The sequence below is a fragment of the Marinovum sedimenti genome (genome assembly GCF_054052205.1).
Map to the genome: position 1 here is coordinate 913,232 of NZ_CM133223.1, position 111,852 is coordinate 1,025,083.

Consider the following 111,852-nt stretch of genomic DNA (forward strand, 5'->3'; position numbering starts at 1 on the left):
CAAATCAATGCGCGGATGGTATCGCTCCCTACGATGCCCAGGATTCCTCCTTGCTGAGCCTTCTGTCGCAGGCAGACGCATTGCTCATTCGGCCGCCGCATGACGCCTCACGGCAGGCTGGTGAACTTGTCGAATTTATACCGCTCCAAGGTTAAGAAAATCTTATCAGTTGCACAACGTCTAGGGTACGGAACTAGGGCCGTTCGGGCAATTACCCCAAGAGTGTTGACACAAAACGAGAACATGCCTAGAACAAAGTACAAATGGATCACCGTAAAAGGCTGAATACATGTTGACCAAGAAGCAACTTGACCTATTGCAGTTCATTAACAATCGCATCCAGCGAGATGGCGTTCCGCCGTCTTTCGACGAGATGAAAGAGGCGCTTGACCTGCGCTCCAAATCGGGGATCCATCGGCTCATCACCGCCTTGGAAGAACGCGGGTTCATTCGGCGCCTTGCCCACAAAGCGCGGGCGCTGGAAATTGTGAAATTGCCTGAATCGCTGGGGGGGCCACCAACCGCCGCCACGCAAAGCTTCCAACCGCGTGTCATTGATGGCGGTGCAGTCGCCCCGCGTGGTACTGACGGGACGCCAATGAATGTGGCCGAATTGCAGGTCATGGGCCAGATCGCTGCCGGTGTGCCGATTGAGGCGATCAGTCATGAGTCGAGTTCCGTTGCGGTTCCGGGGCAGATGCTGCGGCAAGGTGCCGATCATTACGCGCTTGAAGTCAAAGGCGATTCCATGATCGACGCTGGGATCAACGACGGCGATATCGTGGTGATCCGCGAAACCAATGCAGCCGATAACGGCGATATCATTGTCGCGCTGATTGAAGGTCAGGAAGCCACGCTCAAGCGATACCGTCGGGCCGGCGGTTCGATTGCGTTGGAGGCTGCCAACCCGGCTTATGAAACCCGGATCGTACCGGAAGATAAGGTGAAGGTCCAAGGACGGCTGGTCGGGCTTATCCGCACCTACTGACCCAGTTTTGGTAGAGGCGTTCACGTTATTAACCCAGTTACGGGGTCCATAACCGCCGCCCGCTGGACTGTGCTACAGTCGAAGTTCCGATCCCGTCCTTGCGGAAGGTCAGCGCCAAGGCCCCCGTACGGCGCAAGTCACTTGGCGCGTAAACCACGCAGTCGCTCGAAACGTCGCGAGGTGCCTCACCGTCCGCTTTCTCAGGATCGGTATTGTACACCGCGATATCGAGCGCGGCACAGCCTTGGAATGCGGCGCGCGCGCGCTTGCCGGAAATGTGCCATAGCGCCCCCCCGCCCGGAAGATCGGCCTTGGCAATGCCCGCATCGACAGCTCGCCACCGCGCAGCAGCTTCTGCCTGATCTGCGCTGTCGCCATCATTTTCAAGCCAGACCCGAGCGACAAAACCCGCCCCTTTGTCCCGGCTAAGCGCGCGTCCCTCTTTGACCACAATGCCCACCAATGCGCCACTTTCCGCGATCAATACTGAGGGCCGCTCGGTCGCCCACCAGATCAGGAATGCCGCCACAACCGGCACCGCACCAAGCACAGCGACGCGGCCACGCCACAGGATCGCGAACAGCATGCCGCCCGCCATCAAGGGCAAAACCAATGGATCCGGTGCCTTCACATGCCGCAGCGACCCCTCCCACGATCCAATCTCATGCGCCACGCCCAGCACCCAAGCCAACCCCTGCCCCAGCACCCAAAGCGCTGGCGCCTCAAGGCCAAAGGGCGCAAGGCAGGCCGCGACCACAGCGGCGGGCATGATTAACACGCCCATCAGAGGCACGCTCAGCAAGTTGGCCACCAAACCGAATTGCGCAATGCGATTAAAATGCGCCGCAGCCACAGGAGCGGTTGCAAAGCCGGCCACAGCAGAGGACAGCGCAACCGCCAACACCGGCCAAATCCACCGCGGCACGCCGTCGGGTGCGCCGCGCACCCTGGCGAACACCGCCACCAACGCCGTTGTGGCCGCAAAGGACATCTGGAAACCGGGGCCAAGCAAGGCTTCTGGGCGCAGCGCCAACACAATAAGCGCGGCCACCGCCACCGCGCGCAGGCTAATGGCGCGCCGATCAAGCAAAATCGCCACCAGGGCAACCGCCGCCATCACAAAGGCACGCTCGGTGGCCACATTGCCACCCGACAGCGCCAAATACCCAGCCGCCGCAAACAGGGCCGTGACGGCGGCAATTTTGCGCGACGGCAGACGCAGGCCAATCGCCGGCACCGCTGCCAAGGCCAAACGGACCGCGCCAAACACAAATCCTGCGAGCAGCCCCATATGCAATCCCGATATCGCCAAGAGATGCGCCAGATTGGTGTCGCGCAAGGCCTGCTTGGTAGCCTCGCTCATGCCGGAGCGGTCGCCGGTGGTGATGGCGGCGGCAAAGGCCCCAACCTCGCCCGGCAAGGCCGCCTGAACGGCGCGCGACAGGCGGATGCGCATCGCAAACACCCGCGTCTGCCCATCCGGCCGCACGCTCGCCAGCACCGGAACACGGGTGTAGCCGACGGCTCCGATGCCAAGAAACCAAGCGTGACGGCGAAAATCAAATCCGCCCGGCTCGACCGGCCCCTGCGGCGGCGAAAGATGCCCGGTTGTCATCACGCGCATCCCCGGCACTGGCGCATCGCCCGGCGGACCATGCAGCGATATCCGCACCCGTTTGGGCACATGACGCACCCGGTCCAACCGAACCTGATCAAGCGTCAACCGCAGAGCGCCACTGGCCGATCGGTCAAGGCCAACAACGCGGCCCTCGATCCCGCCGTAATACCGGAAGTCCAGCACCGGCGCGGCCAACGCATGCGACCGCAGCCCAGCAAGAGACACGCCCATCGCAATTAGGCCGAGTGCAATCAAAAAAGGGCTGATCAGCGGGCTCGTGCGCCACGCCATGAAAAAGGCGCTTGCGGCAAAAACCGCAAGCGCCAGAAGGGCCCAAATCGGTGGCTCCCCGCGCAACCCGAAATAGGTCCCGATTCCCACCGCCAACATTACAGGCGACCACGGCATCAAAGCGCCCCGTTGCGCAAGAATTGCCGCTTGCATGCTTTGCCACATCGTCATGCTTGTTCCCGCCCGCTGCGGAGGGTAATCAGGCCCCAAGATACCCCGTCATAGTTATCGAAAGGTTAACGGCCCTCATGTCCGACGTCTCTCCGGTGGTGACTCGTTTTGCCCCTTCGCCCACAGGTTACCTTCACATCGGCGGCGCGCGCACTGCGCTGTTCAACTGGCTTTTTGCGCGGGGACGCGGCGGGAAATTCCTGCTCAGGATCGAAGACACCGACCGCGAACGCTCCACCCCCGAGGCCACCGACGCCATCCTGCGCGGTATGGCGTGGCTTGGTCTTGACCACGACGGCGACGTGATTAGCCAGTTCGACCGCGCCGACCGCCACGCCGAGGTGGCGCATCAGCTTCTGGCCGAGGGCAAGGCGTATAAATGCTTTGCCACGCAAGACGAAATCGCCGCCTTCCGCGAGGCCGCGCGCGCCGAAAGCAAATCGACGCTCTACCGCTCGCCCTGGCGCGATGCCGCGGCCGAAACCCACCCCGCCGCGCCTTATGTGGTGCGGATCAAGGCGCCGCAAGACGGGGCCACGGTGATCCGCGATCAGGTGCAAGGCGATGTCACCATCCGCAATGATCAGCTCGACGATATGGTGCTTTTGCGCTCGGACGGGACGCCGGTTTATATGCTCGCGGTGGTGGTCGACGATCACGATATGGGCGTGACCCATGCGATCCGCGGCGATGACCACCTCAACAATGCCGCGCGCCAGATGATGATTTATCACGCGATGGGCTGGGACGTGCCAATCTGGGCGCATATTCCGCTGATCCACGGGCCGGATGGCAAAAAGCTATCGAAACGCCACGGCGCGCTTGGGGTCGAGGAATATCAGGCGATGGGCTATCCGGCGGCGGGCGTGCGCAATTATCTGGCCCGGTTGGGTTGGAGCCACGGCGACGACGAATTCTTTACCGACGCGCAAGCCATCGAGTGGTTTGGTCTGGGTGGAATCGGCAAGTCTGCGGCCCGGTTTGATTTCAAAAAACTGGAAAATCTCTGCGGCCAACATATTGCCGTGGCCGATGATGCTGCACTGCTGCAAGAATTGCAGGCATATCTGGCCATCAGCGGCAAAACCGCTCTGACGCCGGCGCAATCTGATGGAATGTCCCGTGCGATGTATTGCCTCAAGGAACGGGCCAAGACCTTTCCCGACCTTCTTGAAAAAGCACAGTTTATTCTGACAGACACCCCGGTTCAGCCCGATGAGAAGGCAGCGAAAAACCTTGATGCGGTATCCCGTGGTATACTGACCTCATTGACGCCGCAGCTGCGAAATGCTAGCTGGACGCGAGAAGATTTAGAGGCGGTTACATCTCGGGTTGGCGAAGAGCTCGGGATCAAATTCGGCAAGATGGCGGGACCACTGCGGGCCGCACTTGCCGGGCGATCTGTAACCCCAAGTGTGTTCGACATGATGCTGGTATTGGGACAGGACGAGACGGTTTCACGTCTGGCCCATGCTGCAAAAGACGCCGACTGAGGGCTAATTTACCATCAGAGCGTCACGAGACTGTTAGATTGCCGCGGCACCATTGCCCGGCTCAAGGACAAAGGGACAAGCATGGCAGACAGTAAAAAGACCGCGAGCCTCACGATTGGCGACCAGAGCTACGAGCTTCCTATCCACAGCCCCACCGTCGGCCCGGATGTGCTCGACATTCGCAAGCTGTATGCGCAGGCTGATGTCTTCACCTACGATCCGGGCTTCACCTCGACAGCGGCCTGCGACAGCACCATCACCTATATCGATGGCAACGAAGGCGTGCTGCTGCACCGCGGCTATCCGATCGAGCAACTGGCTGAAAAATCGCATTACCTAGAAGTGTGCTACCTGCTGCTGTACGGCAACCTGCCCACAGCGACAGAGCTGGAAGATTTTGAATCCCGCGTGACCAACCACACCATGCTGCACGAACAGATGCAGTATTTCTTCCGTGGTTTCCGCCGCGATGCGCACCCGATGGCCATCATGGTGGGCGTGGTCGGCGCGATGTCGGCCTTCTATCACGACAGCACCGACATCACCGACGAATGGCAGCGCGAAGTTGCGTCGATCCGCCTGATCGCCAAGATGCCGACAATCGCCGCTTGGGCCTATAAATACCACACCGGCCAGCCGTTTGTGTATCCGCGCAACGATCTCGACTATGCGTCGAACTTCCTGCGCATGTGCTTCAGCGTGCCCGCCGAGGAATACGAAGTGAACCCGATCTTCGCCCGCGCGATGGACCGGATTTTCACCCTGCATGCGGACCACGAGCAAAACGCCTCGACCTCGACCGTGCGTCTGGCCTCGTCCTCGGGCGCCAACCCGTTTGCCTGCATCGCGGCGGGCATCGCCTGCCTCTGGGGCCCGGCCCACGGCGGTGCCAACCAGGCCTGCCTCGAAATGCTCAAGGAAATCGGCTCCCCCGAGAATATCCCCGAGTATATCGCGCGCGCCAAAGACAAGAACGATCCGTTCCGCCTGATGGGCTTTGGCCACCGGGTTTACAAAAACTTCGATCCGCGCGCGACCGTGATGAAGCAGTCCGCCGACGAGGTGCTCGATCTTCTGGGCGTCGAAAACAACCCCGTCCTCGCCACCGCCAAGGCGCTGGAAGAGGCGGCGTTGAACGATCCGTATTTCGCTGAGAAAAAGCTGTTCCCGAACGTCGACTTCTACTCGGGTATCATCCTCGAAGCGATGGGCTTTCCGACCTCGATGTTCACCCCGATCTTCGCGCTGTCGCGGACCGTGGGCTGGGTCAGCCAGTGGAAAGAGATGCTCAACGATCCGCAAAACAAGATCGGCCGCCCGCGGCAGCTCTATCTTGGCGAAACGCAGCGCGATTACCTCGACATCGAAAACCGTTTCTGACCAAAACCAAAAAGCGCCCCTGTCACCGGGGGCGCTTTTGCTTTTGCGGGTCACAGCATTGCAGCCCGCCCCCTGCTTCTTCTGTTTAAAAATACCTCGGGGTGAGGCCGCAGGCCGAGGGGCAGCGCCCCTCCTGTCGCCTTACATATGGATCGCCCGATCAAAGGCAGCCAACACGCTCTCATGCATCATTTCGCTCAAAGTCGGATGCGGGAACACGGTGTTCATCAGGTCTTCCTCCGTGGTCTCCAACTGCCGCCCAACGATATACCCCTGGATCAACTCGGTCACCTCCGCCCCCACCATATGCGCCCCCAAAAGCGCGCCGGTCTTGGCGTCAAACACCGTCTTGATCATGCCCTCCGGCTCGCCCAAAGCGATGGCCTTGCCGTTGCCGATAAAGGGAAAGCGCCCGACCTTGATTTTATGCCCCGCTTCTTTCGCCTGCGCCTCGGTCATCCCGACGCTGGCGATCTGCGGCTGGCAATAGGTGCAGCCCGCAATCGCATTCGGATCAACCGCATGTGGTGTGCCCCCCGCGATCAACTCGGCCACCATGGTCCCCTCATGCGAGGCTTTGTGCGCCAGCCAAGGCGCACCGGCCAGATCACCGATGGCATAAAGCCCCTCAACCCCGGTGCGGCAATGGCGGTCCACCACCACATGGGTTTTCTCGACCTTCACCCCAAGATCCTCAAGCCCCAGCCCCTCGGTATTTCCGACGATGCCAACGGCGGAAATCACCGTGTCGAAGGTCTCTTTCGTCAGTGTGCCGCCCTGCTCGATATGCGCGGTCACGCTGCCCTTGCCCCGCTCAAGCGTCTTCACTGTGGTCTTTTCGCGGATCACCATCCCCTGCTTTTCAAACGCCTTTTTGGCAAAGGCGGAAATCTCGGCATCCTCCACTGGCAAGATCCGGTCCATGACCTCAACCACCGTCGTCTCAGCGCCCAACGTGTTGTAAAAGCTGGCGAACTCGATGCCAATCGCGCCGGACCCAATCACCAGCAACCGCTTGGGCATCCGCACCGGCACCAGCGCGTGTTTGTAGCTCCAAACCAGATCGCCATCGGCCTCAAGCCCGGGCAATTCGCGCGCCCGCGCGCCGGTGGCGAGCACGATATTCTGCGCTGACAGATCCTCAGATCCCTTGGCCGTCTTGACCTGCACCCGGCCTTTGCCCGGCAGCGACGCCTCGCCGATGAATGTGGTGATTTTGTTCTTCTTCATCAGGTGGCCGATGCCGGAATTCAGCTGCTTGGCCACCCCGCGCGAACGTTTGACAACCGCGTCAAGATCAAACCCCACCGCGTCGGCCGTCAGCCCATAGGCCGAGGCGTTTTGCATCAGGTGAAACACCTCTGACGAGCGCAGCAAAGCCTTGGTCGGAATACAGCCCCAGTTGAGGCAGATACCGCCCATATGCTCGCGTTCGACAATCGCCACCTTAAGGCCCAGTTGCGCGCCGCGGATTGCGGCCACATAGCCCCCCGGCCCCGCCCCGATGACGATCATGTCAAAGCTCTGGCCTGCCATTTTCCGCTCTCCCTGATTATGTCAGAGAAGGCTAGCCCATGGCAGGGCCCGCTTCAATCGGCCACGATCAGCTCGCTTGCTGAAGCTCATGCAAGGTCTCGCCATAGCCGCCACCCGACAGGAACGCCTGTTCCGATGTCGTCGCCCGCCGCTCAAGCGCATCGTTGCGATAGGGAAAGCGGCCGAACTTGCGGATGATCTCGCGGTGCACGCGGGCGTGCAACAGATTGCCACCGGCATCGGGCATCCGCTCGGCCATCAGGCGCACACAACGGTCCTGATCACACAGAATTTCCGAATGCATCAACGGCATGTAGAAAAACTGCCGCGCGGGCGAGTCGATCTTCATGTCATAGCCTTTGGAAATCGCGCTTTTCGCAGCGGCAAGCGCCACGCGATCCGACCGAAAGGATTTCGCCGTGCCACGGAACATGTTGCGCGGGAATTGATCCATCAGGATCAGATAGGCCAGCGTGCCGCTGGGATAGGTCAGCCACAAGGCGTGCCGCCCGTCCATCGCGCCCTGCCAGGCCTCGCCAAAGCGTTCGCGGATTTGCATATCGAGCGCATCGCTGCTCTCATACCAGCCCTCAGGGCCAATCTCATCCAACCAAAAGGCCAGAATCTCCTCGGGTGTCACCATAACTGGTCTCCTCACATTCACCCCCGGCATACCCAGCTTACATAATAATTAACGAATGTGAACTTCACGATTTACGACAGAAATAACACTTTAGTTGGCATTTTCGTCGTCTTCTGCCTCTGCCGCTGCATATTCACGCGCAAGTTCAACCGTAACGAGCGATGCCGTCGGCCCAACCGGCGCATAGCTGGTGGTCTCATCCACTTCGATGGCCGGACGCACCGTGGCGCGATATGCGGCATAACCCGCGAGCAGGAACATCAGAAACCCGATGTAAAAGAAGTATCCCGGAGGCCCGAAGAATCCGATGGCCCAACCGGTGATCAGCGGGCCGGCAATCGCGCCAACGCCGTTGATGAACAGCATCCCACCAGAGGCCGCCGCCATATCCTCGGGTTCGAGGTAATCGTTGGTATAGGCCAGCAGCAGCGAATACAGCGGGTTCGACATGCCCCCCACCATAAAGGCCGCAATAATCACCGCGATAAAGATGCCGCCGGACACAACGCCCACCACGGCACCGGTGCCGCAGACAAGCGCGCTGATCAGGATCAGCATCCGCCGGTCCATCCGATCCGACAGCCAACCCAGCGGGAATTGCACCACCAAAGCGCCAATGTAAAACGCCGCCACAAACATCGAGATCTGGCCAAGCGTCATCCCCGCGGCCGAGCCGTAAACAGCCGCCATGCCGAACTGGGCCGAGAACACCCCGCCCAACAGGAACATCCCGACACAGCCCAGCGGTGAGATGCCGTAAAGCTCGCGCAGGCTCAGCGGTTTTGTGGTGCCAAACGCCGGGGTCGGTGACACCGACAAAAGGATCGGCGCAAAGGACACCGAAACCAGAACCGAAATGATGACAAACAGCGTATAGCCCGAAGGATCGGCGACCAGAAGCAGCCCCTGCGCCAGCACGATGCCAAAGACCTGCACGATCATATAGGCCGAAAGCGTCTGGCCGCGGTTCTCATTGGTTGCGGCATTGTTCAGCCAGCTCTCCGCCGTCACGTACACGCCGGAAAAGCAGAAGCCGATGATAATGCGGCCAATGGTCCAGGCCACCGGGTGGCTCAGCGCCGGATACAGGATCAGCACCGCCGAAATGAACGACCCCAGCGCCGCAAAAACCCGCACATGCCCGACCCGGCGGATCATCTCGGGGGCCATCCGCGACCCGCCAAGGAACCCAACGAAATACCCCGACATCACAATCGACATTTCGAGCGTGGAAAAACCTTCGATCTGGCCGCGCACACCCAATAGCGTGCCCTGAAGCCCGTTGCCCACCATCAAGAGCATCATGCCCAGAAGCAGTGCCCAAGCGTTTGATATTACGGACAGCATGCGCAGAATCCCTTGTCTTGCCGGTACGGTACATCGGCTTCGGCGGTGACGCTGGCCCAAATGCGACTCAAAGAGGCCCGGTCTGACGCCTCTCAGATTGTTGTTACGGGATCAAGAGCGAGGCGTCGCCATAAGAGAAAAACCTGTAGTCATGCGCAATCGCGTGATCATAGATGGCAAGGATCCGCTCGCGCCCGACAAGCGCCGCCACCAGCATCATGAGCGTCGAGCGCGGCAGGTGGAAATTGGTCATCAGCGCGTCAGCCACCCGGAAATCGAAACCGGGGTATATAAAGATGTCGGTCTCGCCCTGCCACGGTGCAATGGCGCCGCTGTCGCGCGCCGCTGTCTCGATCAGGCGCAGCGCGGTGGTGCCCACCGGAATAACCCGCCCGCCAGCAGCCTTGGTTGCGGCAATCTCAGCAGCGGCCGTGGCGCTGACCTCACCCCATTCGGCGTGCATCTTGTGGGTTGTCACATCGTCGACCTTGACCGGCAGGAACGTGCCCGCGCCAACGTGCAGTGTGACCTTGGTAAATTCCACCCCACGCGCCTCAAGTGCCGCCAGCAGCGGCGCATCAAAATGCAACGAGGCCGTGGGCGCGGCCACGGCCCCCCGACGCGCGGCCCAGACCGTTTGGTAATCCTCGTGGTCCTGCGCATCCGCCGGGCGCAGCGCCTCGATATATGGCGGCAGCGGCATCGCACCGGCCTCGGCCAGCGCGGCGTCAAAATCATCGCCCGCAAGGTTAAAGCGCAACAGGCCCTGCCCCTCGGCGCGCGTTTCCAAAACGGCGGAAAGCGTGTCGGAAAACCGGATCTCCTCACCGTCAGCGACCTTCTTCAACGGCTTGATCAGCGCCGACCATGTGCCATCCGCCTGCGGCTCAAGCAGGGTCACGCCAATGCGCGCCCCGGTCCGGCCCTGGGCCCCGTCGCGGTGGCGCAAGCCAGACAGCCGGGCGGGAATGACCTTGGTGTCATTCAGCACCAACCTGTCGCCGGGGCGCAGCCAACCGGGCAGGTCAAACACCTGCGCATCGGTGATCTGGTCGCCCTCGGCCACCAAAAGACGCGCCGAAGACCGGGGCTTGGCCGGACGGGTGGCAATCCGCTCTGGCGGAAGATGAAAGTCGAAATCGGAAAGCTGCATGCGCCGTCCCTTAGCCGAGCCTTTGCAAAAGAACAATGCACAGGCCCCCAAACCTCGCCATGCGCGCCTCCCCCCTGCTTCTTCTGTTTAAAAATACCTCGGGGTGAGGCCAAAGGCCGAGGGGCAGCGCCCCTCCTTCCTTCTACGCTCCCCCCAAACCCAACGGCTCAGCGACCAAGCTCCGGTGGCGGGCGGCGAAAAATTTCGCGGAACATGCCGGGGGTCAAAGCCGACAGCGGATTGACCTGAATGCGCGGGTCATCGGACTTGCCCTTGAGATTGAAATTGAACCCGAACAGCCCTTCGCCCTTGCGCGAAAAGATCTGGCCGACAAAATTCACCACATAGATCGGCGACAGCACGCCCTGCATATCCATCGTCTTGTTCGCAAGATCATAGTACCCGTCCAGCGTGATCCCCATCGACGGGCCCACCGCGCTTGACCGCGTCAGGATCACCTGCCTCGGGGTCAGCCGAAAGCGCGCCTCGACCTCGGGAAAGGAAATCCCCTGCCCGCCGAGCTGTTCGATCAACCCGATCACCGAAATCGCGCTTAAAAGCTCCGCCATCACCGGCGCATCGCGGATACGGATGTCGCGAATATCCAACTCACCGTCAAAGGTGCCCGTGGCCCCGGTGGGCACAAGTTTAAGGTGAAAGCTGCCGCCCTTCAGGTTCTTGATCAATCCGGCATGGCGCATCAGGCCGCCGGCATCCTCGGATTCGATCACAAATTTGCTGCCCTTACCGGTTGGCGTCACATCGCCCACCACCCGCGTGCCGCCATTCATCCGCGCCTGAAACTTGCCCGAAAGCCCGCCATTGCTGGTAAAATTGCCCCGGAAGTTGGTGAGCGTGATCCCGTCGGTGATCTGCAATCGGTCCGGCGCGAGCGACAGCGGCCCCGAGGCCGCGCCGCCACCGCCGCCGCCTTTGGTTGAGGCGAAGGGCGCATTGCGCATGTCGATCGAGCCACCCGAGATCAGCACCGCCGGCGCCACCCCCGCGCCGCGCCCGGTCAGCGTCACGGCAGCATCGAGCCAATTGCCCGCCCGCATCCGGCTGATCGCCAGCGTTTGCAGCCCGCCCCCCTGTTGCAAGGTCAGCTTGCCCTCGAGGTCCATCCCCGGCGCGCGCAGCGCCAGCCGGTCGATCCGCGCAGGCGTGCTCAGCACGCCATCAATGGCCAGCGTGCCGGTGGCACTTTGCGACATCGACCAGCCAATCGCATCAAGCCTAAGCCCAAGCCCGGCAAGATTTGACGTCAGCGCGAATTTAGGCGGCTGGTTGCGCACCAGATCCATCTTGAGCCGCCCGCTGCCCTTGCCCGACACCGACCCCGGCGGCAAAGCAATCGAAAACGCATCCAGAAACGCCTGCGACAGGGCCACATCGGCCTCAACCCGCGCCGCTTTGCCCGCCGCCGCCTTGCCCAGCGGCCCCTGCCAAAACCCATCGAACGGCACCCCTTCCAAGGTGCCCGCGCCCTCAATCCGCAGACTGTCGTTGCTGGCCGAAAATTTCAGCGTCCGGGCTGCCAGTTTCTTGTTCGGCACCAGATCGGTGCTCGCCACATCAAAGCCCTGCCCGGTGATCTCAAACCGCACGTCCGACGGGTCCACACCCTTCATCAACAGCGTCGAAACCATGCCCGTCGCCTTAAGCCGCCCGGCCGCCATATCGGGCGATTTCCCGGCTTTGTCGAGCGCACTCAGCGGCGGCTGGTTCAGCAGCCAGAGTGCGGCATGGATAGGCCCGGCCGCGCTTACCTTGATCTTGGCCGGGGCGGGTTTGACCCGCACATCGGGAATTTCAAACACCGTCCCCGCGGCATCAAGCGTGCCCCCCTCACCGGCAACAATGCGGCCCTTATCGACCTGCACCACAAATCGGTTGTCTTCGAGTTGCAAAATGCCCGCCGCGCCGGTGACCGGCGGCAAGTTCTTCAGGAACCGCACCTCGGCCTCGGCCACCTCACCACTGAGGAAAATCTCGGGCTTCGCCTTCCCCGGCTCCAGCCGCAACCGCAGCGCCACATTGCGCAAGGCCCCGGCAAACACGTTCTCGGCCACCCATGTCCGCGACTTGGTTTTGAACCCCTGCGGCCAAAAGCTTAACAGCCGCTCTGGCAGGATCTCGGCCAATTGCCCCATGATCGAGATGTCCCACCCCTCGGGCGCGGCAGCGACCTGGCCGCGCAGCCGCAAGGTCTGGCCATCGTCATGCAGCGCCAGCTGGCCGATGCGCAAAACGAACGGATCAAGCGCGAGGTGAAAATCGAGGTCCGCCGAAGCCAGATCGCGCGGCGCGTCGAAAATCTCGGCCGGGTTGGCGGTGATCGCGCTCAGCCGGACCTGCCCCTGCAAGGCACTGGGCAGGCCGTCGCCAGTGTCCTCCAGAATGGCCGAGCCTTCCGCCGTCGCCTTGACCAGATCCGACACCACCGACAATTCGCTAAACCGCAGCGTCGCCCCGTCGGGGGTATAGGTGAAATACGACCGCGCCGATTTGAACGGGATAGGACTGGTGGCGTCACTCGGCTGCACCACGCCTTCGCCGATGCTGAGCGTGGCATGCAGAGGGCCCAGCGCGCCTTCGTCATCGAGAGAGGTGCGCAAGGAGCCCGAAATCGGCGCGCGCAACACCCCCAGCCAGGCCAGCGCCGCGCTTTGGGTGGCAATGTCGCCAGAGGCCACATCCGAGACGCTCAACCCCATGCTCATCGCGGTCGAGCCGATGGTGCTTTCGGCGAAAATCTCCAAGGTGGCAGCAACAGAGCGCCCACTCAGCAGCGCAACATCGCCGCGCAACTGCAACTGATCGCGCTCCCGCGACAGGTTGAGCCGCCCGCCATCCACCGTCCAACTGCGCCCGGCGCGCAAGTCCTGATAGGCCAGCGTCACGGCGTTGATCTCGATCTCGCGCAAGGCCGCGAGGGTCGGCTGATCAACCATTTCGTCAATCTGCGAGATCAGCCCGGTCAGCCCGATGCCGCTGTGGCCTAGGCCATCGCCGAAGGCGAGGTCAAACGCCCCCTCGGCATTGCGGTTCAGCCGAAACAGCACGCCCGAGACCGACACCGATTTAGGCTGGATCTGCCGCTGCATCAGCGAACGTCGGGCAATCGTCACCTCGGCCTGCGCCAGCTCTAGCAAGACACGCCCCGAGGCTGCGTCGCGCAGTTCGACGTTGGACACCGACAGTTCCGGCCGCAAATCCGGCTGCACAAACAGCGTCATATCGGAAAAGCGCAACTCATAGCCCGGCAGTTGCTCGGCCAGCCGTGCCTCAATCTCGCTGCGCAGCCAGTCGGGCGCTGACAGCGGCTTGCCCAAAAGCGACCAGCCCACCAGCGCCAGCACGCCTGACAACAGCGTCAGACTAAGCACCAGCCACAACCCGGCCTTCGCCAGACGCACACGTTTGCGCCGGCGTGGCCGTCCGGGCCTGTCCGGAGCAGCGGTGGCCGCCGTATCCGGCCCGGCCTCATGTTCGGTTTCGGTGCTCACCTACGCTGGCGATCCCTCGGTCTCTGACTGGTATTTGACAAGCCTGTGTTTTTCTGGCCTGCCCCTCCCTAATATGGGGTGAAGGCCCGGCAACCAAGGGATTGTGGATCACATGTCGAAAGATGTCATTCAAACCGGCGAAATTGTTCCGAACATCACGTTGCCCCGTGATGGCGGCGACAGCGTTGACCTCAGCAGCCTGCGGCCCGCGCCGGTGGTGCTGTTCTTCTATCCGCGCGATCTGACGTCGGGCTGCACCAAAGAGGCCATCGCCTTTTCCGCCCTGCGCCCCGAGTTTGAGGCCGCTGGCGCGCAGGTGTTCGGCATCTCGAAAGACCCTATCAAAAGCCATGATAAATTCGTGGCAAAACATGATCTTGCCGTGCCGCTCTTGTCAGACGAAGACAGCGATATCGCAGAGCAATTTGGCGTGTTTCAGGAAAAGAAGATGTACGGCAAAACCTTCTTTGGCATCGTCCGCTCGACCTTCCTGATCGACGGCACCGGCAAACTGGTGCGCGAATGGCGCAAGGTGAAGGTTGATGGCCACGCCGAAGAGGTGCTCGACGCGGTGCGCGCCCTGTGAGCCTTTCCCTCGCCGAAATGGCCACCGAGGTTCTGACCACCGCCGATGGCCGCGAGAAAACCCGGATCTCGCGCGCCCATGCCAAGGCGTGGTTTGCCGCGCGCGAGTCGGGCACGCCGCTGCCCGTCGGCCAAAGCGCGCCGCCGCTGCAACCGGCACGGCCAGACCAACCAGAGCTGTTGTCGCCCCGCGATGTGCCCAAGCGCAAACCGGGCAGCCCGGCCGGGCGGATCGCGCTCTTACATGCTGTGGCGCATATCGAGCTGAACGCCGTCGACCTGCACTGGGATCTTATCGCGCGGTTCACCGACGTCGAAATGCCGATCGGGTTCTATGATGACTGGGTCAAGGCCGCGGACGAAGAATCCAAACATTTCAACCTGATGTGCGACTGCCTTGAAGCCGAAGACAGCTTTTATGGCGCACTTCCCGCCCATGCCGGCATGTGGCGGGCGGCCGAGGACACCGCCGAAGATCTGATGGGACGGTTGGCCGTGGTGCCCATGGTGCTTGAGGCGCGCGGCCTCGATGTGACCCCCGGCATGATCAAGATCTTTACCAACGCCAAGGCAACACAAGCGGTCGAAGCGCTCAACATCATCTACGGCGAGGAAGTGGCGCATGTCGCCTATGGCTCAAAGTGGTTCAATTTCCTCTGCGGGCGGCACAACCTCGACCCCAAGGATGTCTTCCACACGCTGGTCACAAAATATTTCAAAGGCCCGCTGAAACCGCCGTTCAACGAGGAAAAGCGCGCCGATGCGGGCCTTCCGCCGGATTTCTACTGGCCGCTCACAGACCAGCCCGCAAGCTGATCCGGTTTCATTTCGAAAGAACACGCGGAGCGTGCAAGCGGCGCGCCACCGACAACCCCTTATCCAATAGGCGATTTTTTGCCCATTTGCCACGGAAGGCCCCCTGTGGTCGAATCGAGCGGCTTACAAACTTGCGCCATTGTAAACGGCTGGTTAAGGAGAAGATGGGGACGGTGTGAGCTTTCGCACCTTTAAGACTGGAATAATAAAAAAAGGGGGCGGCTGCGGTGCGTACACGGCTGGCTATTAAGGTTCACGCGATCCTCGAACGGTATTTCCCGGAGCGCAGACTGTTTCTCAGATCCGATTCCGACACCCGATTCATCCGACTTCGATCCGAAACCCAATTCGTCGCCTTCACCGGCAGCGCGCTTGTGGTGGCCTGGACGATCATCGCCACCGCGGTCCTGCTGATGGATTCCATCGGGGCGGGCAACTTCCGCGAACAGGCGCGTCGCGATCAACAAACCTATATGGACCGCCTCAACCTGCTCAGCCAAGAGCGCGACACCCGCGCCTCTGATGCACTGGCGGCCCAGAATCGCTTTAACTCCGCGCTTGAACGCATCTCGGTGATGCAGACCGAGCTGCTGAAATCCGAAGTCCATCGCCGCGAGCTGGAAACGGGCATCGAAGTGATCCAAGCCACCCTGCGCAACGTGATGACAGATAAGAAAGTGGCCGAAACCGAAGTCGCCGAGCTTAAAGGCGCGATGGATGGCACCGCCACGTCGGCTGGCAAATCCGATGGCGCCGACAGCGGCACCGTCGATCTGTTGGCCAACGCCCTCGCCCGCACCGCGCAAGAGCGCGATCAGGTGGTCGCCGACGCGCAAGAAGCCTTTGTTGCCGCCGATGCGATGGCCTCGGAAATGCGCCTGATGGAAGAGAAGAACGACGCCATCTTCCGCCAGCTTGAAGAAGCCATGACCATTTCCGTGACCCCGCTCGACAAGATGTTCAAAGCGGCGGGCATGAACCCGGATTCGATTCTCGACAAAGTGCGCGCCGGGTATTCCGGCCAGGGCGGCCCGCTGATGCCGCTGAGCTTTTCCACCAAGGGCGAGGACGTGACGCTGGACACCCGCCGCGCCAACGACATCCTCAACCAGATGGACCGGCTGAACCTGTATCGCATCGCCGCTGAAAAGGCGCCCTTTGCCTCGCCGCTCAAGGATGCCTATCGCTTTACCTCTGGCTATGGCTATCGCTGGGGCCGCCTGCACGCTGGCGCGGATTTCGCCGGCAAGCACGGCACTGCGATCTATGCCACCGCCGACGGTGTGGTGACACACGCAGGCTGGCAGTCGGGCTACGGCAAACTGGTAAAAATTCAGCACGAATTCGGCATTGAAACGCGCTATGCGCATCAATCGAAAATCCGCGTGCAGAAGGGCCAAAGGGTCTCGCGCGGGGATCGCATCGGTGATATGGGGAACACAGGACGTTCCACCGGCACCCATTTGCACTACGAGGTTCGGGTCGGGGGCAAAGCCGTCAACCCAATGATATATCTGAAGGCTGCAAAAGATGTTTTCTAAGAGCAAGATCAACGAGCCCGGCCCCAAGGCCGATGATGCTGCAACACCTGCAGCCCCTGAAATGAAGAAGCCCATGATGCCAGCACAACCCGAATACAAGCCCTCTGCCAGCCCCAAGGCAAAACCGCCCGCGTCGGTTCTGTCTGCTGATCTGCATGTTGTTGGCAACATGAAGACCACCGGCGACATTCAGGTTGAAGGCACTGTCGAGGGTGATATCCGCGCGCATCTGCTGACCATCGGCGAAACCGCCACCATCAAGGGCGAGTGCATTGCCGATGATGTTGTGGTGAATGGCCGTATCGTGGGCCGCGTGCGTGGCCTCAAGGTACGTCTGACCGCGACCGCGCGCGTCGAAGGCGACATCATCCACAAGACCATCGCAATCGAAAGCGGTGCGCACTTCGAAGGGTCTGTCCAGCGTCAGGACGATCCGCTGAGCGGCAAAAGCAAGAACCCGGTGCCGACCCAACGCCCGCAAGGCGCGTAACTTTTCGACACTGCGACCAGATTTGAAAAGCCCCGCCATCGTGTGGGGCTTTTTCTTGTCCAGCGGTTATGCGCAGTTTTCAGGCCCCGCGTTCGGGCTTTTCGTTCAGGCCTCGCGTTTAGGCCTCGCGTTCAGGCAAAGCCAATGGCAACCGCGCCAAAGGGGCCAAAGTCAGCCTCGATCTGGCTGCCCGGCGGGCATTCAACCGGACGAATAAAACTGCCCGACAGGATGATCTGACCGGCCTCAATGCTCTGGCCATACTGCGCCATCCGCCGCGCCAGCCAGACCACGCTCTCCACCGGATCGTTAAGCACCCCTGCCCCCAAACCGGTTTCCTCAACCGTGCCATTGCGGCTGGTGATTGCGCCAACCCAACGCAAATCAAACGCCTCGGGCGGATGTTTCTGCGCGCCAAGCACCACCCCCGCATTGGCAGCATTGTCGGCAATGGTGTCAAAGACCTGCCGGCTCTGGCCAGTTTCTGCATCAACCCGCGTGATCCGCGTGTCGAGAATCTCAAGCGCAGGGGCAACGTGGTCGGTCGCGGCCAGCACATCAGCGCGGCTCACCTCTCCGTCCCCCAGCGGTGCTTTCATGACAAAGGCAATCTCGGCCTCGATCCGGGGCTGGATAAAGCGCCCGCCCGGCACCACGGCGCCATGATCAAACAGCATGTCGTCAAACAGGATGCCGCTGTCGGGAATGTCGATGCCAAGCGCGGATTGCATCGCCTTCGAGGTCAGCCCGATTTTCCAGCCCACCACCCGGCGCCCCTGCGCCCGTTTCGCCCGCAAAATCGCGGCCTGAATCGCATAGGCATCCGCCATCCCCATTGCCGCAAAGCGCTTGGTCAACAACCCGATTTGCTCGCCCGTCGCTTCGGCCTTCAGCAGATCGGCGGCCGCTTGGGCATGGTCATCCGGCGTCATACCGCTTCGTCCGCAACCGTATTGCGCAGCGTGCCGATGCCCGTCACCTCAACCTCGACCACATCGCCGGGTGCAAGGAATTGCGGCGGCTCCAACCGCGCCCCAGACCCGGTCGGCGTGCCGGTGATAATGATGTCACCCGGCTGCAACGCCATGAAAGTAGAAATATATTCGATCTGCCGCCGGATCGGATGCAACATCCGCGAAAGCGCATCCTCCTGCCGAATCGCACCATTCACGCGGGTCAAAATCCGCGCCTGATCCAGCTGCGCCGCCTCGGTAAACGGCACCAGCCAGGGCCCGATGGCCCCCGAATGATCCCAGTTCTTGCCCTGCGTCACGTTGAATTTCGCGTGCCGCACCCAATCGCGGATCGTACCCTCGTTACAGATCGTCAGCGCCGCGATATGGTCATACGCAGCGCCCTGCGCAATCCGCCGCCCGGCTTTGCCAATGACAACCGCCACCTCCCCCTCGTAGTCGAGCATATGGCTCTCCGGCGGACGGATCAGCGGCTGCGCGTGGCCGGTAAACCCGCTGGCAAAACGGGGAAACAGTGACATGAATTTTGGCAGCTCACTGCCATCTTTGTACTCGGCATTGCGGTCGGGAAAATTCACCCCGACGCACAGAATGCGCGCCGCATCGGGCAGCACCATTTCATATTGAAACTCCGTGTGGGTCACCGACCGGCCTTCAGCCGCCTCGCCCAAGGCACCAAGCCCCCCCGCTTTCACCGCATCCAGCAGGGTCAGCCACTGAGGAAACGCAGCGCCAAGCGCGATCATCCCAGCCTCTGTTACCGCGCCATAATGGCGCTCACCCTTGGCAGAGAAACTTGCAAATCGCTGTGTCACACCCTCGCCTCCCCAGCTCATGGCGCAATGATCGGGCTGGCCGCAATCGCACTCTCGCGCGTCTTTACGCCGACAAATGCGCTGCCATGCTCAAACCAGCTTTTGGGCGCAGCCGCCCCCCAAAGCGTTTGCCGTTGCGGGTCTTTCAGATCCCACTTGATCGGCTCCAAATCAGGGTCAACCGTCTGATAATCCGAACAATATAGTTCAATCCGATGGCCATCCGGATCAAGAATATAAAGGAAAAACGCATTCGAAATCCCGTGCCGCCCCGGCCCGCGTTCGATATTGCCGACATAACCGGTGGTCGCCATCAGATCGAGCAAATCAATGATGTTCAGCGGTGTCGGCACCCAGAAGGCAACGTGATGCAGCCGCGGCCCGGTGCCATTGGTAAACGCCATATCATGCACCCCGCCCTTGCGATGCATCCACGCCGCCCACAGCTTTTTGCTGTCGGCATCTTCGGTGTATTCCGTCACCCGAAACCCAATGTCGCTGTAAAACGCCACCGACGCATCGACGTCGGGCGAAAAGCAATTGAAGTGATCGATGCGCAGCGGTTTCACCCCACGATACAGCGCGTATGTCTGGTGGATCGGCGCCAACCTGTCCATCCTGTGACAGAATTCCAACGGGGTGCCGAGGTTGTCCGAGGTGCGCAACGTGCGGCCCTGATAGGCGCGCTGCACCCAGTCCGTCGGGCGGCCCTTAGCACGGAAATGCGCCTCGGCCCGGTCAAGATCGCCCTCGTCAAACGTCTTGAACGCCAGCGTTTCGACAGTGCCGGGCGTAGCGGATTTCTGCAAAACGATGCAATGATGGCCGCGCTCTTCCAGCGCACGAAGATAGACGTGGCTGGCGTCTTCATCGGTGATCTGCAAGCCCAGCGTATCGACATAAAATCGTTTCGACACCTCCAAATCAGCCACGTTGAGACAGACATGACTAAGCCGTATGACATTGAAATCCGGATATAAGTTCGGCGTGGGCACAGGCATCAGTCGGCTCCCAATCTGGTGATCTTATGCGCGCCGGTGGCAAGGCCGATGTGCTTTTGCTCCATGTAAAACTCGAACGACCAATCGCCGCCATCCCGCCCGATGCCGCTGGATTTGACCCCGCCAAACGGCGTCGGCAGGTGGCGCACATTCTCGGAATTCACCCAGATCATCCCCGCCTCCAGCCGGTCGGTAAAGCGCAGCGCGCGGGTGAGATCATTGGTCCAGACATAACCAGTCAGACCGTAAGGGGTGTCGTTGGCGATCTCCAGCGCCTCTTCTTCGGTGGCAAAGCCGATCGAGGTTAGAACCGGGCCGAAAATCTCTTCCTGTGCGATCCGCATGTCATTGGTGGCATTGGTAAAAAGCGTGGGCCGTACGAAATACCCTGTGTCGCCCACAGTCTCTCCGCCCGCCGCCACGGTGGCACCGTCGGTCTTGGCGATCTCAAAATAGCCTGTGACCTTATCGAAATGCTCCTGCGTCACCAGCGGCCCGATTTCTGTAGCCGGATCAAGAGGATGGCCCACCTTGATCCGGTTCACCCGCTCGATCAGCTTGGCTTCAAACGCCTCGCGAATCGTGTCCTGCACCAGCAGTCGCGAGGACGAAGTGCAGCGCTCGCCATTGATCGAATAAATCATGAAGATCACCGCATCGAGCGCCCGCTCCAGATCGGCATCATCAAACACAATAACCGGGTTTTTTCCACCTAATTCCAGATGGTTACGCTTAAGCGTATCGGCCCCTTGCTTGGTGATCAAACGGCCGGTTCGGCTTTCTCCGACAAAGGCGATGGCGCGGATTTTCGGGTGCTCGCACAGCGCCTTGCCCGCGCCTTCGCCAAAGCCATTCACGGTGTTAAGCACGCCCGGCGGCAGCCCAGCCTCTTCGGCAATTTCCACCAAGAGCCGCGCCGTCAACGGCGAAGCCTCGGCCGGTTTGTGCACCACAGTGCAGCCCGCCGCCAGCGCCGGGGCGATCTTCCAGGTCGACAGCATGAACGGCGTGTTCCACGGCGTGATCACCCCAACCGGACCAATCGGAACCCGCGTCGTGATGTTCATTAAAGTTGGCGATTTCATATGCTTGCCGTCACGCGCCTGCGCCACCTGATCGGCGAAATAGCGAAAGTTCTCGGCCCCGCGCAATGCCGCCTTGGACATGAATTTAAGCGCCTGCCCGGTGTCCCAGCATTCGCACAGCGCAATTTCCTCGGCTCGTGCCTCGATGCCTTCGGCCACGCGGATCAGGATCTTTTTGCGTTCCAACGCCGGCATATCCCGCCACCCGGCAAAAGCCGCACGCGCGGCGCAAGCCGCAGCGTCAATGTCACGGGCCGTGCCATGCGCCACGTCGCAAATCACGGTCTTGTCGACCGGCGAAATCGTTTGAAACACGCCGCCTGCGCCAACCACATCCGCACCCGCGATGCGGTTTAAGATGCCCGTGTCGCCAAAGCGCTGAAGATAGCCTTGCAGCTTGGTAATATTGTCGCTGAGCGGGCTCATTTCAGGGTCTCCAGATGATCGCGGACGGTGCTGAATTTCGGGGATAACGCGGCGTCGATGTCACGGATCTCAGCCGAAATCGCCACAGACCTTGTGGCCATAACCGGCGTCAGGATGTCCTTCAACACCCTGAAAAGACGCTCTATTGCCTCTTTCTTGACCGCGTCGGACCGGCCTTCTCTTAACCGTACCGAGAGGTCGATAAATCCATGCACCGGAGCGCCATCTGCCATCGCAAAATAATCGACGCGCACCGCCCTGACCCGGATGCCAGCCATCGGAAAGGCCTCGATCCCGGCTGCTTCGGCGCGGATCGCCTCGCACAACGCGGCCATATCCACGACCTCTTCGAGATTGGCGGAATAGTCGATGTGAACGTGCGGCATGCAAATTCCTTAACATGTAAAATATTGCCAAGTTAAGCTTATCACATCTCGCCTGAAAAATACAGCCTTTGGTCAGCCTACCACGATGACGTTAGCGCGTAAAAACTTCTAATCTCGCATTGGTCTCATGAATACTGATCAACCGAGCTGACTTGTCACTCATCGTCAGGTCGCTTCAAATCCGACCCATCGGGCCAATCGCGGATCAGCGTCCGAAATTGCAGCGCCAGAACGATCACGATCATGGCGAAAATGATAAAGGAAATCGGCCGGTCGATCATATCCAGCGGGGTTTTCAACCGCGGCAGGGCCGAGCGCAGCTTGACCTCGATGATGCCCCCCAGAACCATGCCAAGAATGATCGGCACAATCGGCAGAGCCAGCCGTTTCAACACCAGCCCCAGCACGCCAAAACCGGCGGCGACCATGCAATCCATCAGCGAATTGCGCAAAGAAAAGACCCCGACGAAGGACAACAACAGGATCGTCACCCCCAGAAACCGCGTCGGCACCCGGATGACCCGGATCAACAGACTGGTCGAAAACAGCAAAAACACCATCACGATCACATTCAGCGCGAAATAGAGGCCATAGACCAGATCAATGTTGCTCTGAAACAGCTGCGGGCCGCGGATGACATTACGGACGTAAAACACCGTCAGCATCATCGCGGTCAACGCCTCGCCCGGCACGCCAAGCGCCAGCAACGGGATCATCGCGGCGGCGGGCACCGCATTGTTGGCAGCCTCCCACGCGATCAACCCCTCGGGCGATCCTTTGCCAAACGCCTCGGGCGTTTTCGACGTTTTTTGCGCATAGGTGTAGCTCATGAATTGCGCAGTAAACTCGCCAGTGCCGGGGATCATCCCGAGGAGCACGCCACAGCCAGAGGCCACCGTCGCCACCCGTTTATGCTTGAGCAACTCCTTGAAGCCAGACGACATCTTGCCTGTGATCGGTGTGGCTTTGGCGCTGGTGTCGGGCGCGGTCAACAACAGGAACGCCTGACTGAGCGTAAACAGCGCCAGCATCACGTCCCAACGGGCGAGCAGCTCCAATCCGGCAAGGAGGTTTTCCATCCGTCAGTCCGATCAGAAATATATCAGCATAAAGCGGCGCAGCCCGTCCGGCAGCACCTCAACAACACGGCCAGCGGGCAGGTTTACCTTGAGCAAGGCCCTGAAAAGAAACACAATCACCAGCGCCGTGACAGGAGCGGCGATCAACATCGATACGCTGCGATAGCCCACGCGAAGCGTCAGCATGAGGGCAAACACCAGGCTGCATGCCAAGTATCCTCCCCAAGGCACCGCCACTGCATAAGCGATAAACCAGGCGACATATTCCAGCGATCGGAGCCAAAGCCGGATCTCCTGCCAGCGTCCGCCAATACGCTCGGACAGGGCCGATCTCACAAGGTGCAACGCCGCAAAGACCGCCATACCGCCAAGCGAGACTGCGGGCCAAAACCGGGGCTGTGCCAAGAATTTGCCGCCAGGTCTCCACGCGGTCTGTTCCAAAATCTGTGCCAGCAAAGCCACCGCGACGATCAGTGCGCCCCAGGCACAGACGATGTCTCCGGGGCGGCGATAGCGTTTGAACGCCCTTTGCAGCGACGTCACCCGCGACATGATTGGCCCCCGCCAACGGGACTACATAAAAAGCAGGATAAATGTCCAAACCCGGCCCCGGTCCGGTTCACTGTGACAGCATGGCGTCGATGGCACCCATCGTCTTGAAGTCCTTGGCGATCTGCCTGACCACGTCGGAAGCCGGCTGCCAATAAACCAGCGCCCCTGTATTGCCGGCCAGCGCCTGCGCCCGCTCCGACATTGCGGTCTTTCGGGCCACAGCGGCGATCCTGTCTCGCATCTCTTGCGGCGTGTCGTCGTGCACGAACAGCCCGTTCCACAGCGCCACATCAAGGCTCGGCGCGAGTTCGGCCACGGTTGGCGTGTTCGGCGTAAGCGCGATCCGTTCCGACCCGATGGACGCCAGCACTCTGACGTCAGGCTTCCAGCTCGGCATCCCAGTAGAGGAAATCGACCCAGCTGTCATGCAGGTGGTTGGGCGGGAATTTCCGCCCCATATTGCGCAGCTCCTCCGCGCCGGGCTGGCGTGGCGGTTTCATCAGGTGCATCCCTGCCCGCATCAAGGACTTCGAGCCCTTCTTGAGGTTGCAAGGCGCACAGGCCGCAACCACATTCTGCCAGCTCGTCACCCCACCAGCGGCGCGCGGCACCACATGATCAAAGGTCAATTCCCGCTTGGTGCCACAGTACTGGCAGCGAAACTCATCCCGTAAAAAAAGATTAAAGCGCGTGAAGGCCACGCGCTTTTGAGGTTTTACGTAATCTTTGAGGACGACAACACTGGGGATCCGTATCGTCGTCGAGGGGCTTCGCACCTCGTGGTCATACTCGGCCACGATATCCACCCGGTCGAGCCAGGCCGCCTTGACCGCATCCTGCCAGGGCCAAAGCGACAGCGGATAATAAGACAAGGGCCGATAGTCCGCATTCAGCACCAGTGCGGGGTATTGCTTCAGCGCCGAGGGCTCTCTGACAAAGTCCGTCCTGAAATCACCGTCCATCGTACTTTCGATCTCCTAGGTCGTGCCGGTTTGCACGTTCAGCCGCGCCGGTCTGGCGGGGCCCGGATTTGATAGTGTCACTATATCTCGCGTTGCGTGTCAGGCAAGCCTCTAGAAATTGCCGTGCTGATGATGTGGTAGAACGCTCCTGTAACAGCAACATGACTGCATGAAATTTGTGCACCGCCCCAGGCCCGACTGCGCCCCCGATTTGCCCTGTGGTCCAGCTTGACCCTAGGCCGTCTTGCGCGGAAATCGAGCGAAATCGCAGGGAGTTGATTGCCGGCCTCGCGCCAACGCGTCTCCACAAGCTGAAGTCCGCCTGCCCTCCCAGAAACCGGCCGCGCCCGCTCAACGCAAGCCCACCGCCGATGCCCCGCGCATCGCGTGCGCAGTCAGCCCCGATCATCCGGCGCATCCCCAAGACTGTGCCGCCGACCCGACCAAGAACAACCTATCCGCGAAAAGTCTATATAAATAAACGGATTGGCGCATGCCTTCGCGCCTGCTAGTATGTCACGATGCCCGCGCCACCGCCGATAAGCGGCCTGCTAGAAGCCGCGCTTTATGCCGAAGACCTGGACGCCGCCCGGGACTTCTATCATCGGCTGCTGGGCATGGAGGTGGTTGCGCATGTCGAAGGCCGCCACATCTTCTTTCGCGCTGGCCTCACGGTCCTTCTGGTCTTCAACCCGCGCGAAACCACCAAACCATCGCAAAATCCCGATTTGCCAGTGCCCAGCCACGGCACCACCGGGTCCGGCCATGTCTGCCTCTGCGCCAGCCGCAAGGACATCGCTCTGTGGCGAAACCACCTGACGCAAAAGCATGTGCTCATCGAGGCCGAGTTCGACTGGCCCAACGGCGCGCGCTCACTCTACCTCCGCGACCCGGCGGGAAACTCAGTGGAATTCGCCGAACCCCGCCTCTGGTCCTGATCTCAAAGGCTTCTTCTGTTCAAAAATACCTCGGGGGAGGCCGCAGGCCGGGGGCAGAGCCCCCAATCTTTCACTCACCCCAGTCTTTCACTTTTAGGGGGCGAAGCCCCCCCGTCGACGCGCGAAGGCGCGGCGAAAACAAGATCAGAACCCGCATTTGTCGCGCAAAAACGCCAGCGCCACCCCAAGCCCATCCGGCGCAATGCCATGCGCGGTGCCCTTCATGATATGCGCAAAGACTTCCTTGAACCCGGCCGCCTGCAACGCCTCCGCCGCCTCTGGCAGCGATTGCGGCGGCACCACGTCGTCCTGATCGCCGTGCAACAGCAGGATCGGCGGAAAGCTCACCGCCTCATCCACCAGCGACTCAGGTGCCATCAACCGCCCCGAAAACCCAACAACCCCGGCCACCGGGTCTTCGCGCCGCGGGGCCACATGCAGGCTCATCATTGTGCCCTGCGAAAACCCGACCAATGCGACCTGCTCGGGCAGCATATCCTCATCCACCATGACGCTGTCGAGATAGGCATTCAGGTCTTCTGCCGCGCGCGTCAGGCCCGCTTCGGCCTCTTCCTGGCTTGATCCGTCGATCCAGGGGATGGGAAACCACTGAAACCCCATCGGCGACCCGGCGCAGTCTTCGGGCGCATCAGGCGACAGAAACAACGTGTCGGGCAAATGTTCGGCCAGCGGATCCGCCAGCCCCAAAAGATCGGCGCCATTGGCCCCGTAACCGTGCAAAAACACCACAACCGACCGGGTCTCGCCCGAGAGAGGCTCTTTGCGGCCGGATTTCAAAACGCGAGTCATCGGATACCTTCCCTTGCCTTGGCATGCCTGTAGTAGGCCCAGAGCGCACGGGCCGCAACCGACCGCCAAGGCGACCATTCCTCGGCCATCGCGCGCAACGCCCGGTCCTTTGGCCGCTCCGGCAGATCGAACAACAGCCGCGCCGATTCCTGCAAGGCCAGATCGCCGGGCGCAAAGACATCCGCCCGCCCCAGCGAGAACATCGCATAGATTTCCGCCGTCCAGACCCCGATGCCCTTGACCGCCACCAGTGTCGCAATCACCTCTGCGTCGGGCCGGTCGCGCAGGGCGGCAAAATCGATCCCGGCACTGGCAAGCGCATGTGCATAGGCCGCCTTCTGACGGCTGAGGCCGAGATCGCGCAGCGCCTGTTCGTCCACCGCCAAAACAGCCTCGGGTGTGGTCATCCCGGCCCCCTGCAACCGGCCCCAAATCGCATTGGCCGAGGCCACCGAGACCTGCTGACTGACAATCGCGCTCAGCAAGGCGGCAAAGCCGTCGGGCCTGCGCCTTAAAGGCAGCGGGCAACAGGCATCGAGCGCCGGAGCAAAGCGCGGATCGGCCTGTCGCAGCCAATCGACGCCCTCGGCGACACAGGCGTCGGTCTCAATGATCCGGCCTATGCCTGCCATTCGATCCCCGCCATTCGACCCAACCAATCTATCCCAGCCATTCTATCCCAACCATGTCTCGATCCGCGCCAGCGCCGAGGCCACATCGCGCACCACAGGCACCTCCGGCAGGCGGGGCCGGTCCAGCATCCCGACCCGCAGGCCAATCCGCCGCGCGGCCTCAAGCTTGGGCCAACCGCCCGGCCCGCCCGCATTGCGCAGGATCAGCCAATCGATCCGCAAACGGCGCAGCAGCGCGATCTCTTGGGCCACGGCAAACGGCGCGGCACTGCGCAAAAACCGCCCACGCGGCAGGGGAAACGGATCGTCATGATCGGTGATCTGGCGACTGTACACATAGACGCCGCGCAGATTGGCAAAGCGCGCCAGCGTCTCGCGCCCCGTAGCCAACAGCACGCGGTCGCCCGGCACGACATGGCGCGCGGCGTCCTGCTCACGGCGAAGATGCACCCAACGGTCACGCCGCCCCGCCTGCCACGGCGCACGCTCCAGCCGCAAGATCCGTACCCCAGCGGCCCGCGCCGAAGCTGCCGCAATCCGCGAGCTTTGCCAGTCATTGGGGTGCGAGGCATCGACCACCACAGCGCCGCGCGCGCGCAGCAAATCGGCCAAAGCCGCCTCGGACAAGGCCAACCCAGAGACCGGCACCGGCCACGGTGCCCCGCGCCGCTCTTGCGCCGGCAAGATCACCTGCGCCCGTGCCCCCAGCCGCAAGGCCAGCGCACGCGCCTCGGCAGAGCCGCCGACAATCAGGATATCCGTCACACCTGCCACCATCTCCCCAGAGGTAGCCCGGCCCCCCGCAACTTGCACGCGCAAATTCCAAGCGGCAATAGACGCTTGCCGCCGCCTGCCCGGAGATATACCGATTTCCGCATGAGCGATCTTGCCCCCACCGCCCCGTCCTCCGCCGACACGCGCGCCAAGCGTAATGTCATCGTCCTTGTGTTGGCGCAGGCCATCCTTGGGGCGCAAATGCCGATGATCTTCACCATCGGCGGGCTGGCCGGGCAATCGCTGGCGTCAAACGTCTGTTTCGCCACGCTGCCGATCTCGATGATTGTGATCGGATCGATGATAACAGCCACGCCGATCTCGGCTTTTATGCAGCGCTATGGCCGCCGCGCCGGGTTCTTTGTTGGCGCTCTGGGCGGTGCATTGGGCGGCGTGATCGGCGCTTATGGGCTGTTCCTGCAAAGCTTCCCCGTCTTCCTTTTGGGCTCGTTCCTGACCGGAATCTATATGTCGGCGCAGGGGTTCTATCGCTTCGCGGCCGCCGACACCGCCTCGGACGATTTCCGCCCCAAGGCGATTTCCTATGTCATGGCGGGCGGACTCGCCTCGGCCGTGATCGGCCCGCAACTGATCAAAATTACGGCAGATGCCTATGTAATCCCCTTCCTTGGCACCTACGCCGCGGTGATCGCGATTAATTTACTGGGGGCGTTGCTGTTCCTGTTCCTCGACATCCCCAAGCCGCCGACCCCCGCCGCCGATGCCCCCAAGGGCCGGACGCGGTGGGAGCTGCTGACCACCCCGCGCATCGCCGTCGCGGTGATCTGCGCGATGGTGTCGTATGCGCTGATGAACCTGGTGATGACCTCGACACCGCTGGCCGTGGTGGGCTGCGGGTTCGACAAGAACAACGCCGCCGATGTCGTCACCGCGCATGTGCTGGCGATGTTCGCGCCGTCGTTCTTCACCGGCCACCTGATCGCGCGTTTCGGGGTGGAACGGATTGTGGCGCTTGGCATCGCCATCCTTGCCGTCGCGGGGGGTGTTGGCTTGGCTGGCGTCGAACTCGGCAACTTCTTCGTTGCGCTTGCGCTGCTTGGCCTCGGTTGGAACTTCGGGTTTATCGGAGCCACCACCATGCTCGCCGCCGCTCACCGGCCCGAAGAACGCGGACGGATGCAGGGGATGAACGACCTGATCGTGTTTGGCGGCGTCTCGGTGGCGTCGATGGCCTCAGGCGGGTTGATGAACTGCTCAGGCGGCACGCCTCAGGCCGGCTGGTCCGCCGTCAACATGGCGATGGCGCCGTTTCTGGTGCTCGCCGGTGGCGCGCTGCTTTGGCTGATGCTGCGGCCCAAGGCGGACACGGTCTGATCTGGTCGCAAGGAAATTCCGTTGACGGAATTTTGAAATTTCATCGATGAAATTTCGCCCCGCGCGGAGCTGCTGGCCGGGTGCGACACGCCTTTGGCCAGTACCACGACGCAGGAATGTTTGTATCCACCCGGTCTGATCCCGGCGGACTAAATTCCGTCAACGGAATTTGCAAATTTCATCAATGAAATTTTGTCCCGCTCAAAAGCCGCCGAACCACGTCCGCCGCATCAACAGCGCCCGTTTGCCAAAGCCCGACAGCCCCAAGGCCCCCTGCGCCACCAAGCCGGGATCGGCAACCGCTTGCTTCAGGAGCGCCTCCGTCTGCCACGTCATCCGCAGCGCCGCGCGCACCTCTGGCGCAAACCGAACCGCGCGGCCCTGCCGCAACCGTGCCAGCGCATCGCGGGCCAGATCGGCCACCGCCTCGGCCCGGCCATCCACCAGCGGAATGCGGCCCCGCGCTTCAAGTTCGGGCACCGCACAAAGGTACTGCGCCACGCCTGCACCAAACGCGATATCGCGCACTGCCGCCTCTTGGTCACAGCCAAACAGACCCGCCGCAACCCAGTGCAAATGCCCCGAAGTCGCATCGATATAGCCGTCAAACGCCGCCCGATCTTCAAACGGCGTGCGGCCAATATCCCAACGCCGCGCCTCGATCAAATCCTCAAGCACCGCCGCCTGCCCCGGCTGCAGCACCAGCGCCAAAGGCGTCACCACCTCATGACGCCGCACCAGCCCACCGGCGGCAATCTCGCCCAGCGCATCGCGCCACCATTGCAGCCGCATCTCGGCAATCATCGGCTCTTGCGTCACCCAAGGGGCCCGCGCCACCTCGACATTAAACGCCAGCAGAGGGAACAACTTCGCCCGCGCCGGCACGCCCATAGACATCACCGCCATAAACCGGTCAGGATCAGCCTTTTCGACAATCGCCGCGCAGGCGTGCCACTCCGTAGCCTCCAACGCGTCGGTCATCACCCCGCGTCCCGGATCAGCTTCCAGCGGATCGCATCCAGCAGCGCCTCCATCGAGGCATCGACGATATTGGGCGACACGCCGACCGTCGCCCAGCGCCGCCCCTCACCGTCTTCGCTGTCGATGATCACCCGCGTCACCGCCTCGGTGCCGCCCTGGGTGATGCGCACTTTGAAATCCACCAGATGCATGTCGTCGATCGAGGCCTGATACTTGCCCAAATCCCGCTTCAACGCCTGAGACAGCGCATTCACCGGCCCGCGATCATTGCCCTGATCATCATGGCTCTCACTGACCGACAGGATCTGCTCGCCATCAATCGTCACCGCCACCACAGCCTCCGACGCACTGACAATCTCGCCCAGCGCATTGCGCCGCCGCTCCACCGTCACCCGGTAACGGTCGAGCTCGAAAAACCGCTCTAGCCGCCCCAATTCCTCACGCGCCAGCAGTTCAAACGACGCCTGCGCCCCGTCATAGGAATAGCCATCCGTCTCGCGCGCCTTGACCCGATCAAGAATGCGCCCCAACGCCGGATCGCCCTTTTCCACAGCCAGTCCCGCATCCGACAACCGCCGCCGCAGGTTTGACTGCCCGGCCTGGTTCGACATCGGAATGACCCGCGCATTGCCGACCACAGCCGGATCGATATGCTCATAGGTCGAGGGATCCTTAAGGATCGCGCTGGCATGCAGCCCGGCCTTATGCGCAAAGGCCGAGGCCCCGACATAGGCCGCCTGCCGCATCGGCACCCGGTTGAGGATCTCGTCGAGCATCCGGCTGATCCGCACCAATCCCGACAGCGCCTTGCGTGGCACGCCAATCTCGAACCGGCTGGCAAACGGTTCCTTAAGCAGCAACGTCGGGATCAGCGTCGTCAGATTGGCATTGCCACAACGCTCGCCCAAGCCATTTAGCGTGCCCTGCACCTGCCGCGCCCCGGCCAACACTGCCGCCAGAGTCCCCGCCACCGCGTTCTCGGTATCGTTATGCGTATGAATGCCCAGCTTGTCGCCCGGAATACCGGCGGCAATCACCTCGCCAACGATCCGCCCAATCTCCTCGGGTAAGGTACCGCCATTGGTGTCGCAAAGCACAATCCAGCGCGCCCCCGCCTCCAAAGCCGCCCGACAGGCCTCCAATGCATACTCAGGATCAGACTTATAGCCGTCAAAGAAATGCTCGGCATCAAACAGCGCCTCACGCCCCTGCGCCACAATATGCGCGATGGACTTAGAGATGTTCTCGGTATTCTCACCCTTGGTGATCCCAAGCGCTGCCTCAACGTGATAGGTATGGCTCTTGCCCACCAGACAGACCGCTGCAGTCCCGGCATTCATCACCGCCGCCAAAACGTCGTCATTCTCAGCCGACATCCCGGCCCGCTTGGTCATCCCAAACGCCGTGATCCGTGCCCGCGTCTTTGGGGCCTCGTCGAAAAACGCACTGTCGGTCGGATTGGCCCCGGGCCAGCCCCCCTCAATGTAATCCAACCCCAAAGCGTCCAGAGCCTCGGCAATCCGCACCTTCTCGGGCGTGGAAAACTGCACGCCCTGGGTCTGCTGCCCATCGCGCAGGGTGGTGTCATACAGATAAAGCCGTTCAGTCATAACAGCCTCCCATGCTTCTCTGGCCTAAAAATATCCTCGGGGGGAGTCCGCACTCGCGGACGGGGGGCAGACAGCCCCCCAAGCAACGCTTGCCCACCATCACAACGCCTCCAGCTTAGCGGCGTCGAAGTTTTTCGTGAGCTCGAAGGTATAGGAGCCATCTTTGTTTTCGTTAATCTTGATCCCAGATTCGATTAACCCGTTTCTCAATTCATCTGCACGCTGCCAAAGCTTGGCATTTCTTGCTTCGCGTCGCTCGGACATAACGCTGCCCACCTTCAATATTACTGATTGTTCAATCGGAGAGGTTTCTGTCCACTCGCCGGCCCCATCTTGAAGCAGTCCAATTAGGTTCGCCGCAGCTTTAAGCCTGCCGCGCCCAATGCCGGCATGATCAATCGACTCAGATGCAAGCCTGTGAAGCTGCGTTATGGCACCGGAAGTATTCAAGTCGTCGGTTAAAGAGTTGAGAAATAGCTTGTCTACATCTCCCGCCGGTTGGACGCCATCCGTTAGCGCGCGCCACTTGCGCAGTGTCGCTTCCGCTTCATCCCGCTTCTTCGCGGTCCAATCCATCGGCTTGCCGTAATGCGTGCTCAGGAACACAAACCGGATCACCTCGCCCGGCACGCCGTCTTCCAGCAAATCGCGCACGGTGAAGAAGTTGCCAAGCGACTTGGACATCTTCTTGCCCTCCACCTGCAACATCTCATTGTGCAGCCAGACCTGTGCGAAACTGCCCTCAGGATGGGCACAGCAACTCTGAGCCACCTCGTTCTCATGGTGCGGGAACAGCAGGTCATTCCCCCCGCCATGAATGTCAAATGACGCCCCAAGCAAGGCATATGACATCGCCGAGCATTCGATATGCCAGCCCGGACGGCCCCGGCCCCAAGGGCTCTCCCACCCCGGCAGATCGTCACTCGATGGCTTCCACAGCACGAAATCCATCGGATTGCGCTTATACGGCGCAACCTCAACCCGCGCGCCGGCGATCATGTCATCGACCGACCGTCCAGATAGAGCGCCATACTCCTTGTAGCTCTCAACCGAGAACAGCACGTGCCCATCGGCGGCGTAAGCATGCCCCTTGGCAATCAGCCCTTCGATCATCTCGACCATCTGCGGGATGTACTGCGTGGCGCGCGGCATCTCTGTCGGCTCTAGCGTGCCCAGAGCCGCCATATCGTCGAGATACCACTGCGTTGTCTCTGCGGTGATCTCAGCAATGCTGCGCCCACTCTCGGCCGCCCGCGCGTTGATCTTGTCATCCACGTCGGTGAAGTTGCGCACATAGGTGACGCAGCTCTCGCCATAGGCGTGCCGCAACAGCCGGAACAACACGTCAAACATGATCACATTGCGCGCGTTGCCCAGATGTGCGCGGTCATACACCGTCGGCCCACAGAGATAGATCCGCACGTCAGACGGATCAATCGGAGCAAAGACCTCTTTCTTGCGGGTCTTCGAATTGTGCAGTCTGATCTCGGTCATAGCCTCTCCTACGGGCGCGCGGATGCTCGCAGCGGGACTAGCAATATCGGTTCACAAAGGAAAGAGAGAGCAGGCCCGCCGACGATGTCAGCGGGTAATGCAGCGAATGATGGGTGCGTGCGTGCTCATACCCCTCAGGTAACACAGGGCTTGGCGCGCGCCAAGGGTTTTGCCGCGCCGCGCTGATCCAGCAGGGTGAACCCCACGCCCAAGGCAATCAGCCCGGTGCCCATCCATGTCACCGGACCATAACGCTCGCCCAGCACCAGCACCGCCGTACCCATACCAGTCGCCGCCGCGACATAGCCGATCTGGCTCAGCATCACCGGCCCGCCCAAGCGTTGCAGCCGAAAGAACGCCGGAAAGGTCAGCCCGGCCACAACCATCTGGGCCAGCGCCACGCCGGGGATCTCGGCCAAAGGCGCAACAGGAATGCCGCCGCCTGTGACCAGCAACCCAACAGCAAAGGTCAGCGCCGCCGTCACATGGCTCCAGAACGCCAGCACCATCGGCTCGGCCCCCTCGGGCCAGTCGAGCGTGCGGTACACATTGCCCACCGCCAAGATCACCGGAATGGCCAGCGCCGCGATGGCCCAAAGCGACAGCCCGCCAAGGTCTCCGCGCCCCAGCGCCACCAGCATCGCGCCGCCCATGCCAAAGCCGATGCCGACCAGCCCCAGCACCCGCGGCGCGCGCAACCCGAACAACAGCGACAGCCCAAGCGTAAACACCGGCGACAGCGCGAACATCATGCCCACCTGCCCCGCGCCGATATGCGGGATCGCGGCAAAGACCAGCAGATTGGCCCCGACAAAGGTGATCATCCCCGCCAGCACCACATAGCGCAATTGCCCCCCGCGCGGCAGCCGCAGCGCCCCCCGCGCCCAAAGGCCGGGCAAGAGCGCCACAGACGCCCCGACCGAGATCAGCAAAGCCCAAAGCGCAGGCGAGACATCAGCCGCCCCCGCCAGCTTGCCCAAAGGAAAGTTCAGCCCGGTCATCACCCCGACATAGACCAACAGAAACGGCACCGAATTAAGCATAGCTCACCACCTCGTATTCCACCCCATCCGGCCCGTCGAAATAGAACCGCTGGCCCGGCTCATAGTCGGCGTGATTGTGCGGCTCATAGCCCGCAGCGCGCACCTTACGCTCCATCGCCACAATGTCATCCACCACCACACCGATGTGATTGAGCGCGCCCACCTGCGTATAGCGCGCACTCTGCCCCGCAGACCGCCCCTTGGGCGCATACAGCGCGAGGTAACTGGTCTGTGTGCCCACATGCACGGTGTAGCCCCCGGCCAGCGCCTCGCCCTCCCACCGGGTCTGCCAATCAAACAAGTCGTGCAAGATCGCGGCGGTTGCCTTGGGGTCATTAACAGTGATGTTCGCGTGTTCAAGATAGGCCATATCTGCCTCCATTTCGGTTTTGATGGCCTCAGGGTAATGTCTCAACTATACTTGAGCTCAACACAAAAGTTTCTCATAATTTCATAGGTTAACCATATGGCATCCAGAGGATTGAGCATCGGATTCGTGGCCGAGCGCACCGGTTTGGCGGTCTCAGCCGTGCGCTATTACGAGGATCAGGGGCTGGTGTTCCCCGACCGCAACGCCGGCGGCCAGCGCAGCTTTGAACGCTCCGACATCCGCCGCCTCAGCTTTGTGCGCATCGCGCAGGGCCTCGGGTTTTCCATCGCTGAGATCCGCGAAGCGCTGGCCAGCCTGCCCGAAGGCCGCACGCCAACGAAATCCGACTGGGAGCAGATCTCCGCTGTCTTCGGACAGGTGCTTGATGCGCGGATCGAACAGATGCAGGCGCTGCGGGCCAAGCTTGACGGCTGTATCGGCTGCGGATGCCTCTCGCTTGACCGCTGCAAGCTGTACAACCCCGACGACCGTGCCGCGAAACTGGGCCAAGGGCCGCGGTTCCTGCTGGGCGACCGGCCATCAGACGCCGAATGACTTGCATGCCCCGCCCCAAGCGGCCATCCTGGAACCATGTCACGCGAATTGGTCAACACGCTCTGCGCCACCTTTGCCAGTGCCGAGGTCTCCGACCCTTGGGGCGGCGGGCATGACGCGTGGAAAATCGGCGGCAAGATGTTCGCCTCGGTCGGGGCCAAGGGCATCGGCGTCGCGGTGAAAACCGCCGACATCGACACCGCCACGATGCTGATCGACATGGGCCGGGGCATCAAGGCCCCCTATTTCCACCGCTCCTGGCTGTTTATCCCGTTTGACCGCATCGGGCCTGACGACATCCCCGAAGACGAAGTGCGCGACCGGCTGCAAACCTCCTATGGGCTTGTGCGCGCAAAATTGCCGAAAAAGGTGCAAGCGACGCTTGATTGAGCGATCAGATTGACAACCCCGGCACGAACTGGCCCCATGCCGAAAAACAGACAAAAAAACAGACAGTGGCGTGATGCGAATTTCTGACAGACTGACAAGCCTCGTGGGCGACACCGACGGATGGGGCGTGTTCTATCGCGCCCGCGCGATGATGGCGCAGGGCATTGCCGTGACCGAGCTGACCATCGGCGAGCATGACATTGGCACCCACCCGCTTATCCTTGACGCGATGCACCGCGCGGCACAGGCGGGCAACACCGGCTATGCGATGGTGCCGGGCACCGACGCGCTGCGCGACAAGGTGGCGGCGCGGGTGACGGAACGCACCGGCGTGCGCACCAAACGCGACAATGTGATGATCACACCGGGCGGGCAATCGGCGCTGTTTGCCGCGCATATGGTGGCCTGCGCGCCGGGCGACCGCGCGCTGTATATCGATCCCTATTACGCCACCTATCCCGGCACGATCCGCACCGCCGGTGCCATCCCTGTGGCTGTCGAAGCCGGGGCCGAGACCGGGTTTCTGCCCCGCCCTGACCGGATTGATGCGGCGGCCGATGGCGCAACTTCGCTGCTGATCAACACCCCCAACAATCCCACCGGGGTCGTCTATGACCGGGCCACGCTGCGGGGCATTGCCGATGTGGCGCAGGCGCGTGACCTTTGGCTGATCTCGGATGAGGTCTATGACAATATGGCCTGGGACAGCGATCACCTCAGCCCCCGCGCGCTGAATGGTATGGCCGAGCGCACGCTGGTTGTGGGGTCGATGTCCAAGAGCCACGCGATGACCGGCAGCCGCATTGGCTGGCTGATCGCGCCCGAACCGGTGGTGGAGGCGGTGATCGATCTCGCCACCCACACCACCTATGGCGTGCCCGGCTATATTCAGGACGCCGCGCTGTTTGCGCTCGACGAGGGTGCGTGGCTTGAGGACGAGATCTCGGCCCCGTTTCGCCACCGCCGCGACCTCGCGATGCGGCTTGTCAGCAAGAGCCCGGTTGTTACGCCGGTGCCTGTGCAAGGCGCGATGTATCTGATGCTCGACATCCGGCGCAGCGGCCTGTCGGGGTTGGAGTTTGCCGAGCGGCTGTTGGAGCAGTACCACATCGCGGTCATGCCCGGTGAAAGCTTTGGCCGCGCCGCGGCGGGCCATGTGCGGGTGGCACTGACCCTGCCCGACGAGGTGCTGGCCCCGGCATTGCAAAACCTGCTAACCTTTGCGGCAACGCTCTGCCATGCGGAGGCCAGATGACCACCCCGATCAGCAGCATCCGCAACCTTGGCCCGGCGATGGAGACCGCCTGCGCCAAAGTCGGCATCACCAGCGCCGAAGCGCTGCGCGCATTGGGGGCGGATGCGGCCTATGGCAAGCTGATCGCGGGGGGCATGCGGCCGCATTTCATCGGCTATTACGTGCTGGTGATGGGGCTTCAGGGGCGGCCGTGGAACGATTGTCAGGGCGATGAGAAAAAGGCCCTGCGCAAGACGTTCGATGCGTTGAAGGCGGCCAATGCCCCGGCGAAAGCGCCCGAGAGCGACTTGGAGCGTATCCTGAATGAGATTGGCGTGGTTGAACGGCGGTAAACCTGTGCAATCCGAGGCGGATTTGCTATGATCGGCCATGACCACCGACCAAGCCATCAAGACCGCAACCGCCGTGGTCGCCGCTGCCGGGTTTCTGTTTGGCGTGTACCAGTTTCTCCAGACCCAAGCCATCGCCGCCGCCACGCCCTATCTGCAAAAGCAGCTGACGTGGTGCGAGGAAGCGGTGGAAACCACCGCCGCAATTGCCACCGCAACACCGCCTGATCCGGCGGATGTGGCACGATTCTGGCAGATGTATTGGGGAGTGATGGTGCTGATCGAGGATGAGGCGATCGAACGGACGATGGTGGCCTTTGGCCGCGATCTCGACCCCGGCGACCAACAGCCCAAGATCAGCGCCGAGGTTGGGCAACAGCCGCCCAACCTGCCCCGTCGCGCGCTCGCGGTGGCGCGCGCGTGCCGGACCTCTCTGGCGCGCGACTGGTCGTCGGCCTGGACCCGTTAGCGCGGCTTACTCTGCGCTGTCGTCGGCCTGTTTGAGCGCGGCCAGCTTCATCCGCGAAAACGCCCATGCGGCGGCCATATGGGTGATGGCAAAGCGCGGCGTGCCAAGGGCGCCGTCAAGCTCGTCTGGGGTGGCAAAGCTCACCTCCATCTCTTCGAGATCGCCAGGATCGGCCTCGGCCACTTTTTCGCAATCGAGCGCAAGGAAATAGGTGCCCGCGCAGCCGCGTTGATTGCCGTTGTCAACGTACTGCCCCATCGGAATGAAGGCCCCGGCGCGATAACCGGTCTCTTCCATCAACTCGCGGCGCCCGGCCTCTTCGGGCTCTTCGCCGTCATCGACAAAGCCGCCGGGGAAGGTGATCGAAACGCAGCGCGGCCCGTGTTTGTACTGTTCAAGGATCAGGATGCGGCCATCCGGCGTGACCGGCACAACCGATACGAAGGGGCGCAGATGGACCTGATAGAAATCGTCGATGATCCGCCCGTCGGGCAGCTCGACCGTTTCACATGCCACGCTGAGATAGGGCTTGGCTTCGAAAACGATGTCTTTCTTGACGGTTTTCCAGGTTCTGTCGGTCATCGTGTCACCACTTCTATACGCCGGTTACGAAAATGCCGCCCCAAACAAGGGACGGCACAGTATCAAAGAGCGAACGCGGCTTAGCCGACCAGTTCGAGACCGGAGAAGAAATACGAGATTTCCTGTGCGGCGGTGTCAGGCGCATCGGAGCCGTGCACCGAGTTTTCGCCAACGGATTCAGCGAATTCGGCGCGAATGGTGCCAGCAGCCGCGTCGGAGGGGTTGGTTGCGCCCATGACTTCGCGGTTTTTGGTGATGGCGTTTTCGCCTTCGAGAACCTGCACGACAACCGGCTCGGACGCCATGAATTCGCACAGTTCGTCATAGAAGGGACGCGCGGCGTGCACTTCGTAGAATTTGCCAGCCTGTGCTTTGGACAGGTGGATGCGCTTTTGTGCGACGATGCGCAGACCGGCGTCTTCGAACTTGGCGTTGATCTTGCCAGTCAGGTTGCGGCGGGTTGCATCGGGTTTGATGATCGAAAGCGTGCGTTCGGTGGCCATTGGGGTCACTCCTGTTTGAAAGGCAGGGAGCAGTCCCGGCCCGTGTGAAATCGCGGGTGCGATACCATGGGTGGTTGGGCATGGAAAGGGGGCTTTGCCCCACTCGGCCTTCGGCCTCACCCCCAAGATATTTTTAAACAGAAGAAGCAGGGAACAGAGGTGCTGGCGGTTGCCGTGCGGCTCTGCTAGAGCGCGGTCATGCTTACGATAGATGATATTTCATATGCGGTCGAAGGTCGGCCCCTGTTTGACGGTGCAAGCGCACGGATTCCGGCAGGCCACAAGGTTGGGCTTGTCGGGCGTAATGGCACCGGCAAGACGACGCTGTTCAAACTGATCCGCGGCGAGCTGGCGCTTGAAGGCGGAGAGATCTCGCTGCCCACCCGCGCGCGGATTGGCGGCGTGGCACAGGAAGTGCCCGCCAATGAGGTGTCGCTGCTGAACACGGTTCTGGCGGCGGATACCGAACGCGCCGAGCTTATGGCCGAGGCGGATGAGGCGAAAGACCCGGGCCGGATTGCCGAAATCCAGACGCGGCTGGCCGATATCGATGCCTGGAGCGCCGAGGCGCGGGCGTCGGCCATCCTTAAGGGGCTTGGGTTTGACGATGCCGAGCAACAGATGCCGTGCAGCGATTTCTCGGGCGGGTGGCGGATGCGTGTGGCCTTGGCCGGGGTGCTGTTTGCGCAACCCGACCTGCTGTTGCTCGATGAGCCGACAAACTACCTTGACCTTGAAGGCGCGCTTTGGCTTGAGGCGTATCTAGCGAAATACCCCCACACGGTGATCATCATCAGCCACGACCGCGGACTGTTGAACCGCGCTGTCGGGGCGATTCTGCATCTCGAAGACCGGGGGCTGACGTTCTATCAGGGGCCGTATGATCAATTTGCCCGCCAGCGCGCCGACCAGCGGGCTGTGCAGGCGGCAATGGCCAAGAAGCAACAGGCGCGCGTCGATCACCTGCAAAGCTTTGTCGACCGGTTTCGTGCCAAGGCCAGCAAGGCCAAACAGGCGCAGGCCCGGTTGAAGATGATCGAAAAGATCGATCTGGTGGCCGCGCCCGAGGAAGTGGCGCGGCGGGTCTTTACCTTTCCACAGCCCGAGGAACTTTCGCCGCCGATCATCTCGATCGAAAACGGCGTGACCGGCTATGATGGCAAAGCGGTGCTGGGGCGGCTTGATCTGCGGATTGACCACGATGACCGCATCGCGCTGTTGGGCAAGAACGGTCAGGGCAAATCGACCCTATCGAAACTGCTGTCGGACCGGTTGCCGCTGATTTCGGGCAAGATGACCCGGTCGAACAAGCTGCGGATCGGCTATTTCGCGCAACACCAGGTCGATGAGCTGCACGTTGATGAGACGCCGCTGCAGCACCTGCAGCGCATGCGTCCCGAGACCATGCAATCGAAACTGCGCGCGCAGTTGGCGGGGTTTGGCCTGGGTGCAGATCAGGCGGGCACCGAGGTTGGGCGGCTGTCGGGCGGACAGAAAGCGCGGCTGTCGCTGCTGTTGGCCACACTGGATGCGCCGCATCTGCTGATCCTCGATGAACCGACCAACCACCTTGATATCGAGAGCCGCGAGGCGCTTGTCGAGGCGCTGACCTATTATCGCGGCGCGGTGATTTTGGTGAGCCACGACATGCACTTGCTGTCGATGGTGGCCGACCGGCTGTGGCTGGTGTCGCAGGGCACGGTGATCCCCTTCGAAGAGGATCTGGAGGCCTATCGCCGCCTGCTTCTGGCTTCGGACAAGCCGGGGAAATCGGGCAAGGCGGGCAAAACCGTTGCCACTCAAAAGGCCACGGCGGACAAACCCAAGCGGCCGGACCGGGACAGGCTGATGGCGCTGCGCGGCGATGTGCGCAAATGCGAGGAACGGGTCGAGAAAATCTCGGACATGCATGGCAAGCTGTCGCGCAAGTTGGCGGATCCGGCGATCTATGACGAGTCCAAGACGGCCGAACTGGCGCAGTGGAACCGCAAGTTTTCCGAGGTTGAGGAAGGGCTTGCGCGGGCCGAGGCGATGTGGATGAAGGCTTTGGATCGACTGGAGAAAGCCGGGGGCTGAGCGTGCCTGATCCATTGATGGATCAGAACCGATTTATTGATAAATCGGCCTCCGCCCGTGCCAATAGCGATGTCGGTGAAAGCCTTGAAGAAATTGAAAAAGGCCGCCGGTTGAAACGCCCCTGATCCATCAATGGATCAGCACCGATTTGTCAACAAATCGGCCCGCCGCTCTTGCCAAATGCTGCGCTTCGTGGTGCCTAGGTCGCATGGACACCGCCTTTCTCATCTCCGCCTTCGTGACGCTGTTCGTGGTGGTCGACCCGATTGGGCTGACGCCGCTGTTCGTCGCCATGACCTCGGGCATGTCGCCCCGCGCCCGGCGCGCCATTGCCCTGCGCGCTTGCCTTGTGGCGGTGGCGATCCTCGCGTTGTTTGGCGCTTTGGGCGAGGCCGTGCTGGGGTTTATCGGCATCTCAATGCCCGCATTCCGCATCGCGGGCGGACTTTTGCTGTTTATCACCGCCCTCGACATGCTGTTTGAACGCCGTACCAAGCGGCGCGAAGATCAGGCCGAGGAAGACGATGACCGCCCCGACCCTTCGGTTTTCCCTCTGGCGATTCCGCTGATTGCAGGCCCCGGCTCGATTGCCTCGATGATCCTGCTCACCGGCGAACGGCCGGGGCTTGAGGGGTATTTTCTGGTCGTTGGCGTGATGCTGGCCGTGATTGCCATCGGGATGGTGATGTTTCTGGCCGCTGGCCTGCTCGAGCGGGTGATGGGCCGCACCGGCATCGTGGTGATCACCCGGCTGCTCGGCATGCTGCTGGCCGCACTGGCGGTGCAATTCGTGCTCGATGGGCTGCGCGATTACGGGCTTGCCGCCGGGCTGGCCTCGTAAAGCCGCCTGCGCGCCCCTATCTCTGGGTCAAAGGAGCGCCTGCATGTCGTCGATGGACACCGGACATATGATTTACCTTGTGATGCTGCTGGGCGCCGTGGTGTTCTGGTTTGTCGCCGCCAACCGCAATTCGCTGGGCAAGGCCATGCAGCACGCGGTGATGTGGGGGCTGATCTTTGTTGGCGTGATCGCGGCCATCGGGCTTTGGGGCGATATCCGCCAGACGGTGTTGCCCCGCCAGGCCGTGTTTTCCGAGCAGGGCCGGATCGAGGTGCCGCGCAGCCCCGATGGCCATTATTACCTGACTTTGGATGTCAACGGCGCCCCGGTCCGCTTTGTTGTCGACACCGGGGCCACCTCGATTGTGCTGCTTGAGGAAGACGCCCGCGCCGCCGGGCTGGACCCTGCCACCCTGCGCTATTCCGGCACTGCGATGACGGCCAATGGCGCGGTGCGCACGGCGCGCGTTGTGCTTGATGACATCGGCTTGCCCGGCATGACCGACCGGCGCGTCACCGCCTTTGTCAACGAAGGCGAGATGGCCGAGAGCTTGCTGGGCATGTCGTATCTGCAACGGTTTGATCGGTTGGAAATCTCGGGCGGCACCCTCATACTAGAGCGATAAGCCGCGCAACGTGCACCGGCCAATCCGGGAAGGAACAGATCATGAAACTGGGCGCATTCTCCGTCAGCCTCGCGGTCCGCGATCTTGCCGCCTCGCAGGGGTTTTATGAAAAGCTCGGGTTTTCCGCGATGGGCGGCAAGGCCGAGCATGGCTATCTGATCATGAAGAACGGCGACGTGTTGATCGGGCTGTTCCAGGGTATGTTCGAACGCAATATGCTGACCTTCAATCCCGGCTGGGATCAGAACGCGCAAAAAGTCGAAGGGTTCACCGATATCAGAGCGTTACAGGACGACCTTAAAGCCGCCGGCGTGACGTTTGACCAAGAGGCGGACCCCGACAGCACCGGCCCCGCGAGCTTTGTGGTGATTGATCCCGATGGCAATCCGGTGCTGGTGGATCAGCATGTCTAAAAGCGCCGCATGGGGCGCATGGGGGGCATGACGCGCACCCCCGCAGAGCTGCGGGCGCACCGAATTTTCATTGTGACTTTGCTGGCCAAAGGCGGGCTTGGCGTGGTGCAGCTTGCCACCGCGCTCATGCTTTGGCTTACGGCGCCCAAAGGGTTGCCCGTGCTGGCCAACTGGCTGTTCCTGACCGAGATGCAGGAAGATCCAGCCGATTTTCTGGCCGCCAAGATCATCGCGCTGAGTGGCACGGTCCCAGCCAACGAGATCGGATTTTACACGCTGTATTTCGCGGCGCATGGAGTGCTGCATGTTGGCATCGTCGCCGCGCTTTTGTCAGGCGTGCGCTGGGCTTACACCGCGAGCATCCTCATTCTGGCCGGGTTCGTCGTCTATCAGGCGGCGGAATGGCTGCACATTCACTCTGCCATGCTGATCGTGCTCAGCGCCATTGATATCGCGGTGATTTACCTGACCCTGCAAGAGCGCAAACACCACCAACCCGCCTGATCTGGCCTCAGCCCTTTTCGGCCTTCTTCTCCCACCGGCCCGCCTCTTCGGCCCAGTATTGCGCCGCACAGCCCGCGCCGGTCAGCGATTTCCACTGCCCGCGCGCCCGGTCGAGCGCCTCCATATCGTTGCCGTCAAACAGGATGCAGACCCGCTCCAACGCGCCCACTTCCTCGGGCGAAACCTCGGCCCCGTCGACCGCCATCAGGCACTGCGGATCGTTGCCCGCCGCCCCGGTGGTGAGCAAGATCGGCTGGAGCGCATCATGCGGTCCCCCGGCGCGACCATGCGGCAGAAAGCTGTCCTCGGCCCCCTGCCACAGCTTTTGGTCCAGCCAATCCAGCCGCCCATCTTCGACCCCACGCACCGCCACACGCCAGCCCGCGCCGCGCGCCTTGCCCAAAAGCATGGGCAAGGTCGCCTCAAGCGGTCTTTCCGTCAGGTGATAGAAAAACGCAGCGCCCATAAGGGGTTACTCCTGCTCGAAGCGGTCGCGCACCAGCCGGTCAAGCGCCATTACGCCCCAGCCTGTTGCCCCCTTGGGGGCCAGATCGGTGTCTTTTGTGACCTGCGCCACCCCGGCAATATCAAGGTGAATCCACGGCATATCGTCCTTGACGAACCGCTTGAGGAATTGCGCCGCAGTGATCGACCCGGCAGGCCGCCCACCGACGTTTTTCATATCCGCCTTGGCCGATTTCAGCTGGTCGTCATAGCTTTGCCCCAGCGGCAGACGCCATGCGCCCTCGCCCTCGGCCATCGCGGATTTCAGGAAATCGTTGCACAGGCTGTCGTCGTTGGAAAACACCCCGGCGTTGTCATGGCCCAGGCCGATGATCACCGCACCGGTCAGCGTCGCCAGATCGATCATCGCGGCGGGCTGATAGGTTTCCTGCGTGTACCACATCACGTCGCACAGCACCAAACGGCCCTCGGCATCGGTGTTGATCACCTCAATCGTGTCGCCCTTCATCGAGGTCACGATGTCGCCGGGGCGCACCGCATTGCCCGACGGCATGTTCTCAACAAGGCCAACGAGGCCGATCACATTGGCCGGTGCCTTGCGCAGTGCCAGCGTCTTCATCACGCCCGACACGACGCCCGCGCCGCCCATGTCCATCGTCATGTCTTCCATGCCAGCGGCGGGTTTGAGCGAGATACCACCGGTGTCAAAAACCACGCCCTTGCCGACAAGCGCCAGCGGAGCCGCGCCCTCGGCACCGCCCATCCATTTCATCACAACCACCTTCGAGGGGCTGTCAGACCCCTGCCCGACACAAAGCAGCGCGCCCATGCCCAGCTCGGCCAGCTTGTCTTCTTCGAGCACTTCAACCTCGACACCAAGTTCGCGCAACCCCTTGAGGCGGGTGGCAAATTCGGTGGTGGTCAGCACGTTGGCCGGTTCGCTCACCAGATCGCGGGTGAAAAACACGCCCTCGGCCACCGCCGCCATCGGAGCGAATTCGGCCTCAAGCTCTTCGGGCTTCGAGCACATCACAGTGATCTTGGCGTCGCGCGGCGCGTCTTTGCCGGTCTTGTGATCGCCAAACTCATAGCCGCGCAGCGCCAGACCCAGCGCCAGTCCGGCCATCTTGGGCCGCCCACCGGCCAGCACCAAAAGATCGGCATCACCGCGCGCCTTGGCCAAAGCGGCCCCGGCCTTGCGCGCCTCGGTTTCGTCGCAGCGGCGCGGCAGCATCAGCACGTCAATCGCGTCCACCTCCATGCCCGAGGGCGACACCAGCGACACCAGATCGCCAGCCTTCATCTTGGTAAACGCCTTGCTCTCGGAAAACCGCTTGAGCGCCTGCCGCGTCAGCCGGTTGATCCGCCGTGCGCCGGGGTCCATCCGCCCCTCATCATCGAGGATCACGGCCACCCGTCCGGTCAGGTCTGTCACCTGGTCCAAAAGGGTCTCGGCAAAGGTGATCTTGGCGGGGGTGGTCATAGGAAGCTCTCCGAAAACATGAACAATCTGATATTGGTACAAGTCCTAGTGCGCGGGACCCCGCCAAACCACCCCTTAATGTAGGGCCCCCGGCAATATCCAGTTTTCCCGACCCGCAAAATCTTTTAGGATCAGGAAAAAGAATGGAGCTTGAGGAACCTGTTGGCCAGATTTGACAGATATATGCTGTCGCAGCTCTTTCTGCTCTTCGGCTTTTTCGCGCTGGTCCTTGTCGCGGTGTACTGGGTCAACCGGGCGGTGATCCTGTTTGACCAGCTGATCGCTGACGGCCATTCTGCCTTTATTTTCCTAGAGTTCACCGCGCTGTCCCTGCCCAAGGTGATTGGCATGGTGGTGCCGATGGCGGCCTTTGCGGCGGCGGTTTATGTCACCAACCGGATGACAAGCGACAGCGAATTGACCGTAATGCAAGCAACCGGCTTTTCGCCCTGGCGGCTGGCGCGGCCCTTGCTGATCTATGGCCTGCTGCTGGCGGTCATGATGTCGGTGCTGACGCATCTGTTGATTCCGGCCAGTCTTGAACGGCTCAAAGACCGCGAGCGTGAGATTTCAGGCTCGGTGAGCGCGCGGCTGCTGCGCGACGGCGTCTTCCTGCATCCGGTCGATGGCGTGACGTTTTATATCCGCGAAATCTCGCCCGAGGGGGAATTGGCGGATGTCTTCTTGTCCGATCTGCGCGATGACAGCCGACATATCACCTATACCGCTGAAAAGGCGTATCTTTTGCGCGATGACGACGGGCCGAAACTGGTGATGCGTGATGGTATGGCGCAGGTGCTGACGCCCAAGACCGGCCAGCTCTCGACCACCAACTTCGCCCAGTTTTCACGCGACATCAGCGGGCTGATTTCACAGGGCGGCCAAGCCCGGCGCAAGCTGCGCTATGTGCCCACGATCGAGCTTTTGCGCGACACCCAAGCGATTGCTGAGGAAACCCGCGAGACCCCCGGCGATGTGATGCTTGAAGGCCACGCTCGGATATCGCAGGCGTTGATGTGTATCGTTGCGGCGCTGATCGGCCAGGCGGCGCTTTTGGCGGGCGGGTTCAGCCGGTTTGGCGTCACCCGGCAGATCGTTCTGGCGATTTTCCTGCTGGTCATGGTGCAGCTGATCGAGGGCGCAATGACCGAGCCGGTGCGCGGCAATGCGATGCTCTGGCCGCTGGCCTATGCCCATATTCTGATCGGTCTGCTGATCTCGGCGGCGCTGTACTGGCGCGCCGATCATCCGGCCCCGCTGCGGCGCAAACGGCCCCCGATGTCCGAGGCCACAGCATGACGCTGCACGCCTATTTCGCCCGCCGCTTTCTGACGATCTTTGGCGGTATGCTGGCGGTGTTCTTTCTGTTTGTGATGCTGCTCGACCTGATCGAACAGCTGCGCAACTTTGACAATGATGTCGGCTTTGGCCAGATCTTGCGCATCACCCTGCTCAACACCCCCGAGGGGCTGTACCAGATGTTGCCGCTGGTGATGATCCTGTCGTCGATCACCCTGTGTCTGGCGCTCGCACGCTCGTCCGAGCTTGTGGTCAGCCGGGCTTCGGGGCGCTCTGGCCTGTCGGCGCTGTTTGGGCCGGTCGCGGTTGCGGCCGTGATTGGCGGCGTCGCGGTGGCGGCGTTCAATCCCATCGTTGCCGCCACCTCGCAGCGCTATCACGACCTGCGCGAAATGCTCGACAGCGGCGGCACCTCGACCCTGTCGATCGGCCAAGAGGGCCTGTGGCTGCGCCAGGGCGATGAACGCGGCCAAACGGTTATTCACGCCGAACGCACCAATCCCACGGCGACCATTCTGCTCGATGTGACGTTCATTGCTTATGCCGCCGACGGGGGCCCTGTGCGCCGGATCGCGGCGGACCGGGCGGCGCTGGCCACCGGCAACTGGATCCTCACCAATGCCAAGGTCTGGCCCCTCGTGGCCGGGCTGAACCCCGAAACCAACGCCGCAACCCATGATGAACTGCGCCTGCCTTCGACCCTGACGCAAGAGCGCATTCGCGACAGTTTCGGCAAACCCGCCGCCGTGCCAATCTGGGAACTGCCCAATTTCATCACCCAGCTCGAAACCGCAGGCTTTTCCGCTCGCCGCCACGCCGTCTGGCTTCAGATGGAGCTGGCGCGGCCAGTGTTCCTTGTGGCGATGGTGCTGCTTGGCGCGGCCTTTACCATGCGCCACGCGCGTTTCGGCGGCACTGGTCTGGCGGTGCTGACCGCGCTTATGCTGGGCTTTGGCCTGTATTACGTGCGCAACTTTGCACAGATCCTTGGCGAAAACGGCCAGATCCCCGCCCTTTTGGCTGCATGGGCCCCGCCGGTGGCGGCCGCGCTCATTGGACTTGGCTTGATCCTACATATGGAGGATGGCTGATGCTGCGGCCATTTATGCTCGCAATTCTGATGGCCGTGCTGCCATTTGTGGTCTCTGCCCAAAGCGCTGATCCCGCGCTTCTGGTCGCCGACACTGTGCTGGTCACGCCGGACGAAAGGCTGATTGCCGATGGCAACGTCGAGGCGCTGTATGACGGCACCCGGCTTTGGGCCAAACGCATCATCTATGTGCGCGAAACCGACAGCCTGATTGTCGAAGGCCCGATCCGCATCGATGATGGTCAAGGCGTCGTGGTGCTGGCCGACAGTGCCGAGCTCGACAGTGATCTGGAAAACGGCCTGCTGCGCGGGGCGCGTGTGGTGCTCGACCAACAGCTTCAGCTGGCCGCGGTGCAAATGGCCCGCGTCGAAGGCCGCTATGCGCAATTGTCCAAGGTCACGGTGTCCTCCTGCCAGATTTGCGGCGAAAACGGTGTGGCGCTGTGGTCGATCCGGGCGCGGCGCGTGGTGCATGATCAGGTCGAACGCCAGCTTTATTTCGATGGCGCGACCTTCCGCGTTCTGGATGTGCCGGTGATGTATCTGCCGCGCCTGCGCCTGCCCGATCCAACGCTTGAGCGCGCGCGCGGCTTTCTGTTTCCCACCATCCGCTCGACCACCGAGCTTGGCACCGGGATCAAGCTGCCGTATTTCCTGCCGCTCGGCGCGCATGCCGATCTTACCGTCACGCCCTATCTGTCGCAGGAAACCACCACCGTCGAGCTGCGCTTTCGCAAGGCGTTCCGCAATGGCGATATCGAGCTGAACGGCGCGGTGTCGAATGATACCATCCGGCCCGACGACACCCGCGCCTATCTGTTTGGCGAAGGCAGCTTTGACCTTAAAAACCGCTATGTCCTGAGCTTTGATTTCGAACTGACCAGCGATGAATCCTATCTGTCGGAGTATGATTATTCCGGCAAGGACCGGCTCGACAGCGAGATCCTGCTGAGCCGTGCCACCCGCCGAACCGATCTTCGGGCCGGTCTGGTACATTACAACACCCTGCGCGATGACGAGCTGAACTCGACCCAGCCGACCATCATCCCCGATCTGCGGTATGAGCGGCGCTATCAGCTTGAGAATGCCCTTGGCGGCGAAGTGCGGCTGGGCCTCGAGGGGCACGGCCACGTGCGCTATTCTGCCGATGACGGCAATGGCCGCGATGTCAGCCGCGCCACAGTCGAGGCGATGTGGCTCAAGCAGTGGACCTTTGCCTCGGGCATTCAGGTCGCGGCGCGCGCCGCAAGCGCGTTTGACCAGTTCTGGACCGCCGATGACACCTCGGTGGATGCCTCGGCCAGCACCACCACCCCCAGCGCCGCCGTGACCCTGCGCTATTCGTTCCTGCGCACCACCGCCAACGGCGCGCGCCAACTGCTCGAACCGGTCGCCCAGATCGGCTGGACCGGCGGCAGGGATGCGCATGTGGTCAATGATGAAAGCACACGGCAGGAACTTGACGAAGGCAATCTGCTGGCGCTGTCGCGCTTTCCCGAGCCGGACCGGCGCGAACGTGGAGCCTCGGCCGTGCTTGGCCTGCGGTTTTTGCACCGCAATCCCGAAGGCTGGCAGGCCGCGCTGGCCGTTGGGCGGGTGATGCGCGCCGAGGAAAACATCGATTTCACCGCCTCTTCCGGGCTGGATCAGGCCGACTCCGATTGGCTTTTGGCCGGGCAGTTGCGCCACATCGACGGGCTTTATATCTTGTCGCGCACCTTGGTCACCGACCAAGGGGAAATCACCAAATCCGAGGCGCGCGGCGCTTGGGCGAACGACCGGATCGATCTTGGCGCCTCGTTCCTGCTTTTGCCCGCCGACAGCGACGAAGACCGCGACGAAAAGGTGGCGGAATGGTCGTTTGACGGGTCATACCGGGTCAACCGTCACTGGACCGCCAGCGCCAACGCCAGCTACGACATTGCCGACAACCGCGCCTCTGACGCGGGCCTTGGCCTGGCCTATCGCAACGAATGTATCGAGGCGGCCTTTACCGCCGATCGCACCTTTGCCGATTCATCCAATCTGGACCCTTTCACCACTTATGGGCTAACCATCGAGCTAAAAGGGTTCAGCACGGGCGGCGACGCAGGAGGCTACAGCAGGACATGCAACTAATGACATCACGAATTTTCAAAGCCCTCGCCACGGCGGCGGTCCTTTCCCTGGGGCTGTCCGCACCGGTGCAGGCGCAAAACCTGTTCGCGCCCGCGATCAAGATCGACGATCAGGTCATCACCAATTACGAGGTCAACCAGCGCGCGCTGTTCCTGCAGGTGCTGCGTGCGCCCGGTGATCCGCGTGAAACCGCCAAGAAGCTGCTGATCGAGGACCGGCTGAAAATGCAGGCCGCCGCGAGCATGGGCATCACCGTCTCGGACGAAGATATTCTGGCCGGGATGAGCGAATTTGCCGGCCGTGCCAACCTCACGACCGAACAGTTCGTCACCGAGCTTGACGGTATCGGCATCGCCGCCGAAACCTTCCGCGATTTTGTGCGCTCCGGCGTTGCGTGGCGCCAAGTGGTGCGCGCGCGCTTTGCCGGGTCTGCAAGCGTGTCGGAATCCGAGATTGACCGCGCGTTGTCGTCGGCTGGCGGCGGGTCTTCGGTGCGGGTGCTGCTGTCCGAGATCATCATTCCGGCCCCGCCCGAAAAGGCGGCCTCGGTGATGGCGCAGGCGCAGCGGATCTCTCAGACCACATCCGAGGTGGAATTCTCGCGTGCCGCGCGCAATTTTTCGGCCACCAAAACCGCTGGCGCGGGGGGCAAGCTGCCTTGGCAAAAGATCGAGGATCTGCCGCCGGTGTTGCGCCCGCTGGTGCTCGCCCTTGGGCCGGGCGAAGTGACCGAGCCGCTGTCGATCCCCAATGCCGTGGCGATGTTCCAACTGCGCGCCATCGAGGAAACCGCCTATAGCCCGCCGAGCTATTCTGCGGTGGAATATGCCGCCTATTACATGAACGGCGGTCGCAGTGCGGCGACATTGGCCGAGGCGAACAAGATCGCCGCGCGGATCGACACCTGCGACGATCTTTACGGCGTGGCACAGGGGCAACCCGAAGAGGTGCTCGACCGCAGCGCCCTGCCGCCCGATGAGGTGCCCGCCGACATCGCCTTTGAGCTTGCCAAGCTTGATCCCGGCGAAGTCTCGACCACGCTGACCCGCGCCAATGGCCAGACGCTGGTGTTGTTGATGCTCTGCGGTCGCAGCCCGGCGATTGAAGAACAGCAAGACCGCGAAGCCGTGGCCACCGGTCTGCGCAATCGCCGCCTGACCAGCCTCGCCGACAGCTATCTTGAGGAACTGCGCGCCGACGCCCGGATCATCGAGCTGGAATGAGCGGCGCTTTGCCTGTTGCGCTAAGCTGTGGCGAGCCTGCCGGGGTTGGCCCGGAACTGGCCGCGCGCGCCTGGGAGGCGTTGCGCGACCGGGTGCCGTTTTTCCTGATCGGTGACGCGCGCCACTTGCCCGAGGGCACGCCGCACCAGCGCATCACCGACCCCGCCGAGGCGGCCACGGTGATGCCAAGCGCCCTGCCCGTTCTGCACCGCGATTTCGGCCCGCCGGTGACGCCCGGCGTGGCACAATCGGCCCATGCCCAAGGCGTGATCGATGCGATTGCCGAAGGGGTGGCTCTGGTCACATCCGGTCACGCCCGCGCTCTTTGCACCGCGCCGATCCACAAACAGGCGCTGGCCGAGGGCGCGGGCTTTGCCTATCCCGGCCACACCGAATTCCTCGCCGCGTTGGCCGGGGTCGACCGGGTGGTGATGATGCTCGCCTCGCCCGCGTTGCGGGTGGTGCCGGTCACCATCCACATGTCGCTGGCCGAGGTGCCCGCCGCATTGACGCCCGAACTGCTGGAACAAACGATCCGCATCACCGCCGCCGGGCTGACCCAGCGCTTTGCCCTGCCCGCGCCGCGCATTGCCGTGGCCGGGCTGAACCCGCATGCCGGTGAAGGCGGGCGTATGGGGCGCGAAGAGATCGAGCTGATCGTGCCGGTGCTGGACCGGTTGCGCGCCGAAGGGTTTGACCTCAGCGGCCCGATGTCGGCGGACACAATGTTTCACGCCCCGGCCCGCGCCCGCTATGATGTGGCGGTCTGCATGTATCACGATCAGGCGCTGATCCCGATCAAAACGCTGGATTTCGACCGTGGGGTGAACGTCACCCTCGGCCTGCCGTTCCTGCGCACCTCACCCGATCACGGCACCGCCTTTGACATCGCAGGCAAGGGCCTGGCCAATCCCGCCTCACTGATTGCCGCGCTCGAAATGGCCGGTGCGGCGACGGTCCAATGACCCGCGCCCCTCACAACGAGAAGACCCCACATGCCCGCCTTAGATGACCTGCCCCCCCTGCGCACCGTGATCGAAGATCATGGGCTGGTTGCCAAAAAGGCGCTGGGCCAGAACTTCCTGCTCGATCTCAACCTGACAGCTAAAATCGCGCGGCTGGCGGGCGAACTGTCGGGCTGTGACGTGCTTGAGGTTGGCCCCGGCCCCGGCGGGCTGACCCGTGGGCTACTGGCCGAGGGTGCGCGCAAGGTGCTGGCGATTGAGAAAGACGCCCGCTGTCTGCCCGCGCTGGCCGAAATTTCGGCGCGCTATCCCGGACAGCTTGAGGTGATCAACGCCGACGCGCTGGCGATTGATCCGGGCCAATACCTGATGCCGCCGATCCGCATCGCCGCCAACCTGCCTTATAACATCGGCACCGAGCTGTTGGTGCGCTGGCTGGCACCGCCGGAGTGGCCGCCGTTCTGGCAATCGCTGACGCTGATGTTTCAACGTGAGGTGGCGCAGCGGATCGTGGCGGAGCCGGGATCGAAGACCTATGGCCGCTTGGCGATTCTGGCGCAGTGGCGCACCGATCCCCGCATCGTGATGCACCTGCCGCCCGAGGCGTTTTCGCCGCCGCCCAAGGTCTCGTCGGCGGTGGTGCATCTGACCGCCCTGCCCGAACCGCGCTTTCCGGCGGATGCGAAGATTTTGCAAGACGTGGTGGCGCGCGGCTTTAACCAGCGGCGCAAGATGCTGCGCGCGAGCCTCAAGGGGCTGCATCCCGATGTAGAGAACCTGATGGTCGCGGCGGGCATCAAGCCAACCGACCGGGCCGAGCAGATCCCGCTTGAAGGGTTCTGCGCCTTGGCGCGTGAGGTGGCTGCCGCACGCGGTTGATGCCCACGCCCGATGGAGAACCGCAAAAGGCCGCCCCGATTGGGACGGCCTTTTTTGATGGCTATGATTTAGTGACTACGGTGCCGAACTTACTCGGCGGCCTGCGAAGGCCCATCCGTGGGCGGTGCGCCCGCATCATCCGAACCCTCGGGCTTGGCGACTTTTTTCGCACGCGGCGCGCGCTTGGCCCTGGGTTTCTTGGGGGCCTCTTCCGCAGCGGCCGCTGACGGAGCATTCTCTGCCGGAGCATTTTGAGCCGGTGCGTTCTGAGCCGGAGCATCCTGCCCCGAAGTATCCTCAACCGGTGCATTCTCGGCCTTGGGCTTGGCAGGCTTGCGCCGCGTCCGCTTGGGCTTGTCTTCTGTCACGCGGCTTTCCGGGGTCTCGACCAAACCACTGTCGGAGTCGCCACCAGACACATCAATCACATCTGGCTGCGGTGCCTCTGCCGGATCGGGGTGCTGGTGCCGGGGCTGGCGCTGCGGTTGCGACTGGTGCGCAGGTTGCGGTGCGGATTGGGGCACCGACTGATGGGAAGAATGGGGCTGATTTTGCGACCCATTCTGCGGCTGATGTTGTGGCTGGTTCTGCGGCTGGCCGTGGTTCTGCTGGCCGTGGTTCTGTTGGCCGTGGTGCGGCTGCTGCTGCCCATCCGAGTTGCCATCGCGGTCGTTGCGGTCGGGCCGCTCGCGGTCGCGCTGCGCCTGGCGTTCGCGGTTCTGCCGCTCCTGCTCTTCACGCTTGCTGTCGGCTTCTTTCTGCGCCTCGCTCAGAAGCCGCAGATAATGCTCGGCGTGCTGCTGAAAGTTCTCGGTGGCCACACGGTCGCCCGAGAGCTGGGCATCGCGCGCCAACTGGTTGTACTTGTCGATGATCTGCTGCGGCGTACCGCGCACCTTGCCTTCGGGGCCCGAGCTATCAAACACTCGGTTGATAATATTTCCGCCACCAGAAGGCTTGCTGCGGTTCGATCGCGACCGCGACCGTGACTTAGAAGATCTCATTATTTTGTAATCCAGCCCGTTTTTGGAAAGTCTGTCGCCAATTTGCCAAATACGATGCTTTGGCACCTGTGCTATCGGCGGTCACGCTCTATTTCGGCGAATGTCACGCGGGGCGCACGATAAGCGCGACCCATCAGCGGCGACACCCAAGCAATAAGCATGGCACGGGCATCCTTACAAGAGGGTAAATGCCGCGAGGGGACGTGAATCCACCAAATAGCGGCAGATTTGCCCGGTTTTCGCTTAAAATTTACAGGATCTTGCGCGCACTTACCACGCGGTCGCGCCCATCGAGATCGCCAATCACGACAATATCGGCCAATCCGCCCTCAGCCATAAGCTGTGTCACCGCCTTGGCCTGCTGCCAGCCGATTTCGACCAGCAGCCGCCCGCCGGGCTCAAGAAACCGCCCCGCGCCCGCCGTGATCGCGCGGTAGGCCGTCAGCCCGTCAGCCTCGTCGGTGAGCGCCATGCGCGGCTCATGCGCCAGTTCGGGGGCGAGGTCGGCCATCTCAGCTTCGGCGATATAAGGCGGGTTCGACACGATCAGATCATAGCTGCCGTCGACCGCGCCAAACCAATCGCTTTGGCGCAGCAGCGCCGAGTCGCCAAGGCCAATCGCGGCCCGGTTGCGCGCCGCCACATCCAGCGCAGCGGGCGAGACATCGGTGCCAAGCCCCCAAGCCCCCTGGCTTTCGGCCAGCAGCGTCAGCAGGATACAGCCCGACCCGGTGCCCAGATCGAGCACCCGCTCAAACGGTTGCGCCAGCGCCGCCTCGATCAACATCTCGGTCTCGGGGCGCGGATCAAGCACATCTGGCGTGACCTCGAAATCGCGGCCGTAAAACATCCGCCGCCCGGTGAGATGCGACACCGGTTCGCGCGCGACACGCCGTTCAATCAACGCCTCAAAGGTCCGCGCGGCCTCTGCCTCCACCGGCTCGGGCAAGACCAGCGTCAGCCGTCCCGGCTCTTGCCCCAGCGCAAAGGCCAGCAGCCGGCGCGCATCGCGGCCCGCCCCATTAATGCCCGCGGATTTCAACGCCCGCGTGGCCATCGCCAAAACCTCGGAGCCGGTCACTCAAACGCCGCCAGTTGCGTGGCCTGCGCATCGGCGGTCAGCGCATCGATGATCTCGTCAAGATCGCCCTGCATCACCTGATCCAGCTTATAAAGCGTCAGGTTGATCCGGTGATCGGTCATCCGCCCTTGCGGGAAATTATAGGTGCGGATGCGTTCGCTGCGGTCGCCCGACCCGACCTGCGATTTGCGGTCAGCGCTGCGCTCGCCATCGATCCGCTGCCGCTCCATATCGTAGAGCCGGGTTTTCAGCACCTGCATCGCAATCTCGCGGTTGCGGTGTTGGCTCTTTTCGGCGCTCGTCACCATGATGCCGCTGGGCAAGTGGGTGATGCGCACCGCCGAATCCGTGGTGTTGACGTGCTGCCCCCCGGCCCCCGAGGCGCGCATGGTGTCAATCCGTATGTCGCCGGGGTCAATGTGAATATCGACGTCCACCGCCTCGGGCAGCACCGCCACAGTGGCCGCCGAGGTGTGAATGCGCCCGCCGCTTTCGGTTGTCGGCACGCGCTGCACCCGGTGGACGCCGGATTCGTATTTCAGCCGCGCAAAGACGTTCTCGCCCTTCACATGCGCCACCACTTCCTTGATTCCGCCAATCTCGGTTACGGTCTCTTCGATGATCTCAAAACTCCAGCCCTTGGTCTCGGCAAACCGCTGGTACATCCGCAGCAGATCGCCGGCAAACAGCGCCGCCTCTTCGCCCCCCGTGCCAGGCCGGATTTCAACGATGGCAGGCCGGGCATCGGCCTCATCCTTGGGCAACAGCGCCAGTTGCAGGGCGTGTTCCGCCGCTGGCATGCGCTTTTTCAGCAGCGGCAATTCCTCTGCCGCGAGCTCCGCCATATCCGGGTCCGCCAGCATCGCTTGGGCCTCGGCCATCTCATCACGCAGGCCCCGCCACGCGCCGATCTGGTCGACCACCGGCTTAAGGTCTGAATACTCTTTGGCCAGCGCGGCAATCTCGCTCGCATCCACGCCCGCATTCATCTTGGCTTCCAGAAACTGAAAGCGGTCTTCGATCTGGCGCAGGCGGTCTTCGGGGATCATGAAACGGCGCTTTGATTAGGTCAGCTGGGAATTCCGTGATAAACTGCCATCATGTTGAGAGGAAGTGCCCTTTTGTACCTGTGTTTGGCCGCGATCCCGGCGCAAGCCGATGTCACCAGCCCAAGCCAGCGCGTGATTGAGTGCTATTGCACCAACACCTCCGGCGCGCGGGTCGAGCTGGGCGAAACGATCTGCCTTCATGTTGATGGCCGCACCTTCATGGCACAGTGCCAAATGTCGACCAACGTGCCGTTCTGGCGCGAAGTGGCGCAGGGCTGCCTAGGCGCCGCCCTGCCGCAAAACCTCCAGCCAGCCGTCGATACGGGCGCGATTGACGCCCAGATCTGAACTGCCAAAGCGCGCCCGGCTGAACACCTCGATAAAGTCCCCCTCCGGCCCGTCATAAAGCCCAAGCGTGGTGTAATCGGGGTATCCGATCACCTTGCTGCGCGTGACATAAGTGATCTGCCCCTGCGCCAGCGCCCCGGCCAGAACCTCGGTCCGGAGTGTCGCGCGGATCACCGCATCAAACGCAGCCAAGCGCGCCGCGCCGTTCGCGCCTGCCGCTTCGCGATAGACATGGCTGTTCTTGCCGGTCTGTACGCCCAGCCCCTGCATCTCGGATTTCCGGTGCCACCGTTCCGGAACCTGCGGCGCAAGCCGCATCCAAAACACATAAGACCCAACCATTAATAAAAGAATAATAACCAGCAGTTTCAGCATGTTATGCCCCCATCTTCAGGTGGTTCCAGCCCCAGAGGCTGATCAGCTCAACCGCCACATGCGCCCCGGCAATTGCCGTCGCGCCGGTGGTGTCAAACGGCGGCGACACCTCAACCACATCACCGCCCACCATATTGATCCCGGCCAATTCGCGCAGCGCCACCGCCGCCTGTGCCGTGCTCAACCCGCCCCAGACCGGTGTGCCGGTGCCGGGCGCAAACGCCGGGTCGAGACAATCGATGTCAAAGGTCAGATAGGTCGGGGTGTTTCCCACAATACCCTTCACCTTTTCAGCCGTCTTTTTCGCCCCGATTTCATGCACTTCGCGCGCGTCGATGATGTTCATACCATGCGTGTCGGGATTGTCGGTGCGGATGCCCACATGCACCGAGCGCGCCGGGTCGATCAGCCCGAGCTTGATCGCCTTATACACAAAGGTGCCGTGGTCGATCCGCGACATGTCATCATCGGTCCAAGTGTCGGAATGCGCGTCGAATTGGATCAATGACAGCGGCCCGAATTTCGCAGCATAGGCCCGCAGAATCGGCAGCGTGATAAAGTGATCGCCGCCCAGAGTGACACTCGCCGCCCCCTCGGCCAGAATTCCGGCGATATGCGCTTCGAGCGTCGCAGGGAAGTCCGCCACCTTGGCATAGTCAAACGCCAGATCGCCGTAGTCGACAATATTGAGCGCCTCCATAGGGTTATACCCCCACCCATAAGGCGCATCCGGGCTTTGCAGCGCGCTCGCCTCGCGGATCGCACGCGGGCCCAGACGGGTGCCGGGGCGGTTTGTTACGGCCTGATCAAACGGCACCCCCGTCACCGCGAGATCGACGCCTGACAGGTCCTTGCTATAGCGTCGGCGCAAAAAGGAGGTCGCCCCACCAAAGGTGTTTTCAAAGCTCGATCCACGTAAACTTTGCCGTGTAAAGGCATCATCTACCATGCTTTTTGCGTCTTCCAATGCCATTGGATGGTTCCTTGACTTTTCTCAGGTCTGGACTTCGTGCCCGCCCCGCGACAGGGTGCAGACAATCGCAAACCACCGGGGGCTGCAATGGCCGATGACGCATTGATCCACGATCCAAAGGGCGGCATGCCGCGACTGTTGGAAATCATGCGCCGCCTGCGCGATCCCAAGACCGGTTGCCCGTGGGATATTGAGCAGGATTTCAGCACCATAGCGCCCTACACGATTGAAGAGGCCTATGAAGTGGCCGACGCGATCGAACGGCAGGAGTGGCATGAATTAAAAGGCGAATTGGGCGATCTTCTGTTCCAATCGGTGTTCCACGCGCAGATGGCGCAAGAGGCCGGGCTGTTCAGTTTTGATGACGTCGCCAACACCATGTCCGACAAGATGGTGGCGCGGCATCCGCATGTTTTTGGCGACGAGAGCCGCGACAAATCCCCCGAGCAGCAGACCCGCGACTGGGAGATGATCAAAGCCGCGGAACGTGCTGAAAAGGCTAAGAAAGGCGCGCTTGACGGCGTGGCGGTGGGGCTTCCGGCCTTGCTCCGCGCGTATAAGCTTCAGAAACGCGCCGCGCGGGTTGGGTTTGACTGGCCGGAAACCACGCAAGTGCTTGATAAAATTGCCGAAGAAGCCGCCGAACTTGTCGAAGCGCACGAGAGCCTGCCGCATGACAAGGTTGAAGAGGAAATGGGCGATCTGCTGTTCGTGATGGCCAATCTCGCGCGGCATCTAAACGTAGATCCGGAGGCGGCCTTGCGCCGGGCCAACGCGAAATTTCTTCGTCGTTTCAGCTCGATAGAGGATGCTCTTGCGGCTCAAGACAGGCGGCCCGAAGACTCGAACCTCGAAGAGATGGATGCCTTGTGGGATGCGGCCAAGGCAGCGGAACGCAGCACGGCGCAGTGACATCAGCGCAAAAAGGTAATTCCTTTGATCCGCGAAATCCGGTCAAGGTGTGCATCGTAACGCTCTGACAACACGCGTTTCTCTCCCTCTTCGTAACTGGCGAACCGTGCCCTGCCGGCAATGTCCGCATTCTCTGCAATCACCGCTTGCCATGCCGCTCGGTCCAGCGTTTCCCCGGCATGATATCGCGCCTGCAAAGCCTCAAGCGCCGCATCCGTCGCGCTTAGGTTCAAGCTTCGTTCAGGCTCTGACAAATCGCCGTCAAACCCCGGCACAAGCTGGCGCAACAGGTCGCAACTTTGCCCGCGTTTACTGTAATCCAAGACCACAAGCTCCTGTGGTGACAAGATATTCTTGAAGACGCGCACGATGGCAGGCCAGCCGCGGTCCATCGCCAAAAGATGCGGCACAATCTGCGAAAACGGTGCCACCGGATTGTCTTCGGCGCGCTTGCGATAGGCGCTGGCAAACAGCGCATCATAGCTGCGCAGCACCAACACCACCCGCGTGATCCGCTCGGCCCCCACCGCCCGCAACGCCGCTCTCAGGGTTTTTAATCGCGCCTCGGCCGAGGGATAAAACCGGCCTTTATAAAATGGAAACATTCGACCGGGTATATTCTCTTCCGACAGGATCAGCGCGCGCGTCGGATCGGGGCTGTGCTGGCGCAGCGTCTTTTCCGCCGGCCCCGTTGTGCCGTCGTCGGGTAATTTTAACCGAAGGGTGCCGCCGGGAATGCCGTCGCGCCCCGGATAGGCGGTGTCATACCCCGCCGCCGCGAGTGCCTCGCGGTTAAGATCGAGGCACATTTGAAAGGAGGAAGTTCCGGTTCTGTGCGCACCTGCGTGAATGAAAACGGGTTTGGTCATATCTGTGCGCCTCGCGATGTGCCACCACCCTAGCTACATCGCATTCAGCAGCAAACCGCTTATGGACTTTCGGCCCGACGATTGACAAGTTGGCGCCGAAATCAGCCGCAGGACCCTCATGACCGCACGTAAAATCATTATCGACACCGATCCCGGGCAGGATGATGCGGTGGCGATCCTTCTGGCTTTGGCCAGCCCCGAGGACATCGAGGTTCTCGGCATCACCGCTGTTGCCGGCAACGTTCCGCTGCCGCTGACCCAGAAAAACGCGCGGATTGTCTGTGAACTGGCGGGCAAGCCCGAGATGCGGGTGTTTGCCGGCTGCGACACGCCGCTCAAGCGCCCATTGGTGACGGCCGAGCATGTGCATGGCAAAACCGGGCTGGACGGGCCTGACCTGGCCGATCCGGAAATGCCGCTTCAGGACCAGCACGCCGTTGATTTTATTATCGAAACTCTGCGGCAAGAGGCTGCCGGGACGGTCACGCTTTGCCCGCTTGGCCCGCTGACCAACATCGCCACGGCCTTTGAGCGCGCGCCTGACATCATCGAACGGGTGCAGGAAATCGTGCTGATGGGCGGGGCCTATTTCGAGGTTGGCAACATCACCCCCGCCGCCGAGTTCAACATCTATGTTGACCCGGAAGCCGCTGATATCGTGTTCAAATCCGGCGCGCCGATTGTGGTGATGCCGCTGGATGTGACCCACAAGGCGCTGGTCACCCGGACGCGCAACGATGCATTTCGCGCGATTGGCACGCCGGTCGGCCTCGCCGTGGCGCAGATGACCGATTTCTTTGAGCGGTTCGACAAGGAAAAATACGGCTCAGACGGCGCGCCCCTGCATGATCCCTGTGTCACTGCCTATCTGATCCGGCCCGACCTGTTCACTGGCCGCAAGGTCAATGTTGAAATTGAGACGGGTTCGGACTTGACCTTGGGGATGACCGTGGCCGATTGGTGGGGCGTCACCGACCGGCCCGCGAATGCGCTGTTTGTCGGCGACGTGGATGCGGATGGGTTTTTTGCCCTGCTGACAGAAAGGCTCGCCCGGCTATGAGCACGAGATTGCACCTCGCAGGCCCCGACGACATCGACCGGCTGCTGCCGCTGAGCGCGGCGTTTTGCAATGAAACCGGCCTTGAGCACGACGAAGAGCGTCGCCGCGCCGGGATTACGCCGCTGCTCGAAGGCTGTCCGCACGGGGCTATCTATTTGATCGGGCCGCAGAAATCGCCGGTCGGCTATATCATTCTCAGCTTTGGCTGGTCGCTGGAATTTGGCGGCATGGATGGCTTTGTTGATGAGCTGTATATTCGCCCCGCCGTGCGCGGGCGCGGGATGGCGACCGATGTGCTCTATTCACTGCCGCGCGCGTTGCGCGATGCCGGGCTGAAGGCGCTGCATCTTGAGGTCAAACGCGAGGACAAACCCGCGCAACGGCTGTACCGCAAGGCGCATTTTGAGTTGCGCGAAGGCTTTTCGCTGATGTCGCTGAAACTCTGAGCCAAACCGCCTCGGGATAGACTATGGCCCTGTGCCGGGGCGCGTGCTACCGCTTGAACCAACGGTAAACGCGCGGGCGGGCTCATGAATTTTCTACAGATCACCTCTCTCTTGATTGTGCTCGCGGGGCTGTTTGGCGCGATCAACTACCTTGTTCTCAAGCTGCCTTCGGCAATCGGCATCCTTGTGGTCGCGCTTTTGGCCTCTTTCGGGTTGATGGCGCTTGACCTCGTGCTGCCCACGCTGGGGCTCGCCGATACGGTGCGCAGCACGGTCAAGGCGCTGGAGTTTTCCGACGCGCTTCTCGAGGGGATGTTGGGCCTGTTGCTGTTTGCCGGGGCGCTGCATGTGAAGCTGTCGGATCTGCGCGAACAATGGCGGCTGGTGTTCCTGATGGCGACGCTGGGCATCGGGCTGTCGACGGCGATTGCCGGGCTTGGCTTTCACTGGATCACCGGGATGCCGCTACTGATCGCGCTGGTGTTTGGCGCGCTGATTTCGCCGACCGATCCGGTGGCGGTGCTGGGCGTGCTGCGCGAGGCCAACCTACGTAAGGCGTTGGAAACAAAGATCGCCGGGGAATCGCTGTTCAACGATGGCGTCGGCTATGTGGTGTTTTTGGTGCTGGTCGGCATCGCCTTTCCGGCCGCACAAGGCGATCATGGCGGCGGCAGCGTGGCGCAGGCCGCGGCGATCTTGTTTGTGCAAGAGGCGCTTGGCGGCGCGGTGCTCGGGATCGTGCTCGGCTGGCTGACGTTCCGACTGATGCGCCGGATTGACGACTATTCGCTGGAGGTTCTGCTGACGCTCGGCCTCGCCTTTGGCGGCTATGAACTGGCGGTGTTCCTGCATGTCTCGGCCCCGATCATGGCGGTCTGCGCCGGGCTGTTGATCGGCGACATCGGGGCCAAGCACGGCATGACCGAGGAAACCCGCCAATATGTCGATGCCTTTTGGAAGCTGATCGACGAAATCCTTAACGCAGTTTTGTTCCTGATGATCGGGTTCGAGGTCTTTGCCGTGGCCTTTGACGCCAGTTATCTGGTGTCGGGCGTGATGGCGATTGCGCTGGCTTTGGTGGCGCGGTTGGTGGCGGTGGCGGTGCCGGTTTTGCTGCTCAAACCCTTCCGCACCTTCCCGTCGGATGTGATTCCGATCATGACCTGGGGCGGGCTCAAAGGCGGTATCTCGGTCGCGCTGGCGCTGTCCTTGCCCGACGGCGAATGGAAGCCGCTGATCCTGACCGCGACCTATATCGTGGTGATTTTCTCGATCATCGTGCAGGGGTTGACCGTGACGAAACTGGCCAATCGCGTGGGCCGTGAACCGGATTTGATGTGATGGCTCTGTTTGTTTTTGACATAGATGCCGAGGGCCGCGCCCAAGACGGAGCGCTTGATCGTGAGCCGGCCGAGGGCCATTGGCGCTGGGTGCATTTCGATCTGGCCGCGCCGGGCACGGTGGCGCGGGTCGGCCAGCTTGTGACCGAGGAAGCGGCGGAAATCTTGCTGCAGCCGGAAACGCGGCCCCGATACCTTGCCCTTGGGGATGCGCTGATCCTGATCCTGCGGGGGGCAAATTTCAATCCCGGCCAACAGGCCGATGACATGGTTTCGCTGCGGATATGGGCCAGTCAGACGCTTGTCGTCACCCTGCGCCACCGTCCGATCTACGCCGTGCGTGATTTGCAGAGCGAGCTTGAGGGGGGCCGGCGTTTGCCCGGTGGACCCGGCGAATTGGTGGCGGAACTGACAGAGCGATTGGTGGACCGGATCGAACAGGTCAGCCTGAAGCTTGATGATCAGGTCGATGACATCGAAGAAGCGATCCTTGATCCCGAATGTGATCCGGCGGTGCTGGCCCCCTTGCCGGGGTTGCGGCGCGCGTCGATCCGGCTGTTGCGTTATCTGCGCCCGCAAAGCGACACGCTGCGCCGGCTCGAAGCGCGCGGGCCCGCCGGTCCGCTCGCCCTGCCCCAAGACGACATCCGCGAAAGCGCCAACCGGGCGCAACGCGCTTTGGAAGAACTTGATGCGGTTTATCAACGGCTTGGCGCGCTGGCCGATCACCAATATGCGCAAAAGGCCGACCAGCTGTCGCGCAATGGCTATGGGCTTTCGGTGGTGGCGGCGGTGTTCCTGCCGCTTGGCTTTGTCACCGGTTTGTTTGGCATGAACGTCGGTGGCCTGCCCTGGACACAGTCTTCGCTGGGATTTGCCATCGTCTGTCTGGGCATGGCGGGCGCGGTTGCGCTGGTGCTGGTGGTGATGCGGCTGTTGCGGCTGATTTGAGCCAAGCCTGAAATTGCCCCCTTCTGGGATACAAGAAAACCTGCCACAGTGAGAGCAATCATTTCACTGGGAGGATTGAACATGGGTTTGATGAGCACTTTGGCCAAGGTTGCGATGGGCTATGCCGCTGCGCGCGGCGTGGATCACATGAGCAAAAATCAAGGACTTGGCGGGATGTTGGGCGGTGCACAGGTGCCATCGCGCGAGGCCAAGACCGGGCAGAACCCCGCTGTTGAGGCGATGGACCAGATGCCCGGCATGGACCAGATCAAAGGCATGATGGGTCAGGCGCAGGAAAGCGGCGCGCAGGGCATGAGCCAGATGCAGGACATGTTTACCAAGATGATGAGCTCTGCTGGCGGCGCTGGCGTCAACATTCAGGAAATGATGGGCGGTCTGATGGGCGGCACCAAAAGCGAGGGCGGCGGATTGCTGTCGGGCGCGGGTGGCGCGGGGCTTGCCGGGCTGTTGTCGATGGCCGGTGGTGCTGCGGCGGCCTCGGGCAAAGGTGTCGGCTCGATGCTCGACCAGTTTAGCGGCAAGGCCCCGCCCGAAGCGGAAGAGGCCGCCGGGCTGATGCTGCGCGCGATGATTCAGGCGGCCAAATCCGATGGCGGCATTGACGCCGAGGAAAAGGCCAAGATCCTCGAAACCATGGGCGAAGATGCCGATGCCGACAGCATCGCCTACGTCAAGAAACAGCTTTCGGCCAAGCTTGACCCCGCTGCCTTGGCCCGCGACACGCCGGATGCGCAAAAGATGCAGGTCTATTCAATGTCGCTGATGTCGATCCGCGTCGATACCCAGGCCGAGGCGCAATACCTCGATCAGCTTGCCGCCGAGCTTGGGCTCGACCAGCAGACCGTGAACATGCTGCACATGCAGATGGGCGTTCAGCCGCTGTACGCCTGATCCCCTTTTACCCTTGCCCGGCGCGACATGTGCCGGGCAATCAAGCAGTGTCTTGCCCTTTCGCTTGCATCTGCGTAAACCGCGCCGGACGAATTCTGGCAGGAAACACCCATGCCCCTACTGGTTATGAAATTCGGCGGCACCTCTGTCGCCACGCTCGACCGTATCCGCCGCGCCGCCAAACGTGTGGGCGTGGAAGTGGCCAAAGGCTATGACGTCATCGTCATCGTCTCTGCCATGTCTGGCGAGACCAATAAGTTGGTCGGCTATGTCAACGAAACCTCTCCCTTGTTTGATGCCCGCGAATACGACGCCATCGTATCTTCGGGTGAAAACGTTACGGCCGGGTTAATGGCGCTGACACTGCAGGAAATGGACGTGCCCGCGCGCAGCTGGCAAGGCTGGCAAGTGCCGCTCAAGACCACCAACGCCCATGCCGCCGCCCGGATCACCGAGATTCCGACCGACAATATCAACGCCAAATTCGGCGAAGGCATGCAGGTTGCCGTGGTCGCGGGCTTTCAGGGCATTGGCCCCGATGGCCGCGTCACCACGCTGGGTCGGGGCGGCAGTGACACCACCGCCGTTGCCTTTGCCGCCGCCTTTGAGGCCGAGCGTTGCGACATCTACACCGACGTCGATGGCGTCTATACCACCGATCCGCGGATCTGCTCCAAGGCGCGCAAGCTCGACAAGATCGCCTTTGAGGAAATGCTCGAACTGGCCTCGCTCGGGGCCAAGGTTCTGCAAACCCGGTCGGTCGAACTGGCGATGCGTTATAACGTAAAGCTGCGGGTGCTCAGCTCTTTCGAGGAACAATCGGACGAGGCCGGAACGCTCGTCTGCGATGAGGAAGAAATCATGGAACTCAATGTCGTATCTGGCGTGGCCTATTCCCGTGACGAAGCCAAGATGACGCTGATCTCGGTCGCGGATCGCCCCGGCATCGCCGCCGCGATCTTTGGCCCGCTGTCCGACGCGGGCGTCAATGTCGACATGATCGTGCAGAACATCGCCGAAGAAGGCCGCACGGATATGACCTTTTCCTGCCCCGTCGACCAGGTGCGGCGCGCGGAAAAGGCGATGGTCGACGCCCAAAAGAGCGGCGATATCAATTTCCACGACATCGTTGCCGATGAGGGCGTGGCCAAGATCTCGGTCGTCGGGATCGGCATGCGCAGCCACGCGGGTGTGGCCGCAAAGATGTTCAAGGTGCTCTCGGATGAGGGGATTAACATCAAGGTCATTACAACCTCTGAGATAAAAATATCCGTTCTGATCGACCGAAAGTATATGGAACTTGCCGTGCAGGCCCTGCATGATGCCTTCGAGTTGGACAAAACCGCCTGACACCCCTGCCCGGTTTCGGGCCCGGGCACGTCGGGTTCGAAACAGGGAGATCGTCATGCACACAGCGGCTTTTGCCGTCGTTTCGGGTGCCTGCCTGCCGCATGGATTTGCGGCAGATCGCCTGTTTCACGCCTCCGTCACACCAAAGGTCTATGGCGCTTGCAGCGACATGCCGTGCCGCTGCGGTGCCATTGGCGTTTGGCCCGCGCGACGTTCTGGGCAATGCGGCCCGGATATTGTATGACGGGTTGAACAGGGGAATTTCGACACATGGCTGAAGGCACGGAAAGCGAAAGCCGCAAGCTTCTCAGACGCTTGCGCGACCTCATGGCTGAGGAATCCGCCGGTCAGGAACGGCTCGACAAGATCGTGCATCTGACAGCGGATTCGATGAAGACCGAGGTTTGCTCGATCTACCTGTTCCGTGATCAGGACACGCTCGAACTTTGTGCCACCGAAGGGCTCAAGGCCGAAGCCGTTCACCAGACCCGGATGCGCATTGGCGAGGGGCTTGTGGGCCGCGTCGCCCGCTCTGGCGCCATCATCAACAGCGCAAATGCCCCGCAAGCACCGGGATTTCGCTATATGGCGGAGACCGGCGAAGAGATTTATTCCTCCTTCCTCGGCGTCCCGATCCAGCGCTTGGGCGAGATGCTGGGCGTGCTGGTTGTCCAGTCCAAAGTGGCCCGACAATTCTCGGCTGATGAGGTCTATGCGCTCGAAGTCGTGGCGATGGTCTTGGCCGAGATGACCGAGCTGGGCGCATTTGTCGGCGAAGGCGCCGCGATGTCGGCCCGCCACACCCAGCCCTATCTGCTGCGGGGAATCACCGGTCAGGAAGGCGCGACCGAGGGCCATGTCTGGCTGCACGAACCGCGTGTTGTGGTGACGAACCCGATTGCCGACGATCCCCACCGCGAGCTTGAGCGCCTGAAAGAAGCGGTGGATGAACTGCGCGTCGGGGTCGATCAACTGCTGGCCGGCGCGGCGGGCGGCGATGCCGACCAGCTTGAGGTTTTGCAGGCCTATCGCATGTTCGCCAATTCCAGAAGCTGGATGCGGCGGATGGAAGAAGACCTCGCGCGCGGGCTGTCCGCCGAGGCCGCGGTGGAAAAAGAGCAATCCGCCGCCCGCACCCGGCTTGGCCAAGTGCCCGACGCCTATCTGCGCGAACGGCTGCACGATCTTGACGATCTGTCGAACCGGCTGCTGCGTATTCTGACCGGCCAAGGCAGCCTGACCGGGGCCGAAATGCCCGATGATCCGATCCTCGTGGCACGCAACATCGGTCCGGGAGAATTGCTGGAATATGGTCGCAAACTCAAGGGCATCGTGCTCGAAGAGGGCTCTGTCGGCAGCCATGCCGCCATCGTCGCGCGCGCGCTGGCCATCCCGCTGGTGATCCAGGCCAATCGCATCACCACCGAGGCGCTTAACGGCAACCATATCATGGTGGATGGCGATCAGGGCGTGGTGCATCTGCGCCCCGACGATACCGTCGTTGCCGCCTTCCGCGACAAGATCGCGATGATTTCCAAGGCGCAGGAACGTTACGTTTCGATCCGTGACAAACCGGCCAAGTCCACCTGCGGCAAGGTCATCACCCTGCAAATGAACGCCGGTCTGATGGCCGATCTGCCCTCGCTCGAAGGGTCGGGGGCCGAAGGCGTGGGTCTATTTCGGACCGAATTGCAGTTCCTGATCCGCAATCAGATGCCGCGCCGGACCGAGCTGGCCAATCTCTATTCCGGCGTTCTTGATGCCGCCCATGGCAAACGCGTGGTGTTCCGCACGCTCGACATTGGGTCGGACAAGGTGCTGCCTTACATGAAGGCCACCGACGAGCCGAACCCGGCGCTGGGCTGGCGCGCGATCCGGGTGGCGCTTGACCGTCCGGGCGTGATGCGGATGCAGCTTCAGGCGCTGTTGCGTGCGGCCAACGGGCGGCCACTTTCGGTGATGTTCCCCTTTATTGCACAGTATAGCGAGTACCAAAAAGCCTGCGCCGAAATGGATAAGGCGTTGGAACGCGAAACAATTCTCGGCCACAAGCTGCCATCAAAGCTCGAAGTCGGCGCGATGCTGGAAACGCCGTCGCTGGCTTTTGCGCCGATGGCGTTTTTCGAAGAGGTCCAGTTTTTGTCGATTGGCGGCAACGACCTCAAACAGTTTTTCTTTGCCGCCGACCGTGAAAACGAGCGGGTGCGCCGACGGTATGACACGCTCAACACCTCCTTCCTGAGCTTCCTCGAGATGATCATCGCGCGGTGCGACAGCACCAACACCCCCGTCAGCTTTTGCGGCGAGGATGCCGGCCGCCCGATCGAAGCGGTTTGCATGGCCGCAATGGGTTTGCGCACGCTGTCGATGCGCCCTGCCTCTGTCGGGCCGGTCAAGCACCTCCTGCGGCGTACCAACCTTGATGACCTGCGCAACGTGATCGACCAGGAACGCAAGAACGGAGCCGAGACCGTGCGCCCCGCTGTGATGGAATTCCTGCGCCAGAACTAAGGCTTAGCCACTGTCGAGACGGTCTTGCATCTGCTTGCCAATTCGGTAGCGTCGCGGCAGGCTGACAGGAGCTTGCCATATGACACACGACTTCGACGAGATCATCGACCGCAGAGGCACCCACAGTTCCAAATGGGACGCGATGGAGGGCCACTACGGCGTGTCCCCCGACAACGGCATCCCGATGTGGGTGGCGGATATGGATTTCCGTCCGCCCGCGGTGGTGCAGAACGCGCTGGAACAGATGGTATCGCACGGCGTCTATGGCTATTTCGGCGACCCCTCGGCCACCAATGCCGCCGTTGTCTGGTGGATGCGCGAACGCCATGGCTGGGAGATCGACGAAAGCTGGATCCATTACACCCCCGGTGTCGTCAACGGCGTGGCGGTGGTGTTGGATACGTTCACCGCCCCCGGCGACGGGGTTGTGCTGCTTTCACCAGTTTATCACGCCTTTGGCCGGGTGATCAGCGCCTCGGGCCGCCATACCGTGGAATGCGCATTGGTCGACCGGGATGGCCGCTACGAACTCGATATCGAAACCTGGGACGCACAGATGACCGGCAAGGAGAAAGTGTTGCTCCTGTCATCGCCGCACAATCCGGGTGGGCGGGTCTGGACCCGTCAAGAACTCTGCACCATCGGTGATTTCTGCCAGCGGCACGATCTTATTCTGGTGTCGGATGAAATTCATCATGATCTGGTGTTTCCCGGAACCTCCTTTCTTACAATGGACCTTGCCAATCCCGGCATTCGTGACCGGTTGATCGTACTCGGGGCCACAACCAAGACATTCAACATTGCAGGCCACTTGATTGGGCACGCCATCATTCCCGATGACGACCTGCGCAAACGGTACGCCAACCGCCTGCGCGGATTGGGCATTTCGGCAAACGCCTTTGGTATGCGGATGATCGAGGCCGCGTATAGCCCCGAAGGTGCCAAATGGGTTGATGACCTGGTCACCTATCTTGATGGTAACCGCAAAATCCTTGACGAAGGGTTAAACGCCCTGCCCGGCGTCGCCTCTATGCCGCTGGAATCGACCTATCTGGCTTGGGTGGATTTTGCCGGAACCGGCATGACCCACGAAGAGCTTTTGCGCCGGGTCGAGCGTCACGCACGCATTGCCGTCAGCCACGGGCCGACTTTCGGCAAGGGAGGCGAGACCTTCTTGCGGTTCAATTTCGCCACGCCGCGCGCTCGGATCGTGGAAGCCGTCGAACGGATGCAGTCGGCGTTTTCGGATCTTCAATAGCTGCGTATCACCAATAAATACCTTAATACCAATAGCTTGCACCTCCCCTTCAAAGGAGGTGCAAGCTCATCCTGTTCACTGATGCGCAGAGCATGCGCGCTGATCCGGGTTTTCCAGATGCCAGTTCCGGCTATGTGATATTTTCAAAACAAGGAGACATTGCATGGGATTGCTCATCGACGGTGAATGGCACGACAAGTGGTACGACACCAAATCCTCGGGCGGCGCGTTTGAACGCAGCACTGCAGAATTTCGGAACTGGATCACGCCAGACGGCAGCGCCGGCCCGAGCGGCAAGGGCGGTTTTCCGGCCGAAAGCGGGCGCTATCACCTCTACGTTAGTCTCGCCTGCCCTTGGGCGCACCGCACGCTCATCTTTCGCGCGATCAAGGATCTTCAATCGCACATAAGCGTTTCGGTGGTCCACCCAGATATGTTGGACGACGGATGGAGCTTTGACAGCGACACCGATGGTGCGACTGGCGATCGGCTTTACGGCTTGCCGTTTCTGCGCGATCTCTATCTCAAGGCTGATCCGCAAATGTCGGGCCGGGTGACGGTGCCCGTTCTATGGGACAAAGTGCAGAAAACCATTGTCAGCAATGAGAGTGCTGAAATCATTCGGATGCTTAATTCGGCCTTCGACGGGCTGACCGGAAATACCGATGATTTCTGGCCCAATGACCGCCGAGACGAGATCGAAAAGGTCAATGCCCGGATCTATGACACTGTGAACAATGGCGTTTACAAAGCCGGTTTTGCTACGACGCAAAAGGCCTACGACGCTGCTGTCGGCCCGTTGTTCGACACGCTCGACTGGCTTGAGGATCGACTGTCAAACCGGCGCTATCTGATGGGAGACACGGTTACAGAAGCGGATTGGCGGCTGTTCACCACGCTCGTGCGTTTCGACGAGGTTTACCACGGGCATTTCAAATGCAACCGCGCGCGTATCGTCGATTACCCCAATTTATGGGCCTATACCCGCGCGCTTCATCAATGGCCGGGCGTGAAAGAAACGGTGAACCTAGCCCATATCCGCCGACACTATTACTATAGCCACGACACTATCAATCCACACCGGATTGTCCCGATTGGTCCCTCCCCTGATTTCGACGCGCCTCACGGTCGAGGCTCGGACGATCCGCTGACTGCATGATGTTCAACCAGCGCCGCCAGATCCGCTGGCGGCGTTGAGCAGGCGAGGAAACCGGCGGCGTTGCAGCAATTTTGAAAAATTGACCCATCGGAAAAGAAGCTGGCGTTGGTGACAAAGATAACCCGCGTGTTGGGCTGACGATAACAGGCATAGTCCGATACGGCGAAGGCCGACCCTTCGGCCAGTTCGAGATCAAGAACGATAGCGTCGAACTTTGTGTCCGTTAGCGCCTGAATCGCTTCGCCCCCAGAGCCAACCAGCACAACACGCAAATCAAAGCGCTCAAGATGGCGCGCCCAGATCAGGCCCAGCGCAGGATTGGATTCGACGATAAGTACATGCACATGCATACGTAATTCCGACCCCAACGACGACCGGCAAAACCGATTCGCGCCACTGCGCCTTCCTTCTTTTAGAGTTGGGCAGAAACCTTAAAATATTATTAATACGGCGTACTTTTCGCGCCTCCGCGCCCTCAAAGCTGTGAAGGTACCGCTTTTCATTCCATCTTGTTAACTGGCATCGGGGTGCTAGGTTGCCCTCAACACGTATCATTTCCGAGGGTTTTTCATGAACGTCTATCGCAGTGCTTCTGTTCTGGCTTTTGTTGTCGCATTGGCCTCTCCGGCCATTGCGCAAACCACTTGCGGCGGGTCCTTTAGCGACTTTTTGTCGGGTGTGAAGTCCGAAGCTGTCAGCAAAGGCCATGACGGTGCCAGCGTCGATGCCTTTCTGAGGTCGGTGCGCCACGATCCCTCGGTGCTGCGGGCCGATGGGCGCCAAGGCGTGTTCCAGATTCCCTTTGTGGATTTCGCCCGTCGGCTGATCAGCCAGAACCGGATCGACAATGGCCGCGCCAATGCCAAACGCTATGCCAGCATCTTTGATCGGATGGAGCGGGACTTCGGCGTCTCCAAAGGCGTGCTTTTGGCATTCTGGGCGTTTGAGACCGATTACGGCCAGATCCAGGGCGATTTCAACACGCTCAATGCGCTGGTGACGCTGGCGCATGATTGCCGCCGCCCGGAATTGTTCCGCCCGCAAATCTTCGCCGCGCTGGAGCTTTATGAGAGCGGCAACTTTGACCCCCGCACCACCACCGGTGCTTGGGCGGGCGAAATTGGCATGGTACAGATGCTGCCCGAGGACATTCTGACCAACGGCATCGATGGCGATGGCGACGGCAAGGTGAGCCTTAAAACTTCGGCCCCTGATGCGCTGTTGTCGGGTGCCAATATGCTGCGCGATCTTGGGTGGCGCGCGGGCGAGCCTTGGCTGCAAGAAGTTGTTGTGCCCGCCGATCTGGACTGGTCGTTGACTGGACTTGACCAGCCGCGCCCCGCCTCGGAATGGGAGTCGATGGGCGTGAGGGTGCGCGAAGGTCGCGCCGCCGATCTGCCGGCGGCACTGGTCTTGCCGCAGGGGCGTAAAGGCCCGGCATTCCTCGCTTATCCCAATTTCAACGTCTACTTCGAGTGGAACAAAAGCTTTGTCTACGTCATGACCGCAGCCTATTTCGCCAACCGGCTTGAGGGGGCGACGACGTTCGACGCGGGCAACCCCGAACCGGGGCTTGAGGGCGAAGATATGAAGCAATTGCAGCGCAAATTGCAGGCGCAGGGCTATGACGTGGGCGAGATTGACGGCATCCTTGGTGCCGGCACCCGAAATGCGGTACAAGAGGCACAGAAAAAGCTTGGCATGCCGGCGGATGCCTGGCCCACGCGCGCGCTGCTCAACCAACTCTAGCGATGGCGGACTGGCGGTATGAGGGGCGTGTGTCTTCATACCGGCCAAACTAACCTATAGATCGTCAATCTTTCGTTAATGAAAACTTGCGAAACAGAGGTATGAGGCGCTAAATATGCCCCCTCAGGGGTGGAGACTGGACGTGCGGATACTGATTGCGGATGATCACGACCTGCTGCGCGATACGTTGATCGCTTTTCTGAGTGCGGACCCTAATATCGAGATTGACGGGGCGGCGAGCTATCATGAGGCGCGCGAAAAGATTGAAAGCCAGCCGCATTATGATCTGGTGCTGCTGGATTTGATGATGCCGGGCATGAAGGGCTTGGAAACCTTGGCCAGTGCGATCCGGATGAACGGTGGCCAGCGCGTGGCCCTGATGTCGGGCGAGGCCCCGCGCGAGGTGGCCGAGCGCGCGTTGGAGATGGGTGTGGCCGGTTTCGTGCCCAAGACGCTGGCGGCTAAGTCCTTGGTCAGTGCGATAAAATTTATGGCGATGGGCGAGCAATATGCCCCCACTGAGTTTTTCACCGCAGACCCGACTGGCGCCGATCATCCGCTTGCCCGCAAGCTGACGCAGCGGGAATTGCAGGTGCTTGAGGGGCTATCGCAGGGCAAATCCAACAAGGAAATCGCCCGCGATCTGGACCTGACGGAACCGACGATCAAGCTGCATATGAAAACGCTTTATCGCAAGCTGGATGTGGGCAATCGCACCCAAGCTGCCATCGTGGCGCGGGATGCCGGGCTGTTCTGACCGAACCCGCGACCTTTGAAATCAGCCCTGCCGGGCGGCAAAATCCAGAAAGTCCTGCAACTCGTCCGGCGCAGGGGCCTGCCCGGTAAAGCCCAAAAGATAGCCCCGTGTCCGCTCCATCCGGTCCCCCATCGGCTCGGTCTGATCGAGCGCGTGATAGCCGAGCTGCATGAAATAAAGGATGCGGGCGCGCACATCGGCGTCGTAGGCACCAAATCCGTGCCGCGCGAACATCGCCGTCACCGCCTTGATCCGCGCCGCATCGGCCAGATCGATCCGACGGCGTACCCGTCCATCGCGGCGAGACCATTCGCGGACGGCGAAATCCAGCCCCTGATCAAAGCGCGCAGGGTCAAGAAAACAGCGAAAGAAATTGCAGACAGCGCCGGTGATCGTCGCCGCGTCTTGGGCGCAATGGGCCTCGATCTGGGCAGTGTTGCGCGCCTCCCAATCGTCCAACAGTTGCGACAAAAGATCCTTGCGGCTCTTGAAATACCAATAAAAACTAGAGCGCGACACCCCGAGCCGGGTGCCGATTGCCAGCACCTTAACCTCGGCCACGCCGTCGGTAACAAGGATATCGCGCGCGACGTTAAGCCAATCCTCGCGAGTGACTTTGACATGGCCAACAAGCGGCGCTTTGTCGGGATCGTCGCGGTGCAAAACCGGGCGATTTGCCATGCTCAGCTCTCCGGCGGTGCGCCGCCTTCGGCGCTGCGTCTGGCGATAAAGTCATGCAGAGCGGTGACGCGCACGGGATCAGTTTCGGGGCGTTTGTCGGCTTTGAGGATATCCTGCCAGATGCCGGTGGCGCGTTCGGTGGCGGATTGGCTGCCGGTCTCTTCCCAGCGGCCAAAGTTCGACCAATCGGCCACCAAGGGCTGATAAAATTGCGTCTGGTAGCGTTCCATCGTGTGATCGCAACCAAAGAAATGCCCGCCCGGCTGGACCTCGGCCAACGCCTCTAGCGCCAGTTCCGCCGGGTCGGCCGAGGTCGGCGTGCAAAGCTCGGCCACCATCTGCAGCACCTCCATATCGGTGACCAGCTTTTCATAGCCCAGCGTCAGCCCGCCCTCGAGCCACCCCGCCGCGTGGATCACCACGGTCGCGCCCGACAACAGACAGCCCCACATGCCAAACTGGGTTTCATTGGCCGCTTGCGCATCGGCGCAGGCCCCTGCCGCCCCGCTGGCGCTGCGCCACGGCAGGCCAAGCCGGCGCGCCAATTGCCCGGCCACAAGCGAGGCGGTGAAATGCTCCGGCGTGCCGAAGGCGGGCGCGCCCGACTTCATGTCGACGTTCGAGGTGAAGGTGCCATAAAGCACAGGCGCGCCGGGTTTTGCCAATTGGTTGAGCGTGATCGCGGCCATCGCCTCGGCATGAGAAAGGGTCATCGCGCCCGCAACGGTGATCGGTGCCATCGCGCCCATCAGGGTGAAGGGCGTGACGATCACCATCTGTCCGTGGCGGGCAAAATCGATCAGCCCTTGCGCCATCGGAATGTCGATCTGACGCGGGGAATTGGTGTTGATCACCGTATACGCCCAAGGATCGGCCAGAAAGCCCGCATCGTCCAGCCCCCTGAAATCGCGGATCATTTCAAAGCTGTCGTGCACCTGCGGCGTGCCGCGACCATAGACAAAGGGCGATTTGTCCATCAGCGTCAACTGCGCCTCGATCATGAAATAATGCCGCAAGGCCGGGGCGATGTCCTGCGGTTCGAGCAGCGCCGAAACCATCTGCAGCGCGTCGAAATGATGGGTCAGCTGCACCGCCTCGCGGTAGTCGCGCCCCTGCCCCGGGCGCCGTCCGCGCACAAGGTCGGTGGCGTGGGGCGTGCCGCCGCCGGGTTGAAACACCAGCCGCCCGAGTTCCAAAGTCACGTCGCGCGCCGGGGCACCGCCTTTTATCACCACCCGGCGCGGCGCGGTGGCAAGCGCCGCGGCCACGATCTCGCGCCCGATCTGCACCATCTGGGTGCTGTCATCCACCCGCGCCCCGGCGGCCTTCAGGATCTGGCGCGCCTCGGGCAGCAGCACCTTGATGCCAGCGGTCTCAAGCAGGCCAAGCGCGGCCTCGTGGATCGCTTCGATCCGGTCGTCGGTGAAGGCGTTCATCACCGGAAACGGGCTGCGCAATTCGGTGTAGTTCACCGCGCGTTGCTGGGCCTCGGGGCCCCGGGGGGCGCGCTTGCGGCGGCGCGGTTTTGGGTCGTCGATCATGCCCGCATCGCCTTGCCCTGCGGATCATACGGCGACGGCGCGATCACCCGCGCGCCGCGCGATTTGCCCACCACATGCACCGTCAGTTCGGTGCCGTCCTGCGCCGCTTCGCGGTCGAGCATCACCATGGCCAGCGACTGCCCAAGCGTGTGACCATAGCCGCCCGAGGTGACGTAGCCCACAAGCCTGTCGCCCTGCCAGATCGGTTCGTATCCGCTGGTGTCGGCGTCATCGGCCGCCACCGCCACTGTCGCAATCACCCGGGCCGGGCCTTGGCCGTCGCGTTCGGCCAAGGCCGCGTCCCGTCCGATGAAATCGGGCTTGTCCCAGTCGATCCAGCGGTCCATGCCCGTCTGGCCGGGGGTGTAAATCTGGGTGAATTCGCGCGACCAGACGCCAAAGCTTTTCTCCAACCGCAGGCTGTTGAGCGCCTCAAATCCGACGTCGCGCAGGCCAAGATCAGCCCCGGCGGCCAGCAAGGACCGGCGCAATGCGATGTGATCGGCCGCGTGGCAGTTGATCTCAAAGCCCAACTCTCCGGTGACCGAAAGCCGCCCAACGCGCGCGCGGATCAACCCGATGTCAAAGTCGCCGCACCCCATGAAGGACAGCGCGCCAATCGGACCATCTGTGAGCGTTTCCAACACCTTGCGCGCATTCGGACCAGACAGGCTAAACCCGGTGATGGTGTCAGAGATATCGGCCACATGCACGCCCGGCGCGGGGTGATCGGCAAACCAGCGCAGGTGCCATTCGCGCAGGTAATAGCTGCCCATGATCCACCACGTCCCGTCGCCCCAATTGAACAGCGTCAGATCGCCTTTCATCCGGCCCGTGTGCGACAGCATCAAAGCCAGCCGCGCGCGGCCCGGCGCCGGCAGTTTGCCGGCCATGACGTGGTTGAGCCAAGCCTCGGCCCCGGCCCCCGTCACCTCGAACCGGGAAAAGCCGGAGATGTCGAGAAGGCCCACCGCAGTGCGCACCGCGCCCGCCTCGGCCGCCACCAGATCAAAGGCATTGGAGCGGCGCAGCGTTGGGGCCTCCGCGAACCCGGAGGGCGCGAAATAAAGCGGCACTTCAAGGCCGTAGCTGACCCCCCAGCGCGCGCCTGCCGCCGTCATCGCATCATGCGCCGGGGCCATTTTCAGCGGCCGCCCGGCGGGCAATTGTTCGTTGGGATAGGTCATCACGAAGCGGCGGGAATAGAACTGGCCCGTGGTCTGGCGGATGTAGTCCTTATTATGCGCATAGTCGCCGTAGCGGGCGACATCCATGCCAAACACATCCGCCTCCGGCTCGCCGTGGATCATCCATTCGGCCAGCGATTTCCCAACGCCGCCGCCCTGGAGAAAGCCCGCCATCACCGCGCAGGCACACCAATAGCCGCGCTTGCCGCGCACCGGGCCGACCAGCGGATTGCCGTCGGGCGAAAAGGTAAACGCGCCATGCACCCAATTTTTAACGCCCGCCGTCTGCAAAACTGGAAAGCGGTGGAACACATGGCTGAGTTCATGCTCGATCCGGTCGGGCTCCTCTTGCAACAGCTCGATGCCATAGGTCCACGGCGCGCCGTCCATCATCCAATGCTTGGGGTTCAGCTCGTAAATCCCCACCAGCATCCCCTGCTGATCTTGCCGCGAATAGGTGAAGCCTTCGAGATCGACGACCATCGGCAACTCGGTCGTTAAGGCGGCAATCTCGGGGATCGGTTCGGTGATCAGATAGTGATGCGCCAGCGGCGAGACCGGCAGTTCGATCCCCGCCATCCGCCCGACCTGTTTGGCCCAAAGCCCGCCCGCATTCACCACATGTTCGCAGGTCACTGTGCCCTGTTCAGTGACCACCTGCCAGCCTTCGCCGGTCTGGTGCAACTCTAGCACGCGGTTGTGCTCGATCACCTCGGCCCCGCGTTTTTTCGCAGCGATGGCATAGGCTTGCACGGTGCCGGTGGTGTCGACATAGCCCTCGCGTTCGGCCCACATGCCGCCAAGGATGCCATCCGTATCAAGCACGGGCGAAAGCCGCCCGGCCTCCTCGGGTGTGATAAGGTGCACGTCGTCAATGCCGATGGATTGGAAGGTGCGGTAATTGGCCTGCAACCATTCCCACCGGTCGGGCGTGCCTGCAAGGTGCATGCCGCCGGTCATATGCATGCCGATGGACTGGCCGCTTTCTGCCTCGACCTCGGACAACAGATCAATGGTATAGCCCTGCAACTGGGCGATATTGGGATCCGCGTTCAGCGCATGAAAACCGCCCGCCGCGTGCCAGCTTGATCCGGCGGTCAGCACGTCACGCTCGATCAGGCAGACGTCAGTCCAGCCATAGCGGGCCAGATGATACAGCACCGAGGCCCCAACCACGCCACCGCCGATCACCACCACGCGATACTGAGATTTCATGGCCTGCCTCCCGCTTTTCATGACGGTAGGACGGGGGTGCGATTCCGTCTAGACATTTTTGTCCAATACTTGCCAAGCCCGGTGCGCCCAGCCCCGCACGGCCCAAAGGCCAGCGCTGTTTGGCCCAATGCGGCCCAAGGCAAGGCGATAAACCCGGCCTTGGGGTCTTTTCCAATCGCTGCAAATCGCCTAGACCTCGCTCCGCGAGACGCAAACCGGACGAGACCATGCAGACCATTCTGGAACGTTGCGAGGCCAAGGGCCTTCGGATGACCGGCCAGCGCCGGGTGATTGCTGCGGTGCTCGAAATGAGCGACGACCATCCGGATGTGGAAGAACTCTATGCGCGGGCCTCGGCACAGGATGCGGCGATCTCGATTGCGACGGTGTACCGGACGGTGAAACTGTTCGAAGAGGCCGGCATTCTCGACAAGCTGGAGTTTGGCGACGGGCGCGCGCGCTATGAAGATGCCGAGCGCGAACACCACGACCACCTGATCGATATGAACTCTGGCGAGGTGATCGAATTCGTCGACCCCGAGATCGAGGCGCTACAGGAAAAGATTGCCGAAAAGCTAGGCTATCGCCTCAAGGGGCACCGGATGGAGCTGTACGGCGTGCCGATCAAGAAGTGATCGCTTTGGTCGCGGCGCAGTCGGCCATTTCTTCCGCCTGCGCCCTTGGTATAAGCGCGCAAACATATTCGGAGAGACAGCATGAAAACTCAGGTTAAATGGGCCGGAAAACGCACCTTTGTTGGCGCGAGCGACACCGGCCACACCGTCGCCTTTGGCACCGCGCATGACGGCGACGGGCTGAAACCCGGCCCCAGCCCGATGGAGCTTGTGCTGATTGGCACCGGCGGCTGTTCGGCCTGGGATGTGGTGTCGATCCTGGAAAAGGGCCGCCAAAACATCACCGATGTCGTGGTCGAGCTTGACGCCGACCGGGCCGAGACCGACCCCAAGGTTTTCACCCGCGTGCACATGCATTTCATCGTCACCGGGCGCGGCATTGACCCGGCGCGGGTCGAGCGCGCCATCGCCCTCTCGGTCGAGAAATACTGCTCTGCCTCGGCGGTTTTGGCGGCGAGTGCCACGCTGACGCATGATTTCGATGTGATCGACACCGCAGCGGAGTGATCCGCCCGCCCCTTGGCAGCCCCTGCCGGGCGCGATAGGCAGGGGCAAAGCCCCAATTCGACGGACATCCCCTCATGCAGGTCTTGCGCGCGATCCTTTTCATGACGGCGTCGATGGCCTGTTTGGCACTCAGCGATTTGTTCATCAAGCTTTCGGCAAAAAGCCTGATGCCGGGTCAGGTCATGTTTTTCCTCAGCTCCGGCGGCACGCTGCTGTTTGTGCTGATCGCATGGCTGCGCCGGGTGGCATTGGTGTCGCCGATATTCTGGAACCGCACGGTGATGAGCCGCAACGGCTGCGAAATCCTTGCCGCCTTGGGCATGGTGACTGGCATCGCCTGGACCCCGCTGCCGATGGTCGCGGCCATTATGCAGACCACGCCGCTTTTGGTCACGCTGGGGGCGGCGCTGTTCCTGGGCGAGGTTGTCGGCTGGCGGCGCTGGAGCGCGATTTTCGCCGGGTTGCTGGGCATGTTGCTGGTGCTGCGCCCCGGATTTGACGGGTTCGAGCCGGCGGCGCTTTTGGTGGTGCTTGGGGCCTGCGGGTTGGCCGGACGCGATCTTTTGACCCGGCGGGTGCCCGATGCGGTGGATTCGCTGGCGCTGTCGACCTGGGGATTTGCCTCGACCATTCCGGCGGGACTGGTGCTGATGCTTGCCATGGGGCCGGCTAAGGGGCCGGTTGGCGCGGGCTTTATCTATGTCGCGGTGGCGGTCTTGGTGACGACGGGCGGCTATTACCTTGTGACCGCAGCGATGCGGATGGCCCCGGCGGCTGTGATCTCGCCGTTTCGCTACAGCCGGTTGGTGTTTACCATGAGCCTCGGGGTTCTGGTGCTTGGCGACCGGCCCGATATGCTGACATTGATCGGCGCGGCCATCATCCTTGCCTCCGGGCTCTACAGCTTTTTCCGCGAGCGGCAATTGTCGCGCCAAGCGCCCCTGCCCGCCCCCTAGACACCACCACCCACGGGAGAATCGCCCTGCCATTCTCTCGTGCGATTGCCGCCGTGACACGCGCCACACCCGCAATTGCCACCGCGCCCCCTTCAAACCAATGCAATCTAACCGCTTTCATGCGACGGTTAGCGCTAACGACCCCTGTTCCCAAGCGCCCTGCCCTCTGCTATCAAGACAGCAAATTCATTGTCATGAGGGACAAGCCCATGAGCACTATCATCGACATTTTTGCACGAGAAATTCTCGACAGCCGCGGCAACCCCACGGTTGAAGTGGACGTCACCCTGGAAGACAGCACCATTGGCCGCGCAGCTGTGCCTTCGGGGGCCTCGACCGGCGCGTATGAAGCCGTGGAAAAACGTGACGGCGACAAGGCCCGTTACATGGGCAAAGGCGTGCTTGATGCGGTTGCCGCCGTGAACGGCGAGATTGCCGACGAAATCGTTGGCATGGACGCGACCGAGCAAGTCTCGGTTGACCTCGCGATGTGCGCGCTTGACGGCACCGACAACAAGGCCCGCCTTGGTGCCAACGCCATCCTTGGTGTGTCGCTCGCCGTGGCCAAGGCCGCCGCCGATTACACCGCTCAACCGCTGTTCCGCTACGTTGGCGGCACCTCGGCGCGCGTCATTCCGGTGCCGATGATGAACATCATCAATGGCGGCGAACATGCCGACAACCCGATCGACATCCAGGAATTCATGATCATGCCGGTCGCTGCGGACAACATCCGCGAAGCCGTGCGCATGGGCTCTGAAGTGTTCCACACCCTGAAGAAAGAGCTTTCGGCGGCAGGCATGTCGACCGGTCTGGGCGATGAAGGCGGCTTTGCGCCTGAGCTGGGCTCGACCCGCGATGCGCTCGACTTCATTCTCAAGTCGATTGAGAAAGCCGGCTACAAACCGGGCGAGGATATTTACCTCGCGATGGATTGCGCCGCGACCGAGTATTACAAGAACGGCAAATACGAGATGAAAGGCGAAGGCAAATCGCTGACATCCGAAGAAAACGCCGACTACCTTGCCGCGCTGTGTGACGACTATCCGATCATCTCGATCGAAGACGGCATGAGCGAGGACGATTGGGACGGCTGGAAGATCCTGACCGACAAGCTCGGCGACAAGATCCAACTGGTGGGCGACGATCTGTTTGTGACCAACCCTGTGCGTCTGGCCGATGGCATCAAACGCGGCGTTGCGAATTCGATGCTGGTGAAGGTCAACCAGATCGGCACGCTGACCGAAACGCTGAAGGCCGTCGATATGGCGCATCGCGCGCGTTATACCAATGTGATGTCGCACCGTTCGGGCGAAACCGAGGATGCCACGATTGCCGATCTCGCGGTTGCCACCAACTGCGGCCAGATCAAAACCGGCTCGCTGGCGCGCTCTGACCGGTTGGCGAAATACAACCAGCTGATCCGTATCGAAGAGATCCTGGGCGAAACGGCGGAATACGCCGGTCGCTCGATCCTGAAGTAAGCACAGCTTGGGATCGCACTTGTTGCGATCTGACAAAACGCATTAGGGTCTCTCCGACATTCGGAGAGGCCCTTTTTCATGCCGGACCTAAAGATCATCGCCCCCCACACCGCAGCCGAGCTTGAAGCGGTGCGACAGCTTTGTTGGGAGTATCGCAGCTTTCTTATGGCGCTGTCGCCGTATGACGCGCAGTTGATCGCGCTGTTTTACCCAGAAGACACATACGCCGCGCTGATGGACGGGCTAGAGGCGGCACACAGGCCCCCTGAAGGCTTTGTGCGACTGGCGATGCGCGACGGCGTGCCTGTGGGCTGTGGCATGGTGCATACGCTCGCGCCGGGCACAGCCGAGATCAAGCGCGTCTATGTCAATGAGACGGCGCGCGGCACTGGCGCGGGCTATGCCATCATGACGTCGTTGATTGAGGGGTGCCGCGACCTGGGGTTCGACCGCATCCTGATGGACACGTCAAAGCCGCTGGCGGCAGCGCAGCGGCTTTATCTGTCGATGGGCTTTCGCGCACGAGGCCCCTATCAGCCGGTGCCCCCCCTCGCAGAGGGGCACCTGTTGTTCTTTGAGATGGCGCTAGGCCAGCCTTAGCAGGCCGCTTTGTAGTAGGTGCCATCGCCGCGCGCATAGGCGCAGCTGTTTGTTGCCGAGTTTTGCGCCACAACGGTGCCTGCGGCCGCGCCTGCCAGCGCCGCGATCAGGCGCCAGTTGTCGTCCGCCTCAAGCACGGAAGCCGCAATCAGGCCGGCAGCCGCGCCACCGGTCACGCCTGCAACCGAACGCTGCTCAGGTGTGAGCGACGAACAGGCCGCAAGGCCGGACATGGTCACAACGGTCACGGCGATTTTTGCGAATTTCATAGGGTGTCTCCTGGTTCCTAATTCCATGAACCGGAACCTAGCGCCGCCGTTGCCGACGGCCAGAGGCACTTTCACCGACAAGCGCATTTCTGCGGATGGCAGCGGCGAACTTGGCGATTCCCCGCTCACATTCTGGCTGTTTATTAAATTTTGAGACTCGCAGTATCAATAACAAACGGGCCGTCGAGATTAAAATAAATCTGCTTAGTTTAAGTATTAATTGAACGGTTCCGATTGAGAGGCCAGAGATTGCGCGCATCCCCTTATTTTACTACAACTTCTGGGATTATTAAGTCAAACTGAGTTATTTAACGCCTATTTTGCGACCATCTACGACTAAGGTCGTATACGCGATTTAATCGCGCGTTTTCATAAACTTAGAAAGCTTCCAGCGCTGGACCCCCGTTAAAATCGCATTTTGCCCTAGGGTTATGAGTTGAAAATTGAACCCCCGTTAAATATTCCTAATACAACCAGAAGGCATAACAAAAAAAATCGAGGCAGTCATGAAGTTCGAAGTATTCCTCCCGCTCGGAGCACGCTTATTCTGTGGTTACACTCTCTTGCTGTGTGCCCTCACTACCCTTGGCGTTTACGAAGGTCCGTTCTCTTCGTCTTGGATGAACTTCGATTACGTCTCGCAATTTCGCTTCATGACCGTGCCACTGGTCGCCCTGATGATCATCTTCGCAATCTGGCTGATGCTCGGTATCCGTACGCGCATCATCGCCTTCTTCTCTATGATCGTGGTCACAGTCCTCATTCTTTTCGATATCGGTACCCCCTACGCGGTCTATGGACCTGCGGCGATCTGGGAATTCATGCACGCAACGGCCTTCTTGTTCGCGCTGCTGGTTCTCACGGTCCAAGGCGGTGGACAAACAGCCCTTGTCCGTGGTGGTTGGCAAGGTCTGCTCTAGCGCTTGACGCTAGGCTCTCTTACCACTGACTCTACAAACTTGGGCGGGATTTATTCCCGCCCACTTTTCGTTTTTAGAGCTGATTTTCCTAAACTTGTGCACAGAATTATGGGCCAAAAAAAAATGGCCCGGTGCCGAAGCGCCGAGCCATCCTGTTCAGGGTATGTAGGTCGGGGTTAGCCGCGGTTCTTTTGCACAAAGTCCACAAGCTGACGGGTCGATCCGTCCTTGTCCTCTGCGCTCTCCTCGCCCGCCACAATCGGCCCCAGCGCCGTTGCCAGCTCTTTGCCCAGCTCAACCCCCCATTGATCGTAGGAGTTGATGTCGAGGATCACGCCCTCAACAAACACCCGGTGCTCATACAGCGCCACGATCTGGCCAAACACCTCGGGCGTCAGCTTGGGGTAGACCAGCGTTGTTGAGGGGCGGTTGCCGGGGAACACCCGGTGGCGCGCTTGGCGTTCCAGCTCATCGCCCTCAAACTTGCCCGCAACCTTTTCGCGCGCCTCGTCCAGGGAACGGCCACGCATCAGCGCCTCGGACTGCGCAAGGCAGTTGGCAACCAGAAGCTGATGGTGATGCGCCAGATCCGGCTCGTGGCCCTCAGCGGCGACCATGAACTCGCAAGGCACAACCCGCGTGCCTTGGTGGATCAATTGGTAAAACGCGTGCTGTCCGTTGGTGCCCGGCTCGCCCCAAACCACGGGGCCAGAGTTATACGTCAGGTCCGAGCCGTCCATCGCAACACTCTTGCCGTTGCTCTCCATCTCAAGCTGCTGAAGATACGCCGGCAGGCGCACCAGACGGTTGTCATACGGCAGGACCGCGCGGGTGGCATGGCCCAGCACCTGATTGTGCCAGATGCCGACCAGAGCCAGCAGCACCGGCATGTTTTCCGCGAACTCGGCGCTGCGGAAGTGCCGGTCCATTGATTGCGCGCCGCGCAGGACGGCGCGGAAGGCATCGCCGCCAATGGCGAGCATCAGCGACAGGCCAATCGGCCCCCAGACGGAATAACGCCCGCCGACCCAATCCTCAAAGCCAAACACCCGCGTCGGATCAATGCCAAATGCGCCGGTCTTTTCCTGATCGGTCGACAGCGCTGCGAATTGCGCCGCCGGGTCGGTAACCTTTTCCGACATCCAGGCGCGCGCGGTGCGGGCGTTGGTCATCGTTTCGATGGTGGTAAAGGTTTTCGACGCCACGATCACCAGCGTCGTTGTCGGATCAAGACCGCGCAGTGTGTCGGCGATATCGGCGCCGTCGACGTTCGAGACATAATGAACACGCGGGCCGTCGGCATAAGGCGACAGCGCATGATAGGCCATCACCGGACCCAGATCGGAGCCGCCGATGCCAATGTTCACCACATCAGTGATCGCGCCGCCCTGCCCGGTAAAGCTGCCGTCGCGTACCTTATTGGCAAAGGCTTCCATGCGGTCGAGCGTGGCGAGCACTTCGGGCATCACGTCCTGACCGTCGACCATCACCGGATCGCCGTCCAGATTGCGCAGCGCGGTATGTAGCACGGCACGGCCTTCGGTTTCGTTGATCTTTTCGCCGGTGAACATCGCTTCGCGTTTGGCGGCGACGCCGGTGCTTTCTGCAAGCTCAAGCAGCGCCGCAAGCGCCGCCTCATCAATATTGGTTTTGGAGAAATCGAACAGCATCTGATCGAAGCGCGTCGAGAAATCCGCCGCCCGACCGGAGGTGTCGAACAGGTCGGTGATCTTGCGGGTTTCGACGTCTTTCGCCAGGGTTTTCAGCTTGGTCCACATAGGGTCAATGTCCTTGGAATAGCAGAGAAATTACGGAGCCCAATGCACCTGGGCCTGCGACAGGACGGCCGCAACGGGCGCATCCTTGGGCGTAAGCTGGCGGGCGCGTTCCAGCGCCTCGCGCTTGTCGTCGCCAAAAATCACGATGTGTTTCGACATCGCGTCGTCGAGCACATGAGCCGTTACTGTAATGCGCGGCTCTGGCGCACCGGGGGCGCGCATGGGCATCAACACTGGCGCTTTGGGATCAAGCGCATCGTCAAGCCGGTCAGCGCCGGGAAACAGCGAAGCGGTGTGCATATCCGCCCCCATTCCAAGCAGCAAAACCTGGATTGGCAGGCGCGATGTTAGGTTGGCTTCCAGCTCGGCCAGACGCTCTTCGGGTTGCTCGGCCGGCAGGTACAGCGGCACATAGGTGGCCGCCGCCGCCCGGTCGACCAAGAGCCGTTGGCGCAGCAGGCGGGTGTTGGACCGCTCGCTGTCCTCGGGCACCCAGCGTTCGTCGGTGAGCATCACATCGACCCGGCTCCAATCCAGATCGGCGGCGCAAAGATCATCAAAGATCGGCCCCGGCGTGGTGCCACCGGGCACCGCCATCAGCACACGCTCTTCATGGTCCAGCGCCGCGCGCAATTCACCTGCCAGCTTGTTGGCAAGGTCGATGATCAGCATTTCGCGGTCAGGATAGTCGATGAATTCCATGACGGTCCCTTTCTCAGGCCAGTATCTCAGGTCAGCATACTCAAATCAGCATTTGATCGACGGATGTCAGGATTTGATTTCCCGCCATTTGCGCCCATCGCGGTGCATCAGCATCAGCGAATCCTCAGGCCCCGACGATCCGGCATCATAGATTTTGGGCACATCATTGCGATTTTCCCAACCTTCAATGATCGGATCGGTCCAGGCCCAGGCCGCCTCAACCTCATCACCGCGCATGAACAATGTCTGGTTGCCCCGGATCACGTCCATGATCAAGCGTTCATAGGCGTCCGGCACCTCTTCCGAGTCTGGCCCAAGCGCGTCGGAAAACGACATATCAAGCGGCACATCGACAAGACGCATGCCCCCCGGCCCCGGTTCCTTGATCGTGACGCCCAGCTCCATGCCTTCATTCGGCTGAAGCCGAATGGTGAGGATATTGCGGTGGCGCCCGGCCTCATCGCCAAAGATCGAGTGCGGGGTTTCCTTGAACACCACGGCAATCTCGCTGGTGCGGGATTTCAGCCGTTTGCCGGTGCGCAGATAGATCGGCGTGCCAGCCCAGCGCCAGTTCGAGATATGGCACTTCATCGCGATAAAGCTCTCGGTGCGCGAGCGCGGGTTTTCCGCATGGTCGCGATAGCCCGCCTCGTCACCGCCAGCATCGTATTGACCGCGCACAACGTGGTGCGGCTCGACAGGTTCCAAAGCGCGGATAACCTTGAGCTTTTCGTCACGCACCGCATCGGGTTCGAACTTTGCAGGCGGTTCCATCGCGATCAGGCACAACAGTTGCATCAGGTGGTTCTGCACCATGTCGCGCATCGCACCGGATTTGTCATAATATCCACCCCGGCCGCCAACACTGACGGTTTCGGCCACGGTGATCTGGATGTGATCGATGTACTGGCTGTTCCACAGCGGCTCGAACAACATGTTGCCAAAGCGCACGGCCATCAGGTTCTGGACGGTTTCTTTGCCCAGATAATGGTCGATCCGATAGATCTGATCTTCGTTGAAATACGCCGCCAGCGATTTGTTCAGCGCCTTGGCTGAGGCGAGATCGCGGCCAAAGGGTTTTTCCACCACGATGCGCGCGTCGCGCTTGGCGAGACCCTTGTTTTTCAGCCGCTCGGCAATGTCGCCAAACAGCGAAGGCGCGACCGAGAAATAGAACGCCTTGATGGTGTCCTTGCGCAGCAGATCCTTAAGCTCGGACCAGCCGCCATCGCCCTGCGCATCAACCTGAACATAGTTCAGATGCTTGAGAAACCCTTCAAGATCGGGGCACTGCTTGGGGCGCTCGCCGTCAAATTCGTGGATCGCATCGCGGATCATGGCGCGATAGCCGTCGGCGTCCATTTCAGAGCGCGCGGCCCCGATCACCTGCGCCTCGGCTGGCATTTGCCCCGAGCAATAGCGGCGGAAAAGACCCGGCAGGATCTTGCGGCGGGCCAAGTCGCCCGTTCCGCCGAAAATCACCAGATCGAACGGGTCCACAGGGATGACACGTGAAACCATGAGAAGTCCTCTTGCTGTCACACAACCCGCATTCAAGGGTCGGCATCGTTTGATTGCACTGTTTTGTTAGGGCTGTTAGCGCTAACTGCAAAGTTCGCGATCTCTCTACCCGCTGTCTGTTCAAAAGTCTAACACGCATTTCACCCATCACAATGGCGTCAAGCTGACTGTTGAGCATTGGCAACGCAGTTTGCGAAGGCTACCTCGGTTGAAACCACGGGGAAAAGCGGCAAGTTCATGAAAGATCAAAACCTTAACCAAGCCAACGTTGGCAAGTTTCTTGATCCTGCCGTCACGGCCAAAGGCGAGGCACGCGCCAAAGTGCCGCTGGTCCAGCCTGAGACCTTATGGTTCAATACCGGCACTTTGTGCAATATCGAATGCGCCAATTGCTATATTCTCAGCTCTCCGAGCAACGATGCGCTGGTGTATCTGACCAAAGCGGAGGTCAGCGATTACCTCGATCAGCTTGAGGATCGCAACTGGGGTGTGCGCGAGATCGGGTTTACCGGCGGCGAACCTTTCATGAACCCCGAGATGATCGCCATGACGCGGGCGGCGCTGGCGCGTGGGTATGATGTGTTGATCCTGAGCAATGCGATGCGCCCGATGATGCGCAAAAACGTGAAGGCCGGGCTGGAGGCGCTGCACCAGGAGTATGGCGCCAAGCTGACCCTGCGGATCTCGCTCGATCACTGGAGCCGGTTGCATCACGATGCGGAACGCGGAAGCGGCAGCTATGACAAAACGCTCGAAGGCATGCGCTGGCTGCGCGACACCGGCATCCGCATGGCCGTGGCCGGGCGGATTGTCTGGGCGGAAAGCGAAGCGGCGGCGCGCGCCGGGTTTGCGGCGCTGTTTGAGCGCGAAGGTTTTGCCATCGACGCGGGCAATCCGGGCGAAACGGTGCTGTTCCCCGAAATGGATGTCTCGGTGGAGGTACCGGAAATCACCACGGCCTGCTGGGACATCCTTAATGTGTCGCCGCGCGATGTGATGTGCGCCTCTTCGCGCATGGTGGTCAAGCGCAAGGGCGCGGCGCGGCCCGCTGTTGTGGCCTGCACCCTGTTGCCCTACGAGCCGGAATTCGAGCTGGGCGAGAGTTTGGCCGAGGCGGAGCGCGATGTGGCGCTGAACCATCCCCACTGCGCCAAGTTCTGCGTATTGGGCGGCGCGAGCTGTTCCGGGTGAGCCAAAATCCATTGATGGATTTTTAAAAAATCGTTGACGATTTTTCTGCGCTTACGGGGGCGCGGGCAACGCTCCCTTGCCCCCCGCGCGCCGCAAAATTCATTGATGAATTTTGTCAAAAATCGTTGACGATTTTTCCACCGCCTAGCGGGACAGCATCCACTTCCCCTCGGGCCAGAAGGCGTGGAAGGCGAAGGCGAACATCACGTCATGCGCCACATTCCGCCCCTGCGCATCGCGCACCCTTATGCTGCCGACCTCCCTGCCCTTGTTGATATTGCCCGCATCAAGCGCCGAGGCCTGCCCCTCGGACCAAGACAGCGTGACCCCCGCCTCCTTGATCTCCGCATCGCGCTCAAAGCGCGACAGCGGCCAGGCCCGGTCGCCGACCCGCACCACCCGCATCAGCGGCGGCACGCCATGCGGCGGCATCTCGCCATTGTACAGAAACGGCCGTTTCGAGCTGTCATAGTTGCGATACGGGTTCTGGCCATAGCTGCGCCGCATCGCCGGTTCGTCCATCACAAACCCATCGGGGTTGCGTGCCTTGAACTGCGCCCAGCTCTCCATCCATGTCGGCAGAATGTCCAGCGTTGCCCCCGTCAGATCGCCCACAATCGCCTCGCCCATCGCCTGCTGCCACCAGCTTTCGGTCTGGCGGTCGTACATCACCATGTCAGAGTTGCGCAGCTTGCCCGAGACGCCAAAACTCAGCACCCCCTGCGCTGTGCGCCGATCAAAGGTGATGGCCGAATTGCACAGCGGACAGAAGGTCACGGCGATCGGCACGCCGCCGACCTCATCGTTCACAATCTCATGCCAGGTCAGGTAACGGATCGGATAGGCGCGCGGCGGCGCGTTGCCGATTTCCACCGCGATCACCGGCTCGCGCTCGCCAATGCGGGTCTCGCGAGACACCGGAATCACGCCGGGATTATCAAGCGCCGGGATGCCGTCCTTGGGCGGCCCGCCCGAGAGGATCTCGGCCCAATCCGCAACCGTGGTCTTGCTAAAATCGGTGTTGGGCCATTCGCCGCGCCACGCCTCCGGGCTGGCGGCGGCCACACTGGCCAGCGCCGCAAATCCAACGGCAAGCATCGTGGTTCTGAAAATCATGTCGCATCCCCCTTGGCCTCAGGATGCGCTGTGCGGGGGGCCATTGCCTAGCCCCCCGCACGAGAGTTTGATCGCCCGTGGGCCGCCTAGTCGAGCACAGTGACCGTCTGCATCACATCCGGCGCGCCAACGACGGCACCATTTCCGCCAGCGCCGCGTTTGATCGCGTCAACCACGTCCATACCGTCGGTGACTTCACCCACCACAGTATATTGCCCGTTGAGGAAATGACCCTCGGCAAACATGATAAAGAACTGCGAGTTGGCACTGTCGGGGTCTTGCGACCGCGCCATGCCCACCACACCGCGATCAAACTTCAGGTCCGAGAATTCGGCCCCGATGTCGGGCATCTCAGAGCCGCCGCGCCCGGCCATCTGCATCGCAAAGCCATCCGCGGTGCTGTTGCCGAACTGCACATCGCCGGTCTGCGCCATAAAGCCGTCAATCACGCGGTGAAACACCACGCCATCATAGGCCCCCTGCGCCGCCAACTCGGTGATCTGCGCCACGTGCTGGGGTGCGATATCCTCGAACAGGTCGATGGTGACGGTGCCATTGGCCTCGCCCGCCAGCTCGATTTGCAAACCGGTGGCAAGCGCCGGGCTGGCCAAAAGGCTGAACGCCAGCGCGAGACTACGCATCAGCCGCAACCTTGACCGAAATCATCCGGTCCGGCTCGGTTGGCGGCTCGCCCCGTGTGAGCGCGTCAACATGCTCCATACCCGAGATCACCCGGCCATATACGGTGTACTGACCGTTGAGAAAGCTGTTGTCTTTGAAGTTAATGAAGAACTGCGAATTGGCGGAATTCGGGTTCTGCGACCGCGCCGCGCCAAGGGTGCCACGGTCATGCGGCAGCTTGGAGAATTCAGCGGGCACATCAGGCAGCGACGAGCTGCCGGTGCCGGCCATGCGGATGTTAAAGCCGTCTTCCATGTCGCCGTGCTGAACATCGCCAGTCTGCGCCATGAAGCCATCGATCACACGGTGAAAGGCGACGTTGTCATATTCACCAGCGCGGGCGAGTTCTTTCATCCGCGCGGTATGTTGCGGCGCGACGTCCGCCAAAAGCTCGATTGTGACAGTGCCCCCTTTGAGCTCCATCAGAATGGTGTTTTCGGGATCCTTGATCTCGGCCATGTGGGCCTCCTCTGCATGCAATTGGCATGATACCTAATTTGCCAAGCCCCCTTGGGCAAGCACGCGATTGACCCGCGGGGCGTTAGCGGCCAAACAAGGCGCAACCTGAACCCTAGGTAAGGAACGGCGACATGGGCTGGAAAACTCTCGACGACATGGACCTTGATGGCAAGATCGTGCTGACGCGCGTCGACATCAACGTGCCGATGAATAACGGCAAAGTGACCGATGACACCCGCATTCAGCGGATCGTGCCAACGATCAAGGACATCCTCGCCAAAGGCGGCACCCCCGTCATGCTGGCGCACTTCGGCCGCCCCAAAGGCAAACCGGTGCCCGAAATGAGCCTGTCGCAGCTGGTGCCCGCGCTCGAAGCGGCGCTTGGCCAGGACGTCACATTTATCGAGCGCCCCTCGCGCGAGGCGCTTGATGCGCTGGCCGCCGGGACTGTTGTATTGGTGGAAAACACCCGCTTCTCCGAGATGGAGGAAAAGAACGACCCCAAGATGGCGCAATTCCTCGCCTCGCTCGGCGATGTCTTTTGCAATGATGCGTTTTCCGCCGCGCACCGCGCCCATGCATCGACCGAAGGCGTGGCGCGTTTGCTGCCCTCTTGCGCCGGTCGGCTGATGCAGGCCGAGCTTTCGGCGCTTGAGGCGGCTTTGGGCAAGCCCGAGCGTCCGGTTGTGGCAGTTGTTGGTGGCGCGAAGGTTTCGACCAAGCTTGACCTGCTGGGCAATCTGGTGAGCAAGGTCGATCATCTGGTGATTGGTGGCGGCATGGCCAACACCTTTCTTGCGGCGCAAGGCATCAATGTGGGCAAATCGCTGGCCGAACATGACATGACCGACACCGCCCTTGAGATCATGACCAAGGCCGAAGCGGCGGGCTGCAAGATCCTGCTGCCGGTCGATGTGGTTGTCGCGCGCGAATTCAAAGCCGGGGCCGAGAATGAAACCGTGGCCGCTGACGCCTGCCCTGCTGATGCAATGATCCTGGACGCTGGCCCCGAGACCGTGAAAAAGATGGCCGAAGTGCTGGCCACCGCCAAAACGCTGATCTGGAATGGCCCGATGGGCGCGTTTGAGATTGAACCGTTCGACCGCGCCACCAATGCAGCGGCGAAACAGGCGGCGGACCTCTCCAAGGCGGGCAAGCTGATCTCGGTTGCCGGTGGCGGCGATACCGTCGCGGCACTGAACCAAGCCGGGGCCGCCGAGGATTTCACCTATATCTCGACGGCGGGCGGTGCCTTTCTCGAATGGATGGAAGGCAAGGAACTGCCGGGCGTCGCGGCGCTCGGCTAAGCCAACCCGCAAAACACAAGTCAGGCGGGCGCTTCCCGCCTGACACTCAACCCATACGGGAAACTAGTATCCAAAGCGCGTCTTCTTCCCACATGTTAGCGCCCCGCCGTTGCAAGCGCTTGTCCGCTCGCTTAGGAATTTGGGATTGAGGGGGCACAGCCCCTGCGGATCAATTAATGGGAACGGACTTCACGACATGACCAATCAGAAAATGGCCGACCAAATGGCCAACAAAGACGGCTTTATCGCGGCATTGGATCAATCGGGCGGCTCCACCCCCAAGGCCCTCATGCTGTATGGCGTTAACGAAGACGCCTATTCCGGCGATGAGGAAATGTTTGCCAAGGTGCACGAAATGCGCGCCCGCATCATCAAATCCCCCGCCTTCACTGGCGAAAAAGTCATCGGCGCGATCCTGTTTGAACGCACGATGGACGGCGAAATCGACGGCACGCCGACAGCGGACTATCTTTGGAACGAATGCGGTGTCGTGCCGTTTCTCAAGGTCGACAAGGGGCTGTGCGAGGCCAATGACGGCGTCAAATTGATGAAGGCGATGCCCGATCTCGACGCGCTGTGCAAACGCGCGGCGGCCAAGAATGTTTATGGCACCAAGATGCGCTCGGTCATCGACGCGGCGAACCCGACGGGCATTGCCTCGATCGTGGCGCAGCAGTTTGAAATCGGTCGTCAGATCGCCAGCCACGGGCTGATGCCGATCCTTGAGCCGGAAGTGACAATCACCATTTCCGACAAGGCCGAAGCCGAAGAGATCCTGCGCGACGAGCTGCTGAAAGGCCTCGACAAGCTGCCCGAAGGCGAAAAAGTCATGCTGAAACTGTCGCTCCCGACAGAAGCGAACATCTATCAGCCGCTGATCAACCATCCCAAGGTGCAGCGCGTTGTGGCGCTGTCCGGTGGCTACAGCCGCGACGAAGCCAACGAAAAGCTGAGCAAAAACACCGGCATGATCGCGAGCTTCTCGCGCGGTCTGTCCGAGGGGCTCTCGGCCCAGCAAAGCGATGCAGAGTTTGATGCGATGCTCGCCGATGCGGTCGACTCGATCTATCAGGCGTCGAAAGCCGGCTGATCTGTTGGCCATTGCAGTATTCGGGGCGGTCCTTCGGGGCCGCCTTTTGCGTTTGCGCCCGGGCTATCGCGTTACGCGAAAAAAACGGGCGCACCTGACACTGTCTGAAATCAAATATTTCAACGCATGAGGTGAGGCTTGTCGTTTTCGGTAATACGCGCAACGCCTTAGTGCCGCGGATCGTAACCGCGCAACAATTCGATGGCGCGCGGCGCGGTATAAGCGGTGTCATGGCCCGATCCGTCCGGCTCGGAATAGGCGGTCAGATCGACAATGATCACCGGCAGCCCCTCAAGCCCCTCCGCCGAGGTGATCGCACCAAGCCGCCGGGGCCGCCCCGCCACCCAAGCCGAGAAATCGAGGATCTTGTCGCGGGTCGAGGTCATCAAAATGAACGGCTGCGGAAACGGTTTGATCCGGCGCGCCTGCGTCACAAACACCTCCGGATCGATGTCGGGCGAAATCAGCGCCACACCCGAGATTCGCCGCAACGCCGCGCCCTGATTGGCGATCGACACCTGCCGCAGCACCTCCATCACCAGTTGCGACCCCATCGAATGCGCCACAATCATCACCTTGCGATCCCGCGCCAGCGCAATCAGCAAACTCTCTAACGCATCGCGCGACTGGATCACGCTGTCGCGGTCATAGGCATAGCCGCGCGGATCGCCGCCCGAGGGCCAAGAGAACGAAATCACCGGCACATCGGCGTCAAAATCATGCGCCATCTGCGCCAACCGATAGGCGGCTTCGGCAAAGTTGGTGTTGAACCCGTGCACAAACACGATCACCTCGTCGCGCCCGCCCGGTGCCTTGTTCAGCCCGGCGATAAAGGTGTCGAGCGACGGATAGCGATAGGCCCCGGACAACACAAAATGCTGCGCCGGATCGGCAGGGCCACGCGCGGGCAGCTCAACCTTGCCATCGCGGTGAACCGGCGGCACCGAAACATCGAGCCGCGCAAAGCTTAGCTTTTGCCCACGTTCGGCCGAGAAATTCACCGAGTTTTCAATACGCTCCACCCGGTTTGAGGCAACATAGACTTCGCGGATCTCGCCCACATCGGCACCGCGCACCAAGTGCAGCACACCGCGCGGCGCGCAGGCCACGAGCAACAGACCGATCAGGAACACCAATGCCGTCTTTTTCATCCCTGGATGATAACGCGAACCGCCCGGCGCACAAACCCTTCTGCGTTGAATCGGCGCAAACGGCACACATTTTCATCAGCACGCACCGAATGGGATTCACATGACGAATCGCCTGTGTCATACTGGGCGAACGGCCCCCGCCAAGAGGTGCCACCGAGGCAGAAAATGAACAACAGTCCGACCCGTAGGAATATCGTCCCGTTAAGCGTGTTTGCGCTTGCGTTCACACTGGGCGCGATCTTTACCTTTGCCGCTGTGCAGGGCGACTATGGCTTGTTCCGACGCGCCGAAATCCTCGACAATGCTGCCCGGCTTGAGGCCGAGCGCGACACCATCAAAGCCGAGCTGGCGCGGATGGAAAACCTCACCCGCCGCTTGTCCGATGAATATCTCGACCTCGATCTCCTTGATCAACAGGCCCGCGATGTGCTTGGCATGATCCGCAGTGACGAGATTGTTATTCGCTAGGTCCACGGCCCTTGGGCGTCTAAGACCAATGCCACCCAAAGCCCCCTTTCCCTTGCCCGGCGCTTTACGCTAAGCTTTAGTTTAATGCTAAACCATTCGCCTTGGGGAGGGTGCCGTAATGGCCACGCGCAAAGCAACAAAGAAACCCAACGTATCCAAGGACGAGCTGACACAGTTCTATCGCGACATGCTGTTGATCCGCCGGTTCGAGGAAAAGGCCGGACAGCTTTACGGCATGGGTCTGATCGGCGGGTTCTGTCACCTCTACATTGGCCAAGAGGCTGTCGTTGTCGGGCTTGAGGCGGCTGCGGATGAGGGTGACAAGCGCGTCACCTCTTACCGCGATCACGGCCATATGCTGGCCTGCGGCATGGACCCAAATGGCGTCATGGCCGAGCTGACGGGCCGCGAGGGCGGCTATTCCAAGGGCAAGGGCGGCTCGATGCACATGTTCTCGAAGGCCAAGCATTTCTATGGCGGGCATGGCATCGTTGGCGCGCAGGTGCCGATTGGCGCGGGCCTCGCCTTTGCCGATAAATACAAGGGCAACGGCGGCGTCACCTTTACCTATTTCGGCGATGGCGCGGCCAATCAGGGCCAAGTTTACGAGACCTTCAACATGGCGGCGATCTGGTCGCTGCCGGTGATTTTCGTCATTGAAAACAACCAGTACGCGATGGGCACCGCCCAAAACCGCTCGACCTCGACCCCCGATCTGTATACCCGTGGCGAGGCGTTTGGCATCCCCGGCGAGGTGGTCGATGGCATGGACGTGCTCGCCGTCAAAGAGGCCGGTCAAAAGGCCGTGGGCCACTGCCGCGCTGGCAAGGGGCCGTATATCCTTGAGGTGAAAACCTATCGCTATCGCGGCCACTCGATGTCGGATCCGGCGAAATATCGCACCCGCGAAGAGGTGCAGAAAATGCGCGAAGAGCGTGACCCGATCGAACATGTGCGCGCACTGCTGCTTGAGGGCAAACACGCCAGCGAGGACGATCTGAAAGCCATCGACAAGGAGATCAAGCAGGTGGTCAACGCCTCTGCCGATTTCGCCCGCGAAAGCCCCGAGCCCGATCTGAGCGAGCTGTGGACCGACATCTATGCGGAGGCCGAATGATGGCGCATTTCGAGATTTACGCCGCCGACACCGCCGCCGCCCGCGCCTTTTACGCTGGGCTGTTCGGCTGGGACTTTACGCCCATGCCCGGCGGCGAAGAGGCCGAATACGCGCTGATCTCCGGCCCCGGCATTGCCGCTGGCCTGACCGGCGGGCTGATGAAACGCATGGACGCCACGCCCGCGCCAAACGGCCCGATCCGCGGCTGCACACTGACCTTTGAGGTCGCCGAGTGCGACGACCGCTATGCCTGGGCGCTGGCCAACGGCGGGGCAGAAGCGCTGCCCCCCACCGACTATCCCGGCATCGGCCGCGCGGCCTATGTTGAGGATGGCCAGGGCAATGTTGTCGGCTTCATCACGCCGGTTCAAGACACATCAGACCAGGGCGCAACAGACCGGGGAGGGAATTAACCCATGCCAATCGAAATTCTCATGCCCGCCCTGTCGCCCACGATGGAAGAAGGCACACTGGCCAAATGGCTGGTGAAAGCTGGCGACACGGTCGCCTCGGGTGACATCCTCGCCGAGATCGAAACCGACAAGGCCACGATGGAATTCGAAGCGGTCGACGAGGGCACCATCGGCACGATCCTTGTCCCAGCGGGCACCGAAGCGGTGAAGGTGAACACCCCCATCGCCGTGCTGCTTGAGGACGGCGAAACCGAGGCGGATATCTCGGACAACGCCACCTCACCCGCCGCCGCGCAAAAGCCGCCCGCGCAGGCGCAGGAACAGGAACAGTCACAGGAAGCCCCTCAAACCGAGGCCCCCAGCCCCAAGCCCGACCGCACACCGGATTGGCCCGAAGGCACCCAAATCAAACAGCAAACCGTGCGCGAGGCCCTGCGCGACGCGATGGCCGAGGAAATGCGCCGCGACGAAAACGTCCTGCTGATGGGCGAAGAGGTCGGCGAATACCAAGGCGCTTACAAGATCAGCCAAGGCCTGCTCGATGAATTCGGTGCCAAGCGCATCATCGACACCCCGATCACCGAACACGGCTTCACCGGCATCGCCGTCGGCGCGGCCTTTGGCGGCCTGAAACCCATCGTCGAATTCATGACCTTCAACTTTTCCATGCAGGCCATCGACCAGATCATCAACTCCGCCGCCAAAACGCTTTATATGTCCGGCGGCCAGATGGGCGCACCGATGGTGTTTCGCGGCCCCAACGGTGCCGCCGCCCGCGTCGGGGCCCAGCACAGCCAGGATTACGCCGCTTGGTACAGCCACATTCCCGGCCTGAAAGTCGTGATGCCCTATTCCGCCTCCGACGCCAAAGGCCTGCTCAAAGCCGCAATCCGCGATCCCAATCCGGTGATCTTTCTCGAAAACGAAATCCTCTATGGCAAAAGCTTCGATGTGCCGATGATGGACGACTTCACCCTGCCCTTCGGCAAGGCCCGGATCTGGCGGACCGGCACCGACGTCACCATCGTCAGCTTTGGCATCGGCATGACCTATGCGCTCGAAGCGGCGGAAAAACTGGCGGAGGACGGCATTGACGCCGAGGTGATCGACCTGCGCACTCTGCGCCCGATGGACACCGATGCGATCATCGAAAGCGTCAAGAAAACAAACCGTTGCGTGACAGTGGAAGAAGGCTTCCCAGTCGGCTCCATCGGCAATCACATCTCGGCGGTGCTGATGGAACAGGCGTTCGACTGGCTCGACGCGCCGGTGATCAATTGCACCGGCAAGGACGTGCCAATGCCCTACGCCGCCAACCTCGAAAAACACGCGCTGACCTCCTCCGCCGAAGTGATCGAGGCGGTGAAAAAAGTGACCTACCGATGATCCGCCACGCTCCGACACCAGCAACACCCGCGCCATGACCGGACAGGTGGAAGTCCACGGCCGCGATGTCGCCACCGAGGCCTACCGCATCTCAACAGCAGATGGCCGGGCGCTGGTGCCCGAATACCTGATGTCCGGTCAAACAACCGGCCAATCCACCGGCCAAGCAACGCGCCAAGCAACGGGCCTGCGCCCCAACGCCCGCCCAACCCACCAGGAGGCCTACGAATGGATCGCCCGCCACAACGCCGCCCTGCACCGCGCCGTCGCGCAACTCGCCCGCGGAACCACCCCGAAACCACCCTTTGACACGCTGACCCTGATCCCTTCTTCTGTTTGAAAATACCGCGGGGAGCGCGAGGGGCTGGCCCCTCGTTCCCACCCGCGCCGCCAGCGCCCCGACCGGAGACAAAGCCATGCCGACCGAAATTCTCATGCCCGCCCTGAGCCCTACGATGGAAGAAGGCACGCTGGCGAAATGGCTGGTCAAGGAGGGCGACACCGTCACCTCCGGCGACCTGCTGGCCGAGATCGAAACCGACAAGGCAACGATGGAATTCGAAGCGGTCGACGACGGCGTGATCGGCAAATTGCTGGTTTCAGACGGCACCGAGGCGGTCAAGGTCAACACCCCGATCGCGGTGCTGCTCGAAGACGGCGAAAGCGCGGATGACATCGACGCGCCAACCGCAGAGCCCGCACCGGAGGCGGCCCCTGAAAGGGGCTCCGACACGCTCGCCCCCCCGGCCCGAAAGGCCAGCGATGGCGCGCGGATTTTTGCCTCGCCGCTGGCCCGTCGCATCGCCGCGGACACGGGCGTCGACCTTGCCGCGCTCACCGGTTCCGGCCCGCGCGGGCGGATCGTGCGCGCCGATGTTGAGGGGGCGGATGCCACCGCCAAGGCCCCGGAAAAAGCATCGCCAAACGCGCCGGCATCCGCCGCGCCTGCGTCCAAGCCCGCGCCCTCTGCCAGCCAGATTGCCGCGCTTTATCAAGACCGCGACTACGAAGAAGTCGCCCTCGACGGCATGCGCAAAACCATCGCTGCCCGCCTCACCGAGGCCAAGCAGCAGATCCCGCATTTCTATCTGCGCCGCGACATCCAACTCGACGCGCTGTTGAAATTCCGCAGCGAAATCAACGCGCAACTTGAAAATCGCGGGGTCAAACTCTCGGTCAACGACTTCATCATCAAGGCCTGCGCCGCAGCGCTTCAACAGGTGCCTGACGCCAATGCCGTCTGGGCGGGCGACCGTATCTTGCGGCTGACCCCCTCGGATGTTGCCGTCGCCGTGGCCATCGAAGGCGGGCTGTTCACCCCGGTGCTGCGCGACGCTGACACCAAATCGCTCTCGACCCTGTCGGCCGAAATGAAAGACCTCGCCGCCCGCGCCCGTGACCGCAAACTCAGCCCGCAGGAATACCAGGGCGGCTCTTTTGCGATCTCCAATCTCGGTATGTTCGGCGTTGATAATTTCGACGCGGTGATCAACCCGCCACATGGCGCGATCCTTGCGGTGGGCGCGGGTGTGAAGAAACCTGTGGTCGGCAAAGACGGCACGCTTGGCGTGGCAACCGTGATGTCGGTCACGCTGTCGGTCGATCACCGGGTGATTGATGGCGCGCTTGGGGCCGAGCTGCTGACGGCCATCAAAGACGGGTTGGAAAACCCGCTCGCGCTGCTGGCCTGACTTGGCCTAATCTGGCCTGACCTGACGGCGGATATCGCAAATATCGCGTGAAGGCGGCGTGAAAACCTCTGTCAAGTGTGGGATGGCGCACCCGACACGACCCTCATTCCTGCTATAAGTTTTTCCTGAGCCGGCGTGTCCGGCCAGCTTTTCTGTGTTGTTATTTTTCCTTTTTTTGAGGATGTTATGGTTACCTATTTTGAGTCACTTTCCGACTATGAGGCCACGTTCAGGGCCTTGGGCATCGTCGGGGTCATGTTGTATGTCGGCGGATTTTTCTGTTTGAGCACCGGCTATATCAACAGTTCCAGCCCGCTGTATTTCGCCTTGGTCCTGACGGCAGCGGCCTGCGTCTTGCTCAGCCTTCAGGTCGATTTCAACCTGAGTGCGGCGCTGATCCAAGGCTTTTACATTGTCATGTCGCTCGGGGGCATTCTTGTGCGCTGGCGTCGGTGGCGCAAGAGCCGCAAGTTAAAGGTTCAGGCACAGCACCTTTCGCCCGTGCAGCCCGCGTACCGCACACCCTCCGATATTCAGGACGCCGTGCCGCTGGTCACTCCTCCCGCCATGCGGCAGGCGTCATGATCCACCTTGGCCCACATCCTCAGGGATGCGGGCCAAGGCGTGAACTGAGGGGGTTAGCGCAACCGCGCCTCGGTTTTCGCGTCGAAGTACATCGCGTCGGCCGGGTCAAAATCCAGCGTGACGGCTGTGCCTTCGGGGATCGCCTCATCACCACGGGTTTCCACCACGATACGTTCGCCAGTGGCCGAGATCAGGTAGTCATAGGCCACCCCGCCAAGCCGTTCGCGGATGTCGATGCGCACCGATGAGGGCACCTCCGACACCGTCAGATTCTGCGGGCGCACGCCGATGATCACATCGCTGCCCTCGGGGGGCAGCGCGACGCTGGCAGGCACATGCCGACCATCCAGCCCCGGCACCACAACCCCGTTGCCCGACACTTTGGCGGCCAAAAAGTTCATGCTCGGCGAGCCGATAAAGCCCGCCACAAACTTGTTGTCGGGGTTCTGATACAGCTCCATCGGGCTGCCGACCTGTTCGATATACCCGGCGCGCAGCACCACGATCTTGTCGGCCAGGGTCATCGCCTCAACCTGATCGTGGGTGACATAAATCATCGTCGCGCCGATTTCCTTGTGCAGGCGCGCAATCTCGACCCGCATGTCGACACGCAATTCCGCGTCAAGGTTCGACAGCGGTTCGTCAAACAGGAACACCTCTGGCCCGCGCACAATCGCCCGGCCAATCGCAACCCGCTGCCGCTGGCCGCCAGACAGCGCCTTGGGCTTGCGGTCAAGGTAGTCGTCAAGTTTGAGAATGCGGCTGGCCTCGCCGACCTTGGATTTGACCGTCGCCTTGTCGACGCCGTTCATCTTGAGGCCAAAGCCCATGTTTTCCTCGACAGACATATGCGGGTAAAGCGCATAGGTCTGGAACACCATCGCCACGCCACGCTCGGCCGGATCGGCGCGGGTCACATCGCGGCCACCGATGCTGATCTTGCCAGCCGAGGTTTCCTCGAGCCCTGCGATCATCCGCAAAAGAGTGGACTTGCCACAGCCCGACGGGCCGACAAAGACGCAGAATTCGCCGTCTTCGATTTGCAGGTCCACGCCGTGAATAACCTGAACCTCGCCGTATCGTTTTACGGCACCGTTAAGTGCAACACCTGACATTCGGTTTCCTCTCCCAGGAAATATTAAACTGTAATTATTGCGCGATCGGATAGGGCCAAACAGCCGCCTCTGCGCCGATCTGCGCCGCCGTCCGCTGCAACGCAGGGCGGAATTTTTGGATGTCATCCAATGACATGCGAAAGGTCGACGTCACGATGGACAGCGCCCCAATGACCCGGCTTGATCCGCCGACAATCGGGGCCGCAATCGAGATGATGCCCTCTTCATGCTCTTCGCGATCATAGGCCACGCCCTCGGCCCGGATCTGCGCAAGCTCGGTTGCAAGCGTATCGGGGCCGACGTGGGTTTTCGGGGTAAAGCGTTCATAGGTCTGCGCCCCCAACGCCAGCGCGCGGTGCGCGTCATCCATAAACGCCAGCATCACCTTGCCAACCCCGGTGCAATGCGCCGGCGAGCGGCGGCCCGGGCGCGCCATCGTCTGAAAGCCACTCTCCGGCGTGGTCTTTTCAATAAACACCACCCGCCCGCTTTCCATCTGCGCCAGATGAACGGTCTCATTCACATCCGCCGCCAGCGTTTGGATAAACGGCAGTGCCAGCGGCGCGAGCGACGATTGGTTCCACGCGTGGCGCGCGATCCGCACCAGCCGCATGCCGGGCACATAGACGTGACGCTCGGAATCGTAGGCCAACATGCCCTGATTCGTCAGCGTCTGAAGCAGACGGTGGGTTGTGGCCTTTGGAAACGGGCTGACTTCGAGCACTTCGGAGAACCGCACAGAGCGGCCAAAAGCCACCACCATATCAAGAAGCCCCAAGGCTTTGCCCACGGTGCCGTCCGCTCCGACCTGCTTGTTCATGATCTTGGCCCCCTCACCCTCTCGGGATCTGCTTAGGAAGAATTTCTTGACTTTCGTAGCACTTTCGGACTAGAAGATCAACATGCAAAACAATTGTTCCACTATTTGGGACTTTTGCAGTGGAGGAGATAGGGAGAGACTATGATGTTTAAAGCACTGAAATTGACGGCGGCGCTGGCTGCTTCGACACTGATCACATCGGCCGCACTGGCGGGCGAACTGGTGATCAACACCGACACATCCGACCCGGCCCCGAAGGCCGCATTCGAGGCGCTGATCAAAGGGTTTGAGGCCGAAAACCCCGATGTCACAGTGACTTGGAACCTGTTTGATCACGAAGGCTACAAGACCTCGATCCGCAACTTCCTCACCGCCGATTCGCCGGACCTGGCCAACTGGTACGCGGGCAACCGCATGCTGCCCTACGTCAATGCGGGCCTGTTTGAGCCGGTGGATGATGTCTGGGAAGAGAACGGCCTGAAAGAATCACTCGCCTCTTCGGTTGGCTCGATGACCATCGATGGCAAAATCTGGGGCGTGCCGTACACCTATTACCAATGGGGCGTGTACTACCGTAAAGACATCTTTGATGCGAACGGCATCGCCGTCCCCACCAACTGGGACGAGTTCAAAGCCGCTGGCGCCAAGCTGAACGAAGCCGGCATCACCCCGATCACCATCGGCACCAAGTACCTGTGGACCGCCGGCGGCGTGTTTGACTATCTCAACCTGCGCACCAACGGCTATGATTTCCACATGGCGCTGGGCAAGGGCGAGGTTGAATGGACCGATGACCGCGTCAAAGCCACTTTCAACAACTGGAAAGAGCTGATCGAAGCGGACTTCTTCCTTGAAAACCACGCGGCCTATAGCTGGCAAGAGGCGCTGGCCCCAATGGTTCAGGGCGATGCGGCGATGTATGTCATGGGAAACTTTGCCGTGGCCCCGCTGCGCGAAGCGGGCCTGACGGATGATCAAATCGGCTTCTTCCAGTTCCCGATGATCAACCCGGATGTGGCGATGGCCGAAGAGGCACCGACCGACACGATGCACATCCCGGCCAACGCGAAAAACAAGGAAGATGCCAAGAAGTTCCTCGCCTACCTCGCGCGCGCCGAAGTGCAGACCGAGGTCAACATGACCCTCGGCCAGCTGCCGATCAACAAGGACTCGCAAGTGGGCGACGACAAGTTCCTACAAGCGGGTTACGAGATGCTGAACGGCACCGATGGCGGCATCGCGCAGTTCTTTGACCGCGACTACCCGGCCGAAATGGCCAAGGCGGGCATGGAAGGGTTCCAAGAGTTCATGGTCAAGCCAGAGCGTATGGACAAAATCCTTGAGCGGCTCGAAAAAACGCGCGGTCGCGTTTACAAATAAGACCGTCACAGGGTGAGAGACCTCGGATAAAACCGGGGCCTCTCACCCAATCTTATCCCGCGCCCGGCCTTCCCCGGAGCGGGACTTTCCCCACATGTTTCCCACGAGGTTCCGGATCAAACCCGGGACAGGACCGCTGTTGTCCGGAGGTATTGTCATGACCGCCCCTGCCCTTCCCGATACCCATCCCCCCGCGCAAAAGACGTGGTGGAAGCAGAACCAGCAGCGGCTTGCGCCCTGGCTGTTTCTTGCGCCGGGTATCTTTATGTTCGCGATGTACGTGATCATCCCGATTTTCCAGTCGATCAACATCTCGTTCTATGACTGGGATGGTTTGGGCGAAAAGACATGGGTTGGCACCTCGAATTATGTCGAGCTGATGGATGACGAGGCGTTTTATACCTCGTTGAAAAACAACGTGCTCTGGCTGGTGCTTTATATGTTGGCAATCCCCGGCGGGCTGTTGGTGGCGCTGTTCCTCAACCAGACAGTGCGCGGCATCCGCATCTATAAGTCGCTGTTTTTCTTCCCCTTCGTGATTTCTCAGGTCGTTGTCGGTCTGGTCTTTGCCTGGTTCTACGATCCCAATTTCGGCTTGTTGAACATTGCGCTGGGTTGGGTCGGGATCGAGCCGATTGCTGTGCTCGCGGATGAGGATTACGTGACCTATGGCATCATCGCCGCCGGTCTATGGCCGCAGACGGCGTATTGCATGATCCTCTATCTCACCGGCCTGAACGCCGTGGACCCCGAACAGATCGAGGCCGCGCGGCTCGACAATGCCAAGGGCGTTAAAATGCTGTGGTATGTGATCCTGCCCCAGCTGCGCCCGGCGACCTTTATCGCCGTGGTTGTCACCGTGATTGGCGCGCTGCGCTCTTTCGATCTGATCTCAATCATGACCGATGGCGGACCTTGGGGATCGTCGCGCGTGCTGGCCTTTTACATGTATGAACAGGCGTTCTCTGAATACGGCTTCCGCATGGGTTATGGCGCGGCCATCGCTGTGGTGCTGTTCCTGATCATGATGGTCTATATCACTGGTTTCCTTTACAAAATGTACCGCGACGAGAGAGGGCACTGAGATGTTTCCCACACCAATCGAAAAGACCTCTCCGGCGACGCAAACCGCCTATAAGATCGCTCTGCCGATTGCGCTGATTGTCTGGTTGCTGCCGCTGATCGCGGTGGCGCTGACCTCGGTACGCTCGGCGGGTGACATCACCGCAGGCAACTACTGGGGCTGGCCGACCAGCTTTAACCTGATCGAAAACTACACCGCGATTTTTGAGCAGACCCCGATCGGCAAATACATCCTGAACTCGTTCAAGGTGACAATCCCGACGGTGATCGGCGCGGTGGCGATTTCCTGCATGACCGGCTTTGCGCTGGCGGTTTATAAGTTCAAGGCCAACCTGCTGTTGTTCTTCATGTTTGTTGCGGGCAACTTTGTGCCGTTCCAGATCCTGATGGTGCCGGTGCGCGATCTGACGTTGGATCTGGGCATGTACAACACCTGGTATGGCCTCGCGCTGTTCCACATCGCCTTTCAGGCCGGGTTCTGCACGCTGTTCATGCGCAACTTCATCAAGGCGCTGCCGTTCGAGCTTATCGAGGCGGCCCGTGTTGAAGGCATCTCCGAGATCCGCATCTTCTGGTATGTGGTCATGCCCTTGATGAAACCGGCGCTTGCCGCATTGTCGGTGCTGATCTTTACCTTCATCTGGAACGATTACTTCTGGGCCACGGTCCTGACCCAAGGGGCCGATCAACAGCCGATCACCGCCGGGCTGTATTCGCTGAACGGTCAATGGGTTGCCGCGTGGCATCTGGTCTCGGCCGGGTCGATTGTCGCTGCTCTGCCGCCGGTCCTGATGTTCTTTCTCATGCAGCGCCACTTCATTGCTGGCCTCACACTCGGAGCTGTAAAATGATCCAATGCTGGCGTTTGGACGACACCCGTCAAACGCTGGTGCTGGCCTGCCAAAACGGCCACCTCGCTGAGGTGGTCTATTGGGGGCCGCGCCTGCCTGACGGTGAAAACCTAAAGACACTTGCCCGCGCCCATGCCATCGACGTGACCGGCGGGATGCTGGATGCCAACCCCGAACTGTCGATCTGCCCCGAGGCCACACGAAGCTTTCCCGGCCAGCCCGGTCTGGTGATCCACGATACCTCGGGCAAGCCGCATCTGCCGAAGTTCTGCTTTGAGCGAGCCGAGGCTCGCGACAATTCGCTGTCCCTCACCTTCCGCGATCAGGACGCTACGCTGACCTATCGCGCGGCCTTCTCGATTGATCCGCAAACCCATGTGATCGAGGCGCGGGCCGAGATCGAGGCGGCGCAGCCGATGCACCTGCACTGGCTGTCGGCCCCGGTGTTCCCCGCCCCGCAGGCCAGCGACGAGATGATTGATTTCGCCGGGCGCTGGTGTGGCGAGTTTCAGATCAACCGCACGCCCTGGTCTGCTGGCATCCGCTACCGCGAGAACCGCACCGGGCGCACCGGGCACGAACATTTCCCCGGTCTGATCGTGCCCTGCCGGGGCGCGACCAATGCCAGCGGCCACGCCTATGGCTTCCATTACGGCTGGTCCGGTGGCCACCGCATGACCGCCGAAGAACTGCCCGATGGCCGCCGCCAAGTGCAGTTCGGCCATGCCACCCGGATTGAAACCGCCCCGGCGACGCATTTCGCCACCGCGCCGCTTTATGCGATGTTCTCGGACGACGGGCTGAATGGCTGTGCCGTGGCGTTCCAGCGTCATCTGCGCGACCGGATCGTTGATTTCCCCGATGCCGCCCGACCCCGACCAGTGCATTACAATTGCTGGGAAGCGGTCTATTTTGATCACAATCTGCCCGAGCTGAAAGACATCGCCGACCGCGCCGCCGCCCTTGGGGCCGAGCGCTTTGTGCTTGATGACGGCTGGTTTGGCGACCGCGACGATGACACCACATCGCTGTCGGATTGGGAGGTGGACCCGCGCAAATATCCCGAAGGTCTCACCCCGCTGATCGATCATATCCACGGGCTGGGCATGAGCTTTGGCATCTGGTTCGAGCCCGAGATGATCAACGAGAATTCTAACGTCTTTCGTGCCCATCCCGACTGGGCATTGGGCGGCGCGGATCAGATCCTTGGCCGTCAGCAGATGGCGCTGAACATGGCGCTGCCCGAGGTGCGCGACTTCCTGTTTGACCGCATCGGCAAGGTGCTGGCAGACAACGACATCGACTATATCAAATGGGACCATAACCGCGTTCTGCCGATGCCGGATGCGGCGCAAACCCGGGGCTCTTATGCGCTGATCGACCGGCTGCGCGAGGCCTTTCCCAAGGTGGAAATTGAAAGCTGCGCCTCGGGTGGCGGGCGGATTGACTTTGGCATTCTCAAGCGCACCCACCGGGTTTGGCTGTCTGACAGCAACGACGCGATTGAGCGGCTGAAGATCCAGCACAACGCCGCGCTGTTCCTGCCGATGGTGGTGACGGGCAGCCACGTTGGCCCGCGCACCTGCCACACCTCGGGCCGCACCATCGACATTCGGATGCGGGCTTGGGTGGCGGCGCAACGCCATCTTGGGTTTGAAATGGACCCGCGCGAGTTGACCGAGGATGAAACGCAGGTGCTGACCGACGTCACGCAGTGGTGGAAAGACAACCGCGACTGGATGGCCGGCGCCGATATCCTGCGGCTCGACAGTGCCGACCCGGCGGTGATTGCCGAACAGCAGCTTGAACAGGGCGGCGGGCGCTTTGTGGTCTTTGCCGGCAAGGCCGAGACCTCGGCGCAGATCGCCCCCCGCCCCCTGCGGCTGACCCGGCTTTCGGCGGATCGACACTACCGGATCACGCTGATGAACCGGGGCGACGCGCCCGGCCTGTCGCGCGGGGATCAGACAATCAAATCCGAAGACCTCGTGCTGTCGGGTGCCTATCTGATGAGCCACGGGCTGACCCTGCCGTGGAGTTTCCCCGAGACCATGTGGGTCGTGACCGGCACACTGGTCTGAGCCTGCGGAGCGTGCCATGCAACTGACAGCAACCGGCGATAGCAAGGCCCGCGTTCAGCGCGGGCCTTATTGGGGGAAACGCCCTTGCGCCGCGCTGGGTTCTGGCCGAAAAGAAAATGGATATGTGGGCCACCCCCAAGGCGCAGACCGCTCACCGCGAGCGGCACGCCCTCAAGGATCATTTGGCCCCGCAGGACATCGTGGATGCGGTGCTTTTCCTTGCATAAGGGACCAGCCGGAGGATGACCGGTCAGGCCCGGGTCGTGGATGGCAGCGCAGTAACAACAGGCTGATATTATGAATACAATTGCAAATTGGATCGCCGTCGATTGGGGCACATCAAACCTGCGCGCTTGGGTGATGGGGCCGGATGGGCCACTTGAGATGGTCACCTCTGACAAAGGCATGGGCGCGCTGGAGCGTGATGGCTTTGAGCCGGAATTGCTCCGGTTGGTTGAGGCGTATTTACCCGAAACCGGTCGCGTGCCGGTGATCGCCTGCGGCATGGTGGGCGCGCGTCAGGGCTGGGCCGAGGCGCCGTATGTCAACGTGCCCTGCACCGCACCGGGGGTGGCCGAAGCCATCCATCCCGAGGTCTCGGACCCGCGGTTAGCAGTGTCGATCCTGCCGGGTGTGGCGCAGGCCAGCCCAGCGGACGTGATGCGCGGCGAAGAGACCCAGATCGCTGGATTTCTGGCCGACAACCCCGAGTTTGACGGCGTGCTCTGCCTGCCCGGCACCCACACCAAATGGGTGCATATATCCGCGCGTGAGATCGTCAGCTTTCGCACCTTTATGACCGGCGAGATGTTCGCGCTGCTCTCGGGCCAATCGGTGCTGCGCCATTCGGTGACGGGCGACGGCTGGGATCAAGCGGCGTTTGACGCGGCGGTTAGTGACGCGATGAGCGCCTCGCATAAGGTCACAGCCCAACTGTTTTCACTGCGCGCCGGGTCGCTGTTGGATGGAACCGAGGCGGCAACGTCGAAAGCGCGGCTCTCGGGGCTGCTGCTTGGGTTAGAGATCGCCGGGGCGAAAGACTATTGGCTGGGGCGCGAGATCGTATTGATCGGTGCCCCGAAATTAAACGCGCTCTATCGCGCCGCACTGGCCCCGCAGGGCGCATCGGTGCGCGAGATGGACGGCGCAGACATTGTATTGGCGGGCCTGAACGCCGCCTATGAGGAGAGCACATCATGAGCCGGGAAATTATTGCCATTCTGCGTGGCGTCACGCCATCCGAGGTGTTGGAGATCGGCGAGGTGCTGGTGGCCGCCGGGATCGACCGGATCGAAGTGCCGCTGAATTCGCCCGAACCGATGAAATCCATCGGTATCTTGGCCGAAGGGTTAAAGGGCCGCGCCACCGTTGGCGCAGGCACCGTTTTGACCCCCGCGCAAGTCGAAGACGTTCAGGCGGCGGGCGGCACCTTGATCGTTTCGCCCGACTGCAACCCGGATGTGATCGACCGCACCAAAGCTTTGGGAATGCTGTCTTATCCCGGTGTGGCCACGCCGTCAGAGTGCTTTACCGCGCTGCGCCACGGCTCGGACGGGCTGAAATTCTTTCCCGGTTTTCTGGTCGGGGCCAAGGGCCTTGCCGCGATTTCCGCGGTGCTGCCCGCAGGCACCAAAACCTATGCCGTTGGCGGCGCAGGGCCGGAGAATTTTGGTGAGTGGTTTGACGCGGGCGTCACCGGTTTTGGCATCGGCTCGGCGCTGTACAAACCAGGGATGAGCGCCGCTGACGTTGGCGAAAAGGCCGCCGCGATTGTGGCCGCTTATGATGCGGGCGTGCCTGCATGAAACGCACCCTCGGCACCTGTTATTACCCCGAACATTGGCCGCGCGCGATCTGGGAAGAAGACGCGCGCAGGATGGCCGAGGCCGGGCTGACATGGGTGCGGATCGGTGAATTTGCATGGTCGCGGCTTGAGCCGCAACCGGGGCAGTATGACTTTGGCTGGCTTGACGACGCGATTGCGGTTCTCGGGGCGGCGGGGCTAAAAGTGGTGCTCGGCACCCCCACCGCCACCCCGCCGCGCTGGATGATCGACAAGCATCCCGACATGCTGGCGGTGGATGCCGAAGGGCGGGTGCGCAAGTTCGGCTCGCGTCGGCATTACTGCTTTAGCCACCTTGGCTTTCGCCGCGACTGCGCTGTTATTGTTGAGAAACTCGCCGCGCGCTATGGCGCGAACCCGCATGTCGCCGCATGGCAGACCGACAACGAATACGGCTGCCACGATACCATCCTGTCCTATTCCGATGCCGCCCGACAGGCCTTTCAAGGCTGGCTGCGCGGGCAGTATCCGGGCAGCGGCAATGACGGCGATATCGACGCGCTCAACACCGCGTGGGGCAATGTATTCTGGTCGATGGAGTACGACAGTTTCGATCAGATCGACCTCCCCAACCTGACCGTGACCGAGCCGAACCCCAGCCATCTGCTGGATTTCCGCCGCTTCGCCTCGGATGAGGTGGTCACGTTCAACCGCCTGCAAACCGAGATCATTCGCGCCCATACCGAGGCACCGATTGCCCATAACTATATGGGAAAGATCACCGATTTCGATCATTTCAAAGTTGGCGACGATCTCGATATTGCCTCTTGGGACAGCTATCCGCTGGGCTTTCTCGAAGACCGCGTTCCGGCGAATGAGGCGCAGCGCCGGACCTATGCCCGCCAAGGCGACCCCGATTTCCAAGCCTTCCACCACGATCTTTATCGCGCCGTTGGCAAGGGCCGCTGGTGGGTGATGGAGCAGCAGCCCGGCCCGGTGAACTGGGCCCCCTATAACCCCGCGCCCCTGCCCGGCATGGTGCGGCTGTGGACCTGGGAGGCCTTTGCCCACGGCGCCGAGGCGGTGTGTTACTTCCGCTGGCGACAGGCTCCGATGGCGCAGGAATTGATGCACGCCGGGATGCTGCGCCCCGACAGCGCCGATGCGCCTGCGATTGAAGAAGCGCGCGAAGTGTCGGCGGAGCTGACCGATGCCCCGGACGTGGCGATGGCGCAGGCTCCGGTGGCGTTGATCTTTGATTACGAGGCGGATTGGGCTTGGCAAATCCAGCCGCATGGCAAGGGCCTAAGCTATTTCGATCTGGTGTTCGAAACCTATCGCGGATTGCGTAAACTGGGGCTTTCGGTGGACATTCTGCGGCCTGAGGGTGCCCTTTCGGGCTACAAGTTAATCGCCGCGCCGGGGCTGATGTACATGCCCGACGCGCTGAAATCTGCGCTGGTCGACAGTGATGCTGTTTGCCTGTTGGGGCCCCGCAGTGGCGCGCGCAACGCAAGCATGAACATCCCGGTGCCACTGCCCCCCGCCATGCCCGGCCTTGACGCCACAGTGTCGCGGGTGGAAAGCCTGCGGCCAGACATGCCGGTGGCGCTGGCCAGCGCTGGCGCGGTCACGCTGTACCGCGAGTTTATCGAGACCTCAGCAGAGGTTATCGAGACAAGCGAAGACGGCTATCCGGTGCTGATTTCTCAAGGCAAACTGGCCTATGTCGCCGGTTGGCTGGATGATGTGGCTTTGAAACGGGTGCTGGAATGGGCCTGTGGCCAAACCGGGATCGCGACCTGCGACATGCCCGAAGGCGTGCGCCGCCGCGACACCGGGGCCGAGACCTTTTGGTTTAACTACAGCCAAAGCCCGGCTGAGGTGGCCGGTATAACCCTGCCACCAATCTCAGTTAAGCGCGCATAATCAAGTGCATCCGGGGCGTGCTTTACGCCCCGGATCGCAGGATCTGGTCCATCGACATTGCCGGCTGGTCACAGCCCGCCTCGCCCACAATCCGCGCCGGAACCCCGGCCACGGTCTTGCACGGCGGCACCTCGGCCAGCACCACGGACCCGGCCGCAATCCGCGAGCAATTGCCCACCCGAATGTTGCCCAGCACCTTGGCCCCCGCGCCGATCAGCACGCCGTCACCGATCTTGGGATGACGGTCCTGCTCTTCCTTGCCGGTACCGCCGAGCGTCACCGAATGCAGCATCGACACGTTGTCACCGACAACAGCCGTTTCGCCAATCACGATGGAATGGGCGTGGTCAATCATGATGCCTTTGCCGATGCGCGCGGCGGGGTGGATGTCGATGCCAAACACCTCGGACACCCGCATCTGGATGAAATAGGCCATGTCGCGGCGGCCCTCATTCCACAGCCAATGCCCGATACGATAGGACTGAACCGCCTGAAATCCTTTGAAAAAAAGCAGCGGCTGCAAATATCTGTGGCACGCCGGATCGCGATCATACACCGCCGAAATATCCGCCCGCGCCGAGCGCCCGATCGCGGGATCAGAGGCATAGGCCTCATCACAAATCTCGCGCAGGATCTGCTCAGACATCTCACCCGAGGCCAGTTTCAGCGAAATCCGATAGCTCAGCGCCCGCTCCAACGAGGGGTGATGCAGCACGCTTTGGTGGATCAACCCGCCCAAAAGCGGCTCATCCGCGACGGCTTTTTCCGCCTCATTCAGAACGCGCGCCCAGATCGGGTCGACTTCTGCGATATGCGTTTGTGTACGGGCCATGGCATCCTCGTGATCGGCTTTCGTACCCTAGATATATCACGCAAAGGCCCGGTGCCAAATGCAAACCTGTGATTGGCGCCATAACGGCGTGTGAAGACTGTCGAAAAATCGAAGCATTGCAGCGCAGTAGCAGAATTAACCATGAGCGAACCATTTCCAGTCTGCGCCTTACTGCGCCCCACTGCGCCGGGCCACACGCCAATCGAGCAAGGTGCGAAACACCATCTCAAGACAGCGGCAATAGCTCTCTTCGCCCAGCGCCGGTTCCGCGGCAAGCGGTCTGGCCCGCGCCGCCGCCATCAAGGTGCCATTGCCCCAATCGCGATGCGGC

Annotated in this window: 111 protein-coding genes and 1 pseudogene (2 of these 112 only partly in view); 63 read left to right on the forward strand and 49 right to left on the reverse strand. The window is 61.5% G+C overall.

Features of this window, described 5'->3' with window-relative positions; genetic code table 11:
• Together ACW9UO_RS04350 and lexA are read left to right on the forward strand one after the other, a co-directional pair.
• Positions 1-155: the final stretch of a molybdopterin molybdotransferase MoeA gene (locus ACW9UO_RS04350; RefSeq protein WP_457087759.1), read on the forward strand. 1,024 nt of this gene lie to the left of the window's left edge; 155 of the gene's 1,179 nt are visible here — the last part of the coding sequence; its start codon lies beyond the left edge, outside the window; the stop codon is at positions 153-155.
• 134 nt (positions 156-289) lie between these two features.
• Positions 290-988: a transcriptional repressor LexA gene (gene lexA, locus ACW9UO_RS04355; protein WP_457087760.1), complete on the forward strand. Its 699-nt coding sequence runs from the start codon at positions 290-292 to the stop codon at positions 986-988.
• 37 nt (positions 989-1,025) lie between these two features.
• On the opposite strand, the gene ACW9UO_RS04360 is transcribed toward lexA, so the two are convergent.
• Positions 1,026-3,068, reverse strand: coding sequence for a ComEC/Rec2 family competence protein (locus ACW9UO_RS04360; protein WP_457087761.1), 2,043 nt, complete (start codon positions 3,066-3,068; stop codon positions 1,026-1,028).
• Between the two features lie 77 nt (positions 3,069-3,145).
• Here ACW9UO_RS04360 and gltX point away from each other — a divergent pair, with 77 nt between their 5' ends.
• Both gltX and gltA read left to right on the forward strand, forming a co-directional pair.
• On the forward strand, positions 3,146-4,561 hold the full coding sequence (gene gltX / locus ACW9UO_RS04365) for a glutamate--tRNA ligase (protein ID WP_457087762.1): 1,416 nt from the start codon (positions 3,146-3,148) through the stop codon (positions 4,559-4,561).
• Between the two features lie 81 nt (positions 4,562-4,642).
• Positions 4,643-5,941, forward strand: coding sequence for a citrate synthase (gltA, locus tag ACW9UO_RS04370; protein WP_457087763.1), 1,299 nt, complete (start codon positions 4,643-4,645; stop codon positions 5,939-5,941).
• A gap of 141 nt (positions 5,942-6,082) precedes the next feature.
• Here the strand turns inward: gltA and lpdA are convergent, their stop codons facing one another.
• From lpdA to ACW9UO_RS04395, 5 genes are all read right to left on the reverse strand, one after another.
• Positions 6,083-7,477 (reverse strand): dihydrolipoyl dehydrogenase, encoded by a 1,395-nt coding sequence (lpdA, locus tag ACW9UO_RS04375; RefSeq protein ID WP_457087764.1) that lies wholly within the window; start codon positions 7,475-7,477, stop codon positions 6,083-6,085.
• Between the two features lie 67 nt (positions 7,478-7,544).
• Positions 7,545-8,120 carry a DUF924 family protein gene (locus tag ACW9UO_RS04380; protein WP_457087765.1) on the reverse strand — a complete coding sequence of 192 codons (576 nt, stop codon included), beginning with the start codon at positions 8,118-8,120 and terminating at the stop codon, positions 7,545-7,547.
• A 90-nt stretch (positions 8,121-8,210) separates the two neighbouring features.
• The gene (locus tag ACW9UO_RS04385) at positions 8,211-9,467 is read right to left on the reverse strand and encodes an MFS transporter (RefSeq protein WP_457087766.1); all 1,257 of its coding nucleotides are present in this window, start codon (positions 9,465-9,467) and stop codon (positions 8,211-8,213) included.
• 103 nt (positions 9,468-9,570) lie between these two features.
• Positions 9,571-10,620: a tRNA preQ1(34) S-adenosylmethionine ribosyltransferase-isomerase QueA gene (gene queA, locus ACW9UO_RS04390; RefSeq protein WP_457087767.1), complete on the reverse strand. Its 1,050-nt coding sequence runs from the start codon at positions 10,618-10,620 to the stop codon at positions 9,571-9,573.
• Between the two features lie 167 nt (positions 10,621-10,787).
• Positions 10,788-14,129 carry a hypothetical protein gene (locus tag ACW9UO_RS04395; RefSeq protein WP_457087768.1) on the reverse strand — a complete coding sequence of 1,114 codons (3,342 nt, stop codon included), beginning with the start codon at positions 14,127-14,129 and terminating at the stop codon, positions 10,788-10,790.
• A gap of 112 nt (positions 14,130-14,241) precedes the next feature.
• Between ACW9UO_RS04395 and ACW9UO_RS04400 the strand changes: the two genes are divergently transcribed.
• The 4 genes from ACW9UO_RS04400 to ACW9UO_RS04415 all read left to right on the forward strand — a co-directional run bounded on the left by ACW9UO_RS04400 (position 14,242) and on the right by ACW9UO_RS04415 (position 17,561).
• On the forward strand, positions 14,242-14,715 hold the full coding sequence (locus ACW9UO_RS04400; protein ID WP_457087769.1) for a peroxiredoxin: 474 nt from the start codon (positions 14,242-14,244) through the stop codon (positions 14,713-14,715).
• 17 nt (positions 14,716-14,732) lie between these two features.
• Positions 14,733-15,530: a ferritin-like domain-containing protein gene (locus ACW9UO_RS04405; protein ID WP_457088599.1), complete on the forward strand. Its 798-nt coding sequence runs from the start codon at positions 14,733-14,735 to the stop codon at positions 15,528-15,530.
• Between the two features lie 227 nt (positions 15,531-15,757).
• Complete coding sequence (locus ACW9UO_RS04410) at positions 15,758-17,071, forward strand: DUF5930 domain-containing protein (protein ID WP_457087770.1); 1,314 nt, start codon at positions 15,758-15,760, stop codon at positions 17,069-17,071.
• Entirely contained in the window at positions 17,061-17,561 is a 501-nt protein-coding gene (locus ACW9UO_RS04415) for a bactofilin family protein (RefSeq protein WP_457087771.1), read from the forward strand. The genes ACW9UO_RS04410 and ACW9UO_RS04415 overlap by 11 nt, the downstream gene beginning before the upstream one ends.
• A gap of 131 nt (positions 17,562-17,692) precedes the next feature.
• Here ACW9UO_RS04415 and hpaH read toward each other — a convergent pair whose 3' ends face one another.
• The 9 genes and pseudogenes from hpaH to ACW9UO_RS04460 form a co-directional block, all read right to left on the reverse strand.
• Positions 17,693-18,493: a 2-oxo-hept-4-ene-1,7-dioate hydratase gene (gene hpaH / locus ACW9UO_RS04420; protein WP_457087772.1), complete on the reverse strand. Its 801-nt coding sequence runs from the start codon at positions 18,491-18,493 to the stop codon at positions 17,693-17,695.
• Complete coding sequence (locus ACW9UO_RS04425) at positions 18,490-19,281, reverse strand: fumarylacetoacetate hydrolase family protein (protein ID WP_457088600.1); 792 nt, start codon at positions 19,279-19,281, stop codon at positions 18,490-18,492. Before ACW9UO_RS04425 ends, hpaH begins: the two co-directional genes overlap by 4 nt.
• An 86-nt stretch (positions 19,282-19,367) precedes the next feature.
• Positions 19,368-20,351, reverse strand: coding sequence for a 3,4-dihydroxyphenylacetate 2,3-dioxygenase (gene hpaD / locus ACW9UO_RS04430; protein ID WP_457087773.1), 984 nt, complete (start codon positions 20,349-20,351; stop codon positions 19,368-19,370).
• Complete coding sequence (hpaE, locus tag ACW9UO_RS04435; RefSeq protein WP_457087774.1) at positions 20,351-21,862, reverse strand: 5-carboxymethyl-2-hydroxymuconate semialdehyde dehydrogenase; 1,512 nt, start codon at positions 21,860-21,862, stop codon at positions 20,351-20,353. The genes hpaD and hpaE overlap by 1 nt, the downstream gene beginning before the upstream one ends.
• Positions 21,859-22,248 (reverse strand): 5-carboxymethyl-2-hydroxymuconate Delta-isomerase, encoded by a 390-nt coding sequence (locus ACW9UO_RS04440; protein WP_457087775.1) that lies wholly within the window; start codon positions 22,246-22,248, stop codon positions 21,859-21,861. Before ACW9UO_RS04440 ends, hpaE begins: the two co-directional genes overlap by 4 nt.
• A 155-nt stretch (positions 22,249-22,403) precedes the next feature.
• A pseudogene (locus ACW9UO_RS04445) lies at positions 22,404-23,282 on the reverse strand (tripartite tricarboxylate transporter permease); the annotation flags it as partial.
• Positions 23,283-23,339: 57 nt separating this feature from the next.
• Positions 23,340-23,879 (reverse strand): tripartite tricarboxylate transporter TctB family protein, encoded by a 540-nt coding sequence (locus ACW9UO_RS04450; protein ID WP_457087776.1) that lies wholly within the window; start codon positions 23,877-23,879, stop codon positions 23,340-23,342.
• Positions 23,880-23,946: 67 nt separating this feature from the next.
• On the reverse strand, positions 23,947-24,276 hold the full coding sequence (locus ACW9UO_RS04455; protein WP_457087777.1) for a type 2 periplasmic-binding domain-containing protein: 330 nt from the start codon (positions 24,274-24,276) through the stop codon (positions 23,947-23,949).
• A complete protein-coding gene (locus ACW9UO_RS04460; RefSeq protein ID WP_457087778.1) occupies positions 24,257-24,841 on the reverse strand; it encodes an HNH endonuclease in 585 nt (194 codons plus the stop codon). The genes ACW9UO_RS04455 and ACW9UO_RS04460 overlap by 20 nt, the downstream gene beginning before the upstream one ends.
• A 521-nt stretch (positions 24,842-25,362) precedes the next feature.
• Between ACW9UO_RS04460 and ACW9UO_RS04465 the strand changes: the two genes are divergently transcribed.
• Complete coding sequence (locus ACW9UO_RS04465; RefSeq protein WP_457087779.1) at positions 25,363-25,779, forward strand: VOC family protein; 417 nt, start codon at positions 25,363-25,365, stop codon at positions 25,777-25,779.
• Positions 25,780-25,923: 144 nt separating this feature from the next.
• On the opposite strand, the gene ACW9UO_RS04470 is transcribed toward ACW9UO_RS04465, so the two are convergent.
• From ACW9UO_RS04470 to ACW9UO_RS04480, 3 genes are read right to left on the reverse strand one after another with little or no spacing between them, the layout of a single operon-like run.
• Entirely contained in the window at positions 25,924-26,589 is a 666-nt protein-coding gene (locus ACW9UO_RS04470; RefSeq protein WP_457087780.1) for an alpha/beta hydrolase, read from the reverse strand.
• Positions 26,586-27,221: a DNA-3-methyladenine glycosylase family protein gene (locus ACW9UO_RS04475; RefSeq protein WP_457087781.1), complete on the reverse strand. Its 636-nt coding sequence runs from the start codon at positions 27,219-27,221 to the stop codon at positions 26,586-26,588. Before ACW9UO_RS04475 ends, ACW9UO_RS04470 begins: the two co-directional genes overlap by 4 nt.
• Positions 27,222-27,263: 42 nt before the next feature.
• Positions 27,264-27,986 (reverse strand): precorrin-6A/cobalt-precorrin-6A reductase, encoded by a 723-nt coding sequence (locus ACW9UO_RS04480; protein ID WP_457087782.1) that lies wholly within the window; start codon positions 27,984-27,986, stop codon positions 27,264-27,266.
• A gap of 111 nt (positions 27,987-28,097) precedes the next feature.
• Between ACW9UO_RS04480 and ACW9UO_RS04485 the strand changes: the two genes are divergently transcribed.
• Positions 28,098-29,330, forward strand: coding sequence for an MFS transporter (locus ACW9UO_RS04485; protein WP_457087783.1), 1,233 nt, complete (start codon positions 28,098-28,100; stop codon positions 29,328-29,330).
• A 201-nt stretch (positions 29,331-29,531) separates the two neighbouring features.
• On the opposite strand, the gene ACW9UO_RS04490 is transcribed toward ACW9UO_RS04485, so the two are convergent.
• The 5 genes from ACW9UO_RS04490 to ACW9UO_RS04510 form a co-directional block, all read right to left on the reverse strand.
• Entirely contained in the window at positions 29,532-30,311 is a 780-nt protein-coding gene (locus ACW9UO_RS04490; RefSeq protein WP_457087784.1) for a squalene/phytoene synthase family protein, read from the reverse strand.
• Positions 30,311-31,921: a citramalate synthase gene (cimA, locus tag ACW9UO_RS04495; protein ID WP_457087785.1), complete on the reverse strand. Its 1,611-nt coding sequence runs from the start codon at positions 31,919-31,921 to the stop codon at positions 30,311-30,313. The genes ACW9UO_RS04490 and cimA overlap by 1 nt, the downstream gene beginning before the upstream one ends.
• Positions 31,922-32,020: 99 nt before the next feature.
• The gene (cysS, locus tag ACW9UO_RS04500; RefSeq protein WP_457087786.1) at positions 32,021-33,415 is read right to left on the reverse strand and encodes a cysteine--tRNA ligase; all 1,395 of its coding nucleotides are present in this window, start codon (positions 33,413-33,415) and stop codon (positions 32,021-32,023) included.
• A gap of 134 nt (positions 33,416-33,549) precedes the next feature.
• Complete coding sequence (locus ACW9UO_RS04505) at positions 33,550-34,458, reverse strand: DMT family transporter (RefSeq protein WP_457087787.1); 909 nt, start codon at positions 34,456-34,458, stop codon at positions 33,550-33,552.
• Positions 34,451-34,828, reverse strand: coding sequence for a VOC family protein (locus ACW9UO_RS04510; protein ID WP_457087788.1), 378 nt, complete (start codon positions 34,826-34,828; stop codon positions 34,451-34,453). Before ACW9UO_RS04510 ends, ACW9UO_RS04505 begins: the two co-directional genes overlap by 8 nt.
• A 96-nt stretch (positions 34,829-34,924) precedes the next feature.
• Here ACW9UO_RS04510 and soxR point away from each other — a divergent pair, with 96 nt between their 5' ends.
• From soxR to ACW9UO_RS04535, 5 genes are all read left to right on the forward strand, one after another.
• Positions 34,925-35,383 carry a redox-sensitive transcriptional activator SoxR gene (gene soxR, locus ACW9UO_RS04515; protein ID WP_457087789.1) on the forward strand — a complete coding sequence of 153 codons (459 nt, stop codon included), beginning with the start codon at positions 34,925-34,927 and terminating at the stop codon, positions 35,381-35,383.
• Between the two features lie 36 nt (positions 35,384-35,419).
• Positions 35,420-35,773 (forward strand): MmcQ/YjbR family DNA-binding protein, encoded by a 354-nt coding sequence (locus tag ACW9UO_RS04520; protein WP_457087790.1) that lies wholly within the window; start codon positions 35,420-35,422, stop codon positions 35,771-35,773.
• 73 nt (positions 35,774-35,846) lie between these two features.
• Positions 35,847-37,028, forward strand: coding sequence for a pyridoxal phosphate-dependent aminotransferase (locus ACW9UO_RS04525; RefSeq protein ID WP_457088601.1), 1,182 nt, complete (start codon positions 35,847-35,849; stop codon positions 37,026-37,028).
• Positions 37,025-37,360 (forward strand): TfoX/Sxy family protein, encoded by a 336-nt coding sequence (locus ACW9UO_RS04530; RefSeq protein WP_457087791.1) that lies wholly within the window; start codon positions 37,025-37,027, stop codon positions 37,358-37,360. Before ACW9UO_RS04525 ends, ACW9UO_RS04530 begins: the two co-directional genes overlap by 4 nt.
• A gap of 37 nt (positions 37,361-37,397) precedes the next feature.
• Positions 37,398-37,826, forward strand: a complete 429-nt coding sequence (locus ACW9UO_RS04535; protein WP_457087792.1) for a hypothetical protein — start codon at positions 37,398-37,400, stop codon at positions 37,824-37,826.
• A gap of 6 nt (positions 37,827-37,832) precedes the next feature.
• Here ACW9UO_RS04535 and ACW9UO_RS04540 read toward each other — a convergent pair whose 3' ends face one another.
• Positions 37,833-38,408 carry an NUDIX hydrolase gene (locus tag ACW9UO_RS04540; RefSeq protein WP_457087793.1) on the reverse strand — a complete coding sequence of 192 codons (576 nt, stop codon included), beginning with the start codon at positions 38,406-38,408 and terminating at the stop codon, positions 37,833-37,835.
• A gap of 80 nt (positions 38,409-38,488) precedes the next feature.
• Positions 38,489-38,911, reverse strand: a complete 423-nt coding sequence (gene ndk / locus ACW9UO_RS04545) for a nucleoside-diphosphate kinase (RefSeq protein WP_457087794.1) — start codon at positions 38,909-38,911, stop codon at positions 38,489-38,491.
• Between the two features lie 198 nt (positions 38,912-39,109).
• On the opposite strand from ndk, the gene ACW9UO_RS04550 reads away from it, so the two are divergent.
• The 6 genes from ACW9UO_RS04550 (at position 39,110) to ACW9UO_RS04575 (ending at position 43,370) form a co-directional block, all read left to right on the forward strand.
• The gene (locus tag ACW9UO_RS04550) at positions 39,110-40,987 is read left to right on the forward strand and encodes an ABC-F family ATP-binding cassette domain-containing protein (RefSeq protein WP_457087795.1); all 1,878 of its coding nucleotides are present in this window, start codon (positions 39,110-39,112) and stop codon (positions 40,985-40,987) included.
• Between the two features lie 2 nt (positions 40,988-40,989).
• On the forward strand, positions 40,990-41,112 hold the full coding sequence (locus tag ACW9UO_RS04555; protein ID WP_457087796.1) for a hypothetical protein: 123 nt from the start codon (positions 40,990-40,992) through the stop codon (positions 41,110-41,112).
• A gap of 83 nt (positions 41,113-41,195) precedes the next feature.
• Positions 41,196-41,828, forward strand: a complete 633-nt coding sequence (locus ACW9UO_RS04560; protein WP_457087797.1) for a MarC family protein — start codon at positions 41,196-41,198, stop codon at positions 41,826-41,828.
• Between the two features lie 43 nt (positions 41,829-41,871).
• Positions 41,872-42,453: a retropepsin-like aspartic protease family protein gene (locus ACW9UO_RS04565; protein ID WP_457087798.1), complete on the forward strand. Its 582-nt coding sequence runs from the start codon at positions 41,872-41,874 to the stop codon at positions 42,451-42,453.
• 41 nt (positions 42,454-42,494) lie between these two features.
• A complete protein-coding gene (locus ACW9UO_RS04570; protein ID WP_457087799.1) occupies positions 42,495-42,866 on the forward strand; it encodes a VOC family protein in 372 nt (123 codons plus the stop codon).
• 27 nt (positions 42,867-42,893) lie between these two features.
• Complete coding sequence (locus tag ACW9UO_RS04575; protein WP_457087800.1) at positions 42,894-43,370, forward strand: DUF2127 domain-containing protein; 477 nt, start codon at positions 42,894-42,896, stop codon at positions 43,368-43,370.
• A 7-nt stretch (positions 43,371-43,377) separates the two neighbouring features.
• Here ACW9UO_RS04575 and ACW9UO_RS04580 read toward each other — a convergent pair whose 3' ends face one another.
• Positions 43,378-43,836, reverse strand: a complete 459-nt coding sequence (locus ACW9UO_RS04580) for a DNA polymerase III subunit chi (protein WP_457087801.1) — start codon at positions 43,834-43,836, stop codon at positions 43,378-43,380.
• Between the two features lie 6 nt (positions 43,837-43,842).
• On the reverse strand, positions 43,843-45,318 hold the full coding sequence (locus ACW9UO_RS04585; protein ID WP_457087802.1) for a leucyl aminopeptidase: 1,476 nt from the start codon (positions 45,316-45,318) through the stop codon (positions 43,843-43,845).
• Between the two features lie 183 nt (positions 45,319-45,501).
• Here ACW9UO_RS04585 and lptF point away from each other — a divergent pair, with 183 nt between their 5' ends.
• From lptF to rsmA, 6 genes are read left to right on the forward strand one after another with little or no spacing between them, the layout of a single operon-like run.
• The gene (gene lptF / locus ACW9UO_RS04590; RefSeq protein ID WP_457087803.1) at positions 45,502-46,617 is read left to right on the forward strand and encodes an LPS export ABC transporter permease LptF; all 1,116 of its coding nucleotides are present in this window, start codon (positions 45,502-45,504) and stop codon (positions 46,615-46,617) included.
• Complete coding sequence (gene lptG, locus ACW9UO_RS04595; RefSeq protein WP_457087804.1) at positions 46,614-47,708, forward strand: LPS export ABC transporter permease LptG; 1,095 nt, start codon at positions 46,614-46,616, stop codon at positions 47,706-47,708. The genes lptF and lptG overlap by 4 nt, the downstream gene beginning before the upstream one ends.
• The gene (locus ACW9UO_RS04600) at positions 47,708-49,825 is read left to right on the forward strand and encodes an LPS-assembly protein LptD (RefSeq protein WP_457087805.1); all 2,118 of its coding nucleotides are present in this window, start codon (positions 47,708-47,710) and stop codon (positions 49,823-49,825) included. Before lptG ends, ACW9UO_RS04600 begins: the two co-directional genes overlap by 1 nt.
• Positions 49,816-51,048 (forward strand): peptidylprolyl isomerase, encoded by a 1,233-nt coding sequence (locus ACW9UO_RS04605; protein ID WP_457087806.1) that lies wholly within the window; start codon positions 49,816-49,818, stop codon positions 51,046-51,048. Before ACW9UO_RS04600 ends, ACW9UO_RS04605 begins: the two co-directional genes overlap by 10 nt.
• Positions 51,045-52,013, forward strand: a complete 969-nt coding sequence (pdxA, locus tag ACW9UO_RS04610; protein ID WP_457087807.1) for a 4-hydroxythreonine-4-phosphate dehydrogenase PdxA — start codon at positions 51,045-51,047, stop codon at positions 52,011-52,013. Before ACW9UO_RS04605 ends, pdxA begins: the two co-directional genes overlap by 4 nt.
• Before the next feature lie 30 nt (positions 52,014-52,043).
• Complete coding sequence (gene rsmA / locus ACW9UO_RS04615; protein ID WP_457087808.1) at positions 52,044-52,892, forward strand: 16S rRNA (adenine(1518)-N(6)/adenine(1519)-N(6))-dimethyltransferase RsmA; 849 nt, start codon at positions 52,044-52,046, stop codon at positions 52,890-52,892.
• Between the two features lie 89 nt (positions 52,893-52,981).
• On the opposite strand, the gene ACW9UO_RS04620 is transcribed toward rsmA, so the two are convergent.
• From ACW9UO_RS04620 to prfA, 3 genes are all read right to left on the reverse strand, one after another.
• Entirely contained in the window at positions 52,982-53,896 is a 915-nt protein-coding gene (locus ACW9UO_RS04620; RefSeq protein WP_457087809.1) for a DUF4167 domain-containing protein, read from the reverse strand.
• Positions 53,897-54,146: 250 nt separating this feature from the next.
• Positions 54,147-54,977 (reverse strand): peptide chain release factor N(5)-glutamine methyltransferase, encoded by an 831-nt coding sequence (prmC, locus tag ACW9UO_RS04625; RefSeq protein ID WP_457087810.1) that lies wholly within the window; start codon positions 54,975-54,977, stop codon positions 54,147-54,149.
• Positions 54,974-56,026 (reverse strand): peptide chain release factor 1, encoded by a 1,053-nt coding sequence (prfA, locus tag ACW9UO_RS04630; protein ID WP_457087811.1) that lies wholly within the window; start codon positions 56,024-56,026, stop codon positions 54,974-54,976. The genes prmC and prfA overlap by 4 nt, the downstream gene beginning before the upstream one ends.
• A 51-nt stretch (positions 56,027-56,077) precedes the next feature.
• Here prfA and ACW9UO_RS04635 point away from each other — a divergent pair, with 51 nt between their 5' ends.
• A complete protein-coding gene (locus ACW9UO_RS04635) occupies positions 56,078-56,374 on the forward strand; it encodes a hypothetical protein (protein WP_457087812.1) in 297 nt (98 codons plus the stop codon).
• On the opposite strand, the gene ACW9UO_RS04640 is transcribed toward ACW9UO_RS04635, so the two are convergent.
• On the reverse strand, positions 56,306-56,749 hold the full coding sequence (locus ACW9UO_RS04640) for a DUF1499 domain-containing protein (protein ID WP_457087813.1): 444 nt from the start codon (positions 56,747-56,749) through the stop codon (positions 56,306-56,308). The two genes, ACW9UO_RS04635 and ACW9UO_RS04640, sit on opposite strands and share 69 nt — an antisense overlap.
• A gap of 1 nt (position 56,750) precedes the next feature.
• Positions 56,751-57,722: an agmatinase gene (gene speB / locus ACW9UO_RS04645; protein ID WP_457087814.1), complete on the reverse strand. Its 972-nt coding sequence runs from the start codon at positions 57,720-57,722 to the stop codon at positions 56,751-56,753.
• 87 nt (positions 57,723-57,809) lie between these two features.
• Here speB and mazG point away from each other — a divergent pair, with 87 nt between their 5' ends.
• On the forward strand, positions 57,810-58,634 hold the full coding sequence (gene mazG / locus ACW9UO_RS04650) for a nucleoside triphosphate pyrophosphohydrolase (RefSeq protein WP_457087815.1): 825 nt from the start codon (positions 57,810-57,812) through the stop codon (positions 58,632-58,634).
• Positions 58,635-58,636: 2 nt separating this feature from the next.
• On the opposite strand, the gene ACW9UO_RS04655 is transcribed toward mazG, so the two are convergent.
• Complete coding sequence (locus ACW9UO_RS04655; protein WP_457087816.1) at positions 58,637-59,503, reverse strand: hypothetical protein; 867 nt, start codon at positions 59,501-59,503, stop codon at positions 58,637-58,639.
• A 118-nt stretch (positions 59,504-59,621) separates the two neighbouring features.
• Here ACW9UO_RS04655 and ACW9UO_RS04660 point away from each other — a divergent pair, with 118 nt between their 5' ends.
• The 9 genes from ACW9UO_RS04660 (at position 59,622) to ACW9UO_RS04700 (ending at position 70,490) form a co-directional block, all read left to right on the forward strand.
• Positions 59,622-60,563 carry a nucleoside hydrolase gene (locus tag ACW9UO_RS04660; protein WP_457087817.1) on the forward strand — a complete coding sequence of 314 codons (942 nt, stop codon included), beginning with the start codon at positions 59,622-59,624 and terminating at the stop codon, positions 60,561-60,563.
• Complete coding sequence (locus ACW9UO_RS04665) at positions 60,560-61,009, forward strand: GNAT family N-acetyltransferase (protein ID WP_457087818.1); 450 nt, start codon at positions 60,560-60,562, stop codon at positions 61,007-61,009. Before ACW9UO_RS04660 ends, ACW9UO_RS04665 begins: the two co-directional genes overlap by 4 nt.
• An 84-nt stretch (positions 61,010-61,093) precedes the next feature.
• Positions 61,094-62,350 (forward strand): cation:proton antiporter, encoded by a 1,257-nt coding sequence (locus ACW9UO_RS04670; RefSeq protein ID WP_457087819.1) that lies wholly within the window; start codon positions 61,094-61,096, stop codon positions 62,348-62,350.
• A complete protein-coding gene (locus ACW9UO_RS04675; protein WP_457087820.1) occupies positions 62,350-63,300 on the forward strand; it encodes a CorA family divalent cation transporter in 951 nt (316 codons plus the stop codon). Before ACW9UO_RS04670 ends, ACW9UO_RS04675 begins: the two co-directional genes overlap by 1 nt.
• An 81-nt stretch (positions 63,301-63,381) precedes the next feature.
• Entirely contained in the window at positions 63,382-64,212 is an 831-nt protein-coding gene (locus tag ACW9UO_RS04680) for a DUF533 domain-containing protein (protein WP_457087821.1), read from the forward strand.
• Between the two features lie 111 nt (positions 64,213-64,323).
• Complete coding sequence (locus ACW9UO_RS04685; RefSeq protein ID WP_457087822.1) at positions 64,324-65,562, forward strand: aspartate kinase; 1,239 nt, start codon at positions 64,324-64,326, stop codon at positions 65,560-65,562.
• Between the two features lie 270 nt (positions 65,563-65,832).
• Positions 65,833-68,073 carry a phosphoenolpyruvate--protein phosphotransferase gene (ptsP, locus tag ACW9UO_RS04690; RefSeq protein WP_457087823.1) on the forward strand — a complete coding sequence of 747 codons (2,241 nt, stop codon included), beginning with the start codon at positions 65,833-65,835 and terminating at the stop codon, positions 68,071-68,073.
• Between the two features lie 79 nt (positions 68,074-68,152).
• Positions 68,153-69,331: a MalY/PatB family protein gene (locus ACW9UO_RS04695; RefSeq protein WP_457087824.1), complete on the forward strand. Its 1,179-nt coding sequence runs from the start codon at positions 68,153-68,155 to the stop codon at positions 69,329-69,331.
• A 163-nt stretch (positions 69,332-69,494) separates the two neighbouring features.
• Complete coding sequence (locus tag ACW9UO_RS04700) at positions 69,495-70,490, forward strand: glutathione S-transferase family protein (protein WP_457087825.1); 996 nt, start codon at positions 69,495-69,497, stop codon at positions 70,488-70,490.
• Here ACW9UO_RS04700 and ACW9UO_RS04705 read toward each other — a convergent pair.
• Complete coding sequence (locus ACW9UO_RS04705; RefSeq protein WP_457087826.1) at positions 70,454-70,840, reverse strand: response regulator transcription factor; 387 nt, start codon at positions 70,838-70,840, stop codon at positions 70,454-70,456. The genes ACW9UO_RS04700 and ACW9UO_RS04705 overlap by 37 nt on opposite strands.
• A 220-nt stretch (positions 70,841-71,060) precedes the next feature.
• Between ACW9UO_RS04705 and ACW9UO_RS04710 the strand changes: the two genes are divergently transcribed.
• Positions 71,061-72,239 (forward strand): lytic murein transglycosylase, encoded by a 1,179-nt coding sequence (locus tag ACW9UO_RS04710; protein WP_457087827.1) that lies wholly within the window; start codon positions 71,061-71,063, stop codon positions 72,237-72,239.
• Between the two features lie 142 nt (positions 72,240-72,381).
• Complete coding sequence (locus ACW9UO_RS04715) at positions 72,382-72,996, forward strand: response regulator (RefSeq protein ID WP_457087828.1); 615 nt, start codon at positions 72,382-72,384, stop codon at positions 72,994-72,996.
• Positions 72,997-73,017: 21 nt separating this feature from the next.
• Here ACW9UO_RS04715 and ACW9UO_RS04720 read toward each other — a convergent pair whose 3' ends face one another.
• From ACW9UO_RS04720 to ACW9UO_RS04730, 3 genes are read right to left on the reverse strand one after another with little or no spacing between them, the layout of a single operon-like run.
• Complete coding sequence (locus ACW9UO_RS04720; protein WP_457087829.1) at positions 73,018-73,677, reverse strand: TetR/AcrR family transcriptional regulator; 660 nt, start codon at positions 73,675-73,677, stop codon at positions 73,018-73,020.
• A 2-nt stretch (positions 73,678-73,679) separates the two neighbouring features.
• Positions 73,680-75,218, reverse strand: coding sequence for a trimethylamine methyltransferase family protein (locus ACW9UO_RS04725; protein ID WP_457087830.1), 1,539 nt, complete (start codon positions 75,216-75,218; stop codon positions 73,680-73,682).
• Positions 75,215-77,620, reverse strand: a complete 2,406-nt coding sequence (locus tag ACW9UO_RS04730; protein ID WP_457087831.1) for a GcvT family protein — start codon at positions 77,618-77,620, stop codon at positions 75,215-75,217. Before ACW9UO_RS04730 ends, ACW9UO_RS04725 begins: the two co-directional genes overlap by 4 nt.
• A gap of 227 nt (positions 77,621-77,847) precedes the next feature.
• On the opposite strand from ACW9UO_RS04730, the gene ACW9UO_RS04735 reads away from it, so the two are divergent.
• From ACW9UO_RS04735 to ACW9UO_RS04755, 5 genes are all read left to right on the forward strand, one after another.
• Positions 77,848-78,255 (forward strand): Fur family transcriptional regulator, encoded by a 408-nt coding sequence (locus ACW9UO_RS04735; protein ID WP_457087832.1) that lies wholly within the window; start codon positions 77,848-77,850, stop codon positions 78,253-78,255.
• 81 nt (positions 78,256-78,336) lie between these two features.
• Positions 78,337-78,762 (forward strand): OsmC family protein, encoded by a 426-nt coding sequence (locus ACW9UO_RS04740; RefSeq protein WP_457087833.1) that lies wholly within the window; start codon positions 78,337-78,339, stop codon positions 78,760-78,762.
• Between the two features lie 74 nt (positions 78,763-78,836).
• Positions 78,837-79,718, forward strand: coding sequence for a DMT family transporter (locus ACW9UO_RS04745; RefSeq protein WP_457087834.1), 882 nt, complete (start codon positions 78,837-78,839; stop codon positions 79,716-79,718).
• A 209-nt stretch (positions 79,719-79,927) separates the two neighbouring features.
• A complete protein-coding gene (gene eno, locus ACW9UO_RS04750) occupies positions 79,928-81,202 on the forward strand; it encodes a phosphopyruvate hydratase (protein ID WP_457087835.1) in 1,275 nt (424 codons plus the stop codon).
• A gap of 78 nt (positions 81,203-81,280) precedes the next feature.
• Positions 81,281-81,802 carry a GNAT family N-acetyltransferase gene (locus ACW9UO_RS04755; RefSeq protein WP_457087836.1) on the forward strand — a complete coding sequence of 174 codons (522 nt, stop codon included), beginning with the start codon at positions 81,281-81,283 and terminating at the stop codon, positions 81,800-81,802.
• Here the strand turns inward: ACW9UO_RS04755 and ACW9UO_RS04760 are convergent.
• Positions 81,799-82,071: a glycine zipper 2TM domain-containing protein gene (locus ACW9UO_RS04760; protein ID WP_457087837.1), complete on the reverse strand. Its 273-nt coding sequence runs from the start codon at positions 82,069-82,071 to the stop codon at positions 81,799-81,801. The two genes, ACW9UO_RS04755 and ACW9UO_RS04760, sit on opposite strands and share 4 nt — an antisense overlap.
• 620 nt (positions 82,072-82,691) lie before the next feature.
• On the opposite strand from ACW9UO_RS04760, the gene ACW9UO_RS04765 reads away from it, so the two are divergent.
• Entirely contained in the window at positions 82,692-82,991 is a 300-nt protein-coding gene (locus tag ACW9UO_RS04765; protein ID WP_457087838.1) for a hypothetical protein, read from the forward strand.
• A gap of 176 nt (positions 82,992-83,167) precedes the next feature.
• On the opposite strand, the gene pgi is transcribed toward ACW9UO_RS04765, so the two are convergent.
• The 3 genes from pgi to zwf all read right to left on the reverse strand — a co-directional run bounded on the left by pgi (position 83,168) and on the right by zwf (position 86,992).
• Complete coding sequence (gene pgi, locus ACW9UO_RS04770; protein WP_457087839.1) at positions 83,168-84,769, reverse strand: glucose-6-phosphate isomerase; 1,602 nt, start codon at positions 84,767-84,769, stop codon at positions 83,168-83,170.
• A gap of 30 nt (positions 84,770-84,799) precedes the next feature.
• Positions 84,800-85,471 carry a 6-phosphogluconolactonase gene (gene pgl / locus ACW9UO_RS04775; protein ID WP_457087840.1) on the reverse strand — a complete coding sequence of 224 codons (672 nt, stop codon included), beginning with the start codon at positions 85,469-85,471 and terminating at the stop codon, positions 84,800-84,802.
• 66 nt (positions 85,472-85,537) lie between these two features.
• The gene (zwf, locus tag ACW9UO_RS04780; RefSeq protein ID WP_457087841.1) at positions 85,538-86,992 is read right to left on the reverse strand and encodes a glucose-6-phosphate dehydrogenase; all 1,455 of its coding nucleotides are present in this window, start codon (positions 86,990-86,992) and stop codon (positions 85,538-85,540) included.
• Positions 86,993-87,229: 237 nt separating this feature from the next.
• On the opposite strand from zwf, the gene ACW9UO_RS04785 reads away from it, so the two are divergent.
• Positions 87,230-88,183, forward strand: coding sequence for a radical SAM protein (locus ACW9UO_RS04785; protein WP_457087842.1), 954 nt, complete (start codon positions 87,230-87,232; stop codon positions 88,181-88,183).
• A 144-nt stretch (positions 88,184-88,327) separates the two neighbouring features.
• Here the strand turns inward: ACW9UO_RS04785 and ACW9UO_RS04790 are convergent, their stop codons facing one another.
• The 3 genes from ACW9UO_RS04790 to ACW9UO_RS04800 form a co-directional block, all read right to left on the reverse strand.
• Positions 88,328-89,299: a DUF3179 domain-containing protein gene (locus ACW9UO_RS04790; protein ID WP_457087843.1), complete on the reverse strand. Its 972-nt coding sequence runs from the start codon at positions 89,297-89,299 to the stop codon at positions 88,328-88,330.
• An 86-nt stretch (positions 89,300-89,385) separates the two neighbouring features.
• The gene (locus tag ACW9UO_RS04795; RefSeq protein ID WP_457087844.1) at positions 89,386-89,940 is read right to left on the reverse strand and encodes a peptidylprolyl isomerase; all 555 of its coding nucleotides are present in this window, start codon (positions 89,938-89,940) and stop codon (positions 89,386-89,388) included.
• Positions 89,933-90,439, reverse strand: a complete 507-nt coding sequence (locus ACW9UO_RS04800) for a peptidylprolyl isomerase (RefSeq protein ID WP_457087845.1) — start codon at positions 90,437-90,439, stop codon at positions 89,933-89,935. Before ACW9UO_RS04800 ends, ACW9UO_RS04795 begins: the two co-directional genes overlap by 8 nt.
• Positions 90,440-90,570: 131 nt before the next feature.
• Between ACW9UO_RS04800 and ACW9UO_RS04805 the strand changes: the two genes are divergently transcribed.
• Together ACW9UO_RS04805 and ACW9UO_RS04810 are read left to right on the forward strand one after the other, a co-directional pair.
• Positions 90,571-91,746, forward strand: coding sequence for a phosphoglycerate kinase (locus ACW9UO_RS04805; protein WP_457087846.1), 1,176 nt, complete (start codon positions 90,571-90,573; stop codon positions 91,744-91,746).
• Positions 91,747-91,942: 196 nt separating this feature from the next.
• Positions 91,943-92,836 carry a fructose bisphosphate aldolase gene (locus ACW9UO_RS04810; protein ID WP_457087847.1) on the forward strand — a complete coding sequence of 298 codons (894 nt, stop codon included), beginning with the start codon at positions 91,943-91,945 and terminating at the stop codon, positions 92,834-92,836.
• Between the two features lie 167 nt (positions 92,837-93,003).
• Here the strand turns inward: ACW9UO_RS04810 and ACW9UO_RS04815 are convergent, their stop codons facing one another.
• A complete protein-coding gene (locus ACW9UO_RS04815; RefSeq protein ID WP_457087848.1) occupies positions 93,004-93,987 on the reverse strand; it encodes an alpha/beta hydrolase in 984 nt (327 codons plus the stop codon).
• A gap of 165 nt (positions 93,988-94,152) precedes the next feature.
• On the opposite strand from ACW9UO_RS04815, the gene ACW9UO_RS04820 reads away from it, so the two are divergent.
• The 7 genes from ACW9UO_RS04820 (at position 94,153) to ACW9UO_RS04850 (ending at position 99,647) form a co-directional block, all read left to right on the forward strand.
• Positions 94,153-94,455 carry an FtsB family cell division protein gene (locus ACW9UO_RS04820; RefSeq protein ID WP_457087849.1) on the forward strand — a complete coding sequence of 101 codons (303 nt, stop codon included), beginning with the start codon at positions 94,153-94,155 and terminating at the stop codon, positions 94,453-94,455.
• A 118-nt stretch (positions 94,456-94,573) separates the two neighbouring features.
• Positions 94,574-95,572: a pyruvate dehydrogenase (acetyl-transferring) E1 component subunit alpha gene (gene pdhA, locus ACW9UO_RS04825; RefSeq protein ID WP_457087850.1), complete on the forward strand. Its 999-nt coding sequence runs from the start codon at positions 94,574-94,576 to the stop codon at positions 95,570-95,572.
• A complete protein-coding gene (locus ACW9UO_RS04830) occupies positions 95,569-95,985 on the forward strand; it encodes a VOC family protein (protein ID WP_457087851.1) in 417 nt (138 codons plus the stop codon). Before pdhA ends, ACW9UO_RS04830 begins: the two co-directional genes overlap by 4 nt.
• A gap of 3 nt (positions 95,986-95,988) precedes the next feature.
• Positions 95,989-97,371: a pyruvate dehydrogenase complex E1 component subunit beta gene (locus tag ACW9UO_RS04835; protein ID WP_457087852.1), complete on the forward strand. Its 1,383-nt coding sequence runs from the start codon at positions 95,989-95,991 to the stop codon at positions 97,369-97,371.
• Between the two features lie 34 nt (positions 97,372-97,405).
• The gene (locus ACW9UO_RS04840) at positions 97,406-97,711 is read left to right on the forward strand and encodes a hypothetical protein (protein ID WP_457087853.1); all 306 of its coding nucleotides are present in this window, start codon (positions 97,406-97,408) and stop codon (positions 97,709-97,711) included.
• 76 nt (positions 97,712-97,787) lie between these two features.
• Positions 97,788-99,062, forward strand: coding sequence for a pyruvate dehydrogenase complex dihydrolipoamide acetyltransferase (locus ACW9UO_RS04845; RefSeq protein ID WP_457087854.1), 1,275 nt, complete (start codon positions 97,788-97,790; stop codon positions 99,060-99,062).
• A 135-nt stretch (positions 99,063-99,197) separates the two neighbouring features.
• The gene (locus ACW9UO_RS04850) at positions 99,198-99,647 is read left to right on the forward strand and encodes a CBU_0592 family membrane protein (protein WP_457087855.1); all 450 of its coding nucleotides are present in this window, start codon (positions 99,198-99,200) and stop codon (positions 99,645-99,647) included.
• Positions 99,648-99,700: 53 nt separating this feature from the next.
• Here ACW9UO_RS04850 and ACW9UO_RS04855 read toward each other — a convergent pair whose 3' ends face one another.
• Together ACW9UO_RS04855 and ACW9UO_RS04860 are read right to left on the reverse strand one after the other, a co-directional pair.
• A complete protein-coding gene (locus ACW9UO_RS04855; protein ID WP_457087856.1) occupies positions 99,701-100,762 on the reverse strand; it encodes an ABC transporter ATP-binding protein in 1,062 nt (353 codons plus the stop codon).
• A gap of 34 nt (positions 100,763-100,796) precedes the next feature.
• Positions 100,797-101,582 (reverse strand): IclR family transcriptional regulator, encoded by a 786-nt coding sequence (locus tag ACW9UO_RS04860; protein WP_457087857.1) that lies wholly within the window; start codon positions 101,580-101,582, stop codon positions 100,797-100,799.
• A 141-nt stretch (positions 101,583-101,723) separates the two neighbouring features.
• Between ACW9UO_RS04860 and ACW9UO_RS04865 the strand changes: the two genes are divergently transcribed.
• The 7 genes from ACW9UO_RS04865 to ACW9UO_RS04895 all read left to right on the forward strand — a co-directional run bounded on the left by ACW9UO_RS04865 (position 101,724) and on the right by ACW9UO_RS04895 (position 110,689).
• The gene (locus ACW9UO_RS04865; protein WP_457087858.1) at positions 101,724-102,962 is read left to right on the forward strand and encodes an ABC transporter substrate-binding protein; all 1,239 of its coding nucleotides are present in this window, start codon (positions 101,724-101,726) and stop codon (positions 102,960-102,962) included.
• A gap of 157 nt (positions 102,963-103,119) precedes the next feature.
• Positions 103,120-104,046 (forward strand): carbohydrate ABC transporter permease, encoded by a 927-nt coding sequence (locus tag ACW9UO_RS04870; RefSeq protein ID WP_457087859.1) that lies wholly within the window; start codon positions 103,120-103,122, stop codon positions 104,044-104,046.
• A gap of 1 nt (position 104,047) precedes the next feature.
• Entirely contained in the window at positions 104,048-104,896 is an 849-nt protein-coding gene (locus ACW9UO_RS04875) for a carbohydrate ABC transporter permease (RefSeq protein ID WP_457087860.1), read from the forward strand.
• Complete coding sequence (locus tag ACW9UO_RS04880) at positions 104,893-106,977, forward strand: alpha-galactosidase (protein WP_457087861.1); 2,085 nt, start codon at positions 104,893-104,895, stop codon at positions 106,975-106,977. Before ACW9UO_RS04875 ends, ACW9UO_RS04880 begins: the two co-directional genes overlap by 4 nt.
• 297 nt (positions 106,978-107,274) lie before the next feature.
• Entirely contained in the window at positions 107,275-108,177 is a 903-nt protein-coding gene (locus tag ACW9UO_RS04885; RefSeq protein ID WP_457087862.1) for a 2-dehydro-3-deoxygalactonokinase, read from the forward strand.
• Positions 108,174-108,782, forward strand: coding sequence for a 2-dehydro-3-deoxy-6-phosphogalactonate aldolase (locus ACW9UO_RS04890; protein WP_457087863.1), 609 nt, complete (start codon positions 108,174-108,176; stop codon positions 108,780-108,782). The genes ACW9UO_RS04885 and ACW9UO_RS04890 overlap by 4 nt, the downstream gene beginning before the upstream one ends.
• The gene (locus tag ACW9UO_RS04895; protein WP_457087864.1) at positions 108,779-110,689 is read left to right on the forward strand and encodes a beta-galactosidase; all 1,911 of its coding nucleotides are present in this window, start codon (positions 108,779-108,781) and stop codon (positions 110,687-110,689) included. The genes ACW9UO_RS04890 and ACW9UO_RS04895 overlap by 4 nt, the downstream gene beginning before the upstream one ends.
• A 22-nt stretch (positions 110,690-110,711) precedes the next feature.
• Here the strand turns inward: ACW9UO_RS04895 and cysE are convergent, their stop codons facing one another.
• Both cysE and ACW9UO_RS04905 read right to left on the reverse strand, forming a co-directional pair.
• The gene (cysE, locus tag ACW9UO_RS04900; protein ID WP_457087865.1) at positions 110,712-111,521 is read right to left on the reverse strand and encodes a serine O-acetyltransferase; all 810 of its coding nucleotides are present in this window, start codon (positions 111,519-111,521) and stop codon (positions 110,712-110,714) included.
• Positions 111,522-111,689: 168 nt separating this feature from the next.
• Positions 111,690-111,852, reverse strand: the 3' portion of a protein-coding gene (locus ACW9UO_RS04905) for a DUF7742 family protein (RefSeq protein ID WP_457087866.1). Its footprint extends 140 nt past the window's final position; 163 of the gene's 303 nt are visible here — the last part of the coding sequence; the start codon falls outside the window, past its right edge — the gene reads right to left on this strand; it ends in the stop codon at positions 111,690-111,692.

Excerpts from the sequence above, each read along its gene's own strand:
- lexA (WP_457087760.1), top strand. The coding sequence starts at position 290 with ATGTTGACCAAGAAGCAACTTGACCTATTGCAGTTCATTAACAATCGC.
- ACW9UO_RS04360 (WP_457087761.1), bottom strand. The coding sequence starts at position 3,068 with ATGACGATGTGGCAAAGCATGCAAGCGGCAATTCTTGCGCAACGGGGC.
- gltX (WP_457087762.1), top strand. The coding sequence starts at position 3,146 with ATGTCCGACGTCTCTCCGGTGGTGACTCGTTTTGCCCCTTCGCCCACA.
- gltA (WP_457087763.1), top strand. The coding sequence starts at position 4,643 with ATGGCAGACAGTAAAAAGACCGCGAGCCTCACGATTGGCGACCAGAGC.
- lpdA (WP_457087764.1), bottom strand. The coding sequence starts at position 7,477 with ATGGCAGGCCAGAGCTTTGACATGATCGTCATCGGGGCGGGGCCGGGG.
- ACW9UO_RS04380 (WP_457087765.1), bottom strand. The coding sequence starts at position 8,120 with ATGGTGACACCCGAGGAGATTCTGGCCTTTTGGTTGGATGAGATTGGC.
- ACW9UO_RS04385 (WP_457087766.1), bottom strand. The coding sequence starts at position 9,467 with ATGCTGTCCGTAATATCAAACGCTTGGGCACTGCTTCTGGGCATGATG.
- queA (WP_457087767.1), bottom strand. The coding sequence starts at position 10,620 with ATGCAGCTTTCCGATTTCGACTTTCATCTTCCGCCAGAGCGGATTGCC.
- ACW9UO_RS04400 (WP_457087769.1), top strand. The coding sequence starts at position 14,242 with ATGTCGAAAGATGTCATTCAAACCGGCGAAATTGTTCCGAACATCACG.
- ACW9UO_RS04405 (WP_457088599.1), top strand. The coding sequence starts at position 14,733 with ATGGCCACCGAGGTTCTGACCACCGCCGATGGCCGCGAGAAAACCCGG.
- ACW9UO_RS04415 (WP_457087771.1), top strand. The coding sequence starts at position 17,061 with ATGTTTTCTAAGAGCAAGATCAACGAGCCCGGCCCCAAGGCCGATGAT.
- hpaH (WP_457087772.1), bottom strand. The coding sequence starts at position 18,493 with ATGACGCCGGATGACCATGCCCAAGCGGCCGCCGATCTGCTGAAGGCC.
- ACW9UO_RS04425 (WP_457088600.1), bottom strand. The coding sequence starts at position 19,281 with ATGATCGCGCTTGGCGCTGCGTTTCCTCAGTGGCTGACCCTGCTGGAT.
- hpaD (WP_457087773.1), bottom strand. The coding sequence starts at position 20,351 with ATGCCTGTGCCCACGCCGAACTTATATCCGGATTTCAATGTCATACGG.
- hpaE (WP_457087774.1), bottom strand. The coding sequence starts at position 21,862 with ATGAGCCCGCTCAGCGACAATATTACCAAGCTGCAAGGCTATCTTCAG.
- ACW9UO_RS04440 (WP_457087775.1), bottom strand. The coding sequence starts at position 22,248 with ATGCCGCACGTTCACATCGACTATTCCGCCAATCTCGAAGAGGTCGTG.
- ACW9UO_RS04450 (WP_457087776.1), bottom strand. The coding sequence starts at position 23,879 with ATGTCGCGGGTGACGTCGCTGCAAAGGGCGTTCAAACGCTATCGCCGC.
- ACW9UO_RS04455 (WP_457087777.1), bottom strand. The coding sequence starts at position 24,276 with ATGCCGAGCTGGAAGCCTGACGTCAGAGTGCTGGCGTCCATCGGGTCG.
- ACW9UO_RS04460 (WP_457087778.1), bottom strand. The coding sequence starts at position 24,841 with ATGGACGGTGATTTCAGGACGGACTTTGTCAGAGAGCCCTCGGCGCTG.
- ACW9UO_RS04465 (WP_457087779.1), top strand. The coding sequence starts at position 25,363 with ATGCCCGCGCCACCGCCGATAAGCGGCCTGCTAGAAGCCGCGCTTTAT.
- ACW9UO_RS04470 (WP_457087780.1), bottom strand. The coding sequence starts at position 26,589 with ATGACTCGCGTTTTGAAATCCGGCCGCAAAGAGCCTCTCTCGGGCGAG.
- ACW9UO_RS04475 (WP_457087781.1), bottom strand. The coding sequence starts at position 27,221 with ATGGCAGGCATAGGCCGGATCATTGAGACCGACGCCTGTGTCGCCGAG.
- ACW9UO_RS04485 (WP_457087783.1), top strand. The coding sequence starts at position 28,098 with ATGAGCGATCTTGCCCCCACCGCCCCGTCCTCCGCCGACACGCGCGCC.
- ACW9UO_RS04490 (WP_457087784.1), bottom strand. The coding sequence starts at position 30,311 with ATGACCGACGCGTTGGAGGCTACGGAGTGGCACGCCTGCGCGGCGATT.
- cimA (WP_457087785.1), bottom strand. The coding sequence starts at position 31,921 with ATGACTGAACGGCTTTATCTGTATGACACCACCCTGCGCGATGGGCAG.
- cysS (WP_457087786.1), bottom strand. The coding sequence starts at position 33,415 with ATGACCGAGATCAGACTGCACAATTCGAAGACCCGCAAGAAAGAGGTC.
- ACW9UO_RS04505 (WP_457087787.1), bottom strand. The coding sequence starts at position 34,458 with ATGCTTAATTCGGTGCCGTTTCTGTTGGTCTATGTCGGGGTGATGACC.
- ACW9UO_RS04510 (WP_457087788.1), bottom strand. The coding sequence starts at position 34,828 with ATGGCCTATCTTGAACACGCGAACATCACTGTTAATGACCCCAAGGCA.
- soxR (WP_457087789.1), top strand. The coding sequence starts at position 34,925 with ATGGCATCCAGAGGATTGAGCATCGGATTCGTGGCCGAGCGCACCGGT.
- ACW9UO_RS04520 (WP_457087790.1), top strand. The coding sequence starts at position 35,420 with ATGTCACGCGAATTGGTCAACACGCTCTGCGCCACCTTTGCCAGTGCC.
- ACW9UO_RS04525 (WP_457088601.1), top strand. The coding sequence starts at position 35,847 with ATGCGAATTTCTGACAGACTGACAAGCCTCGTGGGCGACACCGACGGA.
- ACW9UO_RS04530 (WP_457087791.1), top strand. The coding sequence starts at position 37,025 with ATGACCACCCCGATCAGCAGCATCCGCAACCTTGGCCCGGCGATGGAG.
- ACW9UO_RS04535 (WP_457087792.1), top strand. The coding sequence starts at position 37,398 with ATGACCACCGACCAAGCCATCAAGACCGCAACCGCCGTGGTCGCCGCT.
- ACW9UO_RS04540 (WP_457087793.1), bottom strand. The coding sequence starts at position 38,408 with ATGACCGACAGAACCTGGAAAACCGTCAAGAAAGACATCGTTTTCGAA.
- ndk (WP_457087794.1), bottom strand. The coding sequence starts at position 38,911 with ATGGCCACCGAACGCACGCTTTCGATCATCAAACCCGATGCAACCCGC.
- ACW9UO_RS04550 (WP_457087795.1), top strand. The coding sequence starts at position 39,110 with ATGCTTACGATAGATGATATTTCATATGCGGTCGAAGGTCGGCCCCTG.
- ACW9UO_RS04560 (WP_457087797.1), top strand. The coding sequence starts at position 41,196 with ATGGACACCGCCTTTCTCATCTCCGCCTTCGTGACGCTGTTCGTGGTG.
- ACW9UO_RS04565 (WP_457087798.1), top strand. The coding sequence starts at position 41,872 with ATGTCGTCGATGGACACCGGACATATGATTTACCTTGTGATGCTGCTG.
- ACW9UO_RS04570 (WP_457087799.1), top strand. The coding sequence starts at position 42,495 with ATGAAACTGGGCGCATTCTCCGTCAGCCTCGCGGTCCGCGATCTTGCC.
- ACW9UO_RS04575 (WP_457087800.1), top strand. The coding sequence starts at position 42,894 with ATGACGCGCACCCCCGCAGAGCTGCGGGCGCACCGAATTTTCATTGTG.
- ACW9UO_RS04580 (WP_457087801.1), bottom strand. The coding sequence starts at position 43,836 with ATGGGCGCTGCGTTTTTCTATCACCTGACGGAAAGACCGCTTGAGGCG.
- ACW9UO_RS04585 (WP_457087802.1), bottom strand. The coding sequence starts at position 45,318 with ATGACCACCCCCGCCAAGATCACCTTTGCCGAGACCCTTTTGGACCAG.
- lptF (WP_457087803.1), top strand. The coding sequence starts at position 45,502 with ATGCTGTCGCAGCTCTTTCTGCTCTTCGGCTTTTTCGCGCTGGTCCTT.
- lptG (WP_457087804.1), top strand. The coding sequence starts at position 46,614 with ATGACGCTGCACGCCTATTTCGCCCGCCGCTTTCTGACGATCTTTGGC.
- ACW9UO_RS04600 (WP_457087805.1), top strand. The coding sequence starts at position 47,708 with ATGCTGCGGCCATTTATGCTCGCAATTCTGATGGCCGTGCTGCCATTT.
- ACW9UO_RS04605 (WP_457087806.1), top strand. The coding sequence starts at position 49,816 with ATGCAACTAATGACATCACGAATTTTCAAAGCCCTCGCCACGGCGGCG.
- pdxA (WP_457087807.1), top strand. The coding sequence starts at position 51,045 with ATGAGCGGCGCTTTGCCTGTTGCGCTAAGCTGTGGCGAGCCTGCCGGG.
- rsmA (WP_457087808.1), top strand. The coding sequence starts at position 52,044 with ATGCCCGCCTTAGATGACCTGCCCCCCCTGCGCACCGTGATCGAAGAT.
- ACW9UO_RS04620 (WP_457087809.1), bottom strand. The coding sequence starts at position 53,896 with ATGAGATCTTCTAAGTCACGGTCGCGGTCGCGATCGAACCGCAGCAAG.
- prfA (WP_457087811.1), bottom strand. The coding sequence starts at position 56,026 with ATGATCCCCGAAGACCGCCTGCGCCAGATCGAAGACCGCTTTCAGTTT.
- ACW9UO_RS04635 (WP_457087812.1), top strand. The coding sequence starts at position 56,078 with ATGTTGAGAGGAAGTGCCCTTTTGTACCTGTGTTTGGCCGCGATCCCG.
- ACW9UO_RS04640 (WP_457087813.1), bottom strand. The coding sequence starts at position 56,749 with ATGCTGAAACTGCTGGTTATTATTCTTTTATTAATGGTTGGGTCTTAT.
- speB (WP_457087814.1), bottom strand. The coding sequence starts at position 57,722 with ATGGCATTGGAAGACGCAAAAAGCATGGTAGATGATGCCTTTACACGG.
- mazG (WP_457087815.1), top strand. The coding sequence starts at position 57,810 with ATGGCCGATGACGCATTGATCCACGATCCAAAGGGCGGCATGCCGCGA.
- ACW9UO_RS04655 (WP_457087816.1), bottom strand. The coding sequence starts at position 59,503 with ATGACCAAACCCGTTTTCATTCACGCAGGTGCGCACAGAACCGGAACT.
- ACW9UO_RS04660 (WP_457087817.1), top strand. The coding sequence starts at position 59,622 with ATGACCGCACGTAAAATCATTATCGACACCGATCCCGGGCAGGATGAT.
- ACW9UO_RS04665 (WP_457087818.1), top strand. The coding sequence starts at position 60,560 with ATGAGCACGAGATTGCACCTCGCAGGCCCCGACGACATCGACCGGCTG.
- ACW9UO_RS04670 (WP_457087819.1), top strand. The coding sequence starts at position 61,094 with ATGAATTTTCTACAGATCACCTCTCTCTTGATTGTGCTCGCGGGGCTG.
- ACW9UO_RS04675 (WP_457087820.1), top strand. The coding sequence starts at position 62,350 with ATGGCTCTGTTTGTTTTTGACATAGATGCCGAGGGCCGCGCCCAAGAC.
- ACW9UO_RS04680 (WP_457087821.1), top strand. The coding sequence starts at position 63,382 with ATGGGTTTGATGAGCACTTTGGCCAAGGTTGCGATGGGCTATGCCGCT.
- ACW9UO_RS04685 (WP_457087822.1), top strand. The coding sequence starts at position 64,324 with ATGCCCCTACTGGTTATGAAATTCGGCGGCACCTCTGTCGCCACGCTC.
- ptsP (WP_457087823.1), top strand. The coding sequence starts at position 65,833 with ATGGCTGAAGGCACGGAAAGCGAAAGCCGCAAGCTTCTCAGACGCTTG.
- ACW9UO_RS04695 (WP_457087824.1), top strand. The coding sequence starts at position 68,153 with ATGACACACGACTTCGACGAGATCATCGACCGCAGAGGCACCCACAGT.
- ACW9UO_RS04700 (WP_457087825.1), top strand. The coding sequence starts at position 69,495 with ATGGGATTGCTCATCGACGGTGAATGGCACGACAAGTGGTACGACACC.
- ACW9UO_RS04705 (WP_457087826.1), bottom strand. The coding sequence starts at position 70,840 with ATGCATGTGCATGTACTTATCGTCGAATCCAATCCTGCGCTGGGCCTG.
- ACW9UO_RS04710 (WP_457087827.1), top strand. The coding sequence starts at position 71,061 with ATGAACGTCTATCGCAGTGCTTCTGTTCTGGCTTTTGTTGTCGCATTG.
- ACW9UO_RS04720 (WP_457087829.1), bottom strand. The coding sequence starts at position 73,677 with ATGGCAAATCGCCCGGTTTTGCACCGCGACGATCCCGACAAAGCGCCG.
- ACW9UO_RS04725 (WP_457087830.1), bottom strand. The coding sequence starts at position 75,218 with ATGATCGACGACCCAAAACCGCGCCGCCGCAAGCGCGCCCCCCGGGGC.
- ACW9UO_RS04730 (WP_457087831.1), bottom strand. The coding sequence starts at position 77,620 with ATGAAATCTCAGTATCGCGTGGTGGTGATCGGCGGTGGCGTGGTTGGG.
- ACW9UO_RS04735 (WP_457087832.1), top strand. The coding sequence starts at position 77,848 with ATGCAGACCATTCTGGAACGTTGCGAGGCCAAGGGCCTTCGGATGACC.
- ACW9UO_RS04740 (WP_457087833.1), top strand. The coding sequence starts at position 78,337 with ATGAAAACTCAGGTTAAATGGGCCGGAAAACGCACCTTTGTTGGCGCG.
- ACW9UO_RS04745 (WP_457087834.1), top strand. The coding sequence starts at position 78,837 with ATGCAGGTCTTGCGCGCGATCCTTTTCATGACGGCGTCGATGGCCTGT.
- eno (WP_457087835.1), top strand. The coding sequence starts at position 79,928 with ATGAGCACTATCATCGACATTTTTGCACGAGAAATTCTCGACAGCCGC.
- ACW9UO_RS04755 (WP_457087836.1), top strand. The coding sequence starts at position 81,281 with ATGCCGGACCTAAAGATCATCGCCCCCCACACCGCAGCCGAGCTTGAA.
- ACW9UO_RS04760 (WP_457087837.1), bottom strand. The coding sequence starts at position 82,071 with ATGAAATTCGCAAAAATCGCCGTGACCGTTGTGACCATGTCCGGCCTT.
- ACW9UO_RS04765 (WP_457087838.1), top strand. The coding sequence starts at position 82,692 with ATGAACTTCGATTACGTCTCGCAATTTCGCTTCATGACCGTGCCACTG.
- pgi (WP_457087839.1), bottom strand. The coding sequence starts at position 84,769 with ATGTGGACCAAGCTGAAAACCCTGGCGAAAGACGTCGAAACCCGCAAG.
- pgl (WP_457087840.1), bottom strand. The coding sequence starts at position 85,471 with ATGGAATTCATCGACTATCCTGACCGCGAAATGCTGATCATCGACCTT.
- zwf (WP_457087841.1), bottom strand. The coding sequence starts at position 86,992 with ATGGTTTCACGTGTCATCCCTGTGGACCCGTTCGATCTGGTGATTTTC.
- ACW9UO_RS04785 (WP_457087842.1), top strand. The coding sequence starts at position 87,230 with ATGAAAGATCAAAACCTTAACCAAGCCAACGTTGGCAAGTTTCTTGAT.
- ACW9UO_RS04790 (WP_457087843.1), bottom strand. The coding sequence starts at position 89,299 with ATGATTTTCAGAACCACGATGCTTGCCGTTGGATTTGCGGCGCTGGCC.
- ACW9UO_RS04795 (WP_457087844.1), bottom strand. The coding sequence starts at position 89,940 with ATGCGTAGTCTCGCGCTGGCGTTCAGCCTTTTGGCCAGCCCGGCGCTT.
- ACW9UO_RS04800 (WP_457087845.1), bottom strand. The coding sequence starts at position 90,439 with ATGGCCGAGATCAAGGATCCCGAAAACACCATTCTGATGGAGCTCAAA.
- ACW9UO_RS04805 (WP_457087846.1), top strand. The coding sequence starts at position 90,571 with ATGGGCTGGAAAACTCTCGACGACATGGACCTTGATGGCAAGATCGTG.
- ACW9UO_RS04810 (WP_457087847.1), top strand. The coding sequence starts at position 91,943 with ATGACCAATCAGAAAATGGCCGACCAAATGGCCAACAAAGACGGCTTT.
- ACW9UO_RS04815 (WP_457087848.1), bottom strand. The coding sequence starts at position 93,987 with ATGAAAAAGACGGCATTGGTGTTCCTGATCGGTCTGTTGCTCGTGGCC.
- ACW9UO_RS04820 (WP_457087849.1), top strand. The coding sequence starts at position 94,153 with ATGAACAACAGTCCGACCCGTAGGAATATCGTCCCGTTAAGCGTGTTT.
- pdhA (WP_457087850.1), top strand. The coding sequence starts at position 94,574 with ATGGCCACGCGCAAAGCAACAAAGAAACCCAACGTATCCAAGGACGAG.
- ACW9UO_RS04830 (WP_457087851.1), top strand. The coding sequence starts at position 95,569 with ATGATGGCGCATTTCGAGATTTACGCCGCCGACACCGCCGCCGCCCGC.
- ACW9UO_RS04835 (WP_457087852.1), top strand. The coding sequence starts at position 95,989 with ATGCCAATCGAAATTCTCATGCCCGCCCTGTCGCCCACGATGGAAGAA.
- ACW9UO_RS04840 (WP_457087853.1), top strand. The coding sequence starts at position 97,406 with ATGACCGGACAGGTGGAAGTCCACGGCCGCGATGTCGCCACCGAGGCC.
- ACW9UO_RS04845 (WP_457087854.1), top strand. The coding sequence starts at position 97,788 with ATGCCGACCGAAATTCTCATGCCCGCCCTGAGCCCTACGATGGAAGAA.
- ACW9UO_RS04855 (WP_457087856.1), bottom strand. The coding sequence starts at position 100,762 with ATGTCAGGTGTTGCACTTAACGGTGCCGTAAAACGATACGGCGAGGTT.
- ACW9UO_RS04860 (WP_457087857.1), bottom strand. The coding sequence starts at position 101,582 with ATGAACAAGCAGGTCGGAGCGGACGGCACCGTGGGCAAAGCCTTGGGG.
- ACW9UO_RS04865 (WP_457087858.1), top strand. The coding sequence starts at position 101,724 with ATGATGTTTAAAGCACTGAAATTGACGGCGGCGCTGGCTGCTTCGACA.
- ACW9UO_RS04870 (WP_457087859.1), top strand. The coding sequence starts at position 103,120 with ATGACCGCCCCTGCCCTTCCCGATACCCATCCCCCCGCGCAAAAGACG.
- ACW9UO_RS04875 (WP_457087860.1), top strand. The coding sequence starts at position 104,048 with ATGTTTCCCACACCAATCGAAAAGACCTCTCCGGCGACGCAAACCGCC.
- ACW9UO_RS04880 (WP_457087861.1), top strand. The coding sequence starts at position 104,893 with ATGATCCAATGCTGGCGTTTGGACGACACCCGTCAAACGCTGGTGCTG.
- ACW9UO_RS04885 (WP_457087862.1), top strand. The coding sequence starts at position 107,275 with ATGAATACAATTGCAAATTGGATCGCCGTCGATTGGGGCACATCAAAC.
- ACW9UO_RS04890 (WP_457087863.1), top strand. The coding sequence starts at position 108,174 with ATGAGCCGGGAAATTATTGCCATTCTGCGTGGCGTCACGCCATCCGAG.
- ACW9UO_RS04895 (WP_457087864.1), top strand. The coding sequence starts at position 108,779 with ATGAAACGCACCCTCGGCACCTGTTATTACCCCGAACATTGGCCGCGC.
- cysE (WP_457087865.1), bottom strand. The coding sequence starts at position 111,521 with ATGGCCCGTACACAAACGCATATCGCAGAAGTCGACCCGATCTGGGCG.